Below are 114,132 nucleotides of genomic sequence, written 5' to 3' on the forward strand. Positions count from 1 at the left end.
GCTCGTTCCTGATCGGGCCGGATGGGGCCATCGCCGCGCGTTATGACAAGATCCATATGTTCGATGTGAATGTGACCGAAACCGAGGTCTATCGCGAATCGGCAGGCTATCGCCCCGGTGCGCAGGCGGTTCTGGCCGATACGCCCCTGGGCAAGATCGGCATGGCGGTCTGCTATGACCTCCGCTTCCCGCATCTGTTCCGCCGTCTGGCGCAGGCAGGGGCGCAGATCCTGACGGTGCCCGCCGCCTTCAACCATCTGACCGGGCAGGCGCATTGGGAAACCCTGCTGCGCGCTCGTGCGATTGAAACCGGCTGCTTCGTTCTGGCCCCGGCGCAAACCGGGTTTCACCCCGAAACCGACGGCAAGGGGCGGCGCACCCATGGCCACAGCCTTGCCATTGCGCCATGGGGCGAGGTGCTGGCCGATGCGGGCGAAGAGCCGGGCGTCACCTTTGCCGAGATTGATCTGGCTGAGGTGGAGCGGGCGCGGGCGCGGGTGCCCTCGCTGTCGCATGACCGCAGTTTCGATGGCCCATGATGGCTGAAAAAACCGAAGATATCGCCATTGCCCTGTTTGGCGAGCTGTTCATGGCCGATCAGCTGGCCCGCAACCGCATCTCCAAGGCGCTGCCCAAGGGGATGGAACTGTCGCATTTCGGGGTGCTGAACCATCTGGCCCGTATTCAGGAAGAGCGCACGCCGGCGCAGCTGGCGCGCAGCTTTCACGTCACGCGGGGCGCGATGACCAATACGCTGGCCAAGCTGGAATGGGCGGGCCATGTGCATATCCGCCCCGACTGGGACGATGCGCGGCGCAAATTCGTGGCGATCAGCCCCTCGGGCCGGGCCGCGCGCGATGCGGCGGTTCATGCCATCGCGCCGCTGATTGCCGAGGTTGTGCAGGCGCTGGGCGCCGATCGGGTGCGCGCGGTGCTGCCCGTGCTGCGGGAACTGCGGACCAAGCTGGAAGACGACGACTGATCGTCGCCTTCCGCCGGGTTTACTTGGTCAGGTTGTTCACGCGGGTCGAAACGCCCATCGCATCAAACAACAGGTCGAGCACCGAGTTGGTCTTGAGCACAGAGCTTTCGGTGACCAGAACCAGATCCCGGTCCTCGATCTGGAACTCGCCCGCGCTGAACAGCCCGTCTGCGGTGGTCAGATCAATCGCAAAGATTGTGCGTTCCTTGCTTGGGCCGCTGCCATCGCTGCGCAGATGTTTCGGATCGTAATCGCGCAGAACCAGAACACCTTTCGGGTTGGCGCGTGTGTCGTTCACGCCGCCGATCAGCGAGGCCGCATCCAATGCGGTGATGGTTTCGCTCGGGAAGGGGATCTGCGCCTCTTTGCGCGCCGCCCCCAGCGACAGGAAATAACGGTCGTCATCCTCGACATAGACCTTGTCGCCGCCGCGCAGCGTGGTGTCGAGCGACGGGCTTTTCAGCAGTTTGTCGGCCGAGATCCCGTAAAGCTTGCCACTGCGCATCAGCCGGACCTGCGGATTTTCAAAGGTGCCGGAGATGCCGCCGCCCATGGCCAGCAGGCTCAGCACCGTGAAGTCGCGGTCGGGCATCACGAAGTTGCCGGGATTGGCGACGCCACTGACCAGATCGACCGAGCTTTGCCGTCCGGCGGTATGGCTCAGCTGCACCTGCGCCGACGGAATGATGGCGGCGAATTTCTGCTGGATCGTGTCGCGCGCCCGGTCGGGCGACATCTTGGCGACATAGACCTGATCGACATAGGGCAGGAAGACCTCGCCGCTGGGCGACACGCGGATCGCCTTCAGCTCCACCACCTTTTGCCCGGTCTGGGTCAGCAGCGAGCTTTCGCCGTTGTCCCAGATCGACAGGTCCATCACGTCACCGGCCTCAATGATCTGCGAGGAGGGGCCCTTTTCGCGCGAAATCCAGCCCGCAACCTTGGGGCCGCCCTTCTGGGGCCAGGCGTTCAGTTTCGGCAATGTTTCGCGCGTGACCGGGAAGACGGCAAAGGTTGCGTCCGGTGCATCGGCACCTTTCAGAATCTGCGCCCGATTGGGCGCACCGCCGGGCAAATCCCCGCAGGAGGAAAGAAAGGTCAGGCTCGCTGACAGCAGCAAGAGCCTCCCGGCAAAAATCAGCATTATGAACTCCGGTAGAGCCGCACCTGGCAGGGTGGACTTTGGCAGTTGGTGCAAGATACTTGCGGGACGTGAGGGGTTCAACAGCCGAGTTCACACCAAGCGGAGCCATGCCGGAAAAGTCGATGATATGTGTGATGGGGGCCGCAGGCCGATTGGGGCGCATTCTGAATGCCGTCTGGCGTGGGCGTGATGCGCCGGGCCCGGTGCTTTGGCAGGGCCGCGGCCCGGGTCTGCCGCCCGGCTGGCTGGGCTGGGATGTGCTGCGCGAGGACTGGCCTGCCGGGCATCCGGCGGCAGCGGCGCTGCGCGACGGCATTTTCCTGTGTCTTTCCGGGGTGACGCGTGGCGATGCGGCGGCGATGGCGCAGAATGTGACGCTGGCCCTTGCGGCCTGCGATGCGGCGCGGCGCTGTGGCGCGCGGCATGTGTTCCTGTGTTCCTCGGCGGCGGTTTACGGCGCGGGCACCCCTGCGGGGGGGGCATTTTCCGAAACGGACGCGCTTGCCCCGACAAGCGACTATGGCCGCGCCAAGGTGGAAATGGAGCGTCTGGCCTTTTCCCTGCCCGCCGGGGCCGGGGCGGGACTGCCGGGAATTACGGCATTGCGCATTGGAAATGTGCTGGGGGCAGACAGTCTGATCGGGGGCATGGTGCCGAATCGCCCTGTGATCCTTGATCCGGTAGCGGGGCAGGCGGGTGGTCCGGTCCGGTCTTATATCGGGCCTGCGACGCTGGCCCATGTGCTGCGTGCGCTGTGTGATCGGGTGCAAACGGGGGCAGAGATGCCGAAACTTCTGAACATTGCGGCGCCGGGCGGTGTGGCCATGGGCGATCTGTTGGATGCGGCCGGGCAGGACTGGCGGTTTGGCCCGGAAAATCCGCAGGTCTTGCCGCGTGTCGTGCTGCAAACAACCGCGTTGCAGGCCTGCGTGCCGCTGCCTGCAACCGCTGCCAGCCCTGCGGCCATGGTGGCCGAATGGCGCGGCCTTGGCATGGACCAGACAGGAGCGCGCGGCGCATGACGTGGCAAAAACGGCTGTTTGATCTGACCATCGCGCTGCTTCTTGCTGCGGCTCTGCTGCCGCCCTTTGCGGTCTTGCTCATCTTTCTGCTGCTGAAAGAGGGGCGGCCGATCTTTTATGTGGCCGAACGCATGAAAGCGCCGGGCGTGCCGTTCCATCTGTGGAAGCTGCGCACCATGACCGTGGTGCGCGAGGACAGTGGTGTATCCGGCGGCGACAAGGCGGCCCGCATCACGCCGGTGGGCCGGTTTCTGCGCCGCGCCCGGCTGGATGAAATCCCGCAACTGTGGAACGTGATCCGCGGAGACATGAGCTTTGTCGGCCCGCGCCCGCCCCTGCGCCTCTATGTCGAACGCTTTCCGGCGCTATATGCCGAGGTGTTGAAAAGCCGACCGGGCATCACCGGACTGGCCACCTTGCATTTTCACGCGCATGAGGAATGGCTGCTGCGCCAATGCCGGGATGCCGCCGAAACCGATGCCGTTTATGCCCGCCGCTGTGTGCCGCAAAAGGCGGCGCTGGACCTGATGTATCAGCGCAGTCAAAGCCTGTGTTTTGACCTTCGGCTGATTGCGCAGACCGGATTCGGAGTCTTGCTCAAAAGACTGTTCAAAAAATAGGCGATTTGATGCTGCGTTGGGCGATGTTGCACGGCGACGGCTTGTTGCTGCACGCGCATTGCGGTAAGTTAACGCATATCTTCCGGTTTGCATTTTTTCATTTTATGTGCATCTCGGTTTTGGCATGAGGCAAGAGCAGCAAATGCATCTTATCAGACGGGCATTGTATTCGCTGCTGTCGAGGCTGTCGCGGAAGAACAAGCAATTCGTCCTGTTCATGATTGACGCGCTTTTGCCGCCGCTGGTGCTGGTTCTGGCCATTGTCGTCGCGCATAACGGCTTTACCGCGTTCGAGCGCACGCCGAATGTCTTTTACATCCTGCCCGCCATCTCGTTGGTCGGCGGCGCGGTCTCGGCCTGGCTGGGGATTCCGCGGATCCAGCTGAAATCCTATGAAACCACCGCCGTTTTGCGCACCGCCACCTACGCGGCGGCGGTGACGGTGATCGCGGCGGTGATGTGCCGCTTTATCCTGCCCAGCTTTCCGGTGGCGGGAATCGTGATCTATGGGCTGATGCTGTTCCTCGGGGCAGCGGGCGCGCGCATGGCGATGTTCCATGTGCTGCTCTGGGTGCTGCGTCAGGGTCAGCCCAAGCACCGTGTGTTGATCTATGGCGCGGGCACCACCGGGGTTCAGCTGGTGGCGGCGCTGCGGTCGCATGAGCGGATCGTTCCGGTGGCGTTCATTGATGACAATACCGCCCTGCAATCCACCACCATTGCCGGGTTGCGTGTTCTGTCGCCTTCGGCACTGACGGAACTGGTGCAGCAGCGCGATATTGACCGGATCATTCTTGCGATGCCGTCGGTGTCGGCTCCCAAGCTGGCCCGCCTGTCGCGCAGCCTGCGCGGCATGGGATTCACGGTGCAATCGCTGCCGTCCTTCTCGCAGCTGGTGGGTGAAGAAGAGCTGATCGACAATCTGTCGCCGGTAGCGGCAGGGCAGTTTCTGGGCCGCGCGCAGGTGGGGGACACCTTCCCGCAGGGCGATGAAGCCTATCGCGGCAAGTCGATCCTCGTGTCGGGCGCAGGCGGCTCTGTCGGGTCAGAGCTGTGCCGCCAGTTGATCGGCTGCGCCCCCGCCAAGATCGTGTTGTATGAGGTGAGCGAGGTCGCGCTCTATTCCATCGACAAGGAATTGCGCGATCTGGTGGAGGGCACCGGGATCGAGGTCTGCCCCGTGCTCGGCTCTGTCACCGATTCGCGGCTGACGCGCATGGTGATCAACGATCACGGGATCGAGGCGGTGTTTCACGCGGCGGCTTACAAGCATGTGCCGCTGGTGGAATGCAATCCGCTGGCCGGGCTGGCCAATAATGTGCTGGGCACCCGCACCATTGCCGAGGCGGCGAATGATGCGGGCGTCGGGCGGTTCATCCTGATTTCGTCCGACAAGGCGGTGCGCCCGACCAATGTGATGGGCGCGTCCAAGCGGCTGGCCGAACTGGTTGTGCAGGATATGGCCAAACGTTCGCGCGGGACGGTGTTTTCCATGGTGCGCTTTGGCAATGTGCTGGGTTCCTCCGGCTCGGTCATTCCGCTGTTCAAGGAACAGATTGCCAAGGGCGGGCCGGTCACGCTGACACATGAGGATGTGACGCGCTTCTTCATGACGATTTCCGAGGCAGCGCGGCTGGTTCTGCTGGCAGGCTCGTTCTCGGATACGCAGACCTCGCGCGGCGGCGATGTGTTTGTTCTCGATATGGGAAAACCCGTGCGCATCCGCGATATGGCGGTGCAGCTGATCAATGCCGCAGGCTATTCGGTGCGGGATGCCGATCATCCCGATGGCGATATTGAAATTGTGGTGACGGGTCTGCGCCCCGGTGAAAAGCTGCATGAAGAGCTGTTGATCGGCGCGGGTCTGCTGACCACACCCCATTCCAAGATCCTGCGTGCGCGCGAAGACAGCCTGTCTGAGCTGGAGATGGCAAGTGCGCTGCGCGCGCTGCGCTCGGCGGTGGCCGTGGGCGATCAGGGTGCTGCGCGCGAGGTCATTTCCACCTGGGTTCATGGCTATCAGCCGCCCGCCCGCGTTGTGGCTGTGCTGTGATCGGCAACAGTCCCCGCTTCTGGCACCGGAGCGGATTGTTGCGCAGCGCTCTTTCGCCTAAACTGCCCCAAACCTTGGAAGGCGTTACTGTCATGAAAGCATTCCCGGCATCGAAGGGCAGGTTCCTTGTTGCTACATCCCTTCTGGCACTGGGCATCGGGCTGACCGCCGGGGCCGAAGAGCTGAACGTGCCGACGCTCAATTTCTATGGGGCGACCGGGTTGATGGATATGCCTTCGGGCGAGGCGCAGCCGGATGGGCTTGTGACCATGTCCACTGCGCATTTTGGCCCGATCAGCCGCACCACGCTGAGCTTTCAGGCGACGCCGCGCCTGTCGGCCAGCTTTCGCTTCCTTGGGATCCGCGACTGGAACAAGTTCTGCCAGCCCAATTGCAACCCGAACAGCGTCGACAGGTTTGATACCTATTACGACCGCTCGTTCGACCTGCGTTATCAGGTGCTGCAGGAAAGCCGCTACATTCCGGCGGTGACCGTCGGTTTGCAGGATTTTGCGGGCACCGGCATCCTGTCGGGCGAATATATCGCGGCCACCAAACATGTCGGGTCCAAGGTCAAGGTCACGGCGGGTCTGGGCTGGGGGCGGCTCGGCTCCTATGGCGAGATCGGCTCGCCGCTGGGCGAACGTGATCCGATCGACGTGGGCGAAGGCGGCAATGTGAACTTCGGCCAGTGGTTCCGCGGGCCTGTTGCGCCCTTTGCCGGGATCGAATGGACGCCAAACGACAAATGGACGCTGAAGGCCGAATATTCCTCGGATGATTACGTCACCGAGGCGCAGGAGCGTGGCACGTTTGAACGCAGCAGCCCGTTCAACTTCGGGGTCGAATACAAGGTGCAGGATGCGATCCGCGTCGGTGCCTATTACATGTATGGCAGCGAGTTGGGCATTGCCGCCCATTTCTCGCTTGATCCGCACAAGCGGCCTCTGTCGGGTGTCAGCACGCCTGCGCCGGACCCGGTTCTGCTGCGCCCGTCGCGCGCGGCCGATCCCGAGGCCTGGTCGGCGGAATGGGTGACGCAGGAGGGCGCTGCGCCGATCCTGTTGAGCAACCTGAACAAACGCCTTGCCCCGGATGGCATCGCGGTCGAGCAGATGGGCTATACCGGCTCCACCGTGCAGGTGCGCATCCGCAATGATCGGCTGGATGCCGAAGCGCAGGCGATTGGCCGCACCGCGCGGGCGCTGGCCCATGTGATGCCCGCCTCGGTCGAGGTGTTTGAAATCGTGCCGATGGCCGACGGTATTCCCGCCTCGCGCGTGACCCTGCGCCGCAGCGATCTGGAAACCTATGAAACCAGCGGCACTTCTATCGATTCGATGCGCAGCCGGGTTCAGATCTCGGGCGCTGGCGCGGCACCGCTGAACACGATCACCAGCGATGACATCTATCCGAAATTCCGCTGGTCGCTGAAGCCGAACCTGCGCTTGCGCGTGTTCGACCAGAATGACCCGCTGAAATACGGCATCGGTGCCAAGCTGGCGGCGGAATACGAATTGCGCCCGGGCCTGTCTGTCAGCGGCTCGCTGACCAAGAACATCGTGACCAATCTGGATGAACGCCCGCCGGTTCCGGCACGGTCGCTGCAACCTGTGCGCTCGGCCAACTATGCCTATGACAGCGAGGGCGATCCGGCGCTGGAAAGCCTTGCGCTGCATTACCGCACGGCATTCAGCGATGATGTCTATGGCCGCGTGTCCATCGGCTATCTGGAACGCATGTTCGGCGGCGTGTCGACCGAGGTTCTGTGGAAGCCGGTGAACCGTCGTTGGGCGGTTGGGGCAGAGCTGAACTATGTCGCGCAGCGCGCGCCGGATCAGGGGCTTGGCTTCAACCTGCCGCAAAGCATCTATCAGACCGATGCGGTGGGCACCGAAACCGGCCCCTCGTCCTACCGGGTGATGACGGGGCATGTGTCGGGCTATTATGCCTTCGACAACGGGTTCCATGTGCAGCTGGATGTCGGTCGGTATCTGGCGGGCGACGTGGGTGCCACGCTGTCGGTCGACCGCGAATTTGCCAATGGCTGGCGTGTCGGTGCGTTTGCGACCAAAACCGATGTCTCGTCCGAGGAATTCGGCTCCGGCTCGTTCGACAAGGGCATCCGCATCGAGATTCCCTTCGCCTGGGTCACCGGCACCGACAGCCGCAAATCGACGGTGACGACGGTCCGGCCGTTTGGCCGCGATGGGGGGCAGCGTCTGGAGGTCGATGGTCGTCTGTATGATACGATCCGCGATTACCATACATCCGGCATTGACGATCAGTGGGGACGGTTCTGGAAATGAAGAAGAATCTTGTCCGCATCGGGTTTTTGGCCGCCGCACTGACCCTTGCCGCCTGTGGCAATGATGACCGTGGCGATATTGGCGTGCAGCAATTCGGGGTCGCCGCCAAAGCCGCCTTGCAGGCGCAGCGGGCAGCGCGCAGCGGCCCGCCGCCCGAGCCGAGCCGGGCCGAGCTGGCGGCGTTCAAACAGCCGATCCTAGAAGTGTCGGCGCCAACGGGCACCCTGCTGCTGGTGCCGCTGTCGCGTCGCGATGGCGCGGTGATCTGGAGCACCTCCACCAAGCAGACGGTGATGCTGCGCGAGGATCAGATTCGCGCCACCCGAGGCTTCGGAACGGCGGATCTGATGGAAGCGACAGGGCCTGGGGCTGCACAGATCTCGGCGGCGTCCAAAGGATATGCGCGGAGTTATACGGTTCTTGACGGTGCCGATCAGGTGGTGCGACGCCGCCTGACCTGCAATGCCACAGCGGCGGGCAGTGAGCGCATCGTCATCAAAGGCTTGGCCTATGATACCAGAGTCATTCGTGAAAATTGCGAAGGCGACGGTTTCCGGGTCGAGAACCAATACTGGTTTGACGGTCCGAGCTCCATTCGGCAGTCGAGGCAGTATGCGGGCGATGTTATCGGATATGTCACACTTCGACGGATAATTGATTGATCTGCCGAGGAATGTACTTTTCCGAGAAATTGGCCTGTGCTATCCCTACAGCTGATAAGAAATCCTTCTGACTTTTTGGAGACCAAGATGAACAAGCTTTCCGCCCTCCTCGCTGCTTCCGCTCTCGTCGTTTCGGCTTCGGCTGCTTTCGCTGGCGGCCCGGTCGTCGTTGAAGTCGAACCGACCCCGGTTGCTGTTGTTGCACCGGCTTCCTCGGGTTCGCTCGGCGGCGCTGGCTCGGTTGTTGCCGCTGTTGCAGGCGTTGCACTGGTTGCAGCTGCTCTGTCCTCGGGCAGCCACTAATCGAAAAGGCGCTCGGCTCTGCCGGACGCTTGCAAGGGCCCGCGTTATGCGGGCCCTTTCCATTTTGTGCCCCTATGATCCCAGGTTGATGCTGAAACGTCTCAAAACCCGCGTTGAAAGGGTTCTTGCCCGCGCCACACGTGCCAATCTGGGCATGATCGCTGCCGGGGTTGCTTTTTTCGGCTTCCTGTCCGTGTTTCCGGCCATTGCCACGGTGATTGCGCTGTGGAGCTTTGCCGCCGATCCCACCATCATCCGTCAGGAAATGGCGCTGCTGGCCGATATTTTGCCGGGCGATGCCTTTTCGCTGTTGAACGGGCAGGTGGAGGCCTTGCTGCGGGCCAATAGCAGTGATCTCGGCTGGGCGACGCTGGTGTCGCTTGCCATTGCCTTCTGGTCGGCGCGTGCCGGTGTGGCGGGAATGATCTCGGGGTTGAACGCGGTGCATCATCAGCCCGACCGCGACGGGTTTCAAAGCATCGTGCTGGCGCTGATTCTCACTCTGGTCTTGGTGGCGATTGCCCTCGCGGCGCTTGTGGCCGCCGTTGTGGCCCCGGTGGTGATCGCGCTGCTGCCGCTTGGCCCGATGACCGCGCTGGTGCTGGAGGTTGCGAATACGCTGCTGTCCCTGTCGCTTCTGGTGCTGGGGCTTGCCCTGACCTATCGCTTTGGCCCGAATCGCCCCGATCATCACCACAGCCCGAAGCTGTTCACCCTTGGCCTGCTGGTGGCGCTGGTCCTGTGGTTCATCGTGTCGCGCGGCTTTGTGATCTACCTTGCGAATTTCAACAATTACAATCAGGTCTATGGCTCCATCGGTGCCGTGGTGATCCTGCTCATGTGGCTCTATTTCAGCGCCTATGCGGTGCTGATCGGGGCGGCGGTGGATGCCGAACGCGCGATGGTGCCCGAGGACGGCTTGCCCCCGGTGCCTGATCAGTAATCTTTCTCTTTGAAGATCCCGAGGCTGGTTTCCCCATCCGCACCCGCCGCGCCCCGGATGGTCAGGGTATCGGTCAGATCGAGGTTGAGGCTGATCTTGGCCTTGCCGTCCTGATCGACCTCGACTTCGGTATAGGTGTTCTTCGAGATATATTTACCGGCTTTGAGCGAGGTATCGCCCTCGGCATCGGTGCTGATATCCAGATCATCCAGCCCGAAGCCCTTGCGGAGCTTGCCCACCAGCCCGTCACCACCCTTGCCCGCCAGCGTGGCCACGGCGCTCGCAAGCTGCGCCGCCTGAAATGCCGACAGCGAGGTCAGATCGCGCCCGAACAGCAGCCGGGCGAGAACCTCTTCTTCGGGCAGTTCCGGCTGTGAGACGAAGCTGACCTTGGGTTCGGTGGCGCGGCCCTCGATCTGCACGGAACTGATGATGCCATCGCTTTCGGTCGAGGCGAGCACGCGCAGATAGGGGTCAAAATCCCCCTCCAGCTGCAACAGCGCTTCGGACAGCGTAAGCCGCTTGCCCAGAATATCCAGCCGCCCGCGCACCAGATTGAGCGCGCCGGAGGGCACGACATTCGCCGTGGTGCCCTGCACCCGGAATTCGCCGCCCAGTTCGGCATCAAGGCCGCGCCCGCGCACGAACACCCGTTGCGGCGCGGAAATGCGCAGGTCCAGCGGATAGGCGCGGCCACTTGCACTGCCGCCTCCAGCCTCGGCTGCCGCGTCGCCGGTCAGGCCGGCGCGGGCGCGGGTGGCGCGCACATCGCCGGATTCTGCGACATGGCGCAGCTCATCCAGACCCGCCGCCGCGCCAAAGCTGGTGGAGGGGATCTTCAGCTCGGTTTCATTCAGCACGATGTCGCCGCCGATCACCGCCCCGCCCAGCAGCGCGCCCCGCACCGTGACCTGACCATTGAGGCGGGTCTGGTAAAGCTGCGGATCTTTCAGCTGCACCTGCTGCAAGGCGGTGGTCAGATTGGCATCATAGGGGGCCGCCGTGCCGACGGTGCCCGACAGGGTGACAGTGCCGCCCGTGCTGATCCCCGAGGTAAAGGCCAGCGTCGCCCGCCCGCCTGCCAGATCGGCCGTGCCCGCAATGTTTTCCAGCACATAGGGCAGCGACGGATCGCTGGCGCGGCCATTGCTCAAGGTTACACGGCCCGACAGGGCAGAAGGTTGCAGTGGCCCGCGCAGCCGCAGATCAAAGCGCAGCCCGCCAGACACCGCGCGCGGGTCGATGAACGCATTGGCCAAGCCAGCCTGCGCCGCACCTGCCAAGGCCAGATCCGCCGATTTGAAATCCTGCGCAACACGGCCTTTGACGGTGGCATTGATCTGCCCCGGCCCTTGCCCGGCCAGATCGAGCTGATAACCCGCGCCATCATCGACCGCCGTGCCATTGACGCTGAGCCGGCCCGGAAATTCCGGCAACAGCAGTGCCAGGTTCAGCAATTCGGCGCGCAGGTCGATCTGGCGACGGCTGCCCTCAATCGCGCCGGTCGCATCGGCCCGCAGCTGCGGGTTGGCAAGGCTCGCCTTGTTGATCTGGATCCGGCCACCGCGCAGCGCCAGATCGGCCACAAGCTGCGTTTCGCCCGCCAGCAGCCGATCCGCCTCGGCCTGTCCGATGCGCAACGCGGTGCCGCGCGCCGTCGCCGTCAGACTGCCTTGCTCGGGCGTGCCCTTGAACTGCGCGTGTGCCGTCATCGCGCCGCGATAGCCACCGCCAAGGGCCGACAGATCGCGGAAATTCAGATCGGCGTTCAGATCATGCCCCGCCGGGTTCAGCGTGCCCCGCGCCGCCAGATCAAGACTGGCGGCATTGACGGTCAGCTTGCGCAGATCGACCTGATCGCCGGCCAGCCCGGCCTCAAGACTGATCACCGAATCGCCGCGCAGCAGCTGATCGACCTCGGGCACACCGATGGCCAGCGCGTTGCCGCGCGCATCCAGCGTGGCGGTGCCCGCCTCGGGCGTGCCGGTAAAGCGGGCGGTGCCGGTCAGCGCGCCACGATACGCGCCGCCCAAAGCGGCTAGATCGGTGAAGGCCAGATCGGCGCGAATATCGCTGCCGGTGGAGGCAAGGCTGCCGCTGGCCTTGGCCGTCAGGCTGTTGGCCACCACATCAAGCTGGCGCAGCAGGGTGCCGGTTTCATCACGCCGCACCGACAGATCAATGGTCGACGCGCCAGACAGCAGGTTGTCCACTTCGGCAATGCCTGCCCGCAGATCGGTGCCCTGCACCCGACCGGTAACATCGAAACTGCCCGCCAGCAGCGCGCCTTCGCCAGAAAGCTGCGCCACCGCGCGCCCGGCCAGCGGCTGCCCGGCCAGATCGGCGATGCGGCTCAGATCATCCAGCCGGGCCTCGCCTTGCCCCGTCACGGTCAGGCCAGTGGCCAGTCCGGCTATGCTGAGGCTGCCATCAAAGCCGTAATCGGCCCCGGTCAGGCTGAGCTTCGGCAGATCCAGCCCGTCGCGACCCTCTTGCCAGGCAAAGCTGACGCTGCCTGCAAGCGCGGTGCCAAGCGCCTTGGCCAAAGCCGGATCGGTGGCGGCCAGCCCCTCGGCAGTGAAATCGAGCGTCCCATCCGCGCGGCCCGCGCCTTGCCCGCGCGAAATCTGCCCCCCGCCGGTCAGCTGCGCCGTGCGTGCGGTGAAATCGGCGCGATCCAGACCGGTCATCGTCACGGTTCCGGTCCAGCCGCTGCCCTGCGCCGCATCAAAGCTGAGTGCGAGGTCGGCATGGGTCAGCGAGGTGCGCTGTTCGGTGGTCAGCGGCAGCAGAACAGGGGTGCCATCCAGCCCCAGCTGACCCTTGAGCACAAAGCTTTCGGGCAGGCCATCGGCGGCAATCACCAAAGCGCCGCCCAGCTCCAGCGCCTTGGTGCGCAGATCGAATTGCTCCAGCGACAGGCGGCCCGTCACCTCGCGCAGGCCCGAGGCGGAAAGCCGCACATTCGGGCCAAAGAATTCGGCATAGGCAGGCAGGAACAGCGGTGCAAGATCGCCGCCCAGATCGGCCGCGAATTGCGTGGCCCCTGCCTCGGTCGTGCCCACCTCCACCCGGCCCGTCAGACGTTCATCGCCATCCGAGGCCAGCCGGATATCGGCGGCATAATCGCTGATCGGGCCTTCGCCCTTGACGGTCAGCTCCACCGCCGGGGCGCCGGGCAGGCCCAGCAGGGTTGTGGCGATGCCGTCTGCGGCCTCGCTTGCGTCCAGATCAATCGCCAGAACCTGCGTATCATTGGCGTAAGAGGCGGTCAGCGCCACCCGGCCATCCGGGCCGCTATCCGTCCGCTCCAGCGTCAGAACGGTTTCGCCCTCGCCCCCGTTCAGCGACAGCGCGGCATCCAGCCGCCCTTCAAAGGGTTGGCCCAGCAGGCTTTCGCCAAGCGCGATCCGCTCTGCCGCGACCTTGCCGATATTCACCGACACCGGCAGTTCCGGAAGCGCAAAGCCCGACGCTTCGGGGGCGGGCAGGCTGCTGTCTGCCGTGGTCTGCGGTGCCCGCGCCACGATGATTTCGGCAGCGGTCAGCGTATTGACCGACACCCGCCCCGCCAGCAGGGCCGAGCGGTTCCAATCCAGCACCACCTCGCGCAGGGTCAGCCAGATACCTGTGTCATCGGCGATCGTCAGCTCGGCTATACGCGCCTGCGAGGACAGGGCGCCTTCAAAGCCGGTGATGGTGATCTTGCGCCCCGCGCCGGAGAGATTGTCCTCAAGCAGCGCGGTCAGATAGCCACGGTCATCCTGTTGCGCCACCGCCGCGAAGGGCAGGGTGCAAAGGGCGAGTGCAAGAACGCGTTTCATCAGAAGGCCTGCCCAATACCAACGTAAATCTGTACACCTTCGCCCGTGTCGCCGCCCACAGGGGCGGCCACATCGAGGCGGATTGGCCCGAAGCCGGTGTCATACCGGATGCCAAGCCCCGCCCCTGCGTGCCAGTCGCCGAACTCGTCAAAGAAATCGAGCGGGCTGACGTAACCTGCATCGACAAAGCCCACGACGCCGATCTTTTCGGTCACCCGCGCCCGCACCTCACCCGAGACGGCGGCAAAGGCGGTGCCGCCGATCTTGTCGCCATAGATCTTGCGCAGATCCACGCCCAGCGACTGATAGGGTTGCCCGCGCACGGTGCCGCCGCCGCCGGAATAGAACAGATAGTCGCGCGGTGTGGCGATGAGATCAGAGCCGAACACCGCCCCGATCTGTGCCCGTGCGGCCAGCGTGACCGGGCGCGCCTCGCCGAAGGTCACATAGGCGCGGCCATCGGCCTTGACCCTTGCGCCGCTGTCGGTGGTGCCGAAGCCCAGGAAAGGGCGGAATTCGGCATCGACATAATACCCCTTTGTCGCATCCAGCTTTTCGTCGCGCGTGTCCCAGGTCACGCCCAGCGGCAGGGCCAGATGTTTGTAGGTGTAGATGTCGATTTCATCATCGACCTTGGCATAATTGTATTCCAGCCCGGCGCGCACGGTCAGCTGTTCGGAAAAATACTGGCTGAAGGTAAAGCCGAGCGCAAAGACATCGGCGCGGTAATCCTCTTCATCCAGATGGCCCAGATCGGTGTGCAGGCTGAGCGTGGTATCCGGCGTCAGCGTGGCGGGCCGGTCCAGTGTCAGGCCGATGGCATAATCAATCCCGCTTTTCTGCGCGCCGATATTGCTTATTTCGCCATCCACCTTGAACCGTTCGCCACCGCCCAGCAGATTGCGGTGCAGCCAGTAGCCGGTGAGGTCCAGCCCTTCAAAGCTGGCGACCTCGGCCCCGATGGAATAGCGGCGCAGCTTTTCTTCGACCACGGTCGCGGTGATGCCCAAGAGATCGGGCCGCGTGATCGTGTCATCCTCGACCAGCGAGACAGAGCGGAACACGCCGGTGCGGCGCAGACGGTCGGCGCTGCGTTTCAGCTCTTCGGGGTCATAGACCTCGCCTTCCGGCAGGCCCGCGATCTTGTGGATACGCCGTTCGCGCATCCGCTGTTCGCCCTCGACCACCAGTTTGCCAAAGCGCAACCTTGGGCCGGGGTCCAGAGCGACCTGCGCAGAAAGGGTATTCGTTTTGTGATCTGCCACAACATCTTGTGCGCTGACCTGGGCTTTGGCATGGCCATAGCCACGCCAGCCATCCACACCGGCCTGCACCGCATCCTTGACCAGACCGCTGCGGGCACGCTCGCCGGTGGCAAAGCCTTCGGGCATTTCGGTATCGCGGGGCAGGGGGGCAACGCGGGCCTGAGAGAATTTAAAGGCCGGGCCGGTTTCCACCGTCACCGTCACCCGGCCGACCTGTGCGGGGGACTCCAGCGGTGCAATCGACGCGGCCTCGCGCCCATCCACCAGAACGTGAATCACCGGCGCGTAATAGCCCGAGGCATAAAGCGCATTGATCAGCCGTCCATATTCGGCACGGGCCGCTGACACGATGTCTTCGGCGGCCACCTTGCCATCGCGTTCGGCGGCCAGCACCAGCGAGGCACTGCGCAGATCGCTTTCGAGCGACTTGCTGCCGCCCGAAACCTTGAATTCGACCGGCTCGAAGGCCCCGACCGGAAGCGCGGAAAACACACAGGCGAGGGCAAAAAGCCCCGCAGCGCCGAAAATGGGTCGGTAACGATACTCTGACACGCGTAGATCCCCCGAAGCAGCATCTGGAAGTATTGCAGCTTGCTTGTGCAACCTCAATGCGCGACCGAATCGACGGGGATCAATTCTTTCCCTGCGGGCCGATAGCAGGCCGATCCGCGCCTATTGTGCCGCAATCTCGCGCGAGGGGGCCAGCAGGCGTTCGCTCACCTCTGACAGCGCCAGTGCCGCCGCCCCATGCGCCCAGAGCAGATCGCCCCAGGCGTGGATTTCGATCGGGGGTTTGGGGCGTCCGGTGGAAATCGCCAGATGCTCCATCTCTGCCAACGTCTCGGCGGCATAGAGATAGTCATAGCGCATCCGCTCGCCCGACAGGATTATCAGCGAGGGGTCGAACAGGTTCACCACATTGGACAGGCCGACCGCGAGATAACGCCCTGCGCGGCGAAAGATCGACCGCGCGGCGGTATTGCCCGCTTTGGCATGGTCATAAAGGCTTTCCAGCAGCACATTGATCGACTGGCCTTCCTTGTGGCTCCAGTTCAGGGCGGTGGTCGCCTCGCGCGCAAGGGCATAGTCGGCCACATAGGCCTCAAGGCAGCCGCGCTGGCCACAGCGGCAGAGCGCGCCATCCAGCTGCACCTTGGTATGGCCCAGTTCCATGCCCAGCCCCTTGGCGCCGCGATAGATGCGGTGGTTCAGCACAAACCCCATGCCGACGCCATGTTCTATGGTGACCACCGCGAAATCCGACAGGGCGCGCCCGGCCCCGAACCACAGCTCGGCCAGCGTCACCAGATTGGCGTCATTGTCCAAATGCACCGGCAGACCCAGCCGCGCCGATGCCGCCTGGCTGAGTGCCACACCGCGTTCGACCAGCACCGAGGACCACAGCACCATGCCCTGTTCGCAATCGACAAAGCCCGGAACGCCAAGGCCGATTGCCGTCAGATCCCGCGGGGTGAGACCCGCCTTGGCGCAAACGCGGGTCAACAGCGTATCCATCGCGGCCAGCAGTTCCGGCAGGGTCATCGCGCCGGGGCGGCGGCTGATCACATCATCCGCAATCAGCCGTCCTGAAAAATCGACGATCACCGCCGTATGTTCGCGGTCTGACAGTTTCATGCCCGCAACCAGATGCGCGCCGGACCGCACGCCCAGTGCGACGGCGGGCCGTCCTCGCCCCTGGTCGCCATCGCGGGGCGCGGCGACCTCTTCGATCAGCCCGGCTTCGATCAGCTCTTGCGTGATGGTCGTCACCGAGGCGGGCGACACTGCCAGTTCCTTGGCCAACTGCACGCGCGGGATCAGCCCGGCGGCGCGCACCCGTTCAAACACCTGCTGACGCAGCGGACGTGTTTGTTCCGACAGCGGCGCAATCAGCGGCCCGCAGCCGCGATGGTCATCTGTGCCCGGCTCTTTGGGGTCTCGTACCATCATTAGTTCGGCCTCCGAATAAAAAACTGCCCAGGCGGGGTCAATCCTGCCCGAAAATTGCTGCGTAGCAGCGAAAATCTGCAAGAAACTTTGGCTCTTTCAGGTTCTACTATTACTTTTATTTTGACAACTGAATTTATTATCGGCAATTTCCTTTTGTGCCGACGAATCCGTCGGACCGGCCATGCGCTGGCCGCATCCATAGGGAGGATAGTAATGCGTAACGCACTGATCGCCGCGGTCATCGCGGCAGCTGGGTTTTCGTCGGCGGCACTGGCTGAAGGCCTGACTGTCGGCGTCAGCTGGTCGAATTTCCAGGAGGAGCGCTGGAAAACCGACGAGGCTGCGATCAAGGCCGCACTGGAAGCGGCAGGCAACACCTATATTTCTGCCGATGCGCAAGCCTCGGCCGCGAAGCAGCTGACCGATGTCGAGGCGCTGATTGCGCAGGGTGCCAATGCCCTGATCATTCTGGCGATGGACAAGGACGCGATTGGCCCGGCGGTTGACAAGGCCGCTGCCGAAGGCATTCCGGTCGTCGGCTATGACCGCCTGATCGAAGATTCCCGCGCCTTCTATCTGACCTTTGACAACAAGGGTGTGGGCAAGATCATCGCGGAAACCGTGAAAGCCGTGCAGCCCGAAGGCAATTACGCCATCATCAAGGGCGACCCCGGTGATCCGAACGCCACCTTCCTGCTGGAAGGCATGATGGAAGTGATCGGCCCGGATGTGGAGGCCGGCAAGATCAAGATCGTCGGCGAAGCCTTCTCCGAAGGCTGGAAGCCGGATGCGGCACAGGCGAACATGGAGCAGTTCCTGACCGCCAACAACAACGAGATCGACGCCGTTCTGGCGCAGAATGACGGCATGGCCGGTGGCGCGATTGCCGCCCTGTCGGCACAGGGCATGAACGTGCCGATCGGTGGTCAGGATGGCGACCTTGCCGCACTGAACCGCGTGGCGCGTGGCACCCAGACCGTTTCGGTGTGGAAAGACTCGCGTCAGCTTGGCAAAGCCGCAGCCGAGATTGCCTCGGCTCTGGCCGGTGGCACGGCGATGGAGGCCGTCGAAGGCGCGACCAAATGGTCGGGCGGCGACAAGGGCGTTGAAATGAGCGCCATCTTCCTGCAACCGACCCCGATCACCAAAGACACGCTGAACCTCGTGATCGACGCGGGCCACATCTCGAAAGAGCAGGCTTGCGAAGGCGCCGCCGAAGGCGTTGCGGCCTGCCAGTAAGGCGTGCCCGCCCGGCATCGGCCAAAGGTTGATGCCGGGCACTTTCGCGGCCGGCGGCCGCAAACTGCTGCGAATAGGCCCGGCGGGGTTTGGCCCCTCTGCCTGACCGTCTGCACACCCCATTTTCACCCGTAGTGCCGGACGAACACATGACATCATCCCCCACCTCAAAACCCGGAGCAGACCAGCATCTGAGCCCGGTGGGCCGCTTTTTGAAAGCGACCGAGATCGACACCCGCCTTCTGGGCATGATCGGCGCGCTCGTGCTGATCTGGATCGGGTTCCATATGTTTGGCGTTGTCGCCAAGGGCAATGGCTCTTTCCTGACCCCGCGCAACCTGTGGAACCTGTCGGTTCAGACCGCCTCGATCGGCATCATGGCCACGGGCATGGTTCTGGTGATCGTCACCCGCCACATCGACCTGTCGGTCGGATCCGTGCTGGGCTTCTGCGCCATCGTCATGGGCATGGTGCAGGTCTATATCCTGCCGGATTACCTTGGCCTCGGCCACCCGCTCATCTGGGTGATTGCGGCGGCGGTCGGCATGGCGCTGGGCACCTGCATCGGCGCCTTTCATGGCTGGCTGATCGCCTATCGCGGTATTCCGTCGTTCATCGTATCGCTGGGCGGCTTGCTGGTCTGGCGCGGGGCGGCGTTCCTTGTGGCGCGCGGCGAGACGATTTCGCCGGTGGATTCCACCTTCGTGCTGCTGGGCGGCGGGCCTTATGGCTCGGTCGGGGCCGTGGGCAGCTGGATCGTCGGCCTGCTGGCCTGCGCCGCCATCCTGTGGATGCTGGTGAATGGCCGCAAACAACGCGCCAAACACGGCTTTGCCCAGCGTCCGATGTGGGCGGAATATTTCCTTGGTGCGCTTGGCTGTGCCGTGGCGATTGGTGCGACCCTGCTGGTCAATGCCTATCCCTGGCCCAAGGGGATTGTGGCCCAATATGCGGCGGCGCATAACATGACCGTGCCTGAAGGCGGCATGTTCATTTCGCATGGCTATGCCATTCCGGTGCTGATCCTGATTGCGGTGGGCATCTTCATGACCATCCTCGCCACCCGGACCCGCTTTGGTCGCTATGTGTTCGCCATCGGCGGCAACCCGGATGCGGCAGAGTTGTCGGGGATCAACACCCGCTGGATGACGGTGAAGATTTTCGCGCTGATGGGCTTTCTGACCGGCCTCAGCTCGGTCGTGGCCTCGGCCCGTCTGAATTCGGCCACCAATGCGCTGGGCACGCTGGACGAGCTTTATGTCATCGCCGCCGCCGTCATCGGGGGCACCTCGCTCGCCGGGGGGGTGGGCACGATCTATGGCGCGATCCTTGGCGCGCTGGTGATGCAGTCGCTGCAAACCGGGATGGTGCTGATCGGCTTTGACGCCGCGATGCAGAACATCGTGGTCGGCGTGGTGCTGGTGTTGGCGGTCTATGTCGACATTCTGTACCGCAAGAAAACGAAATAAGGGGGCAATGCCATGACCAATACAGGAACACCCCTTGTCGAGCTGCGCGACATCTCGATTTCCTTCGGGGGCATCAAGGCGGTCGATAACGTCACGGTTGATCTTTATCCGGGCGAAGTGGTCGGGCTGCTGGGCCACAACGGCGCGGGCAAATCGACGCTGATCAAATGCCTGTCGGGGGCCTACAAGGCCGATGCGGGCGAGATCATGATCAATGGCGAAAAAGCCGAGATCAACAACCCGCGCGATGCCCGCAGCTACAACATCGAGACGATCTACCAGACGCTTGCACTGGCCGACAATCTGGATGCCGCCTCCAACCTGTTTCTGGGGCGCGAAATCGTCGGCCCCGGCGGGTTCCTGAACGACGCGGCGATGGAGGCGGAAACCCGCAAGATCATGGGCCGTCTCAACCCCAACTTCCGCAAGTTCAACGTGCCGGTTTCGGCGCTGTCGGGCGGTCAGCGGCAGTCGGTGGCCATCGCGCGGGCGGTGTATTTCAACGCCAAGATCCTGATCATGGATGAACCCACGGCCGCGCTTGGTCCGCATGAGACGCAGATGGTGGCCGAGTTGATCCAGGAGCTGAAGAAGCAGGGTCTGGGCATTTTCCTGATCGAGCATGACATTCACGCGGTGATGAATCTGTGTGACCGCGCGGTGGTGATGAAGAACGGCCAGCGCGTCGGCACGGTGAATGTGAACGAGGTGACGGATGACGACATTCTCGGCATGATCATCATGGGCAAGAAACCCGCACAGGCCGTATGATGTATATCGGACTGGATCTGGGAACCTCGGGGCTGAAGGGCATCCTGATGGATGACACGCAGTCGGTGCTGGCAGAAGCCAGCGCCGCACTGGCGGTGTCCCGCCCGGCTGAGGGATGGAGCGAACAATCCGCCGCCGACTGGATTGCGGCGGCGGAAACTGTGCTGGATGCGCTGGCGCGGCAGGTCAGTCTGGCGGGTGTCACCGCCATCGGCCTGTCGGGCCAGATGCACGGCGCGACCCTGCTGGACAGTGCCGATGAAGTGCTGCGCCCCTGTATCCTGTGGAACGACACCCGCAGCCATGCCGAGGCCGCCGAGCTTGATGACGACCCGATGTTCCGGCGCATCAGCGGCAATATCGTGTTCCCCGGCTTTACCGCCCCCAAGCTCAACTGGGTGCGCCAGCACGAACGCGCCTTGTGGGATCGCGTCGCCAAGGTGCTGCTGCCGAAGGATTATCTGCGGCTGTGGCTGACGGGCGAGCATGTGGCCGAAATGTCGGATGCGGCGGGCACCAGTTGGCTGGATACCGGCGCGCGCGATTGGTCGGATGACCTGCTGATGGCCACCGGCCTCACGCGCCAGCATATGCCGCGTCTGGTGGAAGGGTCTGCGGTGTCAGGCCAGCTTCGCCCGGCGCTGGCTGCGCGCTGGGGCCTGCCGTCTGGCGTGGTGATCGCGGGCGGCGGTGGCGACAATGCCGCCTCCGGTGTGGGCGTCGGTGTGGTGAAAGCGGGCGACGCCTTTGTCAGCCTTGGCACCTCAGGGGTGCTGTTTGCCGCCAATGACGGCTATCAGCCCGCGCCCGAAACGGCGGTGCATACGTTCTGCCATGCGCTGCCCGGCACCTGGCACCAGATGGGGGTGATTCTTGCCGCCAGTGATGCGCTGAACTGGTATGGCCGATTCGTGGATCGGGATGCCGCTGCCCTGACCGGCGAGCTGGCAGGCGTGCAGGCCCCCGGCAAGACGCTGTTCCTGCCCTATCTGGGCGGCGAGCGCACGCCGCTGAACGATGCGGCCATTCGCGGCGCATTCTTCGGGCTGGACCATGCCACCGACCGTGCGGCAGGCACCCGTGCGGTGCTGGAAGGCGTGACCTTTGCCATCCGCGATTGCCGCGATGCGCTGGCCGCCACCGGCACACGGCTGGAGCGGTTGATCGCAGTCGGCGGCGGCTCGCGCTCTGACTATTGGCTCACGGCCATTGCTACCGCGCTCAATGTGCCGGTCATGCTGCCGAAGGCCGGGGATTTTGGCGGTGCCTTCGGGGCTGCCCGTCTGGCCATGATGGCCGCCACCGGCGCCGGCGCCGAAATCGCTACCTTGCCGCCCATCGCGCGGGTGATCGAACCCGACAACGCGCTTCTTGACGCATTCGACGCGGGCCATGCCCGCTATCGCGCCGCCCAATCCGCGCTGCGCAGCCTGAGCTCCTAAAGGACCGAATCCATGACCGACTTTTTCAAAGGCATCCCGCAAATCGCATATGAGGGGCCTTCCAGCAGCAACGAATACGCCTTCCGCCACTATAACCCCGATGAGGTTGTGCTGGGCAAACGCATGGAAGATCACCTGCGCTTTGCCGTGGCCTATTGGCACAGCTTTGCCTGGCCGGGTGGCGATCCGTTCGGCGGCCAGACCTTTGACCGCCCGTGGTTCGGCGACAGCATGGCGTTGGCCAAGCTGAAGGCCGATGTGGCCTTCGAGATGTTCGACATCCTTGGCGCGCCCTTCTATTGCTTCCACGACGCCGATGCGCGGCCCGAAGGCGCGACCTTCGCTGAAACCCTGCGCAATCTGGAAGAAATCGTTGATTACCTTGGGGAAAAGCAGGCCAATCACAAGACCCAGCTTCTGTGGGGCACTGCCAATATGTTCAGCCACAAACGCTGGATGTCGGGCGCGGCCACCAACCCCGACCCGGATGTCTATGCCTATGCCGCCGCGAATGTGAAGGCAAACATGGATGCCACGTTCAAGCTGGGCGGGCAGAACTACGTGCTCTGGGGTGGGCGCGAAGGCTATGAGACTCTGCTGAACACCGACCTCAAGGCCGAGCGTGCCCATGCGGGCCGCTTCCTGCAACAGGTGGTCGAATACAAACACAAGATCGGCTTCAAAGGCGCGATCCTGATCGAGCCGAAACCGCAGGAACCGAGCAAACATCAGTATGATTACGATGTGGCCACGGTTTACGGCTTCCTCAAGGATTTCGGTCTGGAAAAGGAAGTTCAGGTCAATATCGAACAGGGCCACGCCATTCTGGCCGGGCACAGCTTTGAACATGAAATCGCGCTGGCCTCGGCGCTTGGCATCTTCGGTTCGATCGACATGAACCGCAACGATTACCAATCCGGCTGGGATACCGATCAGTTCCCGAACAACCATGCCGAAAAGGCGCTGGCCTTCTATGAGATCCTGCGCGCGGGCGGCTATACCACCGGTGGCACCAATTTCGATGCCAAGGTGCGCCGTCAAAGCCTTGATGCCGAAGATCTTATCCTCGCCCATGTCGGTGGCATGGATACCTGCGCGCGGGCGCTGAAGGCGGCGGCAGCGGCGCTGGAGGATGGCGGGCTGGAGGCGGCGCGGGCCGACCGCTACGCTGGCTGGCAAAGCCCGGCGGCACAGGCGATGCTGGCAGGGGGGCTGGAGTCCGCTGCCGCCCGCGTCACCGCCGAAGGGCTGGAGCCGGAGCCGAAATCGGGCCGGCAAGAGCGGCTGGAGAACCTCTGGAACCGCTTCGTCTGATCCGGTTTTGTTCCGTATTTGGCCGCGCGCAGCCTTGCGCGCGGCCGTTATCACGGCTTTTTGCCACAAAATCCGCTCAATCCCCCTGTGGTTTAAGCCGCCCCCCTTGCCACCATGCTGAAATCCCCTGAAATGGCCGGAATGTTGCTGGCGCTTCGGAGGATGGATGCGCCAGCTGTCTTGTGCGTCGAAGGATGTCGGTCATGGAAATGGAAGAAAGCCTGTTCATCGCAGCCCCGCAGCAGGCGGTCTGGGAGGCGCTTAACGATCCGGGCATGTTGCAGCGGTGCATTCCTGGCTGCACCGCAATCACGCGCAAATCGCCCGACGAGATGCTGGCCAAAGTTCATATCAACATCGCTTTCGTACAGAAAGACATCGTTGCCCGCCTGCAGCATCAGCACCGGTCTGCTCCTGACCGGCTGACGCTGGTCGGCATGGTGGGGCAGCGCGCCACCGGCACGTCCCAGATCGTGCTGACCCCCGCCGAAGGTGGCACGCTGCTGACCTACAAGATCAAGGCGTCGATCAACGTGTCTTTCGCGACTCTCGGCTCTTTCGTAATCAACAAGACGGCCAAGCGGTTGAGCGGCGAGTTTTTCGCCCGTCTCGCTGCCGAGCTGCAAAAGGCCCACGCCTGACAGCGGCGGGGCAGGGGCTTTGGGCCGCTGCTTACGTCTTGGAAAGATTCGGTCCCTAGGATGGGGCGGCACAGCACTGGTGCCGCCCGTTCAAAGAGCCCGAACCCATGCCCTTACATGCCGTCCATCTGATCTTTTTCGCGCTGCTCCTGATCTGCGGCCCCGCCATCGCCCGCACTACCGATGCGGCACTTTGTGATCAGGCGGCAGAGCGGGCGGCGCTGGCCGAAGGGGTTCCGATTGAAATCCTGCGCGCCCTGACCCGGACGGAAACCGGGCGGGCAGGGCCGGGGGGCAGGCTTGAACCCTGGCCCTGGGCTGTCAATCAGGGCGGCGAGGGCTATTGGTTTCCCAATGCGGCCGAGGCGGCGGCGTTTGTGACCAGTCAGATCAGCCTTGGGGTCAGCAATCTGGATATTGGCTGTTTCCAGCTCAATCACCATTGGCATTCTGCGGCTTTCCCGAGCCTCGACAGCATGTTCGACCCGGATCGCAACGCGCAATATGCGGCGGCCTATCTGGCGCAGAAATATCAGATCACCGGCGACTGGCTTCTGGCGGCGGGTGCCTATCACTCTGGCAGCGAAGGCCCGGCCACGCGATATATGGCACGGTTTGACGAGATCCTGTCCGGTTTGGCACCGTTCCAGATTGCCAGACTGGATCACGCGCCGCCGACCGGGTCCGCCCCGCGCCAGAACAGCTTTCCGCTGTTGATGGCGGGCGAGGGCGCGGCCCTGCGCGGCTCCATCGTGCCGCAATTCACGGGCCGGGCAGCCCTGTTCGCGGCGGTGCCATGATGCTGGATCTGTCGCCCCGCACCCTGTTCCGGCCCACCGTTCTGCTGGCCTTTGCGCTGATGGCGGTGATTGCGATGATGGTTCTGCCGGTGCCGACCTGGCTGTTGGACATCGGGCTGGCCCTGTCTTTCGCGCTGGCAATCCTGATGTTCACCGTGACGCTATTCGTGGAGCGACCGCTGGATTTTTCGGCGTTCCCGACCATCCTTCTCGCCTCGCTGATGCTGCGCCTGTCGTTGAACGTCTCGTCAACCAAGCTGATCATCGGGCAGGGCCATACCGGCACCGATGCCGCCGGCCATGTGATCGAAGGTTTTGCCAGTTTCATCATGGGCGGCAATCTGCTGCTGGGCCTTGTGGTGTTCTGCGTGTTGCTGATCGTAAATTTCATGGTCATCACCAAAGGCGCGGGGCGCATGGCCGAGGTGGGGGCACGGTTTGCGCTGGACGGGATGCCCGGCAAGCAGCTGGCGATTGATGCCGATATGGCGGCGGGCGCCATCGACCATGCCGAAGCAAAGGCGCGGCGGGAACGCGAACTGGCCGAGACGAACTTCTTCGGCTCGCTGGATGGCGCGTCGAAATTTGTGAAGGGCGATGCCGTTGCCGGTCTGCTCATCACCCTGCTGAATATCGTGATGGGGCTGGTGATGGGTATCCTCGTGCATGGGATGCCGGTTGGTGAAGCCTTTGAAACCTATGCCATTCTGACGGTCGGTGACGGGCTGGTCAGCCAGATCCCTGCCGTGGTCATCTCTGTCGCGGCGGCGCTTCTGCTGGCCCGGGGCGGGGCAAAGGGTGCGGTCGACATCTCGTTCTTCCATCAGCTTGGCCAATACCCGGCGGCGCTGGGCACCGTTGCGGTGCTGCTGGCGTTGTTTGCGCTGGTGCCGGGTCTGCCGTTCCTGCCCTTCATGCTGGGGGCGGCGGCGCTCGGCTTTGCGGCCTATCAGGGTGCGCGCAAGGCGGCAGCCCCCGCCGCGCCGACAGATCTGGCCATGGCCCCGCTTGTGCAGAAATCCATGGGCGACATCCTCGATTTTGACGATATTCACATCGAATTCGCGTCCAACCTCGTTGCAATGGTGTTGGATCCGGCCACGGGTCTTGATGCGCGGATCCACAACATGCGCACCCATATTGCCACGGGCTATGGGCTTATCCTGCCAGAAATCCGGCTGACCGATGATGCCGCCTTGCCGCCCGGCACCTATCGCATCCGCCTGCAAGGGGTGGAACGTGTACGTGACCGGCTGATCCCCGACCGGGTGCTGGTTCTGATCGCAGAGGGGATCGCGCCGCCGGAAGGGCTGGATGTGCGCGAACCCGTTTATGGCGCCCCGGCCCGTTGGATTCAGCCGGACGATCAGGAAGAGGCGGCGATTGCCGGAATGACGGTGGTCGCCCCTCCCGAGGTGCTGGCCACCCATTTGCTTGAGGTGTTGAAAGCCAATCTGGCGCGTCTGCTGACGCTCAAGGCCTTGCGCCGCCTACTGGATGAATTCACCACCATGTCCGATACGCATCGGGCCGAGGCCAACCGCCGCCTGCTGGATGAGCTTGTGCCCGACAAGGTGCCGGTCGATCTGATGCTGACGGTTCTGCGCATGCTGCTGGAGGAGCGGGTGTCGATCCGCAACCTGCCGCTGATCCTTGAGGCGATTGCGGAATCGCGCGGCCTGCCTTCGCCTGAGGCGGTGTGCGAGCATGTGCGCCAGCGCCTCGGGTTTCAGCTTGTCGCCGAACTGAAGCGCGAGGATGGCACCATTCCTCTGATCCAGCTGGCCCCCGAATGGGAAAAGACCTTTTCCACCTATCAGATGGAGGGAGAGCGCGGCCTGCGTGACGTGGCGCTGCCACCGGACCAGTTCAGCAGGCTGGCCAATGCCCTGGCCGAAAAGCTTGCCCGTGCGGCGGAAACTGGCGTCTATCCTGCCTTGGTGACATCCACGCTGCGGCGGCGCTTCCTGCGCACGGTTCTGGGCGCAAAAGGGCTGACCGCGCCGGTTCTCTCCTATGAGGAAATCGGGATGGAGGCCCGGCCGGCCATGATCGGCGTGGTGCCTGCATGACGGATCTGATGGCCCTTCTGACCCAGCTTTCCGGTGCTGCCGAGCCGGTGCTGCTGGCCTATCTGCATGTCTTCATGCGGGTCGCGGCGGCAGTGGCGCTTTTACCCGCATTTGGCGAACATACGGTGCCGCAACGGGTAAAGCTGGCAATCGCACTGGCCTTTACCGCCATCACCGGCCCGGCGGTGCTGGACCGGGTGCCGGTGGCGGCCGGGCTGGCGATGGCACCGCTGGTGATCGAGGCGGTGATCGGCTGTTTTCTGGGGCTGGGCCTACGCTTTTTTGTCTTTGCCTTGCAGATTGCCGGGACAATCATCGCGCAATCCACCTCGCTGGCGCAATTGCTCGGTGGGGCTGGGGCTGGGGCTGGGGCCGAGCCGCAGCCGGTGATCGGCAATATCCTGACGCTGGCGGCACTGGCGCTTGCCGTTTCGGCGGGGCTGCATGTGCAGGCGGCGGAGCTGCTGATCCTGTCTTACCAGATGCTGCCGCCTGGACAGATGCTGCACGCGCCGGATGTCGCGCAATGGGGGCTGCATCAGGTGACGCGCGCCTTTGGCCTTGCGCTCTCGCTCGCCGCCCCCTTCGTGATCGGCTCGTTGCTCTACAATGTTGCGCTGGGCATCATCAATCGCGCCATGCCGCAACTGATGGTGGCTTTCATCGGAGCCCCGGCCCTGACATGGGGCGGGCTCGTCCTGTTTGCGGTGGCCGCGCCGCTGATCCTGTCGGTCTGGCTGGCGGCTTTTGCAGTATTTGTGGCCGACCCGTTGACGGTCGCGCCATGACGGAGGACAACAGCGACGACAAGCCGTTCGAGGCCACGCAAAAGCGACTGGACGACCTACGCAAACAGGGGCGGATTCCGCGCTCGCCCGATCTGCTGACGGCGGCAAGTTATGCGGGGTTCTTGTTGGCCATCATGGGGGCCGGGCTATGGTCGCTGGACCAGATCGGCACCGCGCTGGCGATGTTTCTGGACCGGGCCGGGGAGCTTGCGGGGCTGATGCACCACGGTGCGCGCGCCGCTGTACCGGGGATCTTGTCGCAGGTTGCGCTGGGGCTGGCACCGCTGATCCTCCTGCCCGCCTGCGCCGTCCTGCTGATGGTTGCCGTGCAGCGCGCCTATGTGTTCACGCCGGACAATCTGATGCCAAAGCTGTCACGCATTTCGCCGCTGGCCACAGCCGCCCAGAAATTCGGGCGGGCGGGTCTGGTTGAATTTGCGAAAAACAGCCTGAAGCTCTGCCTTGTCGCGCTGATCCTCGGCGCGTTTCTGCTGGCCCGGCTGGATGAGATGCTGGGCACCCTCTATCTGACGCCGCTGGCGGGCACCGCCGTGCTGTTCCGGCTGCTGGTGGATTTTCTGCTGATCGTGCTGCTGATTGCGGCGGTGATCGGTGGGTTTGATTACCTGTGGCAATGGTTCGAACATGGCCGCAACAACCGCATGTCGCGGCAGGATATGCTGGAAGAACACAAGGATTCGGACGGGGATCCGCATGCGAAATCGCATCGCCGCCAACGTGGGCAAGAGATTGCGATGAACCGGATGTTGCAGGATGTGCCCAAGGCCGATGTGGTGATCGTGAACCCGACCCACTACGCCGTGGCGCTGGCCTGGGACAGGCAGGCGCGGCGCGCCCCGATCTGTGTGGCAAAAGGTGTGGATGCCATGGCGGCGCAGATCCGCCAGCAGGCCGCGCAGAATGGTGTGCCGATCCACAGCGATCCGCCCACCGCCCGCACTTTGCATGCCACGGTCGAGATCGGCGCAGAAATCCAGCGCGAGCATTTCAAGGCAGTGGCCGCCGCCATTCGCTTTGCCGAGGCGATGCGCAAACAGGCGAAAGGGCGCAGGCGGTGAACCGGATCACGCAATTGCGCGCCTTGTCGGGTTTGGCCGCCCTGATGCGCGACCAGAGTCTGGAGGCGTTGCGCCGGGCCGATCAGCGCTGTCAGGAAACGCGTGATCTGATTGCGGGGCTTGCGGCCCCACCGGCCGAGGATATTGCGCCGCTGATCCAGGCGCAGGCCGAGATCGCCTATACACGCTGGGCCGATCAGCGCCGGGCAGAGCTGAACCTCTGTCTGGCACGACAGATGGCGGAATGGGTGCAGTGTCAGGACGCGGCGCGCATCACCTTTGGCAAGGCCGAGGTTCTGCGCAGGCTTGGCCTGCAAAAGACGCTGTGACGTGACCTGGGCCGTGAGCTCAGTCCAGCCCGAGGCTTTCGGCCATGATCGCCGCCTGCGTGCGGTTGCGGGCATTCAGCTTGGTGCAGATCGACCGCACATGCATCTTGATCGTCACCTCGCTCAGCCCCATGCGATTGGCGATTTCCTTGTTCATCAGGCCACCGCGCACGGCGCGCAGCACCTCCAGCTCGCGCGGCGACAGGCCGGAATCTCCGGCACCCGGCGGCGGGGCGGATTGAAAGCTGGCGGGCAGATACACCTCGCCCGACAGAACCAGACGGATGGCATTGGGCAGCGATTTGGCCGAGGTGCTTTTGGGAATATACCCCGACGCGCCGCGTGCCAGCGCCTCCATCACCGTTTCACGGCGGGCGAGGCCGGAAAACAGCACCACCGGCTTGCCCTGGTTTGCGGCCACCAGATCGGCGACGCCCTGCACACCCTTCATGCCCGGCATCGCAAAATCCAGCAGCACGATGTCGAACCCGCCCTGCGCGGCGATGGCCTGCTGTGCGGCGGCGAAACTGTCGGCGGTGGTCACGGAAAACCCGCCCTGCGCGCGCAGATGCGAGGCCACCAGATCGCGGACCAACTGGTGATCGTCTGCGATCAGCAGGTCAACCTCTGTGTCTGCCGCGCCCGTCATCTGTTCCACCATCACCGTGTTCTGACCGATCCTTGCCCGGCACACACCATTTATAACGCGGAACGCGGGCGGGCGATACCTCACAGCCTGCAAACCCCGCGTCAGGCCGGGCGATTCCGGCGGTGCGCCGCCCATCCTTCTGCGCGGGGCACCTATACGGATGATAGGGGGCGCTTGCCGGTCAGCGGCGGTAAGAGCAGCCGGGGCCGCATTGCGGGCCTGCCCATCTGGTTGCGCGCATTCCGCCTCTCGCGCGTGCCAGACGCCCGGAGCCTGGCTCCGGGCGGGGCTACTGGAGCAGGCAGCGCGGCAAGGCGCTGCGCAGCGCCGCCCATTCCGCCGCAAACACCGCGTGATGCGCCGCCAGCGCCGTGGCATCCGCATTGCGCGCCGCCCGCTCCACCGCCACCAGCCGCCGTGTCAGCGCCACCGCCCCCAGAACGGCTGCGGCACCCTGAAGCCGGTGCGCCGCCTCGGCCAGTTGCGCTGATTGCACCGCGGGGGCTGTCAGCTGGGCCTGAAAGGCATCGCCCTCGTCCAGAAAGCGGGAGAGCGCCTGTTGCCGCGCCTCGGGCGACAGCAAGTCGCGCAGCTCCTGCACCACCTGCGCGTCGATCCCGGATTCGGCGGCGGGTGGCAGCGGGCCAGACAGAACCTGCGTCAGCGCGGCAAAGGTCAGGGGTTTGCGCAGAACTTCGGGCAGGCCGCCGGCCTCGAAGCGGCGCAGCTCTTCGGGCAGGCCATGCGCGGTCAGCCCGACGATGCGCGCATCCGCCGAGGCGCCGCTGGCGCGGATCGCCTGAGTCGCGGTCAGACCGTCGATCACCGGCATGCTGATGTCCATCAGGATCAGATCGAAGGCCTGCTGCCGCGCAAGGGTGATGGCGCGCGCGCCATCCTCGGCCTCTGTCACCTGCTGGCCCAGATGTTCCAGCATTTCGCGCACCACGATGCGGTTCGTTGCATTGTCTTCCACGATCAGCACCTTGTGGCGGGGGAGGCTGGCATCGGCCTGCGGATCGGGCAGGGGCTGGTCGGTATCGACATCCTGCGCCGCACGCTGCATCGGGGCGGTGAACCAGAAGCGGCTGCCGGCACCCGGCGTGCTGCTGACCCCGATCTCGCCGCCCATATGTTCCACCGCCCGTTGCGCGATACCCAGCCCCAGCCCGGTGCCTTCGACGGCCCGGTCATAGCCGCTGTCCAGCGTTTCAAACGCGTCAAAGATGCGGTGCAGCTTGTCTTGCGCAATGCCGATGCCGGTATCCGAAACCTCGACCCGGACCAGAAGCCGATTGCCAACGTCGGGAAGCAGCGTCGCGCGGATGGCAATCGTGCCGTCATGGGTGAATTTTGCGGCATTGCCGACAAGGTTCAGCAAGGTGCGCAGAAAGATGCGCCGCATCCCCGACACCTCTGCCATCGCCTCGGGTGGCAGATCCAGGGTGATGCGGTTGCCCTGTTTCTGCGCCAGCGGCATTGCCTGTTCGGCAAGATCGGCAATCACCCGCGTCAGGTTGAACGCGGACGGGCTTTCGATCAGCACATCCCCGTTCAGCCGCGCCAGCTCCAGCACGTCATTGATCTGATCCAGCGCCAGTTGCGCCGCACTTTCGGCAATCGACAGGAAGCGCGCCTGTTTCGCGCTGAGCTTGGTGGTTTCGCGCAGAATGTCCAAAGCGGCGATCACGCCGTTCAGCGGGGTGCGCATTTCATGGCTCATCACCGCCAGAAAGCGCGCTTTGGTATCGGCGGCCTCGACGGCGGCATCGCGGGCCTCGCGCAGGCTCGCCTCGAAGCGGACCTGTTCGGAAATGTCGCGGATGAAGGCGAAGAACACCGGAATGCCATCGCTGTCGCGGTCTGTCGCCAGCGCGAGTTCGATCGGAAAGGCGGTGCCGTCGCGCCGGACCGAGGTCAGCACCACCCGGCCTTGCGGTGCCTCTCCGGCCAGACCGCCGCCCAGAAAATCGCGCAGCTTCTGGGTTTGCGGGTCGCTCAGATGGCCGGGCAGCAGCACTTTGGCAAAATCGGCGGCCACCATCTCGTCGCGGCTATACCCGAAGATGGCCTCTGCCGCCGGGTTGAAGGTAACAATGCGGCCATCGGCCCGCGCCAGAATCACCCCGTCGAGCGAGGCACTGAGGGTTTTTTCCAGATTGGAGCGGACCCGCTCTGCCTCCTGGCTGCGCCGCTGCAACTGTTGCGACAGGCGCAGCATCAGCCATGTGGTGCCCAGCAGCAGCCCGATCAGGGCCAGCGCCACCGTTGCAAAGCGCGCGAGCATGCCGCGCAGCGCCTCGCGGTCATGGGCATTGCCCTCGACCAGCAGCGACAGCGATGACACGGTGAAATCGCGCATGGGCCGGTGCATCCGCGCCAACTGCCCGGACATTGCAGGCAGCGCCACCCACAGTGCCGCATCCGGCACATCGACCATGGCGCGCAGGATCTGCGTCTGTGCCTGCACCGTCTGCCAATCGGCATTGGTCTGCTGCACGTTCAGCCTGCCGGGGCGGCTGATGAAACCCTCGATCACGCTGACCCGGCTGAAATACACGTCGAAGGCCTGCCGCACCGGGCCCAGGCCGGAGCTGTGAACCGGCCCATAACGCGCGGCATCAATGGCCCGGCTGAGTTTCAGCAACTCCACCTCGATCTGCGCGATCAACCAGGTGGTATTGTCGGATTGCGCGATGCGGGCATCATCAAGCTTGCTGCTGACCCGGTAGGCGCTGATCGTCAGCAAGCCAAGGCCCAGCAGCACCACGATCAGCAGCGGCCACAGCTTCGGCACCAGCCGCAGCAAGGCACCGCCCGGCAGATCCGGCAACGGGTTGCCCCGCCTCACGGATGGATCGCCGCGACGGCGATCAACTGCCAGACGCTGGCGGCAAAGATCGTCTCATCCTGAAACGCCCGGTTCGTATCGAATGGATAGACCAGCCAGAGCGGCCCATTGTCGCGCACGCCGAAGGTGGCCCCATCCTTGCGGGTGGCGATGATCGGGTGTTGCGGGCCCAATTCCTCGACCACCAGTGTCACGGCGTAATCATTCAGCGCCATCAGCTCCACCGGCCCGGTGGTGATGCCGGCCTCTTGCAGCACAGCGCGCAGTGGTGGGCCGGAAAAGGTGATCGGGCCATCGGTCCACAGGGTTGTGGTGGTGAAGCTGATTTGTGGCATGGCATCCAGCGTCGTCAGGTCAAACGCATGGCGTGCCCCGCTGGTATCGGTGACGGTCAGCAGCACGACGCCCTCGGCTTCGGATCTTGCTGGCCCCAGCAGGGCCGAAGCCAGCAGTCCGGCGGCAAGGCAGCCCCGCCAGACCGGGCTGCCGGGCCATCCCGACGAAACGTTCGCTCCACACACCATGTCAACTCCCCGAACACCACGGGAACCGACTATAGACGCCACAACCACAAGGAAAACACTATCTTATGGACAGGTCCCGTCAGATATCCTTCATCAGACGCAGCGCATCATAGATGGCGGCATGGGTGTTGCGACTTTCTACCGCATCCCCGATCCGGTAAAGCCGGAACCCGGCAGGCCCACCCGCAAGCGTTTGCGGCCGGCCCGCAATCAGCGCGTCATAATCGACTGCGCCCAGATTCTCGGATTGCGGTTTCAGCTCGAAATAGATCTCGGCCAGGGGCTGTGTGCCATGATTGACCACCACCTGATCGAAGTGGCGCTCCTTGGTGACATCCATGTAATCCGACCCGATCACCGCGCGCAGCCGGTTGCCATCGCGCAGCACCGATTGCAGGCGGTAGGTGACGGTAAAGGTGACGGCCTTATCCTGAAGCGCGCGCATATAGGGCACAAGGTTCATGCCCATCACCTCGGGGGCAAAGCTGCGGTCGGGGGTCATCACCTCGACCGTGGCGCCGCTTTCGGCCAGCAGTTGTGCGGCTTGCATCGCCGTATGGTCGCCCGCATCATCATAGAGCAGAACCTGCGTGCCGGGTTTCACATCGCCGGCCAGAATGTCCCATGCCGACACCGTCAGGTCATTGCCTGCCGCCAGCACATCCTTTTCCGGCAGGCCGCCCGAGGCGATGATGACCACCTCGGGTTGCTCTGCTAGCACATCTGCCGCTTCGGCAAAGGTGTTGAAGCGGAACTCCACCCCGCGCGCGGCACATTGCGCCACGCGCCAGTCGATGATGCCGATCATTTCGGCCCGGCGTTTGGTCTGCGCCGTCAGCCGCACCTGCCCGCCGGGCTGGTCTGCCGCCTCGAACACCACAACGCGGTGGCCACGTTCCGCCGCCACGCGGGCGGCCTCCAGCCCGGCCGGGCCTGCGCCGACAATCACCACCTTTTTCGGCTGGGCGGCGGGCGTGATGTCATGCGGCATGGTTTCTTCGCGGCCGGTGGCCGCGTTGTGGATGCACAGCGCCATGCCGCCCTGATAGATCCGGTCGAGGCAATAGGTGGCGCCGACACAGGGGCGGATGTCATCCTCGCGCCCTTCGATGATTTTGCGCACGATATGCGGATCGGCCATATGCGCCCGTGTCATGCCGACCATATCCAACTGGCCCGAGGCCACCGCGTGCCGCGCCGTTGCCACATCGGGGATGCGCGCGGCGTGGAAGGTGGGCAGGCCAACCTCGTGGCGGATGCGCCCGGCAAAATCCAGATGTGGCGCTGACCGCATCCCCTGCACCGGGATCACATCCGTCAGCGCCGCATCGGTGTGGATGCGCCCGCGAATGATATTGACGAAATCCACCAGATCCGAGGCCTTGAAACGCCGCGCCATTTCCACGCCTTCGGCCTCGGGGATGCCGCCCGCCGCGACCTCATCCGCCGTATAACGCACTCCCAGCAGGAAGCGTGCGCCCACCCGCTTGCGGCAGGCTTCCAGCACGTCCATGGCAAAGCGGATGCGGTTGTCGAAGCTGCCGCCATAGGGATTGGCCAAAGTATTGGTCAGCGGGCTGACGAATTGGTCCATCAGGTGGCCGTAACATTCGAACTCCACCCCATCGAGCCCCGCCCTCGCCATGCGTTCGGCGGCATCGGCATAGTCTTCGATGATGCGGGCGATATCCCAGTCTTCGATGATCTTCGGAAAAGCCCGGTGCGAGGGTTCGCGCGACGGGCCGGGGGCCACCACCGGCAGCCAATCGGCCTTGTCCCATCGGGTGCGGCGGCCCAGATGCGTCAACTGGATCATCACGGCGGCCCCGGCCTCGTGGCAATCATCGGTCAGCCGTTTCATCCAGCCGACCACCTCGTCCTTATACGCCAGCACATTGTTGAACACCGGCGGGCTGTCGCGCGACACGGCGGCCGACCCTGCCGTCATGGTCAGCGCCACGCCCGCCTTTGCCCGCTCCAGATGATACAGCCGATACCGATCCTTCGGCATCCCGTCCTCGGGATAGGCCGGTTCATGGCTGGTGGTCATGATCCGGTTGCGCAGGGTCAGGTGCTTGAGCTGATAGGGCTGAAGAAGCGGATCGGTCGACATGGGCAGCGGGCCTCCGGCTGGCGTTTGGACAAGGCTAGCCGCAGCGTGCGAGTCTGGAAAGCAGAAATTCGACACTCATGTCGAATTTAAAAAACAAGACTGTCAATTTTCTTGCTGCGCCGGGCGCAGATGCTATCCTGACGCCATGAATGATGTTCCTGACCGTGGCTGGCGCGGCTCTGCCGATCTGTGGCTTGATGCCGCCCATGCCCTGCTGCTGGAAGGCGGGGTCGAGGCGGTGAAAGTCGCGCCGCTTGCTGCGCGGCTCAATCTGTCGCGCACCAGCTTTTACCACCATTTTGCGGATCGGGATGCGCTGCTGGCAGCGCTGATCGCCCGCTGGCAGGCGCAGAACACCGCCAATCTGGTGGCGCGTTGCGAAGCCTATGCCGAAACCATTGCCGAAGCGGTGCTGAATGTCTTTGATTGCTGGATCGACGTCCGGCTGTTTGACAGCGCAATGGATTTTGCCATCCGCAACTGGGCGCTGACCGCGCCGGATCTGGCGGACCTGTTGCAACAGACCGATCAGGTGCGTCTGGCTGCACTTTCCGCCCTGTTCCGCCGCTTCGGCTATGACGAGGCGCAGGCCGATACGCGGGCGCGGGTGATCTATCTGACGCAGGTCGGCTATATTTCGATGCGCAGCGCCGAAAGCCTTGAGGTGCGGCTGAAACGGATTCCGGCCTATGTGATGGCCTTTACCGGAACGGCGGCGACCGATCAGGAAATGGCGCGCTTTTCGGCGCGCCATCTGTAAGCCTCAGGCGGCAACCCGGCGGCAGCCCTGCTGCAAGATGCGCTCTGCCAGCGCATCCGCCGCGACATTGGTGGGGATCTGCGCCTGATGCGCATGGTCCAGCACCTCGCGCGTTGTGCGCAGGATCACGGCGGCCCGCTCCATCCGCTGCGGCATGGTCAGGGTTTCACCGGGCAGCGGAATACCCAGAACGCCGCCCGCATTCACCACATAATCCGGGCAATAGAGCACGCCACGCGCGTGAAGGCGGGCGCCATCCTCGGGGGTTGCCAGCTGATTGTTGGCGGCCCCCGCAATCATGCGCGCGCCCAGCTCCGGGATCGTATCGGCATTCAGACCGGCTCCCAGCGCACAGGGCGCGAACACGGTGGCAGGCACGCGATGCGCGGTGCCAACCGCCACCGCCTCGGCCCCGAACCGTGCCACGGCCTCGGCCACGCGGCTGGCCGAGGTGTCGGACACGATCAGCTTGGCGCCCGCCTGATGCAGCCGCTCTGCCAGATCCATGCCCACTTTGCCCAACCCCTCCAGCGCCACGACGATGCCTGACAGCGGCAGGCCCAGCACCTGCAAACCCACCTGAATGCCGTAAAACACCCCCAGTGCCGTCACTGGCGAGGGGTTGTCCTCCGGGCCGAACCCCATGTTGCGCACATGCCGGGTGCGGCTGGCGATTTCGGCCATGTCCTGCGGCGCGGTGTTGGAATCCTCGGCGGTGATATAGGCCCCGCCCAAGCGTTCGACAAAATCGCCAAAGGCCCGCATCAGCGCGGGCGTTTTGTCGCGCAGCGGATCGCCGATGATCACCGATTTGCCACCGCCCAGCGGCAGCCCCGCCAGCGCGTTCTTGTAGGACATGCCGCGCGACAGACGCAGCACATCAGTCAGCGCCTCGGCCTCGCTGGCATAGGGCAACATGCGGCAGCCGCCGAGTGCAGGCCCGAGCCGGGTATCATGCACGGCAATGATCGCCCGCAGACCGGAGGCGGCATCGCGGCAGAAGGCGACGGTTTCATGCGTGTCGAATTCGATATGGTCCAGAACAGCCATGTGTTTTCCCTGTCGTTTCCCCGTCGATCACGGGGATGGCCAGAGCCTAGGCGCTGTGGCAGAGAACGGCGTTGTCATTGCGCGGGGCGAAACCTAGTCTTGCGATGATCCTGTCCGGCAAAAGCCGCAGGTCGCAGGACAGGATCGCCGGTTTGGCGCAACAGGGGGGGGCCAACATGGATGACTTCGACAAACGCATCCTCCGGGTCATCCAGAGCCAGCCGGATCTGACGATCCGCGAGATCGGGGCCGCCGTCGGCCTCAGCCACAGCCCGTGCTGGAAGCGGCTGCAAGCCTTGCAGGCGCGCGGCATCCTGCGCGGCAAGGCCTATGTGCTGGACCGCGAGGCGCTGGGCCTCGACGTGCGCGCCTGGTGCATCGTCAAGCTGAAAAGCCATTCCAATGATGCGCTGGCACAGTTCGAACGCGCTGCCCGTGCGATGCCAGAGGTGATCAGCTGCGCGATCCTGTCGGGCGATGACGATTACATGCTGGAAATCGTCACCCGCAATCTGCGCTCGTTCGAGGTGCTGATCAAGGACAGCCTTGTGCGCCTGCCCGGCGTGGCGCAGGTCACGTCACGGATCGCGCTGCGCGAGGTGAAATCCAACGGCCCGCTGCCGCTGTAGCGGTGGTCTTTCAGGCAGATCCCTGACCCCTCCACAACGCGCAAGCCGGATTTGTGAAAGAACAAAGACGTCCGACTTGGCAACGCCGCCCGCACCGATTAGGAAGCGAGGTGGAGCAGTGGTCGAGTGGTCTAAGGCAACCGACTTGAAATCGGTCGGGCCAGAGATGGTCCCGTGGGTTCGAATCCCACCTGCTCCGCCACATACCATTGAAATTATTAGGAATTTTGGATTTCTATGGCACAACCCGCCAAAGAACCCACCATTATTTTTGCGCTTGGGTGCGAAGTCATGCAACAAGCATGTGTGGCGTTGGTGTCACTGTAGCCGGACAAAAATATGAGTACAAACGGACAAAAATATGAGCACATGAGCTATGCTAGCGGCGCATAGCTCGAGCGGCGATAGCCTACCCATCCGCACGCTGCTTGGGATCATACAGGTCCGGGAACGGATAGCCCGGCACCAGGCGATGCAGTTCTTCCTTCGGCAGTGCCGCTTCCAGCACAACCATCGCCTCATGGACGACACTGTGCCACATCGGGGCACCATGCCATCGGGTATCCTCGGGCTGGCCGCGCAGCCGACATAGCGCACGGCAGGCCAGTTCCAGTGGCGGTTTCTCTCTGCGCGGCGCCATTTTCATCCCCAATGAGATCAGAAACTGAACCGCAGATTCGCAAAGCGGGCAAGGAATTCCTTGCCCCTTCCGCACATCAGCCCATCGCCAGCAGAGCCGCCTTCAGATGCCGCCACGCGCGCGCTGCAGCCAGGGGGACCACCCCGTTACCGGCTGCTGCGGATCGGTCCAGCCCGGAGGCCACCCCATCATCCAGTCCATGAAGGCAGGGGAATAGCTCAGGGCACCGCTGCCATGCTTTTCCCCATTCAGCAAAATCACCCGGCAGCGGTGGGAAGAGACCGGGCTGCCAGGCACCCACCCCGCCGCCATCAGAATCTACCACAGGAGCGACCAGGCCGAGGCTGCGTTCTTCAGCCCGATCTGACTGCCGGTCTGGTTCTCGTCGGTCTTGAAGGCAACTCCGGCCGGGCTCAGCATCACACAGGCCCGATTGCCGCTGCCCTTGAAGGTCGGTGTGGGCCAGAATGAACAGCCTTTCACGGGTATGCGACCCGCCGACTTCCGCCGCTGATACGACGCGTGCTGCAACCCGGTAGCCCAGTTGCTGAAGGTCTCGGGCGACGTCTCGGAAACCAAGGGAGAGATGTCCTGGCACGTTTTCAAAGAAGCACCATTCGGGGCGTATCTCGCCCACGATCCGGGCCACATCGGGCCAGAGGTGGCGGGGGTCATCCTCGCCCCGGCGCAAGCCGGAGAGGGTGAAGGGCTGGCAGGGATATCCGGCAGAGAGGATATGAATGCGGCCACGCCACGGGCGGCCGTTAAAGGATCGCAGATCGTCCCAGACAGGAGCCGCAGCCAGGGACGCGTCCGCCATCCGTGCCACGAGAGAGGCCGCAGCGAAACTGTTTCGCTCGACATAACACACAGTTCTGTATCCGGGTTCTGCGAGGTGAAGGCCGAGATCCAGTCCGCCGACACCGGCGCAAAGGCTGAGGCCATGAAAGACGTCATGTCTTCCGGGGGAACGAAGAGCCACACGAGGCATCCTTTCCATCGCGGTCCTGCCGCTGCGGGTTCGGGCTCTCGGATGGCCTCAAATGGTTGTAAGCGGCACAGCGCGGGCACTTGATTGAAATCGTGCCGCTGAATGCGCCTGCTGTCAGTTTGAACAGCAGGCGGCGACATCCGCAACAGCGGATTTCAGTCCAGACAGTCATGCCGCCTCAATCACGAAGTTTGAGATGAGCAGCTCTGCGCGTGTCTTTGCCCCATCATTGGCGGTGCGGCTGATTGTGTAACTGGTGCGCACCTCGGTCAGATGGAAGCGTGCGAACAGGTCTCGGATCTCGGGCACATCATTGATCGACATGATGAAGCGGCCCTTGATGCTGCCCAGGACATCCGCCATCCGCCCGAAATCCTCGCGGCTGAACAGGGTGCGGCCATAGTCGCCCTCGCACCCCCAGTAGGGCGGATCGAGATAAAACAGTGTGCCTTCGCGGTCATAGCGCGGGATGAATTCGGCCCAGTCCAGGCATTCGATTGTCACCCCGGCCAAGCGGCTGTGCAAATCCTCAAGCATCGGCTCCAGAGTGGTCAGGTTGAAGCGCCCACCACGCTCTGTCTGCACCCCAAAGTTCCGCCCTGATACCTTGCCGCCAAAGGCGGTGCGCTGAAGATACAGGAAGCGCGCAGCGCGCTCGAGATCGGTAAGCGTGTCGGGATTTGTGTCGACCAGCCGATAGAACTCGGCACGCGTGGTCAGCTGGAATTTGAGCGTGTCGAGGAACTGCGGATAGTGGCGCTGAAGGATCCTGAACAAGGTGGCGATGTCGCGCCCCTTGTCATTGATCACTTCGCAGCGTGCGCGCGTGCTGCGGCGCAGGAAAATGCCGCCCATGCCGACAAAAGGCTCGGCATAGGCGGTGCATGGAGTGCGGTCGATGATGGCGCAGATCCGCTTGGCAAGGTTGCGCTTGCCACCCAGCCAAGGGGCGACAGGAAGAGTTGGTTCAACAGGCCTTAAATCGGCGTTCATGGGTGTGTTCCTGATGTTGTGACAACAGGAACATATCAGGAACAAAGTGGGCTGTCATAGCCCCATGGTGCGGAGGTGATCTTTTTGGATCGGTGCGGGAACCTAAGCCAGAGTGGATCTCGACCCTGGACGGGTTGTGGGTTCCGTTGATCGAATATAGCATATTCGTTGAGGATTCTAAGGATAGGCAGATACTATGGCTCGCCACACGAAAGTCACTATACTTAGGTGGCGCTCAAGAGTTCAGAGCCCCAAGTATTGGCTTAAGGGTGGGTTCAGAGCTCCCTTTGGCTCGTGCTATATGAGGGCAGATCAACTCATAGAGTTGATGGCTCCCTATGTATCAGACAAAGCGGTGATAAGGTCAGCAGAGATCGGACCCAGTCTGCCTTTGATAGGTGGTGCAAGATCACTCTGTCAGCAGTCGCATGTTGTAATACTCACCAAGCATGCTGCGGAGCGCATCAGTGCCGATGTCGTGGCGGATCTCAGGAGAACAGGTTCGATAGTTGGTGTCGATCATGTCGACAGCGACTTTTCCAAGATAGACGGCAAACCGTTTGACTTTCATATTTCAGCCACACAAGCTGGCAAAGCTGAGATGGAGGAGCGCTTCAGAAATCAGCCCGTGTTCAGACTTGACCATCATGCCGATCCACGCATTCGCCAAGTACACACAGACTTTCCCGGATTGTCTGCAGTTTACTTAGGAAAGCCAGCCAACTGTAGATTGCCGCCCGGCCTGTCTTCGGAAGTAACGATGTTGCGGGCGGTCACGAATCCACAAATGGAGGTAGCACTACGCACGCTGAGCGCATTCAACTTTCACTACGCAATGCGCTCAGTAGAAAGTGGCGAGGGTCACATCTATAAGCCCTTTACCAAGGGATTCAACTCCGCTGCTGCAGGGGCGAATATTCTTGTCGGTCGCGATACAGATGACGCAACGCACTTTCTTGGATCAGACTATCCGTATCTAGTCTCTGGCAACGACGATAAGTCTATATATGACACATACAATCGTGCAAAAGATGGTTTCAATAGCCCTGAGTGGCATCGTGGTTTAGATGCAATTCGGGCTCTGCGTGACTCTGTCAGCCCTCGCGCCATAGCTGAACAATTTATGTATATACTGCAGTCACTTAGGTCTTGATTGAGCTTATTCCCCGCCACGACCAAGGCGAAGCCATTCATGAAAACGGGGCATATAAAAATGGCTCCGTTAAGAACTTTGACACTTGTGGCGTTAGTCCCTGTTCGTATGGCCCCACCACATCACCTTGCCGATGATGTCGAGGGTTTCAATCTTGGGTCCGCTCAGGACTTCTGGCGCGTATGCGGGATTGTCTAACAGCAGCATAATCAAGCCCTGCTCCGGGCCTTCGCCCGTTCCAAACGATCAGCCAGACCGTTAAGACCCCGGTTGTTCGATATGGCATCAGCGGCTGCGTCAACCTTCGCCGCCAACATCGCCTTGGCAAACGCCAGAGCCTCTTCGGGGTGGGCATCGGCAGAGGTGCGGGGCTTCGCGTGAACGAAGGGCAGAACCTTGCCGTAGCACTCCGCAGCTAGGGACAGTTCAGCGCGCGCCTCAGCCAACTTCCGCGCAATCGCTTGGTCGGCGTCCTCCATGAGAACACGGGACTTTGCCGCCTTCGCGATTACCTCAGTCAGCAGTTCGGTGACTGCCATGGCCCGCGCTTCAGCCGCCTTCCCTATCCGCATAAGCGCCACGGCAGGATCGACGCCCTCGGCTTCGATGGCTTCTCGCAGAGCAGAAGTGCGGCGGTTCGGCGACCCGCGCGGACGCCCGGGACCACGCCGCTTTTCATCTTGCGAGCCTTCGACCTGTTTTTCATCTGCTTCCGAAGCTGACATCGCCAATATCCATCCAATACTTTATTGAAGGATGGCGCAGGATGGTTATCGGCTTTTCACACCTTCAGCGCGTTTCTTTCAGATTGACAGAACCGGCATGCAAGACAGGGTTGCCCGATGGAAGCGGGGAGTGCTTTGATCGACGGCAAGTAGCTTGGGGAACGAATTGACTAGAGAAGCTATTGTGGCCTTCGTCCTGATCGTCGTTCCAGCATCTGTATATGCCGAGGTTTGCACAACGGTGGGAACGTCCCCTTACTTCACCGGAGATGGCAATTTCGCGCTGCTAGAGCCAGCTTTTGAAGACTACGCTCACATGCTCGATGACGCCTGTGCCGCGTGGGGCTTCACAGCGCGGGATGAATGCGGGATTGTCACGCTTATGGGTGACGTGGGCTTGAATGCAATCGCGACACACTGCGATGAAATACCCGTGATCATATACAATCGACAGCTTTCTGGGATCGTAGGTGGTGACGGAGCCGAATTCGTTATCGCCCATGAACTTGGCCACCATTTCTGCGGCCATCTGGATCATCCATCAGATGACTTTGTGGCTGTCAGGGCAGAGGAACTTGAGGCAGATCGGTTTGCAGGCGCTACTCTTCGGAAGATGAACCGAAAACTGGAGCACATCTTGGATATCACGAGCATTTTCCCGGAAGAAGAGGGTGATACCCACCCCAGCAGGCCTTTGCGCGAGACGGCAATTCGTGCGGGATGGATCAATCCTGAAACGGCGCTTGATTGTCGATAAGAGCCGATGGGCACCCAATCTCAATTTACCGGCAGATTGGCGCGTTTGACACAGGGTTGCAGGGGGTTCAGGTGGTTATTTCCCAACTCTACCCGTCAGTATGTGAAGATCGCCACTGACGGCGACTCTTTTAGAATAACCACCTGCACCCCCTGCACCTCCATAAATGACAAAAAATCAATGGCTTATGCCGCAGGTGGTTCACTTTGGAACCACCTGCACTTGGCAGTGAACCACCTGCACCTGTCTGGACTGGCGGCTTGTGCAGGGGGTTCGAGGTCGATTGCAGGTAGTTCCAACGTGCCTTGCAGGTGGTTCGGCAGCGATTGCCCAGCGCAATGGCCGTGCTGAATGTCGTGATTATCTAGGGCCAGCTACCACCCCTCATAGCACGATGGGGGCAGGTTCGGCTGATCGGATGACCACCACGGCGCTTCATGACTTTCGCCCCGAACCCACGCGGCGACTGACTTGCCGTCAAAGCGCAACCCTTTGTCCTTCTTCTCGAAGCCGAGGCCGATCATCGCGGCCTTCATGTTGGCATGGTGCCTCTTGTCCATGCCGTTCACATCATCGGCGTTGATGCCGACGATCTTCCAAGCATCGACAGCCCGTATCTTCATCGGACCTTCAGGGATGCGGTCAGCCAGCATTTCATGCCACGGCCCGAAGTCCGTTGCCGCGCGCGCAACCACCGCCGCAGCGGCCTTCAGATCGGCATCATCCAGCCACAGGGCTTCATCCGGTTCCCGCGCGACCGCTTCAGCCCATATCTGATCACGGATGGCCCGCACCCCAGCGGCATCGGCTTGGGTGACGGACACGGGCCAGAAGCGACGGTTTCCGGTGGTGTCGGTCAGGTAGGTCGTTTCATTCGTAGTGCCGAACAGGACGAACTGCCGACCGCGCGTGACCGGGTATCTGTCGAAAGCCAGCCGGGCGCGGTCATGGGTAGTGGTGATGAACGACTTCACGCGGTTGGCATCGCGCTTCCCGAGGCCGTCCAGTTCGGCCATTTCGACCACCCACGCGCCCGATGTCTTCTCAATCGTTACCTTCGGATCAGCGCCGATCTCAAGCTGATCTGTGAACCAGCCGGGATCGTTGCAGAGGGCCTTCAGTAGCGACGACTTCCCCAAGTCCTGCGCCCCTTGCAGCACCAACATATGATCGAATTTGCAGCCCGGTTGTCGTGCGCGGCGCACGGCAGCACACAGCACCTTCCGACCAATCGCGCGATTCAGTGGTGTATCTTCGGACCCCGTGTAGTCAATCAACCAGCTATCGATCCGCGCTACCCCATCCCATTCCAGACCGTCCAGATACTGGCGAACCGGGTGGTAGGCGTTTCGCCTGCCGATCAGGGATATCGCATCGGCAATCTTGTCCTTGGCAGGCTCTTGGCCATTCCGCGCCCAGATCAGCGAAAATCGGATGTCAGACAGTATGTCATCTGTCATCACCGTGACACCATGCGACCCATGAAGTTCCAAATTGTCGGACAGCAGGTTACGCTTCACCGATTGCCGCCTGTCACGCAGGACGCCTTCAACTTCAAAGTCGAAGCGTGTCTCACCCGTCAGCGCAGTTTGACCGCGCGCGCGATGTTGTTCGAGATCGACCACCGTCGCCCCCTTCTTTGCCGGTGCGGCCTTACCTGTGTTCTCTATCCAGCCGGGAACATCATCCTGCATGGATCACCCCTTTCGGCAGGGTGCGCCAAGTGAAGTAGAGAGGGCCGACGACAGACTGCCCCTGAAGCAGCGTGATGCCCTTCGCCTGCGTTATCCGGGACGCAACGATGGCATCTGGCATGGGGAAAGGCATAGGGTGCCATCCGCCCGATACCAGATGCGGACAGGCGTCTTCAGCAGTTTCGGCGCATCGGCGGCAGGTTGGTGCGTTCGCGGTTGCCCACGCCCAGGAAGTCCCATCTTCGCGGATCAGATCGGCTTTGCCCTTGCCGAACCACCAGCGATGACCCTCTTCGGTCGGTTCAGCGCAGATCGGACAGAGCCATTCCCAGACGGCACGGCGGGCGCGGACCACATGCAAATCTTCGAATATTGCCTTACCCTGGCCCGGCAGATCAGGCTGCCACAGCGCAGCGCGATTGTCAGCCCACGGACACACGCGAACATCGAACAGCATCTCAGCGGACCAGCACACGACCCAGGGAACATCAGGGCGCTTCATGCTGCACCGCCGATCTGATACTTCGCTTCCAGCCGTTGGACATACTCGCTGACGCGGTGGAAATAGCCAAGGACGCGGCTGAAGTCGGGTGCCTTGTCATCGGCATAGGGATGAATCGCCGTGGCCATCGGACGGCAGCCAGGGTCGGGCAGAGGTTTTCCGACAAGATTGTTCAGTTCTTGCCAGTAAAAGGCGGCGAACGTCTCCAGGTTAGCGCCAGACCACACGATCCGGTTACATTCGGCATCGGACAGCGCGCCCGAATGATCCAGGCGTTCGATCTTGGCGATCAACATGCAGACATCAGGATGACCCAAGCCTGCGCGATAGCGGCGGCTGGTGTTAGAGATGAGGGAGGAATTCAGTCCCATATGGGCCTCGCAGTTATTGCGGGGCGCGCCGAAAGTTGCTAATCTCACAACAGTGACGAAGTGGATTTCTTTTCGGAACGCCCGGTCAGAAATGCCCGGGTTTTCTTTTTTTCCCCGGCAGACTTCATGGGAGCGGTCACGCGGCGGCGCGGGATTTTTCCCAAGCCTCGACATCGGCTAGACACCAGCGGCGGCATCCAGGCGAGAGTTGCACCGATTTCGGAAAGCCTTCTGCGTTACCCGCTTCCCAGCGCCAGATCGTGGCGCGGTGGACCCCAAAGCGGGCGGCGAGTTGTCTATCTGTTGCATAAGCCATGATTGGACCTCTTGCGTTGACCTGTAGTCGCAAGGTGTCGCAATCATTCAAGAATTGCCAATGAAGCCTACCCTAATCAAATGCAGGGGTTTCCTCGTCAAAGGGAGAGGAATTGATCATACAATCGCATGACGTTTTTTAATTTATGCGGATCATCGCCTTTAGCCTTTGGTGGGCGATTAGCAGTAGATAGGGCAAACGCGTAAGTCGCTTGCTGGTAGGTTTTTCCGGTTAGCCGCAGCCCCTCAATTGCGATCCCTGTCATCGCAACTTGCATAGGGTCTGCATATCGGCCTCGCCTTGACCGAACGCCCTCAAGCAATGTCGCCGCTTGGCCTGCTAGTGCGCCAATCTGCCGGTCGTCCTTAGTTCGGATTGCCTCTCGAAGCCCGCAGATAATGGCACGCGCAGCCTTAGTCGGTGCGCCACCTGTTTTTCCAGACCGTATGCGCAACCCCCACCCAGTCACGGGGCCACCGTCCAAGCCTTCAAGCACCAACGCATGCAGTGCCGTCACCACCCTATCGCGCGACAGGGCGACGAGCAGTTTTTTGGCATCACCTCTCTGAAGCCATCGGATGACCGCTATCCGGTTTTCCGCCCCTAAGTCCGACCACCACACAGGCGAGGCATCCCGATAACGCAGGGAGGCGCGAAGAGGACGCTGGGGGCTTCGCTCAGGATCACCGGCAACGTAATCATCGTCATCCATCACCCGCGCCCCTGATTGATAGGCACCACCTTGCCTTTGGCCCCAGCGCCCAGCAGGAAGCCCGCCCATGCGGCCATCATGGCGCGGCGCTTCTCCACCATGTCGCCCCGGCGATAGGCGGCTTCGACTGCGTTGCTGATACGGTGGGCAAGCGCCACCTCGGCCATTTCGCCGGGGTAGGTAGTCCGCTCTGCCACCCAGTCGCGGAAGGTAGAACGCAGTCCATGCGGCACTGCTGGGCGTTTGTTGCGAGGGTCCAGATAGCCCGCGCCACCCTTAGCAACCGCAGTCTCGTGGATGCGGCGCATCGTGGCGGAAAGTGTCATGTCGCTCAACTGGCCCCCTCTGACAGCAGGGAACACCTGCGGGTTGCCTTCCAGCTTGGGCAAGGCTTCCAGCATGGCTACGGCGGTGGGCGACAGGGGAACCCGATGTTCGCGCGCCATCTTTATGCGGGCCGCAGGGATAATCCACAGCGCGGCGTCAAAGTCTATTTCATTCCAAGTGGCCCCACGCACCTCCCCAGAACGGGCGGCAGTCAGGGCGGCAAACTCCACAGCCCGTGCGCCGAAGCCGTCACGGGTCCGCAGATCGGCAAACCATGCCGGGGCATCGCCCAGCGCAAGGGCGGGATGGTTGCCCTCGACAGCGATCTTGCCGGGTGCTGGCAGAAGTTCCTTCAGGTTGCCAGCCCAGCGCGCGGGGTTGTCTCCCATCCGATGCCCCGCAACAGTCGCCCAAGAAAGCACCGCCTCAACCCGCCCCCGCAGGCGTGACGCGGTTTCAGTCTTGCTCGCCCAGATCGGCTGCAATACCCGCAGCACGTCCTGCACCGTGATTTCTTGCACGGTCATCTTTCCCAGCTCCGGCATGGCGTAGGTTTGCAGAGTGTTGCGCCATTGGTCCTGATGTTTCTCATTCTTGAAAGCGTCCAGCTTCGCGGCGAGGGCCTTATCGACGGCATCGGCAAAGGTCATACTACGACGGCGCGCCGCAATCAGGGCAGACCGCTTGGCCTTTCGATCTTCGACCGGATCGACACCCTGACGGATCAAGTCTTTGATGTCGCGCGCCCTCTCCCGCGCTTGGGCCAGCGTGACATCGGGATACCCGCCTATCCCGATTTCCCGGCGCTTGCCCCCGACCATCGCCCGCAAGAGCCAAGTCTTTCCACCAGACGGCAGAAGTTGCATCACAAGCCCCGACACCCCACCGACCGCAACAGTTTCACCTGCCCCCGTCCCTGAGTGCTTCAGACGCTTCACATCCAGCGGCCCAAGTTCAGCAGCAATCTTTGGCATTTTGACACCCTTCATCTAACCCGCCAAAAAGGCTACTACTCGATGCGACAGGGTGCAACAGCCTGCTAAAGCACGCTATGCAAATTCCTTCTATCATTCTGTTTTTTTATTTATTTTATGCGCCATGCTGCAAATTCATGCGACAGAAAAATGGCGGCCACCTGCTCCGCCACTTGCCTTCACGAAAGCGTTCTCCCGATCCGGCTGCGGCCGGATTTTCCCGTTGTTTTCTGGGGTTATGCGGGGCGGGCTGAACACTGGCCTTGGCGCCAAGAGGCCCGGAAGGGTTCTCTCAGGGCCGATATTCTCCGGACCTGATGACTGCGCCAGTTTGGTACGGGACCTTAAGTGGCTGATATTTAGAGATGATTTAGATCATGGAATCGGTACCTTTCTAATCCCGCTCGTAGCTGCGAACGGCACTGAGATCGAAACCCGGTACTGAAATTGCTGGGGATTTTGGGAGTCCCCAGATCGGCTGAGCATTCTAAAAGTCAAAGAACGCGGACGTGTTTCCTGCCATAGTTTGCAGAAGAAGATCCCGATCAAGAAAGAGGTTCTTCATTTCGCAGCTCGTCTCGGCGATCAGCAGGCATCCATGGCATGCGGCGCCGTGGGTTGCCCGATCGCCGCTCCTATCGTCTGGTTCGTGATCGGCGCAAACGGGGTCATTTGAGCAAATCCGCAAACGTTCCAAGGCACTCTTGAGAATGTAGGCAAACCTTGGAGCCATGGCGACAAGCCCTCCAAGACTGCCCTGCGCACCAGCGCTAGCCGTATAAACAAGAATTCCGCAACGGTCGACGTCGCCGCCGCCGCGCGTGCTGGACAGCGCATATACGCGTTCCTTTAAAGAGCTGGCTGGATAGCCGCAGTCGAGGGCAATCTCAGCCATCAACGCGTGAGATATGCTGTGAAGAAGTACGTAAGCCGTTCCAGGATATGACGGCGCTTTCCCAGCAAATCGCTTTTGCCAGTGCCCGTATCCAGCAAGCAGCTTTTGATTCCGGATAGCCGTGAGCTCCTTTCGAAGCCATGCGGTAATCGCGGTGGCATCGAAATGGATGAAGATGCCTTCCCCAAACTGTTCGATCGCGGGCAACCAGTCTGCATCACGTGATATTGGGGCGCCGCGGACGCTCAATTGAATATCTTCGATATCGCCGTCAGCTCCCGTCGGTGCCGCTTCAAATCGTGTGAACCCATAGAGGCATGATACCTCCCTCAGTCGATGCACCGCGATCAGGTTTTTGATCCCCGATAAGTCAATCCCGGCAGCGGGGTCGGCCCAAGCGTCTCTCGGAAGAGTCTGTGCAAAGAGCTTTGCCGTCGGATGATTCGCGCCGATTTCAGATCGACCGCTGGCGAAAGTGTCGAACTCGGACAGCTTTGGTGAACGAGTTGCGTCGGTTTTTGCGCCCTCACGAATGCGCTGAAGCCTATCAAAAATGTCGTGGTCAGGATAAGGGCCAAGCGATGCCGATACCTTTGGATTGAATTTCTTTGCTTGAGCGATATCCTGAACTGTTTGAACGCTGGCCAGATCGCCTGTTAATTCATCTACAAGCTGGCTGAGTTCATCCTCCTCAGTCGGCAGCGAAATCACCGTTTGGACCTGCGGGAAGTAGGTGTTCGTCGCGGTTCGAGTGAGCAACTTCAGGTTGTCCCCGCATCCTTCAGGGTCTCGGTCGAGCAGCCACGGACGCTCACCGCGGCATTTGCCTAGACGCCCGGGCTGGAAAGTGTCCTGCAGGGACAGACGGCTGCCGCATCCGCACACGACGCTGGTGTCTGCAGGGTCCGCGCTGGTTCCCTTTTCCTCTACCCACATCGGCTCATGGCATGCCCCCGATCCGTGCACGACCCAGCGCCAGTCAATGTCTTGCAGATGCCCTTTGTCGCATGCGCAAACGAAGCGGATCGGCGTCACATCGCTCTTCCGGCCGTCATCGTATTGGAACCTTCTGCGCCCCTTGCTATCGAGGTCTTGCCAACGGACCAACCGGCGACGCCGGATCGTGCTAGTCCCCAACGTGTTCGTTTCGACCTGCTCGCAGATGAACCATGTCGGGAAGACAGGCGCGGAGACTCCACGCGGCACGCCGTCTCTTAAATCAACGGATGTCGGCGGTGTCCTCAACGTCAGGCTGGCTGCCGGATCAAGGCGCCCTTGCTCTTTCAAAATCTGCTCGAGGCGCTGCGTCAGACGCGGCTCTGGAAGAGTCTTGAAGGCGCCGCCTTTCATGTCCCACTGTTCTAGTCCGCCCACTACAACAGATCGAGTTGGCAGGTCGATCATTGCCCCCGGACCGAAGGTGGAAATTAGCTGGCTGAGACGCTGGGCATTCTTGGTCATGAGAGATCATCCGCATTTGCGATCGTATTTCCGTGAGGATCACGGACCTTCAAGGTGACGTTGGGCTCGACGTCGCGCATTGAACGGCCCGCAACAAAGCGGCGATGAGGTTCAGCCAGATTGGCGATCTCTGGCTCAAGCGGCATGTGCAATAGTCGATGAGGACTTTTCTTTTTGGAATAAGCGAACGCATTACCGCCGGCGGCCTGCTCATCGGAGGTTTCAATCCAGGCATCCAAAATATCGTCAATCAGCTTTGACAAAGCCGCTCGGCCGCCGGCAATCATTCTCTCAGGCGCGCGATCAACAATAGAATCTCGGACCAGATTGCGTATCCATAAATTGTTCTTCAGTTCGTTGACGGCGACATCCGGGGTAAGCGCGCTATCTACATGACGCGCTGCAGCAACCACGACCGCGGCCAACGCACGATCAAGAGCTCGGGCCGCCCAAGGTGTGACACTCGTTGCTTCTACAGCGCGATAAAAGGTGCGGTGGAATTGTCCGAACTGTTCGAAATGCATGCGGTCCCGTGGCTTATGCAGGTTTAGAACGGCAAGCACGATGCCGGGTCGGGTATGATCTCGGCCCACGCGGCTCGTTGCCTGGATGTACTCAGCAGCAGTCTTTGGCTGACCTTGTACCACCATGAGCCCCAGGCGCGTGATATCGAGTCCGACCGATATCATGTTCGTCGCCAATGCGATGTCGACAGTTTCGGCGTCCCGGCCGAATACTGCCTCAAGGCGTTGTTTTGCTTTCGCGACCTCGTCGGTTGATACCCGGGAGGTAAGCTCCAACGGTTCCTTGACACGGCGGTCGGCGAATGGGCTGTCGGCCGGCTCAACCCTGCGGCGTTGGGCACCATAGCGGGCCGAGCGATCCCGGACTTCGTCTTCGACGATCCGGCGGGCGCCACCCAGTTCGCGCAATGCGTTGAAGTAGCAGATCGCTGTCATGAACGGATCGGCAGGGTTTACGTGTTTGCTATCTGCCGAAAGATTAGCTTCGTAAGCTGCTTGTGCTGCCGCAACGAGCGTGGTCAAGGAACGCAGGAAGACCAGCTTTGGGCCCCGCCCTTGGGCGGCAATACCGAGGTAGAGCCTTGCAGCGTTTGTGGTTGTCGGAACAGTGCGGGCAAAAAAGCTGTCGATCCGATCAATTCCGGGTGGCGGGAAGATGCTAGTGCTGCTGCGATCAAACAACGCCGAGATTTGATCTGCTGCACGCCTGACCGTTGCGGTCGAAGCCACTATCTTTGGGCGAATACGAGTTTCCCCGGAACCTCGGGATGCGAGTTGATCGATTGCAGCCTCGTAAAGTCCCGCGACAGTCCCAAGCGGCCCTGCGATAAGGTGTAGTTCATCCTGAATGATGAGATCGGGCGGATCCAGCGACCAGCCATTGCTTAGTGGACTTCCCTGACCAGGCTCAGCGGCGCCGTAAAACCCGACATCGTTTTGGAACCGGTCAACGTGCCCGAAGAATGCGCCAGTTTCGCCAACCCAAGGCAACGCCGCGAACTTATCGACCGTGGCGATCAGGAACGCTGGCAGCCGACGATAGATCGGCTCATCGACAGTCAGGACAGGCAAGGGTCGGCTTCTGCTGAAATCACAACTTGTATTGACACAGCGGATTTCAAGATTGGTCGGAGCATGCATGTTCGGGGTGCATGAAAACGAAGACGGCTTGAACTCTGTCCCGCACCACGGGCACGCCTTTAGCGGTGCCGGCGCACGTTTGTCGCGTCCGCTTTGGTAGCGCCGCACCCGCCCTACAGCGGTTGTTTCATCGGTGTTGCCCTTGCCACCGAGTTTATTCGGCGAGGCGTCTGAACCGACCCACAAGCCGATCTCGATAGGCCAGTCACCAAGCAAGCGTCGGCCATCAACGTCGATGTTTTTGGCGTCAGTGCGCATGAGTTCGAGCGCGCAGACGACACCGGCCGCACGGGCGAGCTGGTCAAGGGTAAGAAGGCGAAGAGTGTAGCGCATGATCACCGCCACACCGGCTCCAAGCACGCCGGAGGCCCCGAGCCGACGATGGGCGATGACGAGTGCCGCGAGGCCGAGATAGGCTTCGGTTTTGCCGCCGCCTGTCGGAAAGAAAAGGAGGTCCGCCGTTTCACGGTCAACGTGGCGGCGATCAACCAAGCCCGCCAAGTTAAGCAGCACAAACGCGAGCTGGAATGGGCGCCACTGCGGCTCGGCCAAGCCAGCAGGTTCACCTGTCGCGCCAGCAACACGGCGTCGCGCAGCCATCGCCACCGCGAGGTTCATGAAGCGGAATGCAGCCCGCGCCTGGGAATCAGTCGCAAGCATTCCGATACCGGTTGCAATCCGCACCTTCGCCTTTGCCATGTCCGCGATCAAACGTTCTGCCGTTTCCTTTCGCCGTGCGGGCAAACCGCCGAGCTTTCCACGCTCAACATCGATCCAGGCACCATACAGATTTGGCAGATCGGCTAGGGCCGATGTTAGGTCCGCGCCATTGCCCTCTGCCAGCTGCGCGAGAGTTTCCATCCCGAACGAGACATGCGTTTTCAAGTCCGCGTCTTCGTTCGGCGCGACGCGTTCGACCTCGGCCGATGGTAGAGGATCGGTCCAAACTCGAGTGATACCTTGATCGTTGCCCACGGGCGCGTCCCAGCCCGCAGCGGCATTGCGGCCCACCGCCCATTCGTTGAGATCGCGATAGTGCAGATCGGCGACCCGCAAATCCCAATCCTGCGCACGATAGCCGGATAGGTCACGCCGCGGCCGAAAACTGCTTGCTGATACCAGTTCCAGCCGCGCTTGAAAGGCGTAGCTGACATCAGAATAGAAGCGATGCACTGTTGCGCGTCGATTGACGAGGAACACTGTCAACGCGCGCACGCGCTCGGTTTGCCCATCTGGCGTCGTGTAACTGAAAAGGCGCGAATGCGTTTCGAGCACGAGGCCACCGCCGCGCCTTTGCTCGGCGGCGCTTTCCGGCACGACGACTGGGGAACTGCGGCCTTCCGTCACCGTCAAGGCAACGACACGCTTTTTCGGACTGCGAACCCAATCAACCATTGGTCGCTCGATCCGCTTCTTCTTTCCCTCTTCGTCGAATTGCTCGACCTTGGGCTCAGGGAGAAGCACGTCCTCCGGCAATTGCGGTTCGGTGCGATAGTCCCCCCATGACACGTGTGCCTCGATTTCGGTGACATCGGGATCGAGCAACACGGTCAAGCCGATTGAGGATGGAAGGAAGCGCCTTCGTGTAACCGGTGCCTCGGGCTCCTCGTTGTCGGCAGCCGCACCGTTCGTGCCATCAGAATCCGGCTCCTCGACATCAAGTTCCATCTCTTCCTGAGCAGACGGGTCGGCGTCGTCGTTGTCGCCATCGAGACCGAGTGGGTCTTCGGCAGGGGCTATGAAACCAGCGAGATACCAGCGCGCAGGGTTCTCGTTCAGGCGTTCTGTCGCGAGGTCAGCATCCTTAGGGCCGGGACCGATTAGGTCGCGCCGGAAGACGTTTACGATCTGAGCGCGCACTTGCTCCGATGTCATCATGATTTCTTTGTGCCTTCTTCAAGAACGAATTCACCCAAAACTCGGTTCAGCCATTTAGTAGTGTGTTTTTCGTCGAGTCGTTTTGGGTTGAACCCAGCCTCTGACAGTAAGCGTTCAAGCGAAATCATGCGGTCACGGCACTTCATTCGAACACCAAAGCGGAGGCTGGCCTTGTCAGGACCGCACAAGACCCATGCATCCGCCCTCGTTAGCGCGTGCGCCCATAATGACTGCTCTCCGATATCGAGAGCGATGCCATCTGCATTTAACAGCACATTTGCACGTTGGACCTCGCTCACACTGTGAACAGCCCTGAGGTCTTTCCGAAGCTGGGCAGCATCAATGTTTTCTTCGGGTCTACGCCGCTGAAATCCTGTCTGCGTTTCGACAACGCAGTCTTCAACCGTTTCGACATTGTATCCACCCGACAGTGCTCCCCAAGCCGCCCACTTGTGGGTGTCGAGTATGGTCATAGTGTCGACCAGGACAGGTCCGGTGTGCCGCGCCATGGAACCTCACAAGCCATCTGGCTTTGGCACGCCATGAGTGGCGAAGAGTTCAATCAGGTCGTCAACCGTTTGGTCCAATAACCCCGCTGCCCGTCGCGCTGAAATACGACCCTGATCAACAGCAAGACCGATCACTTCCGCGAATGGCCTAGAGAACATCGGCGGTGTCGCCGCTTGTCCATCATTGCGACCATTGTTTCGCAGCGCCGCGTCGGGCACGGCGCGCGCAGCAGCTGGCTTCAGCCGGTCGAGCGCAACGAGCCGCCATTTCAGCGCCGAGGCGGTCACCAGTAGCGCATCCGCGGCAGCATTTAGCCGGGCGGGAAGCTCCTGCTCAGGGATTGCCGCCCAATCGCCAAAGCCATCGAGGATCGCAGCGGGCATCAGCACGGCCGAGGCAAAATTGTTAGCCAGTTGCTCGACGCGGTTGCCGCCGGTCTCGCGCGCCTCTTCCGAATGTTCTGGCGGCATCGCGTCCCAGGTGAGGATGTGGAACAACTCGTGCGCAAGGTCGAAATGACGACGACCGACCACCTCGTGGCGGTTTATCAAAACCACATCGAGTTCGGGCAAGCGGCAGGCCGCGCCGGAAATTCCGTCGAAGGCATCGACGTGCAAGACGAGGATGCCGAGTTCACGCTCCATCACCTCGGCAAGGCGAACGGCTGGGATATCGCCAAGCTTGAATTCAGCGACGAAGCGTTCGCCCGCGTCCATGGCGTCCTCAAAGTGCGAGCCCTTGTGTAGGCCGAGCGCGCGGCGCAGCAGGGGCGCCTCTCGTCCCACGTGAGGGGCGATGGAGCGGAACGCGGCGATCCAGCGACCGGCGTTGCGCTCATAAGCGCCGAGGCGCTGCGGACCAACATTGGTCTGTCTCCATGAAAACCGGCCTTCGCCGACCAGCAGGAAGGGATCGGTGAAATAGTCGAGCGACGCACCCAGCTTTTCGACTGCAAGTACCAGTTCCTCGGCCGTGACGCGGCGTTCGCCGGTCTCGATGGCCGATACGGTTTGCCGATCCTTGAATCCGAACATGCGCGCCAGATCGTCTTGGCTGAGCTTTCGCTCTTCGCGTAGCGCCTTGATCCGCGGTCCGATGAAATTCGCTGACATAGGGCACCTCCGACCGCTGATGTATTCTTGCAAAGTGACGATTGCAAGAAAATCTTGCGATCTGGTTACGCATCCACGCCCGGTGAAGACGAGCCAGAAAGCGACGCCCTGCCCATCCTCCAGGCAGATGGGCTGAGAACGGCCCTCCGACGTGGCGCAGCTTCATATACCAGCATCGACATGGGATCGGAGTTCATCTTGGAACCTACGGCACGGTCAAAATCGTCGAGGGTCTCCCACATCCCGACGTTCACGAAAGAGATGTAGGTTTCAGACTTCCAGAGTGACTTGTCGTTCTCGAGTTCGCTCGGTTCCATTTGCCAAGTGATCTTCTCAAAGAAGTCTGGCCCTTCGACCCTGCTCAGAAACTCGCCGATCAAGCCTGCTGCGTTGTTGAGCTTGAGTGTCGAACTCCAAAACTGGATAAAATCACGCTCCTTTTCTGGAGTTATCCGCCAATTAATCAGGACAATAATCATTCATTCTCTCCTTCCAATTCTGCATCCTCATCCTCCCCATCGTCCACCGCCACCAACCCGGCAGCACGTTCTTCGGCGGCGCGGGTAGCGTTCAGGGCGAGGAGGCGGGCGAGAACTTCGTCCTTGAAGTCGGACGGCCAATCGAGACGGGTCTTGGGCGTTTTTCCCTCGTCAGCATCCTGATCGATGAACTCGGGTGCGGCGCGGTCGGCCAGATCGTTCCAGCCCCTCGCATCGTCTTCGGATGAGGCGCCACGCGCATAGGCACGAAGCACTGCGACATCCATTTCATGGTGTAGCGTGCGCAGGCGGGCGATGTCGGCGGCGTTTTCGCTGCGCGCATGAAAGCGATTGTAGGTCTTCGTCAGGCCCTGGTTGCGTGTGATCATCAGTTGGGCCCGGAATGTGTTATAGGCTTGGCCTACCGCTTCGACGGCGGGGTCTATTCTAAAATAGGCAGGGAATGGGAAAGTGCGGAAGCAGTCGGATGGAGTGTAGGCCGTGTTGACAAAAGGGATTCACGGGGCGCTCTGAACGTGATTCAAGCTGGTATCTGCGATGGAGACCAGCTTGGCACGAGACCTGATGTCGGACGATGAATGGGCGTTTCACGAACGCTTCATCCTGGCCGTCCGCGCACCGAACGGGCGCAAACCTATGAACCATCGTCTTGTTCTGGATGGGATTTTCTGGATAGCGCGCACAGGTTCTCCGTGGCGTGACCTGCCGGAGGAGTTCGGCAAGTGGTCGTCTGTCTACCGCCAGTTCCGGCGCTGGACCCTGGCTGGGCTGTGGGAAGGGATACTGGAGGCCTTGAACGAGAGCGGGGTGGTTCCTGCGGCCTTGCAGATGATCGACAGCACCGTGGTCCGCGCCCATCATCAGGCAGCGGGCGCTAAAGGGGGACTCCGCGACAAGGTTTTGGCCGTTCGCGAGGTGGCTTCACGACCAAGATCCACCTCCGCGTCAATGGCGCAGGCCTGCCCATGAGGTCGGACATCACGCCGGGCCAGACATCGGACTATCTGGGCTTCAACCTCATCATGGACGACAACCTGCCCGAGCCGAGCGTCCTGCTGGCAGATCGCGGCTATGACTCTGACAAGCTTCGAGAAACCATGGAGGGACGCAACGTCGTGCCAGTGATCCCCATGCGCAAGTCCCGCAAGCTGCGCGTGGCCGTGGACCGCACCCTCTATCGGCTGCGCAACCTCGTCGAGCGCTGTTTCAACAAGCTGAAGAACGCCCGCCGCGTCGCCACCCGCTACGACAAAACCGCAGAGAGCTTCTTGGGCTTCATCGACATCACCTCGATCCGCCTCTGGCTCCGCCATTTGTCAACATGACCTAGTGTGATTTCGGCCTCAGCCACCTTCTGCATAACTTCTCCCGCTTGTTGGATTCTTGGCGCTGCCCCACTTTTTGCCAAGATGGACGCACAAGCAATGCCGCCAGGTCGTTTTGATTCAATTCCGGGCAGGAAAAGCCTTACGGACCACAAAAATCCACCCGCTGCCCCGCCCAACCCACGGGAAACGCCTGCATCGCCCGCGCAAGTGTGAGGCTGTCGGGCTGTCGGCCATCAACGATAGATTCGATGATGTCGGGTGCTAGTAGGGTCATTCGAAGCACGCGGCTTACATAAGAAGGGTTGATCCTCTCCGCCGTGGCAATCTCATCGATGGTCCCGTAAGCCCCGGACTCGATGAGATTTCTCCATCGGAAGGCACGGGCCAGCGCCTTGACGAGCGCATTGTCGGCCTTGTGTTTCGGTGGAATGTCCGGTGGCAACTGGATTTCTTTCCGACCGCCACGCCTCACGATACGGAACGCGACATGCACGGTGATGGTATCGGGGATCGGTCGGGCGCATGTCATGCTGCTGCTCCCACTTCCGCGCGCATTTCGCGGGCAAGCCCAGCTAGCCCGTCCATTCGCATCCGCACTTTCAGACCGTCAATGCCAATGTCGACCCGTTCGACAAGAAGCGTTACGATGCGGGCGTGCTCGGCAGGGAATAATTCGTCCCACAGCGGATCAAGTCGGGTCAATGCCTCGCGCGCCTCGGCTTCGGTGGCATCGCCGTCCCCCAACTGCGCCGCTTTCCTTGTGCCAGCCACAATCTCAGGCTGGCGGAACACGGCGCGGATCTGATCGATGACCACGGCCTCGATATCACCTGCGGGAACGCGGCTGACCGGGCATGACCCTGCACCGTGCTTCAGCACGGTTTGACTGACATAGTAGCGGTAAAGCCGTCCGCCCTTTCGGGTGTGGGTTGGCGAGAAGGCCGCTCCATCAGGCCCATGTAGCAATCCCCGCAGCAGCGCAGGCGTGTCGGCGCGGGTTCGGGCGGCGCGCTTTCTCGGGCTCTCGGTAAGGATGGCATGGGCCCCATCCCAAAGTTCATGGTCGATGATCGCCGAATGCTCGCCGGGATAGCTAGTTCCCTTGTGAACAGCCTCGCCGATGTAGACCCGGTTGTTCAGCATCCGGTAGATGAACTTCTTGTCGATCCGGTGGCCCCGGCTGGTGGTGACGCCCCGCTCGGCAAGTTCGCGCGCCAGCACCGTGCCCGATCCGATCTCGATGAACCGGGCGAAGACCCAGCGAACATGCGCGGCATCTGCGGGATTCTCGACGAGCTTCCGGGCCTTCACCTCATATCCAAGGGGCGGACAGCCACCCATCCACATGCCCTTCATCCGGGAAGCCTTCACCTTGTCGCGGATGCGTTCGGCCGTCACCTCGCGTTCAAACTGGGCGAAGGACAACAGGATGTTCAGCGTAAGCCGCCCCATGGACGTGGTGGTGTTGAAGGACTGGGTGACGGAAACGAAGGTCACGCCGTTGCGGTCGAACACCTCGACCAGCTTCGAGAAGTCCATCAGCGAACGGGACAAGCGGTCGATCTTGTAGACCACCACCACGTCGACCAGCCCATCCTCGATATCGGCCAGCAGCCGCTTCAGGCCGGGGCGTTCCAGTGTGCCGCCGGATATGCCGCCATCGTCATACTGGTCGCGAACCAGCACCCAGCCTTCGGACCTTTGGCTGGCGATGTAGGATTCGCAGGCCTCGCGCTGAGCGTGCAGGCTGTTGAACTCCTGCTCCAGCCCTTCTTCGGAGGATTTGCGGGTATAGACCGCGCAGCGCAGCTTGCGGACGACAGGTTTGTTCATGCCGTCCTCCGATGGTTCTTCAGCCCAAAGAAGACCCAGCCGTTCCAACGTGTGCCGGTGATGGCGCGCGCGATGGCAGAAAGCGACTGGTATGGCCGCCCCTGCCATTCGAAACCACCTTGGGTCACGGTGACGATCTGTTCGACCCCCTGCCATTCGCGCAGCAGCCGGGTGCCGGTGATGGGGCGGTCGCGATCAGCGCGGATCCGGCGCGTCGTGATGTTGCCCCCGTCAAGCTGCTCGCCCAAGGCTTCCAGCCGTTTGATGGTTTCTGGCTTCAGCCCGCCATAGGCCAGTTCCTGGATGCGGTAGGCGAGGCGGCTTTCCAGGTAGCGGCGGTTGAAGGGCGGCGGTTCGGTTTCGAACAGGTCGCGCCACTGCGCCTTCAGGTCGGGCGTGGTGGTCGTCTTCAGCGCGGCCAGGCGCTTCGGGATGGGATCGGACTTCGTCATGCGTCTCTCCGGTGGCTTGGAGTTGCATGAAGGCATTGGTCGGGCAGACAGTGTAGGCAACTTTCTCCAGTCTGGTCAGAGAATTCACCCCGTACTTGCATCCGCAGCCGGATCAGGCCAAGCGCCATCGGTTCAGTAGGTGTTTGATCCGCTGGTCTGATTGTGCGGTCCTGTTGCGGAAAGTGCGCGAGGCACTCTGAGACGCGTCTGGCGGGAACGGCTGTGTCCACCGATGCGCATCCGCCTGAGACCTGAATCCTGTGTTGGCTTGGCGCGGTGGCGCTATGGGCGCGGGGAACCGCCAGGATCAGGATGTCTGCGCGAACGTTCCGCACAGATGCCGGGATGCTGAAATCCAAGGCAGCAGCGGCCAACAAGGCGCGTTTGACCGGATCTAGGGCCTGTGCTGCGCGAAAGGCATTCTTGCTTCAAGCGCCCTGGCAAGATCCCAGTCGATGATCAGTTGGTTGACCAGTTGATGGGACATCATCTCGTAGATCACCTCGGCCCGTTCACGCCCGATAGCGATGACCACCACGCCGGGGGTGCCGTTCTGTGCCGCTTTGCGCGCCAGCCAGGACAGGTGTTCCATCGTGATGCCGGTCCACATCGCGTTGATTTCGGCCAGCAGCGCCGTATCCCGCGCCGACAGACCTGACTTGGGGATGAGCACGCCACCGACATCGCCGGCAATCAGGGACTGAAGTTCAGCGGCAGAGATGTCGCCTGCGGAGACCAGCTCGCTTTGCGCCCCGCCAAGCGGGCGGTCAGATGAGCCGACACTGGTGATGATCATGTCCATCTGCCGGATCAGGGCATTTTCGCCGACGAAGATGCGGTGATAAGATGCCGCATCATGCACATATTCGCGGATGGCCTGGGTTTTCGCCTCGTCATAGCGCCGTGGGATGAAGGCGGGCACACCGCCCAGAAGCAGCCTTTCTTCGCTTCCGCTCCCCACACTGTTGTTCAGCCGGTCGGCCAGAAGGGTCGAGGAATGGTCTGGCAGGGCCAGTGTGACAAGTTCGGCAGTGACCGGCACGAACAGGAGCGAGCGGTCCTTGCGCAACCCGCGCCCGGCATATTCCAGCCCGTCGACAAGTGCCCCGACGGTGCGCCCCCAAGTGACCCCGACGATGGAGGAGCGGTGCAGCAGCTCGGTCAGCCGCCCCGCAGCCGAGCGGCCGATGCGGCGGGACCGCAGGTCGAAGGCCCCCGCCGTGGGAGAATCGCTGCCGCTGTCGAAAACCCGCACCTCCGGTGCGAAGCCGCCACTGGCCTGCGCCAGCTTCCGCAGCCCCTCGGCGAGTTTTCGTGGCTCCAGCAGTTGATGAAGTTCACGCATGACTTCGGGTGAAAGGTCACGGTCGTTGAAACGCAGCTCGATCTCCAGCCAGCCCTTTTCTGTGGCATGGGCCAGAAGGCGCGAGACATGCGATTGAGACACATTCCCGAGGTGCAGACGGATTTCATCCTGCGACAGGCCGTGGCGCGCCCGCAGATAGGCCGCCTGAAGCGCCTGAATGTCGCGCGCACTTGTCGGCGTCTGCTGATCTGACCGCATGTCCGCTCCTGCTGTCGAGGTTCTGCATATTTATGCCGAATTGTTATTATCATGGCAAGACGGCGGCGTCCCGATTAGCGTTTTCAGGGGAGCGAAAACCCGGGAGTGCCGCACAGCCGCAGTCCCGAACGATGTCCAAGGGAGGGGATATTATGAGTCTGACACGACGTGCATTGCTGCAATCCACCACGGCTGCCATTCTGGTTGCGGGGCTTCTGTCGCCGCGCCGCGTTGCGGCTGCCACTGTCAAGATCGGCTTTCTGCTGAAGACAATGGAGGAAGAACGCTATCAGCTGGACAAGGCTGTCTTCACCGCCAAGGCTGAGGCTCTGGGCGCCGAAGTGATCTTCGATTCCGCGAACAATGACGAACAGCAGCAGCTGGCGAAATTCGAGAACATGATCTCGAAGGGCGCACAGGTCATCGTCATGCAGCCGGTCAACACCGGCACTGCGGGTGCCATGGTGTCGATGGCGAATGCCGAGGGCGTCAAGGTCGTGGGATACGATTCCATGCTGACCAACGGCCCGCTCGACGCGATGGTCATGCAGGACAGCTGGGCCGTGGGCAAGCTGCAGGGCGAGGCCATGGTCGAATGGTTCAAGGCCCACAAGGGCGGCAAGGTCGAAGGCAAGGTGGCGCTGATCATGGGCCAGCCGGGCGATTCCAACGCCATCGCCATGTCCAGCGGCGCGCTGGAGATCATCAAGGCGAATCCCGGGCTGGAACTGGTGGCCGAACAGGCACATGAGGGGTGGTCTTCGGAAAAGGCCATGGCCACGACCGAGAACGTCCTGACCAAATACAGCAATGGCGTAGATGCCTTCATCTGCAACAACAGCGGCATGGCGCGCGGCGTGATCGCGGCGCTGGATGCGCAGGGCCTTGCCAGCGCGGACAAGGTCTTTGTCGCGGGTTCGGATGCCGATCTGGTGAATATCCAGTTCGTCGCGCAGGGCAAGCAGGCCGTCGAGATCTGGAAGAAGATCGAGCCGCTGGCCGAAACCGCCGCACAGATCGCCTTTGATCTGGCCTCCAACCCCGACACGCCCACGACCGAGGCGATCAAGGCGGACCGGATCATCAACAACGGCATGGTGGATGTGCCCACGGTCGTGACGCCGGTTGTGCTGGTGGCACGGGACAATGTGGACAGCACCGTCGTCGCCGGCGGCTATTACACCAGCGAGCAGGTCTACGCGAAGTAGACCGCGGGCCTGACAAGGTCTGCGGACCTGCAGCCGCGCCCAAGGCAACGCCACGGGCGCGGCGCTTTTCCGAAATTTCCCAGATAGCGCAGCCGGTCGCCAGTCGCCCGGGGCGCAAGCACGGAGGTCGCTGGTGCGATGGCGAATGAAATCGTTCTGAAAATGGTAGATATCACCAAGGAGTTTCCGGGGGTCAAAGCACTCAGCCATGTGAACTTCGAGGCGCGTGCAGGTGAGTTGCTGGCCCTGATGGGCGAGAATGGCGCGGGCAAATCCACCCTGATGAAGGTGCTGTCGGGGGTTTGGCCCTATCCGACCTATACCGGCGACATCTATGTCAACGGGCAGAAGAAAACCTTTTCCGGCACCCGGCAGGCCGAAGAGGCGGGCATCGCCATCATCTATCAGGAGTTGAACCTGATCCCCGAGATGACGGTGGCCGAGAACATCTTTCTCGACCGGCAGTTCACCGATGCCCTCGGGCGGATCGACTGGGTGCGGTTGAATCACGAGACGAAGCTTTTGCTGGACGAGTTGGGCATCCGTGACTTTCAGCCCACCGACAAGGTGTCCAGCATCACCGTCGGCAAGCAGCAGATGGTCGAGATTGCCAAGGCCCTGTCCAAGAATGCGCGCATCCTGGTGCTGGACGAGCCGACATCGGCCCTGACCGACAAGGAGGTGGCCGACCTCTTCCGCATCATCCGCAAGCTGAAGGCGGATGGCGTCTGCATGTGCTACATCTCGCACAAGATGGAGGAAATCCAGCAGGTTGCCGACAGGATCGTCGTGCTGCGCGACGGCCAGACCATCGGCGATGTGACCCCGATCTCTGAAATCACGCTGGATCAGATCATCAGCCGGATGGTCGGGCGCGACATCAAGGACATGTTTCCCAAGCGCGTGGCGAAACCCGGGCGCAAGATCCTTGAAGTACGTGACCTTGAAGTCGATCACCCGACCCTTCCGAACGAAAAGCGGGTCAAGAAAACCTCGTTCAGCGCCTATGCGGGCGAGATTCTGGGGATTTCCGGGCTGATGGGAGCGGGCCGCACCGAACTGGTGGGCGGCATCTTCGGCGCCTATCCGGGCATGAGCCGGGGCGAAGTCTGGCTGGACGGCAAGAAGATCACCATCCGCTCACCGCGCGAAGCCATTGATCAGGGGATCGCGCTGCTGACCGAGGACCGCAAGGCCCTTGGCCTGTTCCTCAGCGAACCGATCAGCTTCAACACCACGATCAGTTCGCTGGAAACCATCAGCTCGAAGCTTCTGGGCGTGATCAACCACGCGCGTGAGCAGGAGCTGGTGACGGATTACGTCAAGAAGCTGGGGGTCAAGGCGCCCAGCATCAACACGATCATCGGCACGCTGTCGGGCGGCAACCAGCAGAAGGTGATCCTTGGCAAATGGCTGAACGCCAAACCCAAGGTTTTCATCCTGGATGAACCGACACGCGGCATCGACATCGGTGCCAAGGTCGAAATCTACAAACTGCTGCACAGCCTGGCTGAAGAGGGCGTCGCGGTCATCGTGATCTCGTCCGAGCTGCCCGAGGTGTTGGGGATCAGCGACCGGATTCTGGTCATGGCCGAAGGGAGGATCGTCTCGGAGTTCAACCGTGACACCGCGACAAAGGAAGCAATCATGGAATACGCGACGGGAAGCGTGAAGGGAGGGAACGGCAGATGAACAGTGCCGCATTAAGTTTCATCAAGAAGAATGCAACGCTGATCGCGCTGGTTGTTCTGGCTTTGGGAATGGGGTTCGCGGACGATTCGTTCTTTACCGCCCGCAACCTCAGCAATCTGGCGCGGCAGGTGACCATCATCGGCATCATCGCGGTCGGCATGACCATGGTCATCCTGATCTCGGGGATCGACCTGTCGGTCGGCAGTGTCGCCGGTCTTGCGGCAGTGGTCGTGACCATCCTGATGCAGAATGACGTGAACGTCTGGATCTCCATCATTCTCACGCTCTCGCTGGCCGGTGTCGTGATCGGGGGATGGAACGGGTTCTGGATCGCGCATTACAAGATTCCCCCCTTCATCATTACGCTGGGGATGCTGACCATCGCGCGCGGGCTTGCGCTGACCATCTCGGACGGCAGCGCGGTGCCGGTGACCGACACGACCTTCCCGCTGATCGGCGGGGCCTATATCCCGCCCATGATCTCGGTCATCCTGATCGCAGCGGCCATCGGTCTGGTGCTGCTGTCCACCCTGCGCGGCGTGATGCGGGCGCGGGCCGTCGGCGGTCAGGTCGACAAGGTGCAGGTCATCTCGAACCTGATCCTGACAGGGGCGGGCGGGGCGCTGTCGCTCTATATCTTCGGCAGCTACAACGGCATTCCTGTTCCGGTTGCGATCTTTGTCGCCATTGCCGGGGCCGGGATCTATGTGCTGGGACAGACCCGCTTTGGCCGCCGTCTTTACGCCCTGGGCGGCAACGAGGACGCGGCGCGCCTGTCGGGGATTGATGTCTACCGGACCAAGCTGATCGTCTACATCATCGTCTCGACGCTTTCGGCGCTTGCCGGGATCCTTCTGGCCTCGCGGCTGAACGGCGCGTCGCCCAACCTCGGCACGATGTTCGAACTGGACGCCATCGCGGCCGTGGTCATCGGCGGCACCAGCCTGGCGGGCGGATCGGGCACCATCGGGGGAACCGTGATCGGCGCACTGATCATCGGCGTGCTGAACAACGGGATGAGCCTTCTGGGCGTCTCGGCCTTCTACCAGCTGATCATCAAGGGGTTCATCATCATCCTCGCAGTCTGGTTCGACGTCCTGCAGAAACGCAAATAGTCGGACTACCGCCCGCCGCGTGTCACTCCCTCGCGCGGCGGGCACCCAGCCCTGGATCAGACGGGCACCCACCCCTGCGGACAGCGCTTTCAAGGGCACACAGGGGGTATGAGGGGCAGCCTGTCATCGGATAGTCTTTGCCCGCCCGAAGTCTGGTTTTCTCAGGTCGCCGCGGCGCCGCCGCCACAACATGAAGAGTTTTGTGACGTGTCGAAACGTTTGAAAATTGCGGTTCTGGGCCCGATCCCGCGCGACCGTATCGTGACCCATCAGGGCGAAAATTTCGAGAAATATGGTTGCGCCAGCTATACTGCGGCAGCGCTTTCGGCCCTGCTGGGCGACAGCGGAGAGGTGCACCCGATCTGCCATGTCCGCAAGCGCGACGAAGGCCCGGTAAAGGAACTGCTGGGACAGTTTCCAAATGTCGACCTGAAGGGCATCACCTCCGAGCTGGATCAGGGCGACGTTGTCCAGCTGACCTATCTTGACCAGAATCGGCGGCTCGAACGCCAGACCGGCTTCATGGACCCGATCCTGCCCGAAGATCTGGCCTCTGTGCTGGATGCCGATGCCTTTGTCTGTGTGCCGATCACCGATTATCAGGTGAGCCGGGCGACGCTGAAATACATCAAGCAGAACAGCAAGGGCGTGACGATCCTTGATGCGCACGGCCCGACCAGCTGCCTGACGCGCAGCGGCGAGCGGCATCACCGCTTCTGGGCCGACCGCGACAGCTGGCTGCCCTATATCGACATTCTCAAGATGAACCTCGAGGAAGCGGCTTGCAGTTGGTTCGACGCGGAATATTCGGCCGAGGATCTGCGCGATGTCGAGCAGCTGGCCATGGACGATCTGCCGCGCTTTGCAAAACACTGCCTTGACCGTGGCGTGAAGGCGCTCTGCGTCACGCTCGACCAGCATGGATGCGTGGTCTACTTCCGCGATGAAAGCGGGGCGATCCGCGAATATGTGGTGAAGCGGGTGCCGGTCGAGAAAGTGGTGGATACCACGGGTTGCGGCGATTCCTTCGCCGGCGGGCTGGCCTTCGGGTATCTGCGGCACCGCGATTTTGTGAAGGCCTGCCAATACGGCAATGCGGTTGGCGCGCAGCGCTGCGTCAGTTCGCAGATCGCAATCTACAAATCCCTGGAAGAGACGGATCGGCAGATCGCCGAAACCTACGGCGCCTGACGCGCCCTTTCAGGGCATGACCTTCAGAACTGGAGACGAACGATGCGCCATCATTTGAATGGGCAGGAATGGTGTGTCTGCGAAAGCGGGTTCGACATCGGCAAGGCGAATGTTTTCGAGACGCTGTTCACCCTCGGCAACGGTTATCTCGGCACCCGCGGCACACTGGAAGAGGGGTTCCGGGGCGAGTATTCCGGCACCTATCTGAACGGCGTCTTCGACGCGCATGACGCTTCGGTCATTGATCTCGTGAATGCGCCGGACTGGCTGCCGCTTGCGGTCTATGTCCATGGCATCCGGCTGGATGTGCAGGGCTGCAAGGTGCTGTCGCACCAGAGGGCGCTGGATCTGCGGCAGGGCGTGCTGTGGCGCGAGACGGTGTTCGAAGACCCGCAGGGCCGGCGCACCCGACTTGAAACGCTGCGCTTCGCCAGCTTTGCCGATCCGCATCTCTGTGTCCTGCGGCTGGCCGTCACACCGGAAAACCACGGCGGCCCGGTGGTGATCGAAAGCGCGCTGGAGGGCCGCCGCAGCAATCTGGATCTTCTGCCTGCCTATGCCGGAACGCCGGTCTTTCCGCCCGAAGTGAAATGGGACAAATGGGCAAAGTCGCTGCATCTTGCGCCGGTCATGGCCACTTGTGATCAGGACAGCCTGTATCTGGAAATGCGCACGATCGACAGCGGCATAGCGATCGGCCTTGCGTCCACGCTGCTTCCCTCGGTGCCGCCGCTGCGCAACACGGTCGAGCGACACGCCACGCGCGTGGCCGAACGGCAGGAGTTCCTGATCCCGGTCGGGGTGACTCTGTCGGTGGACAAGTTCGTCACGATCCACACTTCTCGCGAAACCCCGGCCTCTGGCATCGCGGCGCGCTGTCAGGAGGAGCTGGCGGGCCATCTGGCCTCCGGGTTCGAGGCTGCCCTTGCCGCCAATGCCGCCGCATGGGGCCGCAAGTGGGAGGCGAGTGATATCGTCATTCACGGCGATGCGGCGATGACGCAGGCGGCGCGCTTCAACATCTATCACCTGCTGATCACCGCAAACCCCGCAGACCCCAAGGTCAGCATCGGCGCCAAGTCGCTTTCGGGCGAGGGCTATCGCGGTCATGTGTTCTGGGACAGCGAAATCTTCCTGCTGCCCTTCTACATCTATACCCAGCCAGAGGCCGCGAAGGCCCTGCTGATGTATCGTTACCACACGCTGGACGGCGCACGGGACAATGCAAGGGCGAACGGGTTTTCCGGCGCGCAGTTCGCATGGGAATCCGCCGATACCGGGCACGAAACCACACCGAAATGGACAGCGGACGGACGGCACCGCATCTGGACGGGGGAGGAAGAGATCCACGTCACCGCCGATGTGGCCTATGGGGTGCTGACTTATGTCGCCGCTACGGGCGACACCGCGTTCCTCACGGACTATGGTGCCGAAATCCTGTTTGAAACCAGCCGGTTCTGGCTCTCGCGTCTTGATGAGGACACTGCGAGCGACAGGTTGGTGTTGCGCCGGGTGATTGGCCCGGATGAGTTTCACGAACATGTCGACAACAATGCCTTCACCAACCGCATGGCGCAGTGGCACCTCGTGCAGGCCGCGCGCATCCATGACGATCTGGCGCGGAAGGCCCCCGAGGCCCTCGCGGCATTGGCGCACCGCATTGGCCTACTGCCCGGCGAGGCCGCGCAGTGGCGCGAGGCTGCCGGGCGGATCCTGATCCCCTTCGATGCGGGCAGCGGCCTGATCGAGCAGTTCGAGGGGTATTTTGCCCTCAAGGACGTTCCGGTGACGGAATGGGATGGCAATGACATGCCCTGCTATCCCGCGGGCTATGACCATTTCAACGCAGGCGAGACCAGGCTGCTGAAGCAGCCCGATGTTGTGATGCTGATGTATGTGCTGCCTGACGAATTCAGCGACGAGGCCAAGCGCGTCAACTATGCGCATTACGAGCCGCGCACCCTGCACAAATCCTCGCTCAGCCCGGCGATCCATTCGATCATGGGAGTCGAGGTGGGCGACAGGGCGCGGGCGCTGCAATATTTCCGCCGGTCTGCCCTTGTCGATCTGCTCGACAATCAGGGCAATACTCAGGACGGGATTCATATCGCCTCGGCGGGCGGCACCTGGCAGGCGCTGGTCTTCGGCTTTGGCGGGTTCCGTGTGCGAAATGCGCGGATGAGCTTTCGGCCTTGGCTGCCTCCCGGCTGGAGCGAGCTTCAGTTCTGCCTGTTCTGGCAGGGCAGCAGGATTCAGCTGCGCATTGGCCGCGAACAGGCCTCCTTCCTGCTGGAAACCGGCCCCGTCACCTGGGTGCCCATCCTCGTCGAAAACCAGGAAATCATTCTCGAGGCCGGGCGCATCGTCACGGCTTCCCTGTGCCCGGAGACTGCGTCGTGACTCTGCTGAGAGGTGTTATCTTTGATCTGGACGGCGTGATTGCCGATACCGTGCCCGCCCATTTCGCCGCGTGGAAGCAGATGTTCGCGGAAGAGGGCTATGCCTTTGACGAACGGGTCTATCATGACAGGGTGGACGGGCGCCGCAGGTTCGACGGGGCGCAGGCGGTGATGGTGGATGCCACGCCCGACCGGGTCAGTGCAGCCGCTTCACGCAAGGATGCGTATTTCCTCAAGCAGATCGAGCAGGGACAGTTCGAGGTCTTTGCCGACACGCTCAATTTCCTGCGTGCCTGCCGCGCCGAGGGGCTGGTGCTGGCAACCGCCTCCAGCAGCCGAAACGCGCGTCTCGTGCTGGAAAAGGCCGGGATCGCCGACAAGTTCGCCGCCATCGTCGGGGGCGATGATGTGTCAAACGGGAAACCGCATCCCGACATCTTCCTGCTGGCCGCAAAGCGGCTGGGGCTGCCGCCGGAGGCCTGCGTGGTGATTGAGGACGCGATCTCCGGGGTTGCCGCCGCCAAGGCCGGGGGCTTCCTCTGCATCGGGATCGACCGCACGGGGCAGACCGAACGCCTTGCGGGGGCTGACCTGATCGTCGAGAGCCTTTCGCGACTGAAGCTCTGTGATATTGAGCAACTCATGGGGAAATGAGCGTATCCATCAGGGTCGTCGCGGCGATGCTGCACCAGCCGCAGGCGTTGGTGCAGCATCGCGGGGTCGATCAGGGGCAGGGCCTGTTGCACGGTCCGCCCCCCTCTGTCACCTGCCCTTGCCAGAGGTGTCGCCCCCAACGCGCCGGTTGCCTAGGGGTTTGCACCGGGCAGCGGGGCGTCGGGGGGCAGGACTTCCAGCGGGCGGGTGGCGATCACCTCGGTATCCGACAGTTTGTAGCGCAGCTCATATTGCCCGGGCGTATCCGGGGCCGTCATCGTCAGCGGATTGCCTGCGTTGACATAGGCATAGGAGATATAGCTGTCGCTGCCCGCCTCGGCGATCTGGATATTGTCCTGCGGGGCGTTCGGCCCGATCCATGTGATGGACATCTCGCTGCCTGCCCGCACCTGCGCCGGGGCCGTCATCGTCACCGGCGCGTCTGTGGCCACGATGGCGCGTGTGGCTATCACCGTATGGTCGCGGAACCTGTAGCGCAGCTCATAGTTACCCGGCTCGCCCGGCATCAACAGGCTGACCGGGTTGCCATTCGCCACATAGGCCCAGGTCCAGCGTTCGCCGTCACCGGGAAGCCCGATCTCGATTGTGTCCAGCTCTGCTGCCGGTCCGGTCCAGCCGACGGCGACGGATTGGCCGATCGGCGCGGTTTCGGGTGCGTCCAGCGTGGCTTCGGGCAAGGGTTCCTGCGGCACATAGGGCCGCACCAGCATCAGCACCCCGTCCTTGATGCCCGAGGCCCAGCCGTCGCCCAGCCCCTGCGTGGTGTAATCCATTTCGGTCGATGCACCAAAGCCGGTGCATTGTGCCGTGGCACCGGGATCATAACGCCAGGCGGCGCAGAGGGCGTCGCCCGCGCAGAGGGCATTGCACTGCTCTGCGGTTCCATCTGGGGGAAAGGCGAAGGCGGCTGGCATGCCTGCGGGCGCGCCGGTTGTGCCGCCGGTCGGGGCCAATGCGATGGCCGCCATCATCGGCGCACCGGGGAAATACCGGCGCGGTTTGGGCGGCACGGGCGGCGAGGGGGGCGCAGTCACCGTTGCGCGCAGGGCTTCGGCCAGATCATTGGCATTGGCTGCCTCGAAATACCGCCCGCCCGTGGTGTCGGCCAGACAGGACACCTGCGCGCCCTCGGCCTCTGACAGGCCAAAGCCGATGACATGCGCGGTGAAGTTCAGACCTGCGGCTTCCAGCTCTTGCCCGAGGGCGCAGGGATCGGCGGCGCAGGTCTCCAACCCGTCGGTCACCAGCACCACTGTGGCCGCCTCTTCACCGGAGCGCAGTGCTTCGGCGGCCTGCCGCACGGCATCGGACAGCGGGGTCTTGCCCAGAAAGCGCATGGCATTCACCGCATCGCGGATCTGCCCGGCGGTGCCCGGCGCGGGCGGCACCATCAGTTCGATGTCGCCGCAATTGCCCTTTTCACGGTGGCCATAGGCCAGAAGGCCCAGTTCCTGTTCTGCCGGGATCTGTGTCAGCACCCCGGCCACGGTTTCGCGCGCAATCTCCAGCTTGGGCCGCCCATCGATCTGGCCCCACATGGAGCCTGATCCGTCCATGACGATGATCGTCGCCGGGGTTTCGGCCTGCACTGGCCCGGCTGCCGTCAGCGCTGCTGCCATCATTCCTGCCCGCCAGCCATTCCGCATCGTTCACCCCACCTGTTGCGCCCGGCGACTATGACGGAACGGCGAAGGCCGATCTTGGGGCAGGCGGAACAGCGGCAGGGGTCAGCGGCACAGACCGCCGGCCCGCACCTCGGACGGCGTTGTGCCAAAGGCGGCGCGGAACCGGGCGTTGAACCAGGAAATGTCACCAAAGCCCGCATCCAGAGCGATCTGGCTGATGGAGTGCCCGGCATGGCGCGGATCGGTCAGTTGCCGATGCACCCTCATCAGCCGCCGCCCCGCCACATAGTCGGAAAATGAGGTGCCATCCTGTGCGAAGAGGCTGCGAAGATAGCGGTCGGAAATGCCGTGCCGGGACGAGATCCAACCCGCAGTCAGCTCCGCTTGCGTCAGATGGGCCTCGATATCGGCCTTGATTGCCTTCAGCCGGGCCGCCCTTGCGCCACGCCCCTGTGCGATCTGCGCCGCCTCACGCTCGGCCCCCAGGGCCAGGATCAGCAGATCCTGTAGATGCACGGCGCAGAGTTGCAACTGATCAGGCGGCAGATCCCCCGCTTCGGCATGCAGCGACCGCGCATAGGCGATCAGCAACCGCCATTGCGGCGTGGTCTGGGTGATCTGCCGCAGGGCGGGGTTGAAGCCCGGATCGGCCGCCAGCAGCGCCGCGCGCGGGATGCAAACATACAGCACGTGGCTGCTTTCGGGGGTGAATTGCGCCAACCCCGGCACTTCGCTGGGGTCCAGATAGATCTGGCCGGGCTGGCAGGTGACTTCGGCCCCGCGCTCCTGCCGGATTGTGAACCCGCCCGTCAGCGGCACATGCAGCAGGATATTGTCGCCGGTCTCGGCCGCCAGCAGCGCGGTGCGCCGGGTCTTGCAGGCGGAATGCACCGTGTCGGCGATCACCGCCCCCGGCAGCACGGCAATCGAGGTCGAGGAGGCATAGGCCGTATCGCCCGGTTCAATCACCAGCTTGCAGACGGTGGCGGCCATGCTTTCAAATTCCGCAACGCGGTGGCGTTGGTCGAAATCTGCCGTGCGCAGAATGAAATGGCTCATCGAAAACCCTTCGGGATTTGGTCCAAACCGTATTTCATCGCAGCGCAGTTTGTCGCAGCGCGCAACCTGAATCTCGTGCCCTGTGCAGGGATCCTGCTTTGGTCAGTTTTCGCGCAGATAGGCCCAGGACACATAGCCTTCCAGCCCGCGTGCCTGTTTCAGCGCGACCTTGCACCAGCGCGTGCCACCGGATTGTTCACAGCTATAGACCCGCAAGAGCGTGCCGTTGGGCAGCCCGACAATGACGCGGTAGCCGATGCCCGGCCCGGCGCGCATCTTCAGCATGTCGTCCTCATCGACCCCCGTGACCTCGTAATACCGGCCCGGTCCCGCCGTTGCGGGGGCAGCAGCGCCGAGGGTGCCGACCACAGCTGCGGCCAATACGGCAAAGATGACTTTGCGCATGGATTTCTCCTGATTTTTTCTGCCTCGGCCAGAGTGTAGGCCGGGGCAGCCGGTATCGGCAACCCGAAGCCGCGCCCTAAGGCTGGGGCGCGGTCCAGCCGGGCCGCCCGGAGGTCAGGCCATTGACCTTGTCGACAATGGCGCGGGCATCAATGCCGAAATGCCGGTACAGATCGCCAATCGTGCCGGTCTGCCCAAAATGTTCAACCCCAAGCGGGATCGTCCGGTGCCCTGCCACGGCCCCCAGCCAAGACAGGGTTGCCGGATGGCCATCCAGCAGCGTGACCAGATGGGCGTCGCGCGGAATCTCTGCCAGCAGCCGCTCGATATGCGATGATGCCGCACGGTTGCCGCGCGCCCGGGCGCGCTGTGCCGCCGTCCAGCCGGCATTGAGGCGGTCGGCGGATGTCACCGCCAGAACCCCCACATCGCGCCGCGCCTCGGCCAGAAGGCCCGCCGCGCGTATGGCCTCCGGCGCGACGGCCCCTTGATAGGCGATCACCACCTCGCAATTGGGGCCAGGCGGGCGCAGCCAATAGGCACCGTCGATGGCCCCCTGGCGGAAGGCGTCATCCTGGCGTTTGCCGGGCTGGTCGATCGGGTTGGTGCTGAGCCGCAGATAGACAGAGCCGCCTGTCTCATCGCGCAGCCAGGTGCGTTCGTCCGGGTCGCCTTCGCCCTCGCGTTGCAGATAATCAAATGCCCATTCCAGGATCACCGCCAACTCGTCGGCGAAAGCGGGTTCAAATGCGGCGAGGCCATCCTGCGACATGCCGATCAGCGGCGTGCCGATGGATTGATGCGCCCCGCCCTCTGGTGCCAGCGTCACGCCCGACGGTGTGCCGACGATGATGAATCGCGCATCCTGATAGCAGGCATAGTTGAGCGCATCGAGACCCCGGCAAATGAAGGGATCATAGACGGTGCCCACCGGAATCAGTCGCTTGCCGAACAGCGCATGTGACAGCCCGGCGGCGGCAAGCAGCAGGAACAGGTTCATCTCGGCAATGCCCAGCTCGATATGCTGGCCTTCGGGCGCGAAATCCCATTTGGCGGTGGACGGGATGTTCTGCGCCCGGAATTCATCCTGCCGGGCATGGCGGGCAAAAAGCTTGCGGCGGTTCACCCAGGGCCCGAGGCCGGTGGTGCCCGTCACATCCGGCGAGGTGGTGACGATGCGGTCTGCCAGCGCGCTGCTGCCACGGGCCAGATCGTCCAGTATCTTGCCAAAGGCCTGCTGGGTCGAGATTTCGCGGTCAGCGGTGATCATGACAGGGGGCACGGGCAGGCGGCTGTCGCTGTGGCTGCGCGGGCCTGCGGCAAAGAACGTCACCGACGCCAGAAAGCTGCGGAAGGCACCGGGATCGGCCACCCCGGCCATCGGCTCCCATTCCTGCCCTTCGGCAATGCCCATATGCGCCTGCCAGCTGGCCATCTGCGCCTTGGTCATCAGGCCGCTATGGTTGTCCTTGTGTCCGGCAATCGGCGTGGCCCAGCCTTTGATCGTATAGGCGAGAAAGCAGGTCGGGCGGTCATGGGTGATCGCGGCGAAGGCCTGCGCCATGGTGTCGACGCAGTTGCCGCCAAGGTTTTCCATCAGCGCCGCCAGCTCCGGGTCCGAGCGCGCCTCGATCAGCCGCGTCACATCCCCCTGATCGCCCAGGGCCTCCATCAGCCGCGCGCGCCAGACCGCTCCGCCCTGAAAGGTGAGGGCGGCATAGGTCTCGTTCGGGCAGGCGTCGATCCAGTCACGCAGCTTGTCGCCGCCCGGCTCTGCAAAGGCGGCGCGTTGCAGCGCCCCATATTTCACCCGGACGACCTCCCAGCCGAAGGCGGTAAAGATCTGCTCGATCCGTGACCACAACCCCTCGCGCACGATGCCGTCCAGCGACTGACGGTTGTAATCAATGATCCACCAGACATTGCGCAGATCGTGCTTCCAGCCTTCCTGAAGACATTCATAGATATTGCCCTCATCCAGTTCGGCATCGCCCATCAGGGCAATCATCCGCCCCATGCCCGGCGTTTGCGCCCAGGGTTTTGCGGCGATGTAATCCTGGATCAGCGATGCGAACGAGGTGATGGCGACGCCCAGCCCCACGGAGCCTGTGGAAAAATCCACATCATCCACGTCCTTCGTGCGCGAGGGATAGCTTTGCACCCCGCCGTAGCCCCGGAAATTCTCCAGCTTTTCGCGGGGCAGCGTGCCCATCAGATAGTGCATCGCGTGAAACACCGGCCCGGCATGAGGCTTCACTGCCACCCGGTCCTGCGGGCGCAGCGCCGAGAAATACAGCGCCGTCAGGATCGAGACCATCGAGGCCGAGCTGGCCTGATGCCCGCCAACCTTGATGCCATCCGCCTTGGGGCGGAGGTGGTTGGCGTTGTGGATCATCCAATGCGACAGCCAGAGCAGGCGCTGCTCGACCGTCTTGAGATGGAAGGTTGCGGGCGTGGCGTCCGACATGGCATTCCCCTGTAATCTGATGCGGAAAAAATGCGGGCCGAACTGCGGAAAGTCCGATCTATGATGGCTTGAAGGGCCGAAAGATCGGTAAGTCTGTTCCAGATATGGAGAATATGAGGTGAAACATGCCGGACAAGCCTGCAAAGCTGGATGATGCGAGTCTGCGAATCCTCGATGCGCTTCAACAGAATGCCGAACTCAGCAATGCCGAGTTGGCCGAGGCTGTGCATCTGTCAGCCTCGCCGTGCTGGCGGCGCGTGGCCGAAATGCGTGAGCAGGGCATCATTCGCGGTTCGGTCATCCTTGCCGATCCGGTCAAGCTGGGTCTGTTGGTGAATGTCTTTGTGCATGTGACGCTGGTGCAGCAGGACAAGGCTTCGTTGAAGGCCTTCACCGATGCCATCGAAGGGCGGCCCGAGGTGATGGAATGTTACCTGATGACGGGCGAGGCCGATTTCATGCTGCGCGTCGTGGTGGAGGATCTGCTGCGCTATCAGGAGCTTGTTCTGGACTGCCTGACGCAGATCCCCGGTGTGGCCAATATCCGCTCCAGCTTTGCGCTGGATCAGGTGAAATACACCACGGCCTTGCCCACGGCGCATTTGAAGGGCCGGGGCTGAGCGGCGGCCCAACTGCGGCTTGGCGCAGGCGGCGCGATGCCAGGCCCGGATCAGGCCGGTTTTTGCAGAAAGAACCGGATCATCTGCGCCGTGGCATCGGGGCCTTTGCTGTCGGTATAGGATCCCGCTGCCCGGCCACCCGACCACGCATGCCCGGCGCCTTCAAGCATCCAAAGTTCCAGCAGCACACCACCGTCCGGCCCCGCGAAATCGCGTCGCGCATACCCGCGCCCACGCACCGATCGTTTGCTGATCTTGCCGGGTGTCGCGTCAGGCCCCACCGCCGCCGCGACGATCATCGCCGCGTTGGACGGGTGAACCGTGCTGTCGGCATCGCCCTGAAAGACGATCCGCCGCACCGGGCGCGCCCGGGGGATGACAGGTGGCACTGCCCCCCCCTCAGGCGCGCCGCCCCGCCGCATCGCCGCCACAGCCGAGCGCGCATCCCGCGCCGCCCCGCGCGCAAGGCCGGAATGTATGCCCGCCGCAGAAAAGACATCCGGGTAGACATCGGCCAGAATGGCCGCCATCGCCCCGCCCGCCGACAGCCCGGCCACAAACACGGCATCGCGGCTCAGCCCAAGATCCTTCATCAGCTTGCGGGTCAGCGAGGCCAGAATTGCAGGCTCGCCCGCGCCGCGCCCCTGATTGCCCGGTTTGAACCAGTTCCAGCAGGACACCGGATTGTCGGGGCGGCCTTGGGCCGGATAGGCGATGGCGAGGCCATGTTTCTCGGCCATCGCATTCATATGCGTGCCAAGCGCAAAATCATCCGGCGTCTGGTTGCAGCCATGCAGCATCAGGATCAGGCCCTTGGGCCGTTTCGGCTGGCTGGCGGGCAGATAGAGCTTGTAACTGCGCGACCCTGCGGCGCTGCGATGCACCCGGGCCAGATATTGCGCGCCCTTCGGGATCCGGGGGGCCACCGTCTGTCCCGCCGCTCCGGGCATCAGCGATTGCGCCGCGCGCAACTGTTTCAGCACCACGCCAAGCGAGCGGCCCGCCTTGGGCACTGCGGCTTTGGGCGTTTTGGCAGGCTTTGGCGTCAGCGCGGCCATGGCGGATTTGACCATCAGCCCCGTCATGGTTTTCTGGATGGAACGGCCGGTCTTGCCCAGTTTGGCCGGGCGCATCAGCCGGTTTGCCCGGCGCAGGGCGGCCGCGAAGGAGCGTGTCATGGGCAATATCCTCGCAATGGGGCGTTCGGGCCGATACAGGCAAGGCACGGGCCCATGAGGGGCCCGGTTCACGCAGCCTGCGCTGCTAAAGTGGGGATCAAGACCGGCAGCGCAAGGCAGCGACCTGCAGGAAACCTGTCGGCAATGGGCGGCGGCTCTGGCCCGGCATTGGCTGGACGCATCCGAACCATTGGCTGACGCTATTTGCCAGCGCGGGCGATCACTGGTTCAATTCTACCATAACAAACGGAACAGGAGAGGGCGATGACCCATATTTTCACATTGCGGAACCGGCTGTCTGCGGGGCTTGTCGCGCTTTCGGCGCTGGCGCTCTCCGCCGGGATTGCGTCGGCGGAAACCACCATCCGCATCGGTCACGTGTTGGCAGATACCCACAGCTGGCATGTGGCCGCGCAAGGCTTTGCGGCGGATGTGGCCGAAAAGACCGAAGGCCGCGTGAAGATCGAGATCTTCGCGGGCGGTCAGCTTGGCAATGAAAAGGACATGATCGAGGGCTTGCAATTCGGGGCCGTGCAGGGTGGCGTGATCGGCGGTGGGTCGTTCCAGTCGATCGAACCCAAGATGGGCATCATCGAAATGCCCTATGCCTGGGCCAGCCGCGAACAGGCCTTTGCCGCGCTGGACGGCGATCTGGGCGCGCATCTGGCCGGGCTGCTGGATGGCAAGGGTGTCAAGCTGCTGGCCTGGTGGGAAAACGGCTATCGCAATGTCACCAACAGCAAACGCCCGATCACGACACCCACCGATCTGGCTGGCCTGAAAATCCGCGTCACGCCCGATAAGGTGCGTCTGGCCACCTTCGAGGCGCTTGGTGCGCAGCCCGCACCGCTGGCCTTTGGCGAGCTGTATTCGGCGCTGCAACAAGGCGTGTTCGACGCACAGGAAAACCCGCTGGCGATCATCCATTCCTCCTCGTTCTTCGAGGTGCAGAAATATGTGTCGATGACGAACCACGTCTGGGGCTCTGCCGCGCTGGTCGTCTCGTCGATCACCTGGAACAGCCTGTCACCCGAAGATCAGGCCGTGGTGCAGGCCGCCGCAATGGCCTGGGGCGAAAAGCAGCGCCAGATGGTTGCCGATTCCGACGCCGAAATGGTGGAAAAGCTGAAAGCGGCAGGCATGGCGTTCAACGAGGTCGACCGCGATGCCTTTGTGGCCGCCGTGCAGCCGATCTGGGAATCTGAAGCTGCCACCTTCGGGCCGGAGCTGATGGGCCTGATGGAAAGCGCGCGGAAATGAGCGCGCGCCTGCCAGAGGTGAAGCAGGTTGCATCGGTCTCCCCGGTGCAGCTTTACGACTTCAGCCAGAAAATCCTGTTCTCGCCCAAAGAGCGCGGCGAGGGTTTCATCAAGCTGACGGTCACCACCGGCAAGAAGGGCGCGCGCAGCACGCCGCATGCCCATCCGCGGGATGAAGTGACCCTGACGCTGAAAGGGCAGGCCGTGCTGCGGGCAGGCGGGCAAGAGTTCCACATGACCGAAGGCACCGCCCTGCGCCTGCCGCCTGGCGTGGTGCATGAGGTCGAGGTGCTGTCCGACGAATGGGTGGTGGTGGCCGCCTATTGCGACGAATGTATGCTGTGCCGTGGCCCCGACGGAGGATTGACCGGATGAGCGGCGCACCTGTTTCTGCGGCAGAGCGGCTGGACCGGATCGTGCGCAACATCGGCGCCATCGGCGTGTTGGCCCTTGCCGTCATCGTGGTCTACGTCGTGCTGTCGCGTTATGCGCTGTCGCAGACCCCGCGCTGGTCGGAAGAATTGCCCCGGCTGATCCTCGTCTGGGTCACCTTTTTCGGGGTGATTTCGGCCTTCATCCGCGGCAGCCATTTTCGGGCGGGTTTGACAGACCTGATCCTGTCGCCCGGCCCGCTGCGCCGGGCGGTGTTTGGCCTGGCCGCGCTCAGCGGTGTTGCCTTTCTGATCGTGCTGCTGGTGACGGGGGTGAAGATCACCGGCTTCACCTGGCACCATGAAACCACGGCGATGAGCCTGCCGGGCGGGCTGTTCTATCTGTGCCTGCCGATCAGCGCGGTTCTGTCGTTGCTGGGTCTTGCCCTCGGAGGATGGCGCAAATGAGCCTTGCCCTTTTCATTCTGCTGGCGGTCTTCGTCTTTCTGGTGCTGATCGACGCGCCCATTGCGGTGGCGCTTGGCCTTGCGGCGGCGGTCTATCTGCTGATCGCTGATCTGGCACCGCTGATGATCGTGGCGCAGCGCATGGTGGCGGGCATCGACAGCTTCACGCTGCTGGCCATTCCGCTGTTCCTGCTGGCGGGTACATTGATGGTGCAGGGCGGGCTTGCCCCGCGCATCATCGCATTGTGCGCCGCCATTGTCGGGCGTGGCACCGGCGGTCTGGCCATCGTGATGATCGCCGCCTGCATGTTGTTCGGGTCGCTGTCCGGATCGGGCGTGGCGGATGTGGTGGCCATCGGGTCGATGATGCTGCCCGCGATGAAGGACCGTGGCTATCACCCCGGCTTTTCCTCGGCGGCACTTGGCTGCGCCGGGTCGCTGGGCACGGTGATCCCGCCCTCCATCGTGCTGATCGTCTATGGCACCGCCACCAATACCTCGATCGGGCAGCTGTTCGTCGGGGCGATCATACCGGGGCTGCTGCTGGGCTTTGGCCTGATGGTTGTGGCCTGGTGGATCTCGCGCAAGAATGGCTGGAAGGGGGGCGAGCCCTTCTCGTGGCCGGTGCTGGGCCGGGCCTTCATCGACGCCATTCCGGCGCTGATCGCACCGATGATCATCGTGGGCGGCATCCGCTTTGGCATTTTTACCCCGACCGAAGCGGCGGGGGCGGGGGTCGCCTATGCGCTGCTGACCGGCGCGCTGCTCTATCGCAAGCTGACGCTGCGCGGCATGATGGATCTGCTGCGTGACACCAGCGAGATGACCGGCTCCATCCTGTTCGTCATTGCCACAGCCTCGGTCTTTGGCTGGATTCTGGCGGCGGAACAGGTGCCGCAAATGGCGGTGAACGGCATCCTTGGCCTGACCGACAGCGCGACACTGGCGCTCCTGCTGATCATGGTCGTCGTGCTGGTGCTGGGCACCTTCATGGAATCGCTGGCGATCATCCTGATCCTTGCGCCGGTCTTCATGCCGGTGCTGACGGCCTATGACATCAACCCGGTCTATTTCGGCATCCTGCTGACCATCAATCTTGCCATCGGGGCCAATACGCCCCCCTTGGGCATCGACCTGATGGCCGCCTGCCGCACGGCGGGGATCCCGATGTCGGCCTCGTTCCGTTACCTGCTGCCCTTCATCGGCGTCATGACCCTTGTCATGGTCCTGCTGGTGCTGTTCCCGCAGGTCATCACCACAGTCATCGGCGCGTCCTGACGCGCCGGACATCCTTTAATCCGAGGCTTCCATGACCTTTTCTCCCGAAACACGGGCCGATCTCGGCCGCTTCTGGTCCACCCTTGAACGCTCGGCCGAGATCGGGGTGGGCCGCCCCGGTGGTCTGGCCCGGCTGACCCTGACCGATGACGACCGCCTCATGCGGGACCAGTTCGTGCAGTGGTGCGAGGCCGCAGGCCTGACGGTCGAGGTGGACGAGGTGGGTTCCATCTTCGCGCGCCGCGACGGCACCGACAACAGCCTGCCGCCGATCCTGATCGGCAGCCATCTGGATACCCAGATCAACGGCGGGCGGTTTGACGGTATCGCCGGGGTTCTGGCCGGGCTGGAGCTGGTGCGCTGTCTGAACGATGCGGGCCATGTGACGCGCCGCCCGCTGGTCATCGTGAACTGGACCAACGAAGAGGGTGCGCGGTTTTCGCCGCCCATGGTCGCCTCGGGCGCCTTTGTCGGCAAATATGCGGTGGATTGGGTGCATGACCTGATCGCCGATGATGGCCCACGCTTTGGCGACGAACTGGCGCGGATCGGCTATCACGGCACCCGCCCCTGCAAGGCGGGTGAGATCGACGCCTATTTCGAGCTGCATATCGAACAGGGCCCGATCCTGGATGCCGAAGGGCGGCAGGTCGGGGTGGTGACGGGGGGCTACCCCAGCCATGGCATGCGGGTGCGCTTTGACGGCCAGACCGCCCATACCGGCCCCACCCCGATGGATCTGCGCCACAATGCGCTGATCGCGGGCGCGCGCTGGCTGACGGCGGTGGATGATATCGGCTGGGATTTCGCGGTGGGTGATGGCAAGGCCACCGGCTCGCGCCTGACGGCCTGGCCGAACAAGCCCGGCATCCTGTCGGATACCGCGCAGGCAGTAGCCGATGTGCGCCATCCCGATCCTGTCACCGCACGGGTGATGGGCGAAAAGATGCGTCGCGCCCTGTTCGCCAGCGCCGCCATGGCGGGCTGCACGGCTGAAATCGAGGATGAGTGGTTCTGGGGTGGTGACATCTTTGACCGCGCGCTGGTCGATGGCATCCGTGATCAGGCGATCCGCATGGGGTTTGACTGGCGCGACATCCGTTCGCAGGCCGGTCATGATGCCTATCATCTGGCGATGCACTGCCCGACGGCGATGATCTTTACCCCCTGCAAGGGCGGCATCACCCATAACAACGCCGAAAGCTGCGAGCCTGAGGATTTCCTCGCGGGGCTGAATATCCTGCTCCATGCCGTTGTCACGCGGGCAGACCGCTGATGCAGATGCTGGATCACGCCGCCATTGACGCACGGCTGGACTGGCCTGCGCTGATCGCCGCGCTGCGGGCGGCCTTCGCGGGCAATGCCATCACCGCCCCGCCGCGCCAGACGCTGACCATCGACCTGCCCGACGGGCAGACGGCCTCGCTGCTGCTGATGCCGGCATGGGAGGCGGGCAAGGCCATCGGGGTGAAGGTGGTCACGTTCTTTCCCGGCAATGCCGCACAGGGCAAAGCCACGATCAACGCGGGCTATCTGCTGTTTGATGGCGCAGACGGGCGGATGCAGGCCGTTCTGGACGGCGATTCCCTGACTGCGCGGCGCACGGCGGCGGCCTCGGCACTGGCGGCGGATTATCTGGCGCGGCCGGATGCGCGGGTGCTGTTGGTCGCAGGAACCGGGCAACTGTCCGAAGAGGCGGCGCTGGCCCATTCTGCCGTGCGCCGCTATGACCGCGTGCTGATCTGGGGGCGCACAACCGACAAGGCGCAGCAGATCGTGGCGCGGCTGAAGGCGCAGGGCCTTGCCGCCGAAACCTGCCTTGATCTGGAGGCAGGCGCGCGCGGCGCGGATGTCATCTGCACCGTCACCGCCTCGACCGTGCCGCTGATCCGGGGCGACTGGCTGCGCCCCGGCAGCCATCTGGATCTGATTGGTGCCTTCAAGCCGGACATGCGCGAATGTGACACGCAGGCCATCGTTCAGGCGCAGATCTTCGTCGACAGCCGCGCCGGGGCGCTGCTGGCCGGGGATCTGGCACAGCCTTTGGCCGCAGGCGCGATCACCGACACCGATGTTCTGGCCGATCTGGCCGAGCTGGTGCAGGGCGGCCATCCGGGCCGCCGTGATGCCACGGCGCGTACCGTGTTCAAATCCGCCGGGATGGCGCTGGAAGACCTTGCCGCCGCCATGCTGGCACAGGACGGATCAGCATAGATCCGGATAAAGTTGCAGAAGTTCGTCGAGCAGATCGACGAACTTCTGTTCCGGCACCGTCAATGGGGTGGCGGGGTGGCGCACCATGAAGACATCCGCCCCCAGCGGCTGATCGGTGAAGCGCAGCGGCCAGAGCTGCCCCCGCTCCACCTCATCCGTCACGGCCATCAGCGGCAGGATGCCGATGCCAAGGCCCGACACGATCATCCGGCGCACCTCCTCCAGATTATGGCTCGATCCGCTGATGCGGTTGCCAAGGCCGACGCCGTCGCGCAGCATCACCATCGGCTCCAGCCCCATGCCTTCGGTGGCGCAGGTGAAGGCGACAAAGGGTTCCTGTTGCAGGTCACGGGCGGTCACATCCGTCTGGCCGAACAGCCGGTGTTCGGCCCCGCAGAACACCACGAATTCTTCACGGAACAGCAGCTTGCAATCGAGGTTGATGATCGGCTTCGTCAGCAGGCACAGCCCGATCCCGGTCTTTTCCTGCGTGATGCGGCGCAGAGTTTCCTGGCTGTTCTGCACTTCGATCCGCCAGGTGATCGACGGGTTGCGCTGGTGGTAAAGCCGCAGCGCCTCGTCCACCAGCGGCGAGCAGAGATTGCTGATGATCTGCAAGCGCAGCTCGCCATAATCCTCGTCATTGCGGTCTTCGGTCAGCACCGCGATCCGGTCGACACAGCGGAAAATCTCGGCACATTCCTGATAGATCCGCTCGCCGCGCAGGGTCAGGGCGAAATGGCGGCTGTCGCGGAACACCAGCTGGCAACCAAGCTGTTCTTCCAGCCGCTGCAAGGCGAGGCTGACGGAGGGCTGGCTCATGTTCAGCCGCTTGGCGGCGCGGGTGATGCTTTTTTCCTCTGCGATGGCGCAGAAGCTGCGGAACAGGTTCCAGTTCAGATCATTGAGCAGCGGTTTCACCTGAGGCAAGGGCGGCACCTATCGGTTGGAAGACGGCGGATGTGCTGTTGTAACACAGCTGACGCCCGGTGCATCCATAGCCAGAACCTATCTTTCCGATCAAGGCGGCCCTGCCTTGCCGCTAGGTCGCACCGGCGCATCCGCTTAAGCTTTCTCCAGATGCAGATGCCGAAAGGATGCAGCATGCAGATCGAACGCTTTCATCGCGGCCCCCGGATGAGCCAGATCGTCCGTCATGGCGATACCATCTATCTGGCCGGTCAGGTGGGCGACCCCGAAACCGGGATCAAAGAACAGACAGAACAGGCGCTTGCCGCAGTGGATGCCCTGCTGGCCGAGGTGGGCAGCAGCAAGTCCAAGGCGTTGCAGGTCATCGTCTGGCTGGCCGACATCGCAGATTTTGATGCGATGAACGCGGTCTATGACGGCTGGATCGACCCGGAGGCGCCGCCGGTGCGCGCCTGTGGCGAAAGTCGGCTGACCGCGCCGGGCTACCGCGTGGAATTCATCGTGACCGCCGCCCGTTAGGCTCATCCCACCGCGCGGAAACATTTGCCGCGCTTATGATCCGGCCCACACCCGATCCCGAACCGCCATCGGCGGGCGCTGCGCTGCGCCCCGCCCCTGATCAGGATTTGCCATGTTCCCCGATCTGTCGCTGGTCGAAACCGCCACGCTCGGCCATTTTCTGCAAGACGGGTTCATGGCCCCCACGATCCAGCCGGTGCTGCCGGACCGGCGCATCTTTGGGCCCGCCCTGACCGTGCGCCTGCCCGGATCGGATGGATCGGCGCTGATCGAGGCGCTGTCGGTGGCCGAAGCGGGGCAGATCGTGGTTGTCGACCGCTGCGGCGATTTCCGCCATGCCTGCTGGGGCGCAGTCACCACCCATGCGGCGCTTGCCCGTGGGGTGCTGGGGGCGGTGATCGACGGTTTCATCACCGATCAGGCCGCCGTCACCGCGCTTGGTTTTCCGGTCTGGTGCCGGGGCCGGTCGCCCATCACCACGCGCAACCGCCAGATGGCGGGCGAGGTGGGCGGGCTGGTGTCCTGTGGTGGCACCGCCGTTGCGGCGGGCGACATCATTCTGGCCGATGAAAACGGGGTTGTCGTGCTCGACCCCGCAACGGTGGCCGAACATGCCGCCACCGCCCTGCACCTGCAACATGCCGAAGCCGATCTCATCCGCCGCCTTCAGGCGGGCGAGACCCTTGCCCAGATCGTCGCGCCCGAGAGGCCAGCCAATGGCCCGAAGCGGCGGTTTCCGAACCTGAATCTCAAACTGTCCAAAGGGTAATCACCATGTCCAAGACCTCTCGCCTGCTGCTGTCCAGTGCTGCGGCTCTGCTGCTGGCTTCTGCCAGCCCCGCATTGGCCGACAAGGCCAGCAATACGCTCAACGTCGCGTTTTCGGCGGAACCTGAACCGCTTGATACCTACAAGATCGCCGGACGCGAGGGGCTGATCCTGGCGCGGCATGTCTATGACGGGCTGCTCTACAAGGATCTGGAAAGCGGCACCTTCAAACCGGCGCTGGCCGAAAGCTGGGAACAGACCGGCCCGCTGACCATGGAATTCACGCTGCGCAAAGGGGTGAAGTTCCACAACGGTGCCGATTTCACCGCCGATGATGTGGTGGCGACGCTGGGCGCGGTGTCCGATCCGGCCTATGGCACCCGCTATGCGATTTCGGTCGACTGGATCGGCAAGGTTGAAAAGCTTGATAGCCACAAGGTCCGCATCACCATGGCCAAGCCCTTTGCCGGGGCCATCGAAATGCTGGCCGATGCGCTGCCGATCTATCCGCAGGCAGAGTTTGCCGCCACAGGCTCGGAAGGCATGGCGCGCAATCCGGTCGGCACCGGCCCCTACCGGCTGGTCGAACAGGAGCCGGGCGTGCGTTATGTGCTGGAACGCTTTGCCGATCATTATGCGGGCAGCCCGAAAAGCGGCGCCACCATCGACCGCATCGTGGTGCGCACCATCCCCGAGATGAACACCCAATATGCCGAGCTGATGTCGGGCGCGCTGGACTGGATCTGGCGCATCCCACCGGATCAGGCGGCACAGCTGGAAAGCCGGGTGCAGGTGGTGTCGGCGCCGATCATCCGCATTTCCTTTGTGAACTTCGCGCTGCAAGACGGCACGCCCCTGGCGGACAAGCGGGTGCGGCAGGCGATCCTGCACGCCGTGAACCGGCAGGCCATCGTCGATGCCTTTGCGGGCGGCGCGTCCGAAGTGCTGAAAGCCGCCTGCAATCCGGTGCAATTCGGCTGTGCGCAGGATGTGACGACCTATGAATACGCCCCCGAAAAGGCCAAGGCGCTGCTGGCCGAGGCGGGTCTGGCCGATGGCTTTACCCTGCCCATGGTCTTTGCCGCCATGCCGCGCCCGGTGGCCGAGGCGGTGGCCGCCGATCTGGCCAAGGTCGGCATCACCCTGCAACTGGACGAGCTGCAATATGCGGCAGGTGTGGGCAAATGGCGCGAAGGGCAGGTGCCGGCCTTCTTCTCCAACTGGGGCAGCTATGGCATTGGCGATGTGGTGTTCACCCTGTCCAACTTCTTTGGCGGCGGGGCGGATGACCTGCTGAAAGACCCCGAGCTGACGGAATGGCTGACGCTGGCCGATACCTCCACCGATCCGGCGGTGCGGCAGGAGGCCTATGCCAAGGCGCTGAAAAAGATCGCGGACGAGGCGCTGTGGATGCCGATGTATGGCTTCAACGTGAATTACGGCCTGTCGAATGATCTGAGCTTCACGCCGCACCCGGATGAATTCGCCCGGTTCTGGCAAGCCTCCTGGAAATGACGCAGCCGGGTGCCGCGCAGGCGGCACCCCTTGCCCCATATGGAGGTTTCGGATGGTGTCCTATCTTTTCAGGCGGCTGGTCGTCGCCTTCTGCGTCTGCATCGCTGTGTCGATGCTCAGCTTCGGGCTGATGTTCATGGCGGGCGATCCGTCGATTGCCATTGCCGGGCAGGGCGGCAGTGCCGCCGATGCCGAGGCGGTGCGCGCGGCCTATGGCTTTGACCGGCCTTTCCTTGTGCAATATCTGGATTGGATCGGCAGCGCCTTGCTGGGCGATTTCGGCCAGAGCATCTATTTCCACATTCCGGTGACCGAAATCATCGGCAACCGCCTGCCTGTCACCTTGCAACTGGGCGCGCTGTCCTTCGGGCTGGCGCTGGTGCTGGCGGTGCCGCTGGGCATCGCCGCTGCGCTTAAGCCCAATGGGCTGGTGGACCGGCTGGCGCTGGTGCTGGCCGTTACCGGGCAGGCGGTGCCGAGCTTCTGGCTGGGCCTGATGGCGATTGTGGTGTTCGGGGTCTGGTATGGGCTGGTGCCGATTTCGGGCGCGGACACCTGGCGCGGTTATATCCTGCCGGTGGTAGTGCTGACCTATTCGGCGCTGCCCGCCATGATGCGCATCACCCGGTCGGGCATGATTGATGTTCTGGCGGCGGATTACATCCGCACCGCTTATGCCAAGGGCCTGCCGCTGCGGATCGTGGTGTTGCGCCATGCCTTGCGCAATGCGGTGCTGCCGCTGGTGTCACTGGCGGCGGTGCAACTGGGCATCCTGCTGTCCGGCTCCATCGTGATTGAAAGCGTGTTCGCGCTGAACGGGCTGGGCCGACTGGCCTGGGAATCGCTGCTGCGCGCCGATCTGCCGGTGGTGCAGGCGATCATCCTGATCCTGTCGCTGGTCTATGTGGTACTGACCACAGCATCGGATCTGCTGAATGCCATGCTGGATCCGCGCATCCGGGGGGCACGCTGATGGCCGCAACCGACACATCCGCGCGCAACGCGTATCTGCGCCGCCTGCTGCGCAATTCCGGTGTCACGCTGGGCGGCGGCATCGTGGCGGCGATGATCCTGCTGGCGCTGCTGGCCCCGCTGATCGCGCCACACAGCCCGTTCGATCAGGATCTGACCCGCCGCTTTCTGCCGCCCTTCTGGCATGACCGCGCGGTGCCCGGGCATCTGCTGGGCACCGATCATCTGGGGCGGGATTACCTGTCGCGGCTGATCTATGGCAGCCGGATTTCGCTGGGGGTGGGCTTTGGCGTGATCCTCGTGTCTGGCAGCATCGGCATCACGCTGGGCCTGATCGCCGGATATTTCGGCGGCATTGCCGATATGGTCATCAGCTTTCTCATCACGACGCGGCTGTCCTTGCCCATCGTGCTGGTCGCGCTGGCGGCGGTGGCGCTGGGCGGGGCTTCGCTTGTCACGCTGATCACCGTGCTGGGGCTGCTGCTGTGGGATCGGTTCGCTGTGGTTACTCGTGCCGCTGCGCAATCGCTGCGCAGCCGCGAATTCATCAAGGGTCTGCACGCCATCGGTGCCAGCCCGGCGCGCATCCTGTTTCTGGAAATCCTGCCCAATATGCGCAGCGCCATCATCGTGGTGATCACGCTGGAGGTGGCGAATGTGATCCTGCTGGAGGCGGCGCTGTCGTTCCTCGGGCTGGGTGTGCGGCCACCCACCCCGTCCTGGGGGCTGATGATTGCCGAAGGGCGCGAGAATATCCTGTTCGATCCCTGGCTGATTGCCCTGCCGGGGGCGGCGCTTTGCATCCTTGTGCTGGCCGTCAACCTTCTGGGCGATGGTCTGCGCGATTTCACGGGGCCGAGGAAGAAATGATGGAAACCGTTCTCGATATTCGCGATCTGCGCGTGTCGATCCCCACCGATCACGGGCTGCTGCATGCGGTGCGCGGGGTCGATCTGTCGGTGCGGGCCGGGCAGACGCTGTGCCTTGTCGGCGAAAGCGGCTGCGGCAAATCCCTGACGGCGATGGCGCTGATGGGGCTGCTGCCCCGCCATGCCCAGACCGGGGCGGCGCGCTTTGCGCTGCTGGGGCAGGATTACGCAGGCCAGCCGCCTCAGGCGCGGGCGGCGTTGCGGAGGCGCGGCCTGTCGATGATCTTTCAGGATCCGATGACCGCGCTGAACCCGACGCTGACCATCGGGCGGCAACTGACCGAGGCGGTGATGTATCTGGATGGCCTGAGCCGGGCGGCGGCGACAGCCCGCGCCGTTGAGATGCTGGGCCGCGTGGGTATCGCCCAGCCCGCGCTGCGGCTGGGGCAATATCCGCATCAGTTTTCCGGCGGGCAGCGCCAGCGGCTGATGATTGCCATGGCGCTGATGGGGCAACCCAGACTGCTGATTGCGGATGAGCCGACAACCGCGCTGGATGTCACCATTCAGGCGCAGATCCTTGGTCTGCTCGCGGAATTGCAGCGCGATCTGGGACTGGCGATCCTGCTGATCACCCATGATCTGGGCGTGGTGGCGGCGGTCGCGCAGGAGGTGGCGGTGATGTATGCCGGGCGGATCGTCGAACATGGCCCGGCGACCGCGATCTTCGACCGGCCAGATCACCCCTATACTAGGGGGCTGATGGCGGCGATTCCGGTGCCGGGCCGCACCGCGCGGGGCAGTGATCTGCCCGCCATTCCCGGCAGCGTGCCGGGATTGATCGGGCCTCAGAGCGGCTGCGCCTTCCGGGCGCGCTGTGCCCATGCCGTTGCCGCCTGCGACAGCGATCCGGTGCCGCTGGTCTCCACGGCACCGGGCCGTCGCGCCGAATGTCACCGTCTTGCCGCAGGAGCCATCGGATGACCGTGCCCGCCATCACACTCGACCGCATTTCGAAAACCTTCACCGTCGCGCAGGGCCTGCTGCGCCGCCCTCGCCGCCTGACGGCAGTGCGCGATCTGTCATTGCAGGTGGCCGAGGGGCAGACCCTCGGGCTGGTGGGCGAAAGTGGCTGTGGCAAAAGCACGGTCATCAACCTGTTGCTGGGCCAGTTGTTGCCTGACAGTGGTGCGGTGCGGCTGATGGGCCGTGACATCCGTACCATCCCGGTGGCCGAGCGGGTGCGGCTGGTGCAGCCGGTGTTTCAGGATCCCAATGCCGCGCTGAACCCGGTGCGCCGCATCGCCGATCTGGTGGGACAGCCGCTGCGCCTGCATGGATCAGGCGGCGATGTGGCGACAGAGGTACGGCAGATCCTCGATCTGGTGGGCCTGCCCGCCCGGCTGGCCGAGGCCTATCCGGGCGAGCTGTCGGGCGGGCAGCGTCAGCGGGTCGCCATTGCCCGCGCGCTGATCCTGCGGCCAAAGATCCTGATCTGTGACGAGCCGACCTCGGCGCTGGATGTCTCGGTTCAGGCGCAGGTCATCAACCTGCTGCTGTCACTGCGGCGCGAGATGCAGCTGACCATGCTGTTCGTCAGCCACAACCTTGCGGTGATCGAACATCTGGCCGAGCGGGTGAGCGTGATGTATCTGGGCGAAAAGGTGGAAGAAAGCCCGACCGACGATCTGTTCCGCGCCGCGCGCCACCCCTATAGCCGCGCGCTGCTGGCGGCGACGCTGATGCCGCGGCCCGGCGCGGGCATCCCGCCGCTGCCGCTGGGGTTGGCGGCGGCAGATGCGATGAGCCTGGCCGGTGGCTGCGCCTTTGCGCCGCGCTGCCCTGCGGTAACCGCGCAGTGCCGGGCGCAGCGGCCCGCCCTCGTCACCGACGCAGATCACCAGATCCGCTGCCATCTGGCCTAGCGTTGTGGCGGCTCAGGGGGCCGCGCCGATGCTGCTGGGGCGGCACAGGAAGCACAGCTCGGTCCCGGCCCTGACCTTGCCGCTGGCAAAGATCACCGATCCGTCATGGGGGGCCAGAATCTCGGCCCCCGTGGCCCGGTGCCCGATCACCTCGCCCGCGCGCACCGGCGCGCCGGTGGGGAAGGCCCGGATCAGGCTGTCGGCGTCGCTTTCGGCAAAGATCGCCTCGCCGATTTCAAGGATCAGCGGTTTGGCGGGCGGCGGCCCGGCCTCTTGCGCAATCAGGCCAAGGGCAGCCAGACCGCGCGCGATGACCGAATAGGCAACTTCGACCGAGGCTGGATCCTTGTGCGGCCCGCATTCCACGGTGATCGCCGCCCCACCCGCAAAGCGCATGAATTCGGTGGTGCCGACCGCATGGCTGATCTGATCGGTACGCCCCTGATGCGCCAGTGCGGTCAGATGGGCGGGCATCCAGCCATGCACGGCGAAGGGCAGGCCGATCGCTTCGATCAGCGCCAGTTCGGTTGCGGGTTGCGCCCGGGGTTCCAGCGCGCTGCCGCTGCCCTCCGGGCCGAACAGGGCGAAGGCCGGTCCTTCCGCCGCAAAGGAATGCAGGTCGATCAGCACATCATGGGCGCGCAGCATCGGGCACAGCACATTGGCCACATGATCCTCGTTCACCATCGGCACCGGATAATCGCGCAGCGCGCGGTTCAGGTTGCGGTCCCCCTCGCGGCGGTCAAGCCGGTAGGCCATGGCATTGACCACCGGCAGGAAGGTGACGGAACCACAGAGCAGCTTGCGGCGGCCTGCACGGAACTCGGCGATCATGCGGGTGATGGCCTTGGGTCCACAGACCTCGTTGCCATGCACCGCGCCGGTGACGATCACGCGCGGGCCGGGGCGCAGGCTGTGGAAGGTGACGGATTCCATCGTATCGGGCGTGGCCAGCGGCGCTGTGGCATCGGTCGGGGTGGCGATGTCGACGATCATGCCCGGACGCAGGCGGCGGGCGAGGTTCAGCAATTCGTCATGCGGTACCGCCACGCAACCGGCGGTACCGGTCATCTCGGGGCGGGCGGCGTGCAGAAAGATGGCGCTGCCCGCCGCCGCATGCACCGCCGCATCGTTCCAGCCCAGCGGGATGAAGATGTCGAACAGTTTCGGCGCACGTTCGGGCGGCGGTTCGTTATGGCTGCGGGCGCGCATCCGGTTGTAATCGGGGCTGGCCGGGTTTTCGATCCAGTCATAGCTGTCGGGCTTGGGTTTGAACGGAAAGGCCATCGCCGCCATCTCGGCATCGGCAAAGACGCCCGGTTCGTAAAAGCCGTAGCGCAGCGCAAAGCGTCCGGCCGGGGTTGCGCCATCGCCTTCGCGCTTCAGCGCCGGATCCACGATACCCGAGCGGCCGACGGCGCAGGGCACCGTCCAGTCGCCAATGGTCAGCGTGCCGCGATGCGGGGCGGCGGCATCCTGTCCGGCGCGGACGGTGATGGTCAGATCCGGCCCGATTTCGGGAGCAGGCGCGGCGGCGAAGCAAAGGTCAGACATGGGATGTTCCGGCTTGAAGCAGATGGCAGCGGGCCTGATGGTCCGGCCCGATGTGGGTGAAGGCAGGCCCTTCGCCCGCGCGGCATCGGTCGAAGGCCAGCGGGCAGCGCGGGTTGAAGGCGCAGCCCGGCGGTGGGGCCAGTGCGCTGGGAATTTCTCCGCCAAGCCGGGCAGGAACCCGGTCGCGGTGCATCGGATCGGGGATCGCCGAGATCAGCGCCTGGGTATAGGGATGCGATGGGGCGGTGAAGATCTGCCGCCAGCCGCCGGTTTCCACGATGCGGCCCAGATACATCACGGCGATGCGGTCGCTCATGTGTTCAACCACGCCCAGATCATGCGAAATCAGCAAAAGCGCGATGCCAAGCCGGACTTTCAGCTCCAAGAGCAGATTGATGATCTGCGCCCGGATCGAGACATCCAGCGCCGATACCGGCTCGTCACAGATCACCAGTTTGGGGCGGAGGATCAGCGCGCGGGCGATGCACAGCCGCTGCCGCTGCCCGCCCGAAAATTCGTGCGGATAGCGGCTGGCCACGGCGGGGGCCATGCCGACCATGCCAAGCATCTCGGCCACGCGGGACTCGCGTTCCGACCGGCTGCCCATGCCATGCAGGCGCAGCGGCCCCGACAGGATCTCGCCGATGGTCTGGCGCGGGTTCAGCGAGGACATCGGATCCTGAAACACCATCTGTGCCGACCGGGCCAGTTGCAGCGGCGGCACCTTGGCCGGGCCGGTGATCTCGTGCCCATCCAGCCGGATCCGCCCCGCCGTGATGGGCACAAGGCCTAGCAGCGCCTGCGCGATGGAGGATTTGCCGCAGCCGCTTTCGCCGACAAGGCCCAAACATTCGCCGGGGCGCAGCGTCAGATCGACGCCATCCACCGCCTTGACCGCCATTGATTTTCCACGCCAGCCTTGCCAGACCGGGTAATGCACCTTCAGCCCCTCGACCGAGAGCAGCACGTCGGAGGCGAGGGCCGCCGTTTCGGGCGGGATCATTGCAGGATCAGACATGATGCAGGCACCGAACCCGGCCCTCCTCGGTCAATGCGGTCATGGGGATGCGCGCCGCGCGGCACTCTGCCGTCACCCGGGGGCAGCGCGGCGCAAAGCGGCAGCCCTGCGGAAAGTCGCGGATCGCCGGAACCACGCCGCCGATCTCGGTCAGTTTTTCCTGCCCGCGCTCCAGCCTGCGGCCCAGCCGGGGCAGCGCATCGACCAGACCGCGCGTGTAGGGATGCGCGGGGGCAGTGAAAATCTCGGTCGAGCCGCGCTCTTCGACAATCTGCCCGGCATACATAACAGCAACCCGGTTGCAGATCCGCGCCACCAGACCCAAATCATGCGAGATCATCATCACCGCCGTGCCCTTGGCCCGGCAAAGCTCCAGCACCAGCTCCACGATCTCGGCCTGAATGGTGACATCCAGTGCCGTGGTCGGCTCATCGGCAATCAGCAGCGCCGGGTCGCAGGCAAGCGCGATGGCGATCATCACCCGCTGCCGCATCCCGCCCGAAAGCTGATGCGGATAGGCATTGATGCGCCGCTCGGGGCTTGAGACCTGCACCTGTTCCAGCGCCTCGATGGCCTTCATCCGTGCCGCGCGCGCGCCAAGGCCGCGATGCAGAACGAACATCTCGCCGATCTGGTCGCCCACCGTCATCAGCGGGTTCAGCGCCGTCATCGGTTCCTGAAAGATCATCGACACCTTGTCGCCGCGCAGATGCCGCATCTCGGCGGCGGACAAGCGGGCCAGATCGCGGCCTTCCAGCAGGATCTGGCCGCCACTGACCGCCATTGGAGCCTGCAACAGCCCGGCGATGGCCAGCGCACACAGGCTTTTGCCACAGCCGGATTCACCCACAAGGCCAAAGACCTCGCCCCGGCCCACCGAGAAATTCACGCCGTCCACCGCCGAAAGCGGCGGCCCTTCGCCATGAAGGGCAATGGAGAGATCGCGGATATCGAGAATGGTATCGCTCATTTCCGGCCCTTCCCATGCGGATCCAGCAGATCGCGCAGGCCATCCCCCAGAAGGTTGAAGCCAAGCACGGCGGCAAACAGGGCCAGCCCCGGAAAGATCGCGACCCAGGGGGCCACCATCAGCTGTTCGCGCGCCGAAGACAGCATCCCACCCCAGCTCGGGTTCGGCGGCACCACGCCAAGGCCGAGGAAGGACAGCGAGGCCTCGGCCATGATCGCCGACCCCACGCCCATCGTCGCCACCACGATCAGCGGCCCGGCAATATTGGGCAGCAATTCGCGGAACATCACATGCAGCGGGCCGAACCCCATGGTGCGGGCCGATTGCACATAGTTCAGTGACTTCTGCGTCAGAACCTGCGCGCGCGAGATCCGGCAGCTATAGGCCCAGTCGGTCATGCCAAGTGCAATCAGCAGGCTGAGCAGCCCCGGCCCGAGGATTGCCATCAAGGCCAGCGCAAAGACGATGGTGGGGATCGACAGCATCAGGTTGGTCAGGCCCTGCACCACCTCGTCCCACCAGCCGCCCAGATAACCGGCCGACAGGCCGAGCGACACACCGATGGCGGTGTTCATCACCTGCACCGCCAGCCCGATGAACAGCGAGATGCGCGCGCCATAGACCATGCGGGAAAAGATGTCGCGGCCTTGTTCATCGGTGCCCAGCCAGAACTGTGCGCCGGGTGGTTCTTCGGCATACATCAGATTGGCCGAGGTCACGGGGTCATAGGGGGCCAGAAAAGGCGCAAAGATGGCCAGCAGCGCGATCAGAACGATGATCCCGCCACCGACATACAGGTTGGCTCCGGCTTTCATGGCGGCCTCCTCAGCGGTAACGGATGCGCGGATCGACCACCAGATAGGCAAGGTCGACCAGCGTGTTGATCAGAAGGAAGAACAGCACGATCACCAGAATCGTGCCCTGCACCGCCGGAATGTCGCGCAGTCCGACCGAGTCGATCAGCAGCGACCCGACGCCCGGCCAGGCGAAGAGTTTTTCCACCACCACCGAGCCGCCCAGCATGGAGCCGAATTGCAGCCCGATCGTGGTCAGCACCAGCACAAAGGCATTGCGGGCCAGATGGCGCAGCACCAGACGCCGCTCTGACATGCCTTTGGAACGCGCGGTGCGGATGAAATCGGAGTTCAGCGTTTCCAGCACCGCCGCACGGGTGGTGCGGGCCAGCAGTGCCATGGGCGCGATGCCCAGCGTGATCGCAGGCAGAATCAGGTGGCTCAGCCCGCCCCCGCCATAACCGAAGGTGGGCAGCCAGTGCAGTTTCAGCGAAAACAGATACATCAGCAACAACCCGGCCCAGAAGCCCGGCACCGACAGGCCAGAGACGGCAAGGGTCATCGCGGCGGTATCAAGCCAGCTGCCCCGGCGCATCGCGGCGAAAAAGCCAAGCGGCAGGCCGATGCAGACCGCGAACAGGATCGCGGCACAGGCCAGCCGCAGCGAGGCCCAGATCCGCCCGCCCAGCATGTCGGCCACGGGCCGTTTGGTGGCGTAAGAGGTGCCAAGATCGCCGGTCGCCAGCCCGGCGACATAGCGCCCGAACCGCTGTGGAAGTGGATCGTTCAGGCCCAGCTCGGTCTCGATCCGCGCCAGCACCTCGGCAGACACATCGCGCTTGTCGGCCTGAAGCGACGAGGCATAGGTGCCCGGAATGACACTGAACAACAAAAAGACCAGAGTGACGACAACAAAGACGGTTAGCGCAGCCTGAACAAGCCGCCTGAGAAGAACATTCAACATGGCACATCCACGGGCTGACGGGGCTGGCGTGTGAGGGGCGGTCGAGGCCGCCCCCCGGTGGGCAGATCAGCGCGTGGGCGCGGTTTCGTCCAGCCAGACCTGATCGACCTCGATGATCGCGGCCTCGGTCACATTGGCATCGACGCCATGCACCCAAGGCTGCGTCGCCAGCACCGCCTTGTTGTAATTGTGGAACCAGACCGGCGCCTGCTCAAAGATATAGGCATCGGCCTTGCGCACCAGCGCCACGCGCTCTGCCGGGTCAAGCGTGGCCACGGCCTCGTCCAGCATGGCGTCGAAGGCCGGATCCTTGAAGCCCGCCCGGTTGGTCGAGCGCGGGCGGCGGCTGTCAAAGCTTCGCAGCGCCGAGACCGGATCGGGGCCGGTGCCGTTGGAGCGGAACCAGGCCGGGGCCTCGCCCTTGTTGATTGCCTCTACCAGCACACCCGCCTCGACCACCTTTGGCGTCACGGTGATGCCCACGGCGGCAAGGAACGGCGTCATCGCCTGCAACACACCCAGCGAGGAGGTCGCATCCGTCACCCATGCCTCGAAGCTGACGCCATCGGCCAGTCCGGCCTCGGCCAGCAGCGCCTTGGCCTTTTCGGGGTCAAAGGCATAGGCCTGACGGTCGGGATCAAAGCCGGACGAGGGCGTGGGCAGCCAGCCGACCGCCTTGAACGCCTTGTTCTTCAACAGTTTCTGGATGATGATGTCACGGTCGATGGCATAGTTGATCGCCTGCCGCACCCGCACATCGTCAAACGGTTTCATGTCGAGGTTCATGCCCATGTGGCGGGTGAACATCTCGGCAATCTCGATCAGGCCCTTCGACAGCTCGGGATCCTGCGCGTACATCACATAGCCGTTTTCCGACAGCACCGTCGCGTCGATCTCGCCCGCACGGAAGGCCACGTCCAGCGCCGAATAATCATCGGTGATGGTGAAGGCGATGGCATCGGCATAGGGCTTGCCCGCCTTGAAATACTTGTCGAATTTCTTGCCCGAGATGCGCGAGCCTTCGACATGGTCGACAAAGGTGAAGGGGCCGCAGCCGACCGGGTTCGACAGGAAGTTGCCCCCCTCCACCGCCTCGCGCGGCAGGATCGCGGTCACCGCCTCGAACAGCAGATAGCCGGGGTCGACAAAGCTTTCGAAGCTGATCGAGAAGGTCAGATCGTCGATCCTGACGAGGCCCGCCACTGAATCGGCCTTGCCATCCATGTAGTCCTGCGCGCCGAGGATGTTTTGCAGGTTGGAAATGGCCGACAGGCTGCTGCCCGGTGCGAGGATGCGCGAATAGGACCAGATCACGTCATCGGCCGCCAGTTGACGGCCATTGTGGAAAAAGATGTTGTCATGCAGCTTGTAGGTAAAGGTCTTGCCATCCTCGCTGCGTGTCACTTCGGTGGCCAGTTCCGGCACCACCGAATTGGTCGCCGAATCCCAGTTGTAGAGCGAACGGTGGAACGCCTTCGACACCGCCATATCCTGCGATTCATAGGTGGCATGGGGATCAAGGCTTTGCAGCGCCGATCCGAAGGGGGCCACCATCTGCAAGGTGCCGCCGGGGCGCGGCGTGCCCGCCTCCTGCGCGCGGACCGCAAAGGGGGTGACACCGACAGCGGCGGCGGCGGTGCTGGCAAGCATCGCGGCCAGCATGCGGCGGCGGCTCAGGATCAGCGAGGCGGGTGTATGGGGCATGGGCAGCTTCCTGTTGATTGGTTTTATGTGTTTTTGAATGGTGGTGGCTCAGCCGAAGGCCTCGGCCACAAAGGCGCGGGCAAAGGCGGGCAGGGTGCCGGTGTGATCCGCTGCCGCCTGCCCTTCGGTCATCACGGCTAGGGTTGCGGCACGGCCATCGGGGGCGGCGAGCGAGACCACATCATGCCGGGTCCAGGAGGTATGGCCCGCCTTGGACCAGACCTTGAACCCGGCAGGAATCCCCCCGGTCAGAAAACCGCCGATCTGATCGCCCTCGGGGTCTGGCCCGGCGTCGCGCTGCCAGTCGCGCGCCAGACGGCGGGCCATCCAGTCGCGACCCGGCAGTGCGCCGCGCAGCATGTCATGCAGCATCCCGGCGCAGGCACTGGCAGACAGGTGATTGCCGGGCCGGATCTGCCGGGCCTGCCGGGCGCGGCCATAGGGGCTGTCTTCATAGGTGGAGTGGATCAGGTGGATGCCGTCAAGCGCCGGGAGGTTCAGCCCGTCCAGCCAGTCCTGCACCTGACGCCGGGCGGTCACCCAGGCCTCCAGCTCTGCCGGGGGCAACATGGGGCCGTCAAAGGCCCCGGTCAGGCGGCCCAGAAGATAGGTCGTCGCATCATTCGATGAAATGCCGATCATCGCTTCGGTCGCGCGGTGATCCTCGTCATCCAGCACGATCCGGCCTGCTGCCTCGAACGCGGCCAGTGCGGCAAGATAGAACATCTTGCAGACCGAGGCCGGATAGATCTGCTGATCGCCACGATGCTGCCAGACGGTTTGCGCCGCGAAAGGGCCGGGATCGGCGGCAACCAGCGCCCGGTCATAGAGGCAGGCGCTGACGGCCACCTGACCGGCCCCGAACGCCCCATTCGCCGCCTCCAGCAAAGCGGCAAGCCCGGCTTCGGCGGCGCGGTTCAGGGTTGGGTTGCTGGTCTCGGCGGGCATGAGTTGCGGACCTCGGGGCTAAAAAATGGCGGTTCCCTGCCAGAATGCTAAGCGCCCGATGACCGCAGAGGATATAGAAAAGGCTATTTAACTTCATTCATATTCGATATGGGAGTTTGTGCCGGGCGCATAAATCCGGCGCCGTAAATCTGGGGCCAAAACATCTGGGGCATGGGATGAAGCCGGACCTGAACCTGCGACAGGTGGATATTTTCCGCGCCATCGTGAAATTCGGCACCGTCACGGCGGCAGCGGCGGCGCTGGGATCCTCGCAACCCACCATCACGCGTGAATTGCTGCGGCTGGAATCGACCGTGGGCTTCCAGCTGTTCGACCGGCGGCGGCAGCGGCTGCATCCGACCGCGCGGGCCTTGAAGCTTTATCATGCCATTGAAGAGGCCTATTCCGGTCTCGACAAGATCAACTCCTCGCTGCACCGGATGCGCGCCGCCTATGGTGAGATCTTGCAGATCTCGACCCTGCCCACCTTTGCGCAAAGCCTGTTGCCCGAGGCAGTGGCGCGGTTGCAGAAAGAGGCACCGGGGCTGACGGTCGAGATCGATAATGGCGATCCGCGCAATCAGTCGCCGATCTCGGGCTTCAATTTCGACATCGGCCTGATCGAAGGCGAATATGACGATCCCACCACCGAGGTGATCCGGCTGGGCACATTCCGGCAGGTCTGCCTGATCCCGGCAGGGCATCCGCTGGCCTCGGGTGATGGCCCGTTGGCCTTGCAGGATTTCGAGGATCAGGCCTTTGTATCGCTGGGCCCGAACGATCCCTATCGGCTGATCCTCGACCGGATGTTCGACGCGGAAGGGGTGACGCGGCGGATGCCGGTCATCATGCAATCGGCCAATGGTGCCTGCGAGATGGTGCAGCGCGGCATCGGCGTGACCATCCTCAACCCGCTGACCGCGCTGGGCTATCTGGGCGAGAAGGCGGTGCTGCGCGCCTTTGGCCCGGCCCCGGGGTTTGTGGTGTCGGCGCTGCATCCGGTGGATCGGCCCTGGGTGGACAGTGCGGGCCGTCTTGCGGGCCATCTGAAAACAATCTGCGCCGAGGCGCGCCAGCGCCTCAAGGGGCTGAACCTGCTCTGACCCGTCAGTCCGCCATCGGCCCGTGATAGGGAATGGCACGGGCCAGCAAGCAGCCAAGGGTAAGGCCCGCCACCGCACCATCCTCTGTGCGGCGGATGCGGAGCGTCCATTCGCCGGGCGGTGCGGCATCCATGGCGCGGCGGCTCGTCACCACCCACAGATCGCGCGCCAGAGGATACATCCGCTCCATCGGCCCGACCCCCAACATGCCGTCAAAGCCGATGCTGGCCGCGCCGTCGCGCGCCTCGATCACCAGACCTGCGCCGATCTCGTCCGACCAGTAGCGCCCGACGATATCCCCGGCCTCGGCCCGCAGCAGCGGGTGCAGGTGGCTGGCGCTGACGGTCAGGTTTTCGGCCGGCCGTGTCATCCGCAGGGTATCGCCTGCCCGATCCAACACCAGACCACCGGGGCCTTCGGCGCGGGTGGCGGATACCGGGCGCAGGGTGGCCGGTGACACGGCATAGTGCAGCCGCACCCCGTCTGGCACATTGCGGGTGCGCAGGAACAGATCGTTGTCATGGTCATACCAAAGCCCGTCCCAGCCTTGCCCCGGTTCGGCGGCGGCGGCGGGCGGTGCCGACAGCGCGGCAGTCATCAGCCCTTCGGCGGCCCGCATGGCGCTGGCCTCGTGGTTGAAGATCACCACCACTGACAAACGCGCCGCCGCGACATGCAGGCGGAACGAGCAGAACCCGCGCACGCCGCCGCCATGGCCGGTCAGGGCATGGCCCGCATGCCTGTAGCGGCGCAGGCCGTAACCATAGGGTGCGGGCATGCCATCGGCAAAGGTGACCGGGGCCGAGATGCGGCTGTAAAGCCCGGCAGCATCGGCGCGGCTGGCGTCGATATGGGCCTCCCACGCCAGCATGTCGTCCAGCGAGGCGACAACCCCGGAATCGCCAAACCAGGTGATGGCGCTTTCGGCGGGCAGAAAGCCCACTTCGTCATTGCCCTCATAGCCGATCACCTGATCCACGCGGTCGCGCATGTCGGCGGCCAGCTGCGCGCTGGGCATCCCGGCGGGGCGCAGGATCCGTTCCGCCAGAAGCGCGCCGAAATCGCGGCCGGTGGCGCGCTGGATCAGCTCTGCCAGCAGGCGGAAATTGCCGTTGCAGTATGAAAACTGCGCCCCGGGCGCGAAATGGCCAGAGCGCGCCTGCGCCAGAAGGGTGCGCCCGTCCTGTTCGGTGAAGAGGCCTTCGGGGGCGGCCCCGTGCAGCACCGTCAGCGCCCAGTAATCGCGCAGGCCGGACTGGTTGTGGCACAGCTGCGCCACGGTCGGCAGCGGGCCTCGGAAATTCGGCAGCAAATCGGGCAGCAACGGGTCCAGCGCCTCTGGCGTGCTGAACAGATCCAGCAGCAAGGCGCAGGTCATCTGTTTCGAAATCGAGCAGATCGGCATCCGCCGCGTAGCTGTCATCGGCAGGCGGGCCGCCATATCGGCATGGCCCCAGGCGCGGCGCGCAATCACGCGGCCCTCATGCACCACGCCCGCCACGCCGCCCGGCCCGCGATACTGGTCGGGCAGCAGATCCAACGCGCTGTCCAGCGCCGACAGGTCGATGACGGCCATGGTCTTGTCCTTACCCGATGTCGCGGAAGCATAGCCGTGTCTCTGGCCGCGCCAAGGCCAGAAACGCCAGAAGATCCGCCCGGCTCAGCGTGGCGCAGCCCTCGGTCGGCCCATATCCGGGGCTGGCGACATGCAGAAACACCGCACTGCCCGCGCCGGGCAAGACAGGATCGTCATTATGCCCCAGCACGACAACGATGTCGTAAAGGTCATCCCCGCGCCACAGCGCTTCATGGCTGGCGGCGAAGGGGCGTTTGACGGGGCGGTTATAGTCGGGATGGGCAGGCGCATCGCACCAGCCGTCATCCATGGCGATGGCGTCGGTCGGAAACACCGAAACCGGCGCGGTTGCCAGCTTGTCGGCGCGGAACAGCACACGCCGGATCGGCCAGCACCCGAGGGGGCTGATGCCGTCGCCCTCGATCCGTTTCACCCCGATGCCACTGCGCCCCACGCCTGCGCGCCAGACCTTGCCTGCACAGGCGGCCTGCCAGATATCGCCCTGTTTGGTCACGATCAGATCCATGTTGTCCTCTCAACGGGTCAATGGAGAATGGTGGGCCGCCACGCGGCTGTGGGTTCAGCCCGCATGGCTCCAGGGGCCGGGCTCTTCCAGCCGCAGTGCTGCGTCGATCCCGGCTCGGGCCCGGATCAGCCGGAACTGCGCACCGTCGACCAGCACTTCGGGGATCAGATCGCGGGAGTTGTAGGTGGAGGACATCGCCGCCCCGTAAGCCCCGGCGTGACGGAAGGCCAGAAGATCCCCAGCGGCGAGCGGCCCAAGGCCCGGATAGCTGCCGAAATCATCCGAGCTTTCGCAGATCGGCCCGACAAGGCGGTAGGCGCGGGCCGCCCCATCGCGGGGCGGGTGCAGCGGCATCACCGGGTGGCGAGCCTCGTAGAGCGCAGGGCGCATCAGATCGTTCATCGCAGCGTCAATGATGGCGAAATCGGCACCTTCGCCCGGCTTGAGGTACAGGACTTCACTCACCAGAACCCCGGCGCGACCGCACAGCCAGCGGCCCGGCTCCACGTTCAGCGCCAGATCCAGGCCGCCGACCGTCTCGCCGATGATGCGGGCATATTCGGCCAGATCCGGCCCCGGATGGCTGTCGTCGCCAATGCCCAGACCGCCGCCCAGATCCAGCCGCGCCACCGGCAGACCCGCAGCGCGCAGCACGCGCACCAGCCCGGCCATCGCGGCCCAGGCCTGCCGGAACGGCGCAAGGTCCAGGATCTGCGAGCCGATATGCACCGCCAGCCCCACCATCTCCAGTTCGGGGCGGGCGGCGGCCTCGGCATAGAGAGCGGGCACCTCGGCGGCGGCAATGCCGAACTTGCTGTCCTTGCGGGCAGTGGTGATCTTGGCGTGGGTCAGGGCGTCGACATCCGGGTTGACCCGCAGCGCCACCGGCGCGCGCAGACCCAGTTCGCGCGCGGCGGCCGCCACCACCTCCAGCTCTGCCGCGCTTTCGACATTGATCTGGTGCAAGCCGACCCGCAGCGCCGCGCGGATCTCGCCCCGTGTCTTGCCGACGCCGGAAAAGATGATCCGTGATGGCGGCGTTCCGGCAGCCAGCGCCCGCGTCATCTCGCCGCCCGACACGATATCCATGCCACAGCCAAGGGCAGCAAATTCGGCCAGAACATTCCGGTTGCTGCTGGCCTTGACCGCAAAGCAGACCGTCACCCGATGGGGGGCCACTGCCGCGGCCAGTGCCGCATAATTGGCCCGCAGGGCCGCCGCCGAATAGGCGTAGAACGGCGTGCCGACGGCCTGCGCCACCGCCGACAGCGGCACCGCTTCGGCGCAGAGCGTGCCGTTGCGGCGGGTAAGCCAGGCATCGGTGGTTTCGTCTCTGGTGTCGGGGAGGAAAGGCGTGGTCGCGGTCATGGTGACCCCTTGGTTGATGGGAACAGGCCGACCATCCCAGAGCTTCCCATGCAAATGAAATACTTCATTGGCAGATATTATTCATCGTTGATATGCAAGCGGCGCAAGGAGGACCGGACATGAAGCTTAATCTGCGCCAGATCGAGGTGTTCAATGCGGTCATGCTGAACAAAAGCATCACGGCAGCGGCGGCGCGGTTGGGCAGTTCGCAGCCCACGCTCAGCCGCGAGATCCGCGACATCGAAAGCCGGTTGGGGTTCGAGTTGTTCCTGCGTTTTGGCAAAAGGCTGACGCCGACCGAACAGGCGATCCTTCTGCATGAGGTGGTTCTGCGGTCTTTCGTGGGGCTGGACGAGATCAGCCGCGCCGCTTCGGCCATCCGCACCCATAATGCCGCGAATTTCCGCATCGCCAGCATCCCGGCCTATGCCGAATCCATCATCCCCCGGGTGATGCAGCGGCTGCTGAAACAGCGCCCGGCAATCCATTTTTCGATCCATTCGCATGAAGAGCCCTCGCTGCGCCACGAGATGACGACCCAGGTCTTTGACCTCTGTCTGGCCGAAAACCTGCTCGACCGTGAAAACGCCAGCAGCGAGACGGTGGTTGTCGGCAATATGGTCTGCGTGCTGCCGCAAGGCCATGATCTTGCGGCGCAACCCGTTCTGACCCCGGCAGATTTCACCGGCCAGCCCTTCATCTATTTCAGCCAGAACGACCCCTATCGTCACAAGCTGGATGCGGTGTTTCTGGAGGCGGGGGTGACGCGCAGCTATATCGGCGAGACGACCACCGCCGCCAGTGTCTGTGCCATGGTCGCAGCCGGGGTCGGTGTTTCGGTCATCAACCCGCTGACCGCCGCAAGCCATATCGGCGGCCCGGTGGTGTTTCGCCGCCTCTCGGTCGAGGTGCCTTACCGGGTGGCGCTCTGGCATCCTGCGCGCAGCACGCGGCAGGCCCATCTGCGCCGCTTCATCGCCGGGTTGCACGAGGCCGTCGCCGAGATGGCGGCCGAGCTTGACCGCCATCTGGTGCCCATGCCCGCAGGCTGAGGCTGCCGGATCAACCTGAAATGCGCTTGCCGCTGTCTTTGGCAAACAGATGCAGCCGCCCTGCCGCCGGGGCCACATGCAGCCGGTCGCCCCGGGCGGCGATCGTGCTGCCTGACAGGCGTAGCGTCATCAGCACGTCAGACCCTTCGATGACGCCATAACCAAACGCATCCGCCCCCAGCCATTCGACCGAGCGCAGCACCACCGGGATGCCCGGCGTGTCGGGGCTGACGATCTCCAGATCCTCGGGGCGCAGGCCCAGCCGCACCTCGCCAAGCGCAGGCAGGCCCGCCAGCGGCAGACGCTGCCCGCCCGGCAGAACCGCCACGCCCGCCTCGGCCCGAATGGTGAAGATGTTCATCGCGGGCGATCCGATGAAGCCCGCCACAAATTCGCTGGCCGGGGTGGTATAGACCTCATGCGGGGTGGCGATCTGTTCGGCCACGCCCTTGTTCATCACGATCAGCCGGTCGGCCAGCGTCATCGCCTCGACCTGATCATGGGTGACGTAAAGCGTGGTCTGGCCGGTGCGCAGGTGCATCTCCTTGATCTGCAAGCGCATCTGCACCCGCAGCTTGGCGTCGAGGTTCGACAGCGGTTCATCCAGCAGAAAGGCCGCAGGCTCGCGCACCAGTGCGCGCCCCATCGCCACGCGCTGCCGCTGCCCGCCCGACAAGGCGCGCGGCTTGCGCTCCAGATAGGGCTCCAGCTCCAGCATGGTGGCTGCGCGGGCGACACGTTCCGCAATTTCGGCCTTGGGCATTTTGGCGATCTTCAGGCCATAGGCCATGTTCTCGCGCACGCTCATATGCGGATAAAGCGCGTAATTCTGGAACACCATCGCGATGTCCCTTTCGCGCGGCTCCAGATCGTTCACCACCCTGTCGTTGATTTCGATGGTGCCGGAGCTGATGCCTTCCAGCCCGGCCACCATGCGCAGCAAGGTGGATTTGCCACAGCCCGACGGGCCGACGATGACCACGAATTCCCCATTCGCAATGTCCATGGTGATGCCATGGATCACCTCTTGCCCGGCATAGCTTTTGCGCAGGGTGTTCAGCAGAATACGCGCCATTTATTTCTCCGTCTCAACAAGGCCCTTCACGAACCAGCGCTGCATCAGCACGACCACGAGGATCGGCGGCAGAATGGCCAGCACGGAAGTCACCATGACGAGGTTCCAGGGGGTATCGGCATCCGCGAAAGACACCATCTTTTTCAGGGCGATGACGATGGTGTTCATTTCATTGGAATTGGTCACCAGCAGCGGCCACAGATATTGCGTCCAGCCGTAGATGAACTGGATCACGAAGATCGCCGCGACATTGGTCAGCGACAGTGGCCACAGGATGTCCTTGAAGAAGCGCCACGGGCCTGCGCCATCCACCCGCGCCGCCTCCAGCAATTCATCGGGGATGGTCATGAAGAACTGCCGGAACAGCAGCGTGGCGGTGGCCGAGGCGATCAAGGGCAGGATCAGACCGGCATAGGTGTCGATCAGGCCAAGATCGACCATCACCTTGTAGGTCGGCTGGATCCGCACCTCGACCGGCAACATCAATGTGATGAAGATCAGCCAGAAACATGCCATGCGCAGCGGAAAGCGGAAGAACACGATGGCATAGGCCGAGGCCATCGAAATGGCGATCTTGCCCAAGGCGATGCCCATGGCGATCAGCGTGGTATTTGCCAGCAGCCGCCACAGGCTGACGCCGCCAATCCGCCCGATCCCGCCGGAAAACGCCTCGTCATAATTGCGGAACGCCTCTGGCCCGGGCAGCAGGGGCAGGGGTGGGCGCAGGATGGTCTGCACGGAATGGGTGGAGGCGATAAAGACGTAATAGACCGGAAAGGCCACGATGATCACGCCGAGGATCATCCAGAAATGCGCCAGCATCCGGGCGGAGCCGCGTGCGGCCAGCGGGCTTTGCGAACCATCACCCATAATGCACCCGCTTTTCGATGAACCGGAACTGGAAGGCGGTCAGGGTGATGACGATCACCATCAGGATCACCGATTGCGCGGCGGAATCGCCCATGATCAGGTTCACGAACCCGTCGTTATACACTTTGTAGACCAGCGTTTCGGTGGCCTTGCCCGGCCCGCCGCCAGTGACGGCGTGAATGATGCCGAAAGTGTCGAACAGCGCATAGACGGTGTTCACCACCAGCAGGAAAAACGTCGTCGGTGCCAGAAGCGGAAAGACGATGGTCCAGAAGGCATGGTGCCTGCTGGCCCCATCAATCGCGGCGGCCTCCAGCAGGGATTTGGGAATGGCCTGAAGCCCGGCCACAAAGAACAGGAAGTTATAGCTGATCTGCTTCCATGTCGCGGCGGCCACGATCAACGCCATCGCCTGTTCGCTGTCCAGCAGCGGGTTCCAGGCGATGCCCATCTGGCGCAGCGGCCAGGCGAGCGTGCCGAAGGATGGGTTGAACATGAACAGCCACAACATGCCGGCAATGGCAGGGGCCACGGCATAGGGCCAGATCATCAGCGTGCGATAGAAGCCTTTGCCGCGTATGATCTTTTCTGCCTGAACCGCAAGGAACAGCGCGATGGCCATGGCAAAGAATGCGACCAGCACCGAAAAGATCACCGTCACCTGCATGGCGTTCAGATAACTCGGATCGCTCAGCACTTTGCGAAAATTGGCCAGCCCGACGAAGGTGGTTTTCAGCCCGAAAGCATCCTCTTTCATCACGGATTCACGAAAAGCCTGGGTCGCTGGCCAGTAAAAGAAGATCAGCGTGATCGCCAATTGTGGTGCCAGCAGCAGCCAAGGCAAAACCTTGTGCGGGAAAACGGTGCGGCGCATCCACACTCCTTGCTCTGTCGGACGAGAAGGCGCGCGCGGGTCTGTGCCACGCGCGCCCGGTTACGTTTGGTGGTGCGTGCCTCAGCCGCCCGAGGCTTCCTTGATCGCGGCATTGCCACGCTCGGCTGCGGCCTTCATTGCCTGTTCGGCGGTCTGCTGGCCTGCCAGCATCTTTTCATATTCTTCGTTCTGGATGTCGCGCAGCTGCGGCAGATTCGGGGCCCGCACACCTTTGGAGTTTTCGGTCGGCGGCTTGCCCGACATTTGCAGGATCGGCACTTCCCGCGCCGGGTTCTTCTCATAGAAACCCGAGGCTTTGGTGGCCTCATAGGCGGCCATGGTCACCGGCAGATAGCCCGACTGTTCGTGCAGGAACTGCTGCACTTCGGTTTGCGACAGGTAGTTGAAGAACGCGGCAACGCCCTTGTAGGTCTCTTCCGACTTGCCGCCCATCACCCAGAGCGAGGCCCCGCCCGGCGTGGTGTTCTGCGGCGCGCCTTCGGCGGTTTCATCATAGGGCAGCTGGCCGATGCCATAGTTCATGCCGGATTTCACGATGTCGCCCAGCCCGCCCGAGCTTTCGGTCAGGATGCCACATTCGCCCGAGGTGAAATTCTGCTTCGCTTCCGAGGTGCGGCCGCCATAGACAAACACCCCCTCTTTCGCCAGATCGGCAAGCTCTTGAAAATGCTTCACGAACAGCGGGCCGTCGATGGCGAGTTCGGGCGTGCCCGCCAGACCGTTTTCATTGCTGGCCCAGGAGACATTGTTCCAGGCGGCAAAGTTTTCGGTATGGATCCAGGTCAGCCAGGTCGAGGTGTAACCGCAGGTCGCAGCACCGCTGGACTTGATCTGGCGGGCGGCGGCCCAGACTTCGGCCCAGGTCTTGGGCGGGGTGTTCACATCCAGCCCGGCCTTTTCGAAAATATCCTTGTTGTAATACAGGATCGGCGAGGACGAGTTGTAGGGGAAGGACAGCATCTCGCCTTCGGGGCTGGAATAATAGCCGACGATACCTGGCAGATACTGGCTTTTGTCAAAGGTGAACCCGGCTTCGGTCAGCACCTCGGCCACCGGCTTGATCGCGCCTTGCGCGCCCATCATCACCCCGGTGCCCACATCGAACACCTGCATGATGTCGGGGGCCTGCCCGGCGCGGAACGCCGCAATGCCCGCATTCAGGGTTTCGGGATAGGTGCCCTTGAAGACCGGCTTGACCACATAATCGGTCTGGCTGGCGTTGAAGTCGCTGGCAATCTTTTCGACCACTTCGGAATTCGCGCCGGACATGGCGTGCCACCAGGAAATCTCGGTCTGGGCCTGCGCTGCGAACGGCAGCGACACAAGCCCGGCGACCCAAAGGTTCATGGCTTTCATATTGTCGTCCTCCTACGGTTTGTCTGACAGGACACCATTCCAAGGAATCACGACAATTTCTTAACTGTCCGTTCCTCAGTCTCCCCGCGCGAATTAAGCCCGGCCTTTGACCGAAAAGTCAATTATTCTGGTGGAAAGGGGTGGGTTCGGGGCAACTTTTGCGCGAAAATTGACGCCTGACCTTGCGGCAATCGGGGCGTCGGCTGCCGAAATCCCGATCCGCGCGCGGCCTGATGCGCCACCTTCCGTTGCGGCAATCGCGCAAGATTTTTCACCAGACCCCGAGGGCGGGGACAGAGTTGCAGCGGTGCGCGCTTTGCTGTTCACTGCATCGGGTGACGGTGGTCGATGCCGGGGGCCGGGGGCGACGATCCGGCCAGACCTGTCGGCAGGAAAGGGCAGAGTGGTTTCCGAGTTGCACGCGTTGAATGATGGTCTGTTCTTCCATGTCAGTGTCTATGCGACGCGCCCGAACCGGGATGGCTGGGGCGATACGCAATATGCCGAAGGATTGCTGCGCGCCATTCGCGCCTTGCGGGGCTGCGACGGCGATCTGTTCTTCCGCAACGAGATGCCAAAGCTTGGCTGCGGGCTGGGGCGCGATGTCGTGCTGCGCATCGTCGGGCCGCATCCCGAAGATCCGGTGCCGGGCGTGCCGAACCTGCTGTGGATGATCAGCCCGCCCAATCTGGCCCCGGTGGCCAGTCTGGCGCGGTTTCAGGGCGTGTTCTGTGCGTCGAAACTGTTTGCCAATTACCTTCAGCAGCGCGGCATTGCGGCGCAGTATCTGCCGCAGGCAACCGAGACTGCGCATTTCCACCCCGACCGGCGTCGCGCCGATGCCGCCGATATACCCGTGGTCTTTGTGGGCGCCTATGCGCCGCGGGTGGACCGGCGGCTTGTGGTGCAGGCGGTCAAATCGGGGCATGACGTGCGGATCTGGGGGCCGGGCTGGCGCGGCGTTGTGCCCGATCACTGCCTTCAGGGCGAGCGGCTGAATTACACCGAACTGGCCGAAACCTATGCCGCAGCCCGCATCGTGCTGAACAGCCACATGCCGCAGATGGCCGATCTTGGCTTCATGAGCAATCGCACCTTTGATGCGCTGTCGTCGGGCGCGCGGGTCATCTCCGAGGTGATCCCCGAGTTTACGGCGGCGACGCTGCCAGAGCTTGCCTGTGTGTCGGATACGGCAGGGCTGGTGGCAAAGCTGGACGAGTTCCTCGCGCTGCCCACCGCAGACCGGCAGGCCCGTATCGCGCTGCATGACCGGATCAAGCTGGACTTCGGCTTTGGCGGCCGCGCCATGACATTTGTGGCCTGTGCCCGCGAGGTGCTGGCGCAGCAGCAGATGGCCCTGCCCACCCGCGCGCTGCTGGACCAGCGGATGGCGGCGCCCATCGGCCTGCTGCGGCTGAGCGATCCGGCCCGTTCGGCCGATACCCAGCACGAAGGCCTGTTGTTGGCGGCTGACGAGATCCTGCATCTGGCGCGGGCCTATCCGCCGACTGCGCCGCTTCTGGCGGCAGAGCCTGCGGCAGGCGAGGGGGTCATTCATGCGCTGATGGCGGATTTGCGCGAGATGCAGGGACTGATGCGCGGCCCGGTCACGCCTGCTGCACAGGCCCGCGTCGACACGCTGGCCCGATCGGCGCTGCGGGTGGTCGAGGCGCTGCGCGAAACCTCACCTGTGCTGCGGCTGCGAGTCTCTCCGGCGGAACGTGATGCCGCTCTGGCGCGGCTGCTGCGCGATGAACCGCTGTGGGCGCACAGCCCCGAGGACTATCAGCGCGACGCGAACAAGATCCATCTGGCGCTCAACCCCCGGCGCGCGCCGGTCGCGACCCAAGCGCCGGTCGGGGTGTTCCTGCATCTTTTTTATGAGGATCTGGCAGAACAGTTTGCCGCCCGGCTGGCCCTGATTGACGCGCCGGTGCAGATCTATGTGTCAACCGATACCGAAGAAAAGGCCGCCCGCATCGCCGCCCATCTGCCGCAGGCCGAGATCCGTCTTTTTGCCAATCGCGGGCGCGACATCTGGCCCAAACTCTACGGCTTTGGCGATGTGTATCACCGCCACGATATCGTGCTGCATCTGCATGGCAAGAAATCCCCGCATTCCGGCAAGCTGAACGACTGGCTGGCGCATATCCTCGATTGTCTGCTGAACTCGCGCGAGGATGTGAACCGTATTCTTTCGCTGTTTCAGTCGATCCCGAGCCTCGGGCTGGTCACGCCGCTGACCTATCGTTCGGTACTCAGTGCCTCGCATTGGGGGGCGAACAAGGATATTGCGCGCGAATTGGCGGCCCGGATCAATCTGCAAGCGCCGCTGCCCGACAATTCGCAATTGCAGTTCCCGGTGGGGTCGATGTTCTGGGGGCGGACCAAGGCCATTCAGCCGCTGCTGGATCTGGCGCTGACACCGGCGCATTTCCCACCCGAAGCAGGGCAGGTTGATGGCACCGTCGCCCATGCCATCGAACGCATGTTGGGTGTGGTCTGTCGTGCGACGGGTCATGACATTCTGCCGGTCGCGGCGGTGGGGCAGACAGCACATGCAAAATACCGGCGGCAGTTCAACAGCAACCGCGCCTTGCGCACGGCTTTGGAGGCGGGGGCCTTCGCGCCGCCATGACCGCAGGCTCAGCCCGGATCGCCACCATCCGGCGTGATTTGCTGGAACATGCCATAAAGGCGCAGCGCAACGGCTTCGGGCAGGGGAATGGATTGCGCGGCATGAAGGCAATCACTGAACAAGCGATACCCGGCGGAGGTCTTGACCAGCGCCGAAAATTTCGCGCGATGCCAGTCGCAGGCGGCGTCATGCAGGGCGGCAATGCCGGGCAGCGCCTTCAATGCGGCCATTTCGGCCTGAAGCGCGTCGGACCAGATATGGATCGCCGTATTTTCAACGGAGTTGAAGTTCCGCTCGATCCAATAGTGCAGGTCAATGGATTTGACCTGCCGGTTCGCCAGGCCGCGCGCGGTTTTGACAAGAAAGCTTTCCGCCGATTTGAGCGAATAATGATTCATCTCGATGATCGCGCGGCCAACCGTTCTGCCGGGCAGGATCAGCCGCTCATTCGCGGCGGCAAAGCTTTCGGGCAGGATCTGGCCAGATCCATCCGCCCAGACCGGGGGGGTGGCGGTGTTCCGGCGTTTGGGCCGATGCACGCCGACTTTCTGAAAGCTGGCAGGGCGGAACAAAGTCTTGAAGAAACGGCCCGCAATCGGGTGAAAGAGATCGGGCGGGGCAGAGCGGGTGAATTGCGCCGTCACCGGCATGTCGTGAAAATTGGCCACGCCATTGGCCCCGAACAGCCGCCACGGAAGCGCAATCGCCTCGACTTCAACGCTCATGGCGGCAATGGCATCGGCCAATCGGTGCCCGCCGGTATGGATCACCGGAAATTCGTCAATATCGCTGAACAGGAACCAGTCATGCCCTTTGGCGGCGCGCGCCGTCCAGAGTGTTTGCAGCGCCTTCCACTGAATGCTTTTTCCGGGTTCGGCCTGATGCCGGATATGCTGCACAACCCCATGGGCGGCCAACCCGTCGAGGATGTGGTCGGTTCCGTCTTCACAATCATTGGAAAAGAACACAAAGTCGGTGACACCCAGCAAACGGTGATATGCAATCCACTCCAACAGGAACGGCGCTTCGTTGCGCACACAGGTGGCGGACATAATCTTCAAAAGACGACCTTCGCATTTATGACGCATTTCATTCCTACAACCTCTTGCCGTGCGCAGCCAGCCCGGCATGTGTGCCGCAGGGCGGGCGATGAAGGGACAGGGGCGGAATGGTGGTGACATTTCCCGCAGATCGGGGGCTGGCCTGGCCGGTGGACCATCCGCCGCTTGTCACCGTGGGTGATCCGATGCGGCCGGATCCGGCGCGGCTGGCCGCCCTGATCGGCGAATCCATCACGACCGGCTGGTTCAGCAATGGCGGGCCGCTGCACTTCCGGCTGGAACAGGCGCTGACCGGCCTTGCCGGGGCGGAGCAGCTTGATCTGGTGTCATCGGGCACCATGGCGCTGATGATGGCGCTGCGTCTGGGCAATCTGCCGGAAGGGGCCGAAGTCATCACGCCCGCGCTCAGCTTTGCCGCGACGGCGCAGGCGATTGCCTGGTGCGGCTTTCGCCCGGTCTTTGCCGATATCTCACCCGACACGCTAACCCTGTGCCCACGCGCCGTCGCGGCGGCCATCTCGCCACGCACGGCGGCCATTCTACCGGTGCATTTTCTGGATGTGCCCTGCGATGTGGCAGCGCTTGGCGATATTGCCCGCCGCCATGGGCTGTGGCTGGCTTATGATGCGGCGCAGGCCTTCGGGCTGACGCTGGACGGGCAGCCCATCGGCGTGCATGGCGATGCCAGCGCCTTTTCGCTGCATGCCACCAAGGTGCTGCACACCGGCGAGGGCGGCTTTGTCGTGACGAACGGGGCCGAAGCCTCGGCCCGGCTGCGGCGGTTGCGCAACTTCGGGCTGGAAGCGGGGCGGATGACCGGGCCGGGCACAAACGGCAAGCTGTCCGAGGCGCAGGCCGCCCTCGGGTTGGCGCTGCTGCCCGATCTGGCGGCGGAAATCGCGGCGCGGCAGGCTTTGCGGGCGCTCTATGATGCTGCGCTCGGCTCCGTTCCCGGTATCACCTTGCACCGGGGCGGTGGTGGGGCAAGTGCGGGCCTGACCACCTATGCCTTGCGCGCGGCCCCCGCGCTGCGCGCCCGCATCCATCAGGCCCTTGCCCAGGGCCGGATTCTGGCGCGCAATCACTTTCCGCTGCTCTGCGGCCCCGGCACCCGCTGGCCCGAGGTGCCGATCATCACGGCGCACCGCCAGCCCATCGCGCCGCAGGTCGCCCCCGAAGTGCTGTGCCTGCCGTTTCATGGCCGGGTGGCGGCAGAGGATGCGCAGCGGATTGCCGCGATCATCCGCCGCGTGGTGGCAGAGGGGCATCCCGCATGAAAGCGACGACCGAGTTTGACGAGATCACCGTTTTCGGCGCGCGCGGGCATACGCTGGTCATCCTGCGCGGCATGGAGGAATTCTGGCGGGGCCGGGTGCGGCTGCGCGCCCTTGTCGACGATATCGAAAACGGCTTCGTGCATCCGGTTCTGGGCATCCCGGTGATTTCGTCGGAGGAACGGCTGCGGCAATTTGCCGAAGTGCCGATTTTGCTGACCCCCGGCAGCGGATCACTGCGCGCTCGCATGGCCAAGCGGTTTACCGATGAGGGGGCCACACTGGCCACGGCGAGCTGCCCGGGCCAGCTGCACGTCGATCCGGTGGTGGACTACGGTGCCGGGTGCCTTTGCATGTCGTTCAGCAGGATCGGGCCGAATGTCCGCATCGGGGCGGGGGTGCAGCTTCTGGCCTCGGTTCTGGCGCATGATGTGACGATCGGCGATTTTGCCACGGTGGGCAGCGGTGTCTGTGTCTCGGGCCATGTGGAGATCGGCGAAGGCGCCCATATCGGGCCGCAGGCGGTGATCACCAATGGCAGCCGCGACAGGCCGTTGCGGATCGGGGCGGGGGCGATTGTCGGTGTGGGTGCGGCGGTGCTGCGCGATGTGCCCGCCGGGGCGCGGGTAATCGGCAACCCGGCGATGCCGGTGCGCGATTGGGTCAGGTTGCAGCGTCTGCTGAAACAGCCATGAGCTGCGCCAACACCCCGTCGACATAGGCCTCCAGCGCGGTTTCGGCGCGGATATGGCGGCGCAGGGCAAGGCGGCTGGCCCGGCTGACAGCGCGGGCGGCAGCCGTGGCGGCGGCCACAAAGGCGGTCCTGTCGCCCGGGGCGATAAACTGCCCGATGCCATCGGTCATGCCAATGATGCCGATATCGGCGGCATAGCCCACGAACGGGGTTCCGACTGCGGCGGCATGGATCACGGTTGTCGGCCCGGGATCCTGCCGCGATGTCAGCAGATAGACATCCGCCGCGCGATACCAGGCCAGCGAGTCCGCCACAAAGCCCGGCAGCTCCAGCGCCAACCCTGTTGCAAGTGCCTGATCCGCCAGCGCGCGCGCCCATCTGTCCAGCGCCCCGAGCCAGATGAACCGCGCCTCGGGGTGCTGCACACGAAGCGCCTGCGCCGCCTCCAGAAACAGATCGAAGCCTTTGCGCCATCCGGCATGGCCTGCGCTGATGAACACCGGCCCGCTTTGCGCCTTGCGCCAGCGCCGCGCCCGCCGAAAGGCCGCAAGCGGCGCAGGCGGGCGCTTGATGCCAGGGCGCAGCGCCGCCAGCGGGCCAAGTTCCGCCGCCAATGCCGCCGCCATTGACGGCATCGACACGATCAGCCGCGCCCCTGCCGCTTGTGCAGTAGCCAGATCGCCCAGAAGGTCTTGCGCGCGCAGATAATCGGCCATCTCGTGGATCAGCACCAGACAGGGGTGCCCGGCCAAGGCCAGATCCGCCGCCATACCCGCAGCGGCGGCAGTGTTGACCACGGTTGGCGTGCCAGCGGCCAGCCCCTGCGCCAACCCGCGCAGATCCCAGCCTTCGGCCAGCAGGAACACCGGGCCGAGCGCGCGGAACCTGTCCAGCAGCGGGCCGCCCCTGTGCAGCAGAAACACCGGCTGCCAGCTACGATCCGCCAATGCCGCCGCCAGATCCAGCGTCAGCAGCGGCACCCCGGCGGGTTGGGCATCATGGGCACAAAGCAGGAAAGGCCG

Annotated in this window: 102 protein-coding genes and 1 tRNA gene (2 of these 103 running past the window's edge); 51 read left to right on the forward strand and 52 right to left on the reverse strand. The window is 63.3% G+C overall.

Going from position 1 to position 114,132, the window contains the following annotated elements:
- On the forward strand, positions 1-539 hold the 3' portion of the coding sequence (locus KM031_RS09980; RefSeq protein ID WP_215505786.1) for a carbon-nitrogen hydrolase family protein. 292 nt of this gene lie to the left of the window's left edge; the window shows 539 of its 831 coding nt (coding positions 293-831); its start codon lies off the left edge, out of view; it ends in the stop codon at positions 537-539.
- Positions 539-982, forward strand: a complete 444-nt coding sequence (locus tag KM031_RS09985) for a MarR family winged helix-turn-helix transcriptional regulator (RefSeq protein ID WP_215505980.1) — start codon at positions 539-541, stop codon at positions 980-982. Before KM031_RS09980 ends, KM031_RS09985 begins: the two co-directional genes overlap by 1 nt.
- A 19-nt stretch (positions 983-1,001) precedes the next feature.
- Here the strand turns inward: KM031_RS09985 and KM031_RS09990 are convergent, their stop codons facing one another.
- On the reverse strand, positions 1,002-2,126 hold the full coding sequence (locus KM031_RS09990; protein ID WP_215505785.1) for a polysaccharide biosynthesis/export family protein: 1,125 nt from the start codon (positions 2,124-2,126) through the stop codon (positions 1,002-1,004).
- Positions 2,127-2,248: 122 nt separating this feature from the next.
- On the opposite strand from KM031_RS09990, the gene KM031_RS09995 reads away from it, so the two are divergent.
- The 7 genes from KM031_RS09995 to KM031_RS10025 all read left to right on the forward strand — a co-directional run bounded on the left by KM031_RS09995 (position 2,249) and on the right by KM031_RS10025 (position 10,038).
- On the forward strand, positions 2,249-3,148 hold the full coding sequence (locus KM031_RS09995; RefSeq protein WP_215505784.1) for an NAD-dependent epimerase/dehydratase family protein: 900 nt from the start codon (positions 2,249-2,251) through the stop codon (positions 3,146-3,148).
- Positions 3,145-3,768 (forward strand): sugar transferase, encoded by a 624-nt coding sequence (locus KM031_RS10000; RefSeq protein ID WP_215505783.1) that lies wholly within the window; start codon positions 3,145-3,147, stop codon positions 3,766-3,768. The genes KM031_RS09995 and KM031_RS10000 overlap by 4 nt, the downstream gene beginning before the upstream one ends.
- A gap of 151 nt (positions 3,769-3,919) precedes the next feature.
- On the forward strand, positions 3,920-5,821 hold the full coding sequence (locus KM031_RS10005; RefSeq protein ID WP_215505979.1) for a polysaccharide biosynthesis protein: 1,902 nt from the start codon (positions 3,920-3,922) through the stop codon (positions 5,819-5,821).
- A gap of 92 nt (positions 5,822-5,913) precedes the next feature.
- Positions 5,914-8,130 (forward strand): YjbH domain-containing protein, encoded by a 2,217-nt coding sequence (locus tag KM031_RS10010; RefSeq protein ID WP_215505782.1) that lies wholly within the window; start codon positions 5,914-5,916, stop codon positions 8,128-8,130.
- The gene (locus KM031_RS10015; RefSeq protein ID WP_215505781.1) at positions 8,109-8,792 is read left to right on the forward strand and encodes a YjbF family lipoprotein; all 684 of its coding nucleotides are present in this window, start codon (positions 8,109-8,111) and stop codon (positions 8,790-8,792) included. Before KM031_RS10010 ends, KM031_RS10015 begins: the two co-directional genes overlap by 22 nt.
- 87 nt (positions 8,793-8,879) lie before the next feature.
- Positions 8,880-9,095: a hypothetical protein gene (locus tag KM031_RS10020; protein ID WP_215505780.1), complete on the forward strand. Its 216-nt coding sequence runs from the start codon at positions 8,880-8,882 to the stop codon at positions 9,093-9,095.
- Between the two features lie 88 nt (positions 9,096-9,183).
- Positions 9,184-10,038, forward strand: coding sequence for a YihY/virulence factor BrkB family protein (locus tag KM031_RS10025; protein ID WP_215505779.1), 855 nt, complete (start codon positions 9,184-9,186; stop codon positions 10,036-10,038).
- Here the strand turns inward: KM031_RS10025 and KM031_RS10030 are convergent.
- From KM031_RS10030 to KM031_RS10040, 3 genes are all read right to left on the reverse strand, one after another.
- Positions 10,032-13,862, reverse strand: coding sequence for a translocation/assembly module TamB domain-containing protein (locus tag KM031_RS10030; RefSeq protein ID WP_215505778.1), 3,831 nt, complete (start codon positions 13,860-13,862; stop codon positions 10,032-10,034). The two genes, KM031_RS10025 and KM031_RS10030, sit on opposite strands and share 7 nt — an antisense overlap.
- Positions 13,862-15,679, reverse strand: coding sequence for an autotransporter assembly complex protein TamA (locus tag KM031_RS10035; protein WP_215505777.1), 1,818 nt, complete (start codon positions 15,677-15,679; stop codon positions 13,862-13,864). Before KM031_RS10035 ends, KM031_RS10030 begins: the two co-directional genes overlap by 1 nt.
- Positions 15,680-15,799: 120 nt before the next feature.
- On the reverse strand, positions 15,800-17,077 hold the full coding sequence (locus KM031_RS10040) for an ROK family transcriptional regulator (RefSeq protein WP_215505776.1): 1,278 nt from the start codon (positions 17,075-17,077) through the stop codon (positions 15,800-15,802).
- Between the two features lie 213 nt (positions 17,078-17,290).
- Between KM031_RS10040 and KM031_RS10045 the strand changes: the two genes are divergently transcribed.
- The 11 genes from KM031_RS10045 (at position 17,291) to KM031_RS10095 (ending at position 29,021) form a co-directional block, all read left to right on the forward strand.
- Entirely contained in the window at positions 17,291-18,316 is a 1,026-nt protein-coding gene (locus tag KM031_RS10045; protein WP_215505775.1) for a substrate-binding domain-containing protein, read from the forward strand.
- A 149-nt stretch (positions 18,317-18,465) separates the two neighbouring features.
- The gene (locus KM031_RS10050; RefSeq protein ID WP_215505774.1) at positions 18,466-19,785 is read left to right on the forward strand and encodes a sugar ABC transporter permease; all 1,320 of its coding nucleotides are present in this window, start codon (positions 18,466-18,468) and stop codon (positions 19,783-19,785) included.
- Between the two features lie 12 nt (positions 19,786-19,797).
- A complete protein-coding gene (locus KM031_RS10055; RefSeq protein WP_215505773.1) occupies positions 19,798-20,556 on the forward strand; it encodes an ATP-binding cassette domain-containing protein in 759 nt (252 codons plus the stop codon).
- A complete protein-coding gene (gene xylB / locus KM031_RS10060) occupies positions 20,556-21,998 on the forward strand; it encodes a xylulokinase (RefSeq protein ID WP_215505772.1) in 1,443 nt (480 codons plus the stop codon). The genes KM031_RS10055 and xylB overlap by 1 nt, the downstream gene beginning before the upstream one ends.
- A gap of 12 nt (positions 21,999-22,010) precedes the next feature.
- Positions 22,011-23,312 (forward strand): xylose isomerase, encoded by a 1,302-nt coding sequence (xylA, locus tag KM031_RS10065; RefSeq protein WP_215505771.1) that lies wholly within the window; start codon positions 22,011-22,013, stop codon positions 23,310-23,312.
- Positions 23,313-23,515: 203 nt separating this feature from the next.
- Positions 23,516-23,953 (forward strand): SRPBCC family protein, encoded by a 438-nt coding sequence (locus KM031_RS10070; protein WP_215505770.1) that lies wholly within the window; start codon positions 23,516-23,518, stop codon positions 23,951-23,953.
- A 107-nt stretch (positions 23,954-24,060) separates the two neighbouring features.
- Entirely contained in the window at positions 24,061-24,753 is a 693-nt protein-coding gene (locus KM031_RS10075; RefSeq protein ID WP_215505769.1) for a transglycosylase SLT domain-containing protein, read from the forward strand.
- Positions 24,753-26,825, forward strand: a complete 2,073-nt coding sequence (flhA, locus tag KM031_RS10080) for a flagellar biosynthesis protein FlhA (RefSeq protein ID WP_215505978.1) — start codon at positions 24,753-24,755, stop codon at positions 26,823-26,825. The genes KM031_RS10075 and flhA overlap by 1 nt, the downstream gene beginning before the upstream one ends.
- Positions 26,822-27,613 (forward strand): flagellar biosynthetic protein FliR, encoded by a 792-nt coding sequence (locus KM031_RS10085; protein WP_215505768.1) that lies wholly within the window; start codon positions 26,822-26,824, stop codon positions 27,611-27,613. Before flhA ends, KM031_RS10085 begins: the two co-directional genes overlap by 4 nt.
- Positions 27,610-28,692 carry an EscU/YscU/HrcU family type III secretion system export apparatus switch protein gene (locus tag KM031_RS10090; protein WP_215505767.1) on the forward strand — a complete coding sequence of 361 codons (1,083 nt, stop codon included), beginning with the start codon at positions 27,610-27,612 and terminating at the stop codon, positions 28,690-28,692. Before KM031_RS10085 ends, KM031_RS10090 begins: the two co-directional genes overlap by 4 nt.
- Positions 28,689-29,021, forward strand: a complete 333-nt coding sequence (locus KM031_RS10095) for a hypothetical protein (RefSeq protein WP_215505766.1) — start codon at positions 28,689-28,691, stop codon at positions 29,019-29,021. The genes KM031_RS10090 and KM031_RS10095 overlap by 4 nt, the downstream gene beginning before the upstream one ends.
- A 19-nt stretch (positions 29,022-29,040) precedes the next feature.
- Here KM031_RS10095 and KM031_RS10100 read toward each other — a convergent pair whose 3' ends face one another.
- The 4 genes from KM031_RS10100 to KM031_RS10120 all read right to left on the reverse strand — a co-directional run bounded on the left by KM031_RS10100 (position 29,041) and on the right by KM031_RS10120 (position 35,158).
- Positions 29,041-29,682, reverse strand: a complete 642-nt coding sequence (locus tag KM031_RS10100) for a response regulator transcription factor (protein ID WP_246567126.1) — start codon at positions 29,680-29,682, stop codon at positions 29,041-29,043.
- 277 nt (positions 29,683-29,959) lie between these two features.
- Positions 29,960-32,521, reverse strand: coding sequence for a hybrid sensor histidine kinase/response regulator (locus KM031_RS22625; RefSeq protein WP_305798385.1), 2,562 nt, complete (start codon positions 32,519-32,521; stop codon positions 29,960-29,962).
- A complete protein-coding gene (locus tag KM031_RS10115; protein ID WP_215505764.1) occupies positions 32,518-33,045 on the reverse strand; it encodes a putative pterin-binding protein in 528 nt (175 codons plus the stop codon). Before KM031_RS10115 ends, KM031_RS22625 begins: the two co-directional genes overlap by 4 nt.
- Before the next feature lie 79 nt (positions 33,046-33,124).
- Positions 33,125-35,158: an NADH:flavin oxidoreductase gene (locus KM031_RS10120; RefSeq protein WP_215505763.1), complete on the reverse strand. Its 2,034-nt coding sequence runs from the start codon at positions 35,156-35,158 to the stop codon at positions 33,125-33,127.
- 145 nt (positions 35,159-35,303) lie between these two features.
- On the opposite strand from KM031_RS10120, the gene KM031_RS10125 reads away from it, so the two are divergent.
- Entirely contained in the window at positions 35,304-35,918 is a 615-nt protein-coding gene (locus KM031_RS10125; RefSeq protein WP_215505762.1) for a TetR/AcrR family transcriptional regulator, read from the forward strand.
- 3 nt (positions 35,919-35,921) lie between these two features.
- On the opposite strand, the gene KM031_RS10130 is transcribed toward KM031_RS10125, so the two are convergent.
- Positions 35,922-36,968 (reverse strand): Glu/Leu/Phe/Val dehydrogenase dimerization domain-containing protein, encoded by a 1,047-nt coding sequence (locus tag KM031_RS10130; protein ID WP_215505761.1) that lies wholly within the window; start codon positions 36,966-36,968, stop codon positions 35,922-35,924.
- A gap of 176 nt (positions 36,969-37,144) precedes the next feature.
- Here KM031_RS10130 and KM031_RS10135 point away from each other — a divergent pair, with 176 nt between their 5' ends.
- Both KM031_RS10135 and KM031_RS10140 read left to right on the forward strand, forming a co-directional pair.
- Positions 37,145-37,597: an Lrp/AsnC family transcriptional regulator gene (locus tag KM031_RS10135; protein ID WP_215505760.1), complete on the forward strand. Its 453-nt coding sequence runs from the start codon at positions 37,145-37,147 to the stop codon at positions 37,595-37,597.
- Positions 37,598-37,709: 112 nt separating this feature from the next.
- Positions 37,710-37,799, forward strand: a tRNA-Ser gene (locus tag KM031_RS10140).
- Between the two features lie 207 nt (positions 37,800-38,006).
- Here the strand turns inward: KM031_RS10140 and KM031_RS10145 are convergent.
- The 4 genes from KM031_RS10145 to KM031_RS10155 all read right to left on the reverse strand — a co-directional run bounded on the left by KM031_RS10145 (position 38,007) and on the right by KM031_RS10155 (position 40,221).
- Positions 38,007-38,237: a hypothetical protein gene (locus KM031_RS10145; protein WP_215505759.1), complete on the reverse strand. Its 231-nt coding sequence runs from the start codon at positions 38,235-38,237 to the stop codon at positions 38,007-38,009.
- A 76-nt stretch (positions 38,238-38,313) separates the two neighbouring features.
- Positions 38,314-39,237, reverse strand: a complete 924-nt coding sequence (locus KM031_RS10150; RefSeq protein ID WP_307742822.1) for a DNA cytosine methyltransferase — start codon at positions 39,235-39,237, stop codon at positions 38,314-38,316.
- Positions 39,191-39,400 carry a Com family DNA-binding transcriptional regulator gene (locus KM031_RS22685; protein WP_215505757.1) on the reverse strand — a complete coding sequence of 70 codons (210 nt, stop codon included), beginning with the start codon at positions 39,398-39,400 and terminating at the stop codon, positions 39,191-39,193. Before KM031_RS22685 ends, KM031_RS10150 begins: the two co-directional genes overlap by 47 nt.
- Positions 39,397-40,221 (reverse strand): DNA adenine methylase, encoded by an 825-nt coding sequence (locus tag KM031_RS10155; RefSeq protein ID WP_215505756.1) that lies wholly within the window; start codon positions 40,219-40,221, stop codon positions 39,397-39,399. The genes KM031_RS22685 and KM031_RS10155 overlap by 4 nt, the downstream gene beginning before the upstream one ends.
- Positions 40,222-40,549: 328 nt before the next feature.
- Here KM031_RS10155 and KM031_RS10160 point away from each other — a divergent pair, with 328 nt between their 5' ends.
- Complete coding sequence (locus tag KM031_RS10160) at positions 40,550-41,374, forward strand: hypothetical protein (RefSeq protein ID WP_215505755.1); 825 nt, start codon at positions 40,550-40,552, stop codon at positions 41,372-41,374.
- Between the two features lie 209 nt (positions 41,375-41,583).
- On the opposite strand, the gene KM031_RS10165 is transcribed toward KM031_RS10160, so the two are convergent.
- Positions 41,584-42,099 carry a hypothetical protein gene (locus KM031_RS10165; protein WP_215505754.1) on the reverse strand — a complete coding sequence of 172 codons (516 nt, stop codon included), beginning with the start codon at positions 42,097-42,099 and terminating at the stop codon, positions 41,584-41,586.
- A 184-nt stretch (positions 42,100-42,283) separates the two neighbouring features.
- Here KM031_RS10165 and KM031_RS10170 point away from each other — a divergent pair, with 184 nt between their 5' ends.
- Entirely contained in the window at positions 42,284-42,856 is a 573-nt protein-coding gene (locus KM031_RS10170; protein WP_215505753.1) for an ImmA/IrrE family metallo-endopeptidase, read from the forward strand.
- Between the two features lie 374 nt (positions 42,857-43,230).
- On the opposite strand, the gene KM031_RS10175 is transcribed toward KM031_RS10170, so the two are convergent.
- The 12 genes from KM031_RS10175 to KM031_RS10225 form a co-directional block, all read right to left on the reverse strand.
- Positions 43,231-44,550 carry a virulence-associated E family protein gene (locus KM031_RS10175; protein WP_215505752.1) on the reverse strand — a complete coding sequence of 440 codons (1,320 nt, stop codon included), beginning with the start codon at positions 44,548-44,550 and terminating at the stop codon, positions 43,231-43,233.
- Positions 44,540-45,052, reverse strand: coding sequence for a hypothetical protein (locus tag KM031_RS10180; protein ID WP_215505751.1), 513 nt, complete (start codon positions 45,050-45,052; stop codon positions 44,540-44,542). The genes KM031_RS10175 and KM031_RS10180 overlap by 11 nt, the downstream gene beginning before the upstream one ends.
- Positions 45,049-45,597 carry a hypothetical protein gene (locus KM031_RS10185; protein WP_215505750.1) on the reverse strand — a complete coding sequence of 183 codons (549 nt, stop codon included), beginning with the start codon at positions 45,595-45,597 and terminating at the stop codon, positions 45,049-45,051. Before KM031_RS10185 ends, KM031_RS10180 begins: the two co-directional genes overlap by 4 nt.
- On the reverse strand, positions 45,560-45,739 hold the full coding sequence (locus KM031_RS22690; protein ID WP_215505749.1) for a helix-turn-helix transcriptional regulator: 180 nt from the start codon (positions 45,737-45,739) through the stop codon (positions 45,560-45,562). The genes KM031_RS10185 and KM031_RS22690 overlap by 38 nt, the downstream gene beginning before the upstream one ends.
- A 97-nt stretch (positions 45,740-45,836) precedes the next feature.
- Positions 45,837-46,451 (reverse strand): hypothetical protein, encoded by a 615-nt coding sequence (locus KM031_RS10190; RefSeq protein WP_215505748.1) that lies wholly within the window; start codon positions 46,449-46,451, stop codon positions 45,837-45,839.
- Positions 46,451-47,767, reverse strand: a complete 1,317-nt coding sequence (locus tag KM031_RS10195) for a tyrosine-type recombinase/integrase (RefSeq protein WP_246567125.1) — start codon at positions 47,765-47,767, stop codon at positions 46,451-46,453. Before KM031_RS10195 ends, KM031_RS10190 begins: the two co-directional genes overlap by 1 nt.
- 472 nt (positions 47,768-48,239) lie before the next feature.
- Positions 48,240-50,108, reverse strand: coding sequence for an MrfA Zn-binding domain-containing protein (gene drmB / locus KM031_RS10200; protein WP_215505747.1), 1,869 nt, complete (start codon positions 50,106-50,108; stop codon positions 48,240-48,242).
- Entirely contained in the window at positions 50,105-53,650 is a 3,546-nt protein-coding gene (gene drmA, locus KM031_RS10205; protein WP_215505746.1) for a DISARM system helicase DrmA, read from the reverse strand. Before drmA ends, drmB begins: the two co-directional genes overlap by 4 nt.
- On the reverse strand, positions 53,647-54,159 hold the full coding sequence (locus KM031_RS10210) for a hypothetical protein (protein ID WP_260691897.1): 513 nt from the start codon (positions 54,157-54,159) through the stop codon (positions 53,647-53,649). Before KM031_RS10210 ends, drmA begins: the two co-directional genes overlap by 4 nt.
- Before the next feature lie 6 nt (positions 54,160-54,165).
- Entirely contained in the window at positions 54,166-55,272 is a 1,107-nt protein-coding gene (locus KM031_RS10215; protein WP_215505744.1) for a helix-turn-helix domain-containing protein, read from the reverse strand.
- A gap of 65 nt (positions 55,273-55,337) precedes the next feature.
- Complete coding sequence (locus tag KM031_RS10220; RefSeq protein ID WP_215505743.1) at positions 55,338-55,751, reverse strand: hypothetical protein; 414 nt, start codon at positions 55,749-55,751, stop codon at positions 55,338-55,340.
- Positions 55,748-56,140 (reverse strand): hypothetical protein, encoded by a 393-nt coding sequence (locus KM031_RS10225; protein ID WP_215505742.1) that lies wholly within the window; start codon positions 56,138-56,140, stop codon positions 55,748-55,750. Before KM031_RS10225 ends, KM031_RS10220 begins: the two co-directional genes overlap by 4 nt.
- 169 nt (positions 56,141-56,309) lie before the next feature.
- On the opposite strand from KM031_RS10225, the gene KM031_RS10230 reads away from it, so the two are divergent.
- A protein-coding gene (locus KM031_RS10230) for an IS5 family transposase (protein WP_260691898.1) occupies positions 56,310-57,097 on the forward strand; the annotation gives its coding sequence in 2 pieces (ribosomal slippage) (positions 56,310-56,649 and positions 56,649-57,097; 789 coding nt in all).
- A gap of 142 nt (positions 57,098-57,239) precedes the next feature.
- Here the strand turns inward: KM031_RS10230 and KM031_RS10235 are convergent.
- The 4 genes from KM031_RS10235 to KM031_RS10250 form a co-directional block, all read right to left on the reverse strand.
- Positions 57,240-57,629: a ParB/RepB/Spo0J family partition protein gene (locus tag KM031_RS10235; RefSeq protein ID WP_215504991.1), complete on the reverse strand. Its 390-nt coding sequence runs from the start codon at positions 57,627-57,629 to the stop codon at positions 57,240-57,242.
- Positions 57,626-58,933, reverse strand: a complete 1,308-nt coding sequence (locus tag KM031_RS10240; protein ID WP_215504990.1) for a recombinase family protein — start codon at positions 58,931-58,933, stop codon at positions 57,626-57,628. The genes KM031_RS10235 and KM031_RS10240 overlap by 4 nt, the downstream gene beginning before the upstream one ends.
- Positions 58,930-59,385, reverse strand: coding sequence for a DUF2924 domain-containing protein (locus KM031_RS10245; RefSeq protein ID WP_215504989.1), 456 nt, complete (start codon positions 59,383-59,385; stop codon positions 58,930-58,932). The genes KM031_RS10240 and KM031_RS10245 overlap by 4 nt, the downstream gene beginning before the upstream one ends.
- A gap of 394 nt (positions 59,386-59,779) precedes the next feature.
- Positions 59,780-60,949 (reverse strand): sugar-binding domain-containing protein, encoded by a 1,170-nt coding sequence (locus KM031_RS10250; protein WP_215504988.1) that lies wholly within the window; start codon positions 60,947-60,949, stop codon positions 59,780-59,782.
- 152 nt (positions 60,950-61,101) lie between these two features.
- Here KM031_RS10250 and KM031_RS10255 point away from each other — a divergent pair, with 152 nt between their 5' ends.
- The 6 genes from KM031_RS10255 (at position 61,102) to KM031_RS10280 (ending at position 69,208) form a co-directional block, all read left to right on the forward strand.
- A complete protein-coding gene (locus KM031_RS10255) occupies positions 61,102-62,157 on the forward strand; it encodes a sugar ABC transporter substrate-binding protein (protein ID WP_215504987.1) in 1,056 nt (351 codons plus the stop codon).
- A 138-nt stretch (positions 62,158-62,295) separates the two neighbouring features.
- A complete protein-coding gene (locus KM031_RS10260; RefSeq protein ID WP_215504986.1) occupies positions 62,296-63,849 on the forward strand; it encodes a sugar ABC transporter ATP-binding protein in 1,554 nt (517 codons plus the stop codon).
- The gene (locus KM031_RS10265; protein ID WP_215504985.1) at positions 63,846-64,964 is read left to right on the forward strand and encodes a sugar ABC transporter permease; all 1,119 of its coding nucleotides are present in this window, start codon (positions 63,846-63,848) and stop codon (positions 64,962-64,964) included. Before KM031_RS10260 ends, KM031_RS10265 begins: the two co-directional genes overlap by 4 nt.
- Before the next feature lie 207 nt (positions 64,965-65,171).
- Positions 65,172-66,155, forward strand: coding sequence for a carbohydrate kinase family protein (locus tag KM031_RS10270; protein ID WP_215504984.1), 984 nt, complete (start codon positions 65,172-65,174; stop codon positions 66,153-66,155).
- A 42-nt stretch (positions 66,156-66,197) separates the two neighbouring features.
- Positions 66,198-68,555, forward strand: a complete 2,358-nt coding sequence (locus tag KM031_RS10275) for a glycoside hydrolase family 65 protein (RefSeq protein WP_215504983.1) — start codon at positions 66,198-66,200, stop codon at positions 68,553-68,555.
- Positions 68,552-69,208: an HAD family hydrolase gene (locus tag KM031_RS10280; RefSeq protein WP_215504982.1), complete on the forward strand. Its 657-nt coding sequence runs from the start codon at positions 68,552-68,554 to the stop codon at positions 69,206-69,208. The genes KM031_RS10275 and KM031_RS10280 overlap by 4 nt, the downstream gene beginning before the upstream one ends.
- 152 nt (positions 69,209-69,360) lie before the next feature.
- Here KM031_RS10280 and KM031_RS10285 read toward each other — a convergent pair whose 3' ends face one another.
- The 4 genes from KM031_RS10285 to KM031_RS10300 all read right to left on the reverse strand — a co-directional run bounded on the left by KM031_RS10285 (position 69,361) and on the right by KM031_RS10300 (position 74,785).
- Entirely contained in the window at positions 69,361-70,851 is a 1,491-nt protein-coding gene (locus tag KM031_RS10285) for a vWA domain-containing protein (RefSeq protein WP_215504981.1), read from the reverse strand.
- 105 nt (positions 70,852-70,956) lie between these two features.
- On the reverse strand, positions 70,957-71,913 hold the full coding sequence (locus KM031_RS10290; protein WP_215504980.1) for an AraC family transcriptional regulator: 957 nt from the start codon (positions 71,911-71,913) through the stop codon (positions 70,957-70,959).
- A 102-nt stretch (positions 71,914-72,015) separates the two neighbouring features.
- Positions 72,016-72,318: an SH3 domain-containing protein gene (locus KM031_RS10295; RefSeq protein ID WP_215504979.1), complete on the reverse strand. Its 303-nt coding sequence runs from the start codon at positions 72,316-72,318 to the stop codon at positions 72,016-72,018.
- Between the two features lie 76 nt (positions 72,319-72,394).
- A complete protein-coding gene (locus KM031_RS10300) occupies positions 72,395-74,785 on the reverse strand; it encodes a thiamine pyrophosphate-binding protein (protein WP_215504978.1) in 2,391 nt (796 codons plus the stop codon).
- Positions 74,786-74,910: 125 nt separating this feature from the next.
- Between KM031_RS10300 and KM031_RS10305 the strand changes: the two genes are divergently transcribed.
- Positions 74,911-75,405, forward strand: a complete 495-nt coding sequence (locus KM031_RS10305; RefSeq protein WP_215504977.1) for an Lrp/AsnC family transcriptional regulator — start codon at positions 74,911-74,913, stop codon at positions 75,403-75,405.
- A 50-nt stretch (positions 75,406-75,455) separates the two neighbouring features.
- Here KM031_RS10305 and KM031_RS10310 read toward each other — a convergent pair whose 3' ends face one another.
- Positions 75,456-76,583 (reverse strand): extracellular catalytic domain type 1 short-chain-length polyhydroxyalkanoate depolymerase, encoded by a 1,128-nt coding sequence (locus KM031_RS10310; protein WP_215504976.1) that lies wholly within the window; start codon positions 76,581-76,583, stop codon positions 75,456-75,458.
- Between the two features lie 264 nt (positions 76,584-76,847).
- On the opposite strand from KM031_RS10310, the gene KM031_RS10315 reads away from it, so the two are divergent.
- Genes KM031_RS10315 through lhpI form a run of 6 tightly spaced genes read left to right on the forward strand, consistent with a single transcriptional unit; the run spans position 76,848 to position 82,172 of the window.
- Entirely contained in the window at positions 76,848-77,843 is a 996-nt protein-coding gene (locus KM031_RS10315; protein ID WP_215504975.1) for a TRAP transporter substrate-binding protein, read from the forward strand.
- Positions 77,840-78,217, forward strand: coding sequence for a cupin domain-containing protein (locus KM031_RS10320; protein ID WP_246567015.1), 378 nt, complete (start codon positions 77,840-77,842; stop codon positions 78,215-78,217). Before KM031_RS10315 ends, KM031_RS10320 begins: the two co-directional genes overlap by 4 nt.
- On the forward strand, positions 78,214-78,681 hold the full coding sequence (locus tag KM031_RS10325) for a TRAP transporter small permease (protein WP_215504974.1): 468 nt from the start codon (positions 78,214-78,216) through the stop codon (positions 78,679-78,681). Before KM031_RS10320 ends, KM031_RS10325 begins: the two co-directional genes overlap by 4 nt.
- Positions 78,678-79,958 carry a TRAP transporter large permease gene (locus KM031_RS10330; RefSeq protein ID WP_215504973.1) on the forward strand — a complete coding sequence of 427 codons (1,281 nt, stop codon included), beginning with the start codon at positions 78,678-78,680 and terminating at the stop codon, positions 79,956-79,958. Before KM031_RS10325 ends, KM031_RS10330 begins: the two co-directional genes overlap by 4 nt.
- A gap of 31 nt (positions 79,959-79,989) precedes the next feature.
- Complete coding sequence (locus tag KM031_RS10335) at positions 79,990-81,234, forward strand: Zn-dependent hydrolase (protein WP_215504972.1); 1,245 nt, start codon at positions 79,990-79,992, stop codon at positions 81,232-81,234.
- Positions 81,234-82,172 carry a bifunctional Delta(1)-pyrroline-2-carboxylate/Delta(1)-piperideine-2-carboxylate reductase gene (gene lhpI, locus KM031_RS10340; RefSeq protein ID WP_246567013.1) on the forward strand — a complete coding sequence of 313 codons (939 nt, stop codon included), beginning with the start codon at positions 81,234-81,236 and terminating at the stop codon, positions 82,170-82,172. The genes KM031_RS10335 and lhpI overlap by 1 nt, the downstream gene beginning before the upstream one ends.
- Here the strand turns inward: lhpI and KM031_RS10345 are convergent.
- Positions 82,164-83,111, reverse strand: coding sequence for a LysR family transcriptional regulator (locus KM031_RS10345; RefSeq protein WP_370878999.1), 948 nt, complete (start codon positions 83,109-83,111; stop codon positions 82,164-82,166). The two genes, lhpI and KM031_RS10345, sit on opposite strands and share 9 nt — an antisense overlap.
- 165 nt (positions 83,112-83,276) lie before the next feature.
- Between KM031_RS10345 and KM031_RS10350 the strand changes: the two genes are divergently transcribed.
- From KM031_RS10350 to KM031_RS10380, 7 genes are all read left to right on the forward strand, one after another.
- Entirely contained in the window at positions 83,277-83,621 is a 345-nt protein-coding gene (locus KM031_RS10350; protein ID WP_215504971.1) for a RidA family protein, read from the forward strand.
- 112 nt (positions 83,622-83,733) lie between these two features.
- Positions 83,734-84,390, forward strand: coding sequence for an RraA family protein (locus KM031_RS10355; RefSeq protein ID WP_215504970.1), 657 nt, complete (start codon positions 83,734-83,736; stop codon positions 84,388-84,390).
- Positions 84,391-84,395: 5 nt separating this feature from the next.
- Positions 84,396-85,904, forward strand: coding sequence for an ABC transporter substrate-binding protein (locus tag KM031_RS10360; RefSeq protein ID WP_215504969.1), 1,509 nt, complete (start codon positions 84,396-84,398; stop codon positions 85,902-85,904).
- 52 nt (positions 85,905-85,956) lie between these two features.
- Entirely contained in the window at positions 85,957-86,877 is a 921-nt protein-coding gene (locus KM031_RS10365) for an ABC transporter permease (protein WP_215504968.1), read from the forward strand.
- Positions 86,877-87,746, forward strand: a complete 870-nt coding sequence (locus tag KM031_RS10370; RefSeq protein ID WP_215504967.1) for an ABC transporter permease — start codon at positions 86,877-86,879, stop codon at positions 87,744-87,746. Before KM031_RS10365 ends, KM031_RS10370 begins: the two co-directional genes overlap by 1 nt.
- On the forward strand, positions 87,746-88,729 hold the full coding sequence (locus tag KM031_RS10375; RefSeq protein ID WP_246567010.1) for an ABC transporter ATP-binding protein: 984 nt from the start codon (positions 87,746-87,748) through the stop codon (positions 88,727-88,729). The genes KM031_RS10370 and KM031_RS10375 overlap by 1 nt, the downstream gene beginning before the upstream one ends.
- Entirely contained in the window at positions 88,726-89,670 is a 945-nt protein-coding gene (locus tag KM031_RS10380) for an oligopeptide/dipeptide ABC transporter ATP-binding protein (RefSeq protein WP_215504965.1), read from the forward strand. The genes KM031_RS10375 and KM031_RS10380 overlap by 4 nt, the downstream gene beginning before the upstream one ends.
- Positions 89,671-89,682: 12 nt before the next feature.
- On the opposite strand, the gene KM031_RS10385 is transcribed toward KM031_RS10380, so the two are convergent.
- The 7 genes from KM031_RS10385 to KM031_RS10415 form a co-directional block, all read right to left on the reverse strand.
- Complete coding sequence (locus KM031_RS10385; RefSeq protein ID WP_215504964.1) at positions 89,683-91,224, reverse strand: L,D-transpeptidase family protein; 1,542 nt, start codon at positions 91,222-91,224, stop codon at positions 89,683-89,685.
- Entirely contained in the window at positions 91,217-92,242 is a 1,026-nt protein-coding gene (locus tag KM031_RS10390; protein ID WP_215504963.1) for an ABC transporter ATP-binding protein, read from the reverse strand. Before KM031_RS10390 ends, KM031_RS10385 begins: the two co-directional genes overlap by 8 nt.
- Entirely contained in the window at positions 92,235-93,212 is a 978-nt protein-coding gene (locus tag KM031_RS10395) for an ABC transporter ATP-binding protein (protein ID WP_215504962.1), read from the reverse strand. The genes KM031_RS10390 and KM031_RS10395 overlap by 8 nt, the downstream gene beginning before the upstream one ends.
- Entirely contained in the window at positions 93,209-94,027 is an 819-nt protein-coding gene (locus KM031_RS10400; protein WP_215504961.1) for an ABC transporter permease, read from the reverse strand. Before KM031_RS10400 ends, KM031_RS10395 begins: the two co-directional genes overlap by 4 nt.
- A gap of 10 nt (positions 94,028-94,037) precedes the next feature.
- Entirely contained in the window at positions 94,038-94,970 is a 933-nt protein-coding gene (locus KM031_RS10405) for an ABC transporter permease (RefSeq protein ID WP_215504960.1), read from the reverse strand.
- Positions 94,971-95,036: 66 nt separating this feature from the next.
- Positions 95,037-96,674, reverse strand: a complete 1,638-nt coding sequence (locus tag KM031_RS10410; protein WP_215504959.1) for an ABC transporter substrate-binding protein — start codon at positions 96,672-96,674, stop codon at positions 95,037-95,039.
- Between the two features lie 48 nt (positions 96,675-96,722).
- Positions 96,723-97,622 carry a serine hydrolase gene (locus tag KM031_RS10415; RefSeq protein ID WP_215504958.1) on the reverse strand — a complete coding sequence of 300 codons (900 nt, stop codon included), beginning with the start codon at positions 97,620-97,622 and terminating at the stop codon, positions 96,723-96,725.
- A 176-nt stretch (positions 97,623-97,798) separates the two neighbouring features.
- On the opposite strand from KM031_RS10415, the gene KM031_RS10420 reads away from it, so the two are divergent.
- Positions 97,799-98,725 (forward strand): LysR substrate-binding domain-containing protein, encoded by a 927-nt coding sequence (locus KM031_RS10420; RefSeq protein WP_215504957.1) that lies wholly within the window; start codon positions 97,799-97,801, stop codon positions 98,723-98,725.
- A gap of 4 nt (positions 98,726-98,729) precedes the next feature.
- On the opposite strand, the gene KM031_RS10425 is transcribed toward KM031_RS10420, so the two are convergent.
- From KM031_RS10425 to lysA, 3 genes are read right to left on the reverse strand one after another with little or no spacing between them, the layout of a single operon-like run.
- Positions 98,730-100,301, reverse strand: a complete 1,572-nt coding sequence (locus KM031_RS10425) for a D-aminopeptidase (protein WP_215504956.1) — start codon at positions 100,299-100,301, stop codon at positions 98,730-98,732.
- Positions 100,302-100,311: 10 nt separating this feature from the next.
- A complete protein-coding gene (locus tag KM031_RS10430) occupies positions 100,312-100,827 on the reverse strand; it encodes a L,D-transpeptidase family protein (protein ID WP_215504955.1) in 516 nt (171 codons plus the stop codon).
- 54 nt (positions 100,828-100,881) lie between these two features.
- The gene (gene lysA / locus KM031_RS10435; protein ID WP_215504954.1) at positions 100,882-102,195 is read right to left on the reverse strand and encodes a diaminopimelate decarboxylase; all 1,314 of its coding nucleotides are present in this window, start codon (positions 102,193-102,195) and stop codon (positions 100,882-100,884) included.
- 119 nt (positions 102,196-102,314) lie between these two features.
- Between lysA and KM031_RS10440 the strand changes: the two genes are divergently transcribed.
- Positions 102,315-103,247: a LysR family transcriptional regulator gene (locus KM031_RS10440; RefSeq protein WP_215504953.1), complete on the forward strand. Its 933-nt coding sequence runs from the start codon at positions 102,315-102,317 to the stop codon at positions 103,245-103,247.
- A 10-nt stretch (positions 103,248-103,257) separates the two neighbouring features.
- Here the strand turns inward: KM031_RS10440 and KM031_RS10445 are convergent, their stop codons facing one another.
- From KM031_RS10445 to ugpB, 4 genes are all read right to left on the reverse strand, one after another.
- A complete protein-coding gene (locus KM031_RS10445) occupies positions 103,258-104,322 on the reverse strand; it encodes a sn-glycerol-3-phosphate import ATP-binding protein UgpC (RefSeq protein ID WP_215504952.1) in 1,065 nt (354 codons plus the stop codon).
- Entirely contained in the window at positions 104,323-105,192 is an 870-nt protein-coding gene (gene ugpE, locus KM031_RS10450) for a sn-glycerol-3-phosphate ABC transporter permease UgpE (RefSeq protein ID WP_246567009.1), read from the reverse strand. It lies immediately after the preceding gene.
- Positions 105,185-106,066, reverse strand: a complete 882-nt coding sequence (gene ugpA / locus KM031_RS10455; protein ID WP_215504951.1) for a sn-glycerol-3-phosphate ABC transporter permease UgpA — start codon at positions 106,064-106,066, stop codon at positions 105,185-105,187. Before ugpA ends, ugpE begins: the two co-directional genes overlap by 8 nt.
- A gap of 81 nt (positions 106,067-106,147) precedes the next feature.
- Positions 106,148-107,443 carry a sn-glycerol-3-phosphate ABC transporter substrate-binding protein UgpB gene (ugpB, locus tag KM031_RS10460; protein WP_215504950.1) on the reverse strand — a complete coding sequence of 432 codons (1,296 nt, stop codon included), beginning with the start codon at positions 107,441-107,443 and terminating at the stop codon, positions 106,148-106,150.
- A gap of 403 nt (positions 107,444-107,846) precedes the next feature.
- Between ugpB and KM031_RS10465 the strand changes: the two genes are divergently transcribed.
- Positions 107,847-110,081, forward strand: coding sequence for a rhamnan synthesis F family protein (locus KM031_RS10465; protein ID WP_260691899.1), 2,235 nt, complete (start codon positions 107,847-107,849; stop codon positions 110,079-110,081).
- 8 nt (positions 110,082-110,089) lie between these two features.
- Here the strand turns inward: KM031_RS10465 and KM031_RS10470 are convergent, their stop codons facing one another.
- Positions 110,090-111,133 carry a glycosyltransferase family 2 protein gene (locus tag KM031_RS10470; RefSeq protein ID WP_246567045.1) on the reverse strand — a complete coding sequence of 348 codons (1,044 nt, stop codon included), beginning with the start codon at positions 111,131-111,133 and terminating at the stop codon, positions 110,090-110,092.
- 122 nt (positions 111,134-111,255) lie between these two features.
- On the opposite strand from KM031_RS10470, the gene KM031_RS10475 reads away from it, so the two are divergent.
- Both KM031_RS10475 and KM031_RS10480 read left to right on the forward strand, forming a co-directional pair.
- On the forward strand, positions 111,256-112,419 hold the full coding sequence (locus KM031_RS10475; protein ID WP_215504948.1) for a DegT/DnrJ/EryC1/StrS family aminotransferase: 1,164 nt from the start codon (positions 111,256-111,258) through the stop codon (positions 112,417-112,419).
- A complete protein-coding gene (locus KM031_RS10480) occupies positions 112,416-113,111 on the forward strand; it encodes an acetyltransferase (RefSeq protein ID WP_215504947.1) in 696 nt (231 codons plus the stop codon). The genes KM031_RS10475 and KM031_RS10480 overlap by 4 nt, the downstream gene beginning before the upstream one ends.
- Here the strand turns inward: KM031_RS10480 and KM031_RS10485 are convergent.
- Positions 113,080-114,132: the 3' portion of a glycosyltransferase gene (locus tag KM031_RS10485; protein ID WP_215504946.1), read on the reverse strand. The gene runs 519 nt beyond the window's last position; only the last 1,053 of its 1,572 coding nucleotides appear in the window; its start codon lies beyond the right edge, outside the window — the gene reads right to left on this strand; its stop codon occupies positions 113,080-113,082. The two genes, KM031_RS10480 and KM031_RS10485, sit on opposite strands and share 32 nt — an antisense overlap.

Origin of the sequence: Gemmobacter fulvus (assembly GCF_018798885.1) — a bacterium.
Classification (GTDB): Bacteria; Pseudomonadota; Alphaproteobacteria; order Rhodobacterales; family Rhodobacteraceae; genus Gemmobacter; species Gemmobacter fulvus.

What these genes read in the sequence shown, in the direction of transcription:
- ugpB (WP_215504950.1), bottom strand. Translation starts at nt 107,443, where the DNA reads ATGAAAGCCATGAACCTTTGGGTCGCCGGGCTTGTGTCGCTGCCGTTC.
- KM031_RS10350 (WP_215504971.1), top strand. Translation starts at nt 83,277, where the DNA reads ATGCAGATCGAACGCTTTCATCGCGGCCCCCGGATGAGCCAGATCGTC.
- KM031_RS10300 (WP_215504978.1), bottom strand. Translation starts at nt 74,785, where the DNA reads ATGTCGGACGCCACGCCCGCAACCTTCCATCTCAAGACGGTCGAGCAG.
- KM031_RS10165 (WP_215505754.1), bottom strand. Translation starts at nt 42,099, where the DNA reads ATGTCAGCTTCGGAAGCAGATGAAAAACAGGTCGAAGGCTCGCAAGAT.
- KM031_RS10330 (WP_215504973.1), top strand. Translation starts at nt 78,678, where the DNA reads ATGAGCCTTGCCCTTTTCATTCTGCTGGCGGTCTTCGTCTTTCTGGTG.
- KM031_RS10425 (WP_215504956.1), bottom strand. Translation starts at nt 100,301, where the DNA reads ATGGCCGTCATCGACCTGTCGGCGCTGGACAGCGCGTTGGATCTGCTG.
- drmA (WP_215505746.1), bottom strand. Translation starts at nt 53,650, where the DNA reads ATGATGACATCGGAGCAAGTGCGCGCTCAGATCGTAAACGTCTTCCGG.
- KM031_RS10430 (WP_215504955.1), bottom strand. Translation starts at nt 100,827, where the DNA reads ATGGATCTGATCGTGACCAAACAGGGCGATATCTGGCAGGCCGCCTGT.
- KM031_RS10245 (WP_215504989.1), bottom strand. Translation starts at nt 59,385, where the DNA reads ATGACGAAGTCCGATCCCATCCCGAAGCGCCTGGCCGCGCTGAAGACG.
- KM031_RS10180 (WP_215505751.1), bottom strand. Translation starts at nt 45,052, where the DNA reads ATGAAGCGCCCTGATGTTCCCTGGGTCGTGTGCTGGTCCGCTGAGATG.
- KM031_RS10240 (WP_215504990.1), bottom strand. Translation starts at nt 58,933, where the DNA reads ATGAACAAACCTGTCGTCCGCAAGCTGCGCTGCGCGGTCTATACCCGC.
- drmB (WP_215505747.1), bottom strand. Translation starts at nt 50,108, where the DNA reads ATGACCAAGAATGCCCAGCGTCTCAGCCAGCTAATTTCCACCTTCGGT.
- KM031_RS10020 (WP_215505780.1), top strand. Translation starts at nt 8,880, where the DNA reads ATGAACAAGCTTTCCGCCCTCCTCGCTGCTTCCGCTCTCGTCGTTTCG.
- KM031_RS10045 (WP_215505775.1), top strand. Translation starts at nt 17,291, where the DNA reads ATGCGTAACGCACTGATCGCCGCGGTCATCGCGGCAGCTGGGTTTTCG.
- KM031_RS10445 (WP_215504952.1), bottom strand. Translation starts at nt 104,322, where the DNA reads ATGGCGCGTATTCTGCTGAACACCCTGCGCAAAAGCTATGCCGGGCAA.
- KM031_RS10150 (WP_307742822.1), bottom strand. Translation starts at nt 39,237, where the DNA reads ATGGAAAGGATGCCTCGTGTGGCTCTTCGTTCCCCCGGAAGACATGAC.
- KM031_RS10050 (WP_215505774.1), top strand. Translation starts at nt 18,466, where the DNA reads ATGACATCATCCCCCACCTCAAAACCCGGAGCAGACCAGCATCTGAGC.
- KM031_RS10335 (WP_215504972.1), top strand. Translation starts at nt 79,990, where the DNA reads ATGACCTTTTCTCCCGAAACACGGGCCGATCTCGGCCGCTTCTGGTCC.
- KM031_RS10480 (WP_215504947.1), top strand. Translation starts at nt 112,416, where the DNA reads ATGAAAGCGACGACCGAGTTTGACGAGATCACCGTTTTCGGCGCGCGC.
- KM031_RS10235 (WP_215504991.1), bottom strand. Translation starts at nt 57,629, where the DNA reads ATGACATGCGCCCGACCGATCCCCGATACCATCACCGTGCATGTCGCG.
- KM031_RS10210 (WP_260691897.1), bottom strand. Translation starts at nt 54,159, where the DNA reads ATGGCGCGGCACACCGGACCTGTCCTGGTCGACACTATGACCATACTC.
- KM031_RS10410 (WP_215504959.1), bottom strand. Translation starts at nt 96,674, where the DNA reads ATGCCCCATACACCCGCCTCGCTGATCCTGAGCCGCCGCCGCATGCTG.
- KM031_RS10400 (WP_215504961.1), bottom strand. Translation starts at nt 94,027, where the DNA reads ATGAAAGCCGGAGCCAACCTGTATGTCGGTGGCGGGATCATCGTTCTG.
- KM031_RS10285 (WP_215504981.1), bottom strand. Translation starts at nt 70,851, where the DNA reads ATGATGGCAGCAGCGCTGACGGCAGCCGGGCCAGTGCAGGCCGAAACC.
- KM031_RS10090 (WP_215505767.1), top strand. Translation starts at nt 27,610, where the DNA reads ATGACGGAGGACAACAGCGACGACAAGCCGTTCGAGGCCACGCAAAAG.
- KM031_RS10275 (WP_215504983.1), top strand. Translation starts at nt 66,198, where the DNA reads ATGCGCCATCATTTGAATGGGCAGGAATGGTGTGTCTGCGAAAGCGGG.
- KM031_RS22690 (WP_215505749.1), bottom strand. Translation starts at nt 45,739, where the DNA reads ATGGCTTATGCAACAGATAGACAACTCGCCGCCCGCTTTGGGGTCCAC.
- KM031_RS10360 (WP_215504969.1), top strand. Translation starts at nt 84,396, where the DNA reads ATGTCCAAGACCTCTCGCCTGCTGCTGTCCAGTGCTGCGGCTCTGCTG.
- KM031_RS10115 (WP_215505764.1), bottom strand. Translation starts at nt 33,045, where the DNA reads ATGGTGTGTGGAGCGAACGTTTCGTCGGGATGGCCCGGCAGCCCGGTC.
- KM031_RS10380 (WP_215504965.1), top strand. Translation starts at nt 88,726, where the DNA reads ATGACCGTGCCCGCCATCACACTCGACCGCATTTCGAAAACCTTCACC.
- KM031_RS10250 (WP_215504988.1), bottom strand. Translation starts at nt 60,949, where the DNA reads ATGCGGTCAGATCAGCAGACGCCGACAAGTGCGCGCGACATTCAGGCG.
- ugpA (WP_215504951.1), bottom strand. Translation starts at nt 106,066, where the DNA reads ATGCGCCGCACCGTTTTCCCGCACAAGGTTTTGCCTTGGCTGCTGCTG.
- KM031_RS10145 (WP_215505759.1), bottom strand. Translation starts at nt 38,237, where the DNA reads ATGGCGCCGCGCAGAGAGAAACCGCCACTGGAACTGGCCTGCCGTGCG.
- KM031_RS22685 (WP_215505757.1), bottom strand. Translation starts at nt 39,400, where the DNA reads ATGACTGTCTGGACTGAAATCCGCTGTTGCGGATGTCGCCGCCTGCTG.
- KM031_RS10365 (WP_215504968.1), top strand. Translation starts at nt 85,957, where the DNA reads ATGGTGTCCTATCTTTTCAGGCGGCTGGTCGTCGCCTTCTGCGTCTGC.
- KM031_RS10070 (WP_215505770.1), top strand. Translation starts at nt 23,516, where the DNA reads ATGGAAATGGAAGAAAGCCTGTTCATCGCAGCCCCGCAGCAGGCGGTC.
- KM031_RS10440 (WP_215504953.1), top strand. Translation starts at nt 102,315, where the DNA reads ATGAAGCTTAATCTGCGCCAGATCGAGGTGTTCAATGCGGTCATGCTG.
- lysA (WP_215504954.1), bottom strand. Translation starts at nt 102,195, where the DNA reads ATGACCGCGACCACGCCTTTCCTCCCCGACACCAGAGACGAAACCACC.
- ugpE (WP_246567009.1), bottom strand. Translation starts at nt 105,192, where the DNA reads ATGGGTGATGGTTCGCAAAGCCCGCTGGCCGCACGCGGCTCCGCCCGG.
- KM031_RS10390 (WP_215504963.1), bottom strand. Translation starts at nt 92,242, where the DNA reads ATGTCTGATCCTGCAATGATCCCGCCCGAAACGGCGGCCCTCGCCTCC.
- KM031_RS10260 (WP_215504986.1), top strand. Translation starts at nt 62,296, where the DNA reads ATGGCGAATGAAATCGTTCTGAAAATGGTAGATATCACCAAGGAGTTT.
- KM031_RS10315 (WP_215504975.1), top strand. Translation starts at nt 76,848, where the DNA reads ATGACCCATATTTTCACATTGCGGAACCGGCTGTCTGCGGGGCTTGTC.
- KM031_RS10075 (WP_215505769.1), top strand. Translation starts at nt 24,061, where the DNA reads ATGCCCTTACATGCCGTCCATCTGATCTTTTTCGCGCTGCTCCTGATC.
- KM031_RS10055 (WP_215505773.1), top strand. Translation starts at nt 19,798, where the DNA reads ATGACCAATACAGGAACACCCCTTGTCGAGCTGCGCGACATCTCGATT.
- KM031_RS10320 (WP_246567015.1), top strand. Translation starts at nt 77,840, where the DNA reads ATGAGCGCGCGCCTGCCAGAGGTGAAGCAGGTTGCATCGGTCTCCCCG.
- KM031_RS10305 (WP_215504977.1), top strand. Translation starts at nt 74,911, where the DNA reads ATGCCGGACAAGCCTGCAAAGCTGGATGATGCGAGTCTGCGAATCCTC.
- KM031_RS10265 (WP_215504985.1), top strand. Translation starts at nt 63,846, where the DNA reads ATGAACAGTGCCGCATTAAGTTTCATCAAGAAGAATGCAACGCTGATC.
- KM031_RS10040 (WP_215505776.1), bottom strand. Translation starts at nt 17,077, where the DNA reads ATGATGGTACGAGACCCCAAAGAGCCGGGCACAGATGACCATCGCGGC.
- KM031_RS10255 (WP_215504987.1), top strand. Translation starts at nt 61,102, where the DNA reads ATGAGTCTGACACGACGTGCATTGCTGCAATCCACCACGGCTGCCATT.
- KM031_RS10030 (WP_215505778.1), bottom strand. Translation starts at nt 13,862, where the DNA reads ATGAAACGCGTTCTTGCACTCGCCCTTTGCACCCTGCCCTTCGCGGCG.
- KM031_RS10130 (WP_215505761.1), bottom strand. Translation starts at nt 36,968, where the DNA reads ATGGCTGTTCTGGACCATATCGAATTCGACACGCATGAAACCGTCGCC.
- KM031_RS10220 (WP_215505743.1), bottom strand. Translation starts at nt 55,751, where the DNA reads ATGATTATTGTCCTGATTAATTGGCGGATAACTCCAGAAAAGGAGCGT.
- KM031_RS10010 (WP_215505782.1), top strand. Translation starts at nt 5,914, where the DNA reads ATGAAAGCATTCCCGGCATCGAAGGGCAGGTTCCTTGTTGCTACATCC.
- KM031_RS10120 (WP_215505763.1), bottom strand. Translation starts at nt 35,158, where the DNA reads ATGTCGACCGATCCGCTTCTTCAGCCCTATCAGCTCAAGCACCTGACC.
- KM031_RS10195 (WP_246567125.1), bottom strand. Translation starts at nt 47,767, where the DNA reads ATGAAGGGTGTCAAAATGCCAAAGATTGCTGCTGAACTTGGGCCGCTG.
- KM031_RS10225 (WP_215505742.1), bottom strand. Translation starts at nt 56,140, where the DNA reads ATGATCACACGCAACCAGGGCCTGACGAAGACCTACAATCGCTTTCAT.
- KM031_RS10325 (WP_215504974.1), top strand. Translation starts at nt 78,214, where the DNA reads ATGAGCGGCGCACCTGTTTCTGCGGCAGAGCGGCTGGACCGGATCGTG.
- KM031_RS10025 (WP_215505779.1), top strand. Translation starts at nt 9,184, where the DNA reads ATGCTGAAACGTCTCAAAACCCGCGTTGAAAGGGTTCTTGCCCGCGCC.
- lhpI (WP_246567013.1), top strand. Translation starts at nt 81,234, where the DNA reads ATGCAGATGCTGGATCACGCCGCCATTGACGCACGGCTGGACTGGCCT.
- KM031_RS10295 (WP_215504979.1), bottom strand. Translation starts at nt 72,318, where the DNA reads ATGCGCAAAGTCATCTTTGCCGTATTGGCCGCAGCTGTGGTCGGCACC.
- KM031_RS10085 (WP_215505768.1), top strand. Translation starts at nt 26,822, where the DNA reads ATGACGGATCTGATGGCCCTTCTGACCCAGCTTTCCGGTGCTGCCGAG.
- xylB (WP_215505772.1), top strand. Translation starts at nt 20,556, where the DNA reads ATGTATATCGGACTGGATCTGGGAACCTCGGGGCTGAAGGGCATCCTG.
- KM031_RS09990 (WP_215505785.1), bottom strand. Translation starts at nt 2,126, where the DNA reads ATGCTGATTTTTGCCGGGAGGCTCTTGCTGCTGTCAGCGAGCCTGACC.
- KM031_RS10160 (WP_215505755.1), top strand. Translation starts at nt 40,550, where the DNA reads ATGGCTCCCTATGTATCAGACAAAGCGGTGATAAGGTCAGCAGAGATC.
- KM031_RS10405 (WP_215504960.1), bottom strand. Translation starts at nt 94,970, where the DNA reads ATGTTGAATGTTCTTCTCAGGCGGCTTGTTCAGGCTGCGCTAACCGTC.
- KM031_RS10185 (WP_215505750.1), bottom strand. Translation starts at nt 45,597, where the DNA reads ATGTCGAGGCTTGGGAAAAATCCCGCGCCGCCGCGTGACCGCTCCCAT.
- KM031_RS10370 (WP_215504967.1), top strand. Translation starts at nt 86,877, where the DNA reads ATGGCCGCAACCGACACATCCGCGCGCAACGCGTATCTGCGCCGCCTG.
- KM031_RS10420 (WP_215504957.1), top strand. Translation starts at nt 97,799, where the DNA reads ATGAAGCCGGACCTGAACCTGCGACAGGTGGATATTTTCCGCGCCATC.
- KM031_RS09985 (WP_215505980.1), top strand. Translation starts at nt 539, where the DNA reads ATGGCTGAAAAAACCGAAGATATCGCCATTGCCCTGTTTGGCGAGCTG.
- KM031_RS10470 (WP_246567045.1), bottom strand. Translation starts at nt 111,133, where the DNA reads ATGTCCGCCACCTGTGTGCGCAACGAAGCGCCGTTCCTGTTGGAGTGG.
- KM031_RS10000 (WP_215505783.1), top strand. Translation starts at nt 3,145, where the DNA reads ATGACGTGGCAAAAACGGCTGTTTGATCTGACCATCGCGCTGCTTCTT.
- KM031_RS10100 (WP_246567126.1), bottom strand. Translation starts at nt 29,682, where the DNA reads ATGGTGGAACAGATGACGGGCGCGGCAGACACAGAGGTTGACCTGCTG.
- KM031_RS10135 (WP_215505760.1), top strand. Translation starts at nt 37,145, where the DNA reads ATGGATGACTTCGACAAACGCATCCTCCGGGTCATCCAGAGCCAGCCG.
- KM031_RS10190 (WP_215505748.1), bottom strand. Translation starts at nt 46,451, where the DNA reads ATGGATGACGATGATTACGTTGCCGGTGATCCTGAGCGAAGCCCCCAG.
- flhA (WP_215505978.1), top strand. Translation starts at nt 24,753, where the DNA reads ATGCTGGATCTGTCGCCCCGCACCCTGTTCCGGCCCACCGTTCTGCTG.
- KM031_RS10125 (WP_215505762.1), top strand. Translation starts at nt 35,304, where the DNA reads ATGAATGATGTTCCTGACCGTGGCTGGCGCGGCTCTGCCGATCTGTGG.
- KM031_RS10310 (WP_215504976.1), bottom strand. Translation starts at nt 76,583, where the DNA reads ATGACACGCTCCTTCGCGGCCGCCCTGCGCCGGGCAAACCGGCTGATG.
- KM031_RS10155 (WP_215505756.1), bottom strand. Translation starts at nt 40,221, where the DNA reads ATGAACGCCGATTTAAGGCCTGTTGAACCAACTCTTCCTGTCGCCCCT.
- KM031_RS10215 (WP_215505744.1), bottom strand. Translation starts at nt 55,272, where the DNA reads ATGTCAGCGAATTTCATCGGACCGCGGATCAAGGCGCTACGCGAAGAG.
- KM031_RS10355 (WP_215504970.1), top strand. Translation starts at nt 83,734, where the DNA reads ATGTTCCCCGATCTGTCGCTGGTCGAAACCGCCACGCTCGGCCATTTT.
- KM031_RS09995 (WP_215505784.1), top strand. Translation starts at nt 2,249, where the DNA reads ATGATATGTGTGATGGGGGCCGCAGGCCGATTGGGGCGCATTCTGAAT.
- KM031_RS10395 (WP_215504962.1), bottom strand. Translation starts at nt 93,212, where the DNA reads ATGAGCGATACCATTCTCGATATCCGCGATCTCTCCATTGCCCTTCAT.
- KM031_RS10385 (WP_215504964.1), bottom strand. Translation starts at nt 91,224, where the DNA reads ATGTCTGACCTTTGCTTCGCCGCCGCGCCTGCTCCCGAAATCGGGCCG.
- KM031_RS10175 (WP_215505752.1), bottom strand. Translation starts at nt 44,550, where the DNA reads ATGCAGGATGATGTTCCCGGCTGGATAGAGAACACAGGTAAGGCCGCA.
- KM031_RS10415 (WP_215504958.1), bottom strand. Translation starts at nt 97,622, where the DNA reads ATGCCCGCCGAGACCAGCAACCCAACCCTGAACCGCGCCGCCGAAGCC.
- KM031_RS10375 (WP_246567010.1), top strand. Translation starts at nt 87,746, where the DNA reads ATGGAAACCGTTCTCGATATTCGCGATCTGCGCGTGTCGATCCCCACC.
- KM031_RS10290 (WP_215504980.1), bottom strand. Translation starts at nt 71,913, where the DNA reads ATGAGCCATTTCATTCTGCGCACGGCAGATTTCGACCAACGCCACCGC.
- xylA (WP_215505771.1), top strand. Translation starts at nt 22,011, where the DNA reads ATGACCGACTTTTTCAAAGGCATCCCGCAAATCGCATATGAGGGGCCT.